This is a genomic window from Marinobacter sp. MIT930201 (assembly GCF_047122665.1).
Taxonomy (GTDB): domain Bacteria; phylum Pseudomonadota; class Gammaproteobacteria; order Pseudomonadales; family Oleiphilaceae; genus Marinobacter; species Marinobacter salarius.
Genome location: NZ_CP138916.1, coordinates 3,333,626 through 3,444,599 on the forward strand (window position 1 = coordinate 3,333,626; position 110,974 = coordinate 3,444,599).

A 110,974-nucleotide genomic window follows, 5' to 3' on the forward strand; every position below is an offset into this window, starting at 1 on the left:
GACTCTGCGCAAGGCTCTAAAGCAAGGCGGTGGTGTTCGCACGGTTAACCGTGTGGCGGGCAGTCTGATGATGCTGGTGGGCGCCTGGCTGGCGTTCGGTTAGGCCGGTCAGTTACTGGCGTAGCGCTGATGAAGGATTCCAACCCGCTCCACATAGGCGCGGGTTTCCGCGTAGGGTGGTATGCCGCCATGGCGCCCGACGGCCCCCGGGCCGGCATTGTAGGCGGCCGTTGCCAGCTTGATGTCACCGTCGAAGCGCTTGAGCATACGGGCCAGGTAATTGACTCCACCGCGAATATTCTCCGGGGCCACCATGGCATTGCGAACACCCAGCTCCTCTGCGGTGGCAGGCATTAACTGCATCAGCCCCTGGGCTCCCTTGGGCGACAGGGCTTTGTCATTAAACGCCGATTCCGCATGGATGACAGCCCGAACCAGAGCGGGGTCAACGTTGAACTCCCTGGCGGCCGTCTTGATTTCATCCCGGTAGGGCGACAGGAACAGCGGTGTGGTGCGCCAATTCACGTTGGAATCCGGATCGCAGGCGTAGCAGTGGAACCGGATGACACTGAAATTCGAGCTGGCGGGCTGGATACCACTGTAGGCAACCACGCCATTGTCGTCAGTGTAGCGGTAAACCACCTCATCCTTTGTTGACGCACGCTTGTCGCCACTGCCCTTGACGTTGGTGTACTCCACGGTACCGTCGGGGTGCACAATACGCTTGATACTGTCCGCCGATACGGGCGCAACGAAAGCCAGTAGCAGAAATGCCAGCGAGGAAGTGAGAAGGGTTTTGCCGCTTATCATCGTTGACTCTTGGAGTGCATGATCAAGAACGCCGCCTGCATTCGTAAATAACAACCGTAAGGCGGATTATACGGCGTTAATTGCCTGAAGAAACCGCAATGTTTGTCGGAAAAGTGTTACTTTTCTCAATATAGCCGGTCAATTCTCATTGTTGGCGACATCCTGGAGATTCTGTGCCTTTGAATACGTCCCGCAGCAACCTTGTACTCATCGGAATGCCCGGCAGCGGCAAAAGTACGGTTGGGGTGCTGTTGGCAAAACAGCTTGGCCTGGGGTTTATCGATACGGACCTGCTGATTCAGGAGGAAGCAGGTCGCACCTTGCAGGACATTGTCGACGGGGATGGCTATCAGGCACTAAGGCGAATTGAGGAGCAGGTATTGCTGAGGCTGGATGTGCGGCGTCAGGTGATATCCACGGGCGGCAGCGCCGTCTACAGCGAACCTGCGATGAGCCACCTGAAAGCTGATGGTCTCGTGGTGTTTCTTGATATTCCGCTGGAGGTGGTCATTGCGAGGATAGGGGATTACAGCGCCCGTGGCATCTCCCGACGACCGGATCAGTCGCTGGAACAGCTGTTTTGGGAACGTTTTGAGCTTTACTCGCGGGCTGCGGACGTGGCAGTCAATTGTGTTGGTAAGAGTCAGGAAGACGTTTGCGACGACATATCGGCGGTGATGTTGCAGATGCCGGCGACACGTTAAAAACATGCCGCCGGAAGCGAAGACTTCTAGGGCTTCGGTCCTTTGCCCCGAAGCGCGTTGGCCACCAGTGAAATAACCAGCAGAACCAGAAAGATAAAGAACAGAATTTTCGCAAACCCTGCGGCTGTCCCCGCGATACCACCAAAACCAAGTACGCCGGCGATTACCGCGACGATCAGGCATACAATAGCCCAATAGAGCATAGTATTTCTCCTGTTGTGTAACGTCACCTTCAAAGTGGCACATGGGCCTGAAAGCCACAAATAGTGGAAGTCCGAAAACGCTTCGCAAGAGAATGATTTGTGCTGCAAACGATTGTTTTGTGGGTCTAATTACCTTTATTGTCGGTTGATTAAGCTTTGCTAAGGTGCGGTTTTACGCCAAAAGTTGTTACTGTCTACCAAATAATATCGGGAGAATTTCAATGCTCTTCAAACAACTCGGTTATTCTCTGGCTTTCGTTCTTGCACTTGGCATGTCCGGTTCCCTGCAGGCGGAATCGTCCGGGGATTCCTCGGTTGAGTCGCTGAAAAAAGAAACCCGCGAGCTTGGCCAGGCGTTGCAGGAGTTCGGTGCGGACCAGAAAGCAGAGGCGGAAACAGCCATTGAAAATACGCTCTCAGCTCTCGATAAGCGCATAGACACGCTACAGCAGGAACTGGATCAGAATTGGGACGACATGAGTGACACGGCCCGGGAACGGTCAAGGAAAAGCCTTGAGTCACTGCAGGAGCAGCGGCAACGCGTCCAGCAATGGTATGACGAGCTGCAGGCCAGTTCATCCTCCGCCTGGGAACGTGCCAAGCAGGGCTTCTCCAACGCCTACGACGCTTTGTCAGAACAGTGGAATGAAACCGAGCGCAAACTGATGGACGACTCGGACAAGAAGAACGACAGCATTTAGACGGCGTTTCGGAATTGCACCGGCCATACAGACCCGCCCTGAACATCTGTACTGGTTGTTAATTCCGTTTACTGTATCTGTTTTGTTTGTCAGTCACAGGTTACAGTGGGCAGACTCACATTCGTCTGCCTCTCGGTTAACCGTATGCCCCCGATTTTCTATTCGTTTTTTGTGCCGGCGCTCTTTGTTTGGCTGTGGAGCACGGGCTTCATTGGCGCCAAGTATGGTTTACCCTTCGCTGAGCCGTTTACGCTCCTGCTGATACGCATGCTGTTTACGCTGGTACTGCTCAGCGTACTCGCCTGGATAATGAAAACCCGCTGGCCTGGTTGGCGTGGTGCCGGTCATCTGGCGGTTACCGGCCTGCTGGTGCATGGCTGTTATCTGGGCGGGGTTTACTACGCGATTCAGGGGGGCATGCCGTCGGGAATCGTGTCGCTTATTGTCGGCCTGCAGCCGCTGGTAACGTCGGCCGTGGCCATTCTGGTGCTGAAGGAAAGTGTCTCGAGCCGGCAATGGCTGGGCCTGGCACTGGGCCTGGTCGGTGTAACACTGGTGTTGCTGGAAAAGTTCGGCGGTGGTGCTTCCGCCTCCGATTTCCCGCTTTGGACTCTGCTTTGGGCTGCGCTGTCCCTGGGCGGAATATCCTTGGGCACGGTGTACCAGAAACGTAACGGCACCCAGTCGGATCTCGTCGCGGGTACGTTCATTCAGTACAGTGCTGCGGCAACGTTTTTCGCCGTTGGTGCCTTTGCGTTTGAAGCCCGTGAGGTGGTGTGGGCTCAGCCGTTGATCTGGTCGATGGTCTGGCTGGTGTTCGGTGTTTCCATCGGGGCGATTCTGCTGTTGATGTGGCTTATCAGGCGCGGTGCTGCCTCACAGGTGGCCAGTCTTTTCTATCTGGTGCCACCTGTCACTGCGCTGGAAGCATACTGGCTGTTTGATGAAAGGTTGGGCGTGCTTGCGATGATTGGGGGTGTTATCTCCATCACCGGGGTCGCCCTGGTGGTAACGCAGCAGCGAAAACAGGCGGCCTAGTTCCAGGGGTCTACCCGGAACAGGGTACCCAGGCCGGATTGCGGGGTCAGTTTGCCGCACAGCCTCAGCCCCTCCCAGAAGCTGACCTGATTAGCGGTCAGTACCGGCTTGCCCGCCGCTGCCTCCAGGTCTTCCAGCCAGGCGGCGGAATGCAATGCGGTATCGGGAATCAATACTGCATCTGCGTCCGGGTGGTCATTGTCCGTCACGAACCTCAATACGGCCTCTTTCTCCAGCGTGCCCACCTCCGCTGCGGTAATAATGCCGCGGCAGTTTATGTGCACCACTTCGATATCAAAGTGCTCCAGAAACGTTTTGAACAGCAGGGCTATGTCCCGCGGGTAGGTAGCCGCGATGGCGACCCGCCTGGCGTTGATGGCGGTAACCGCCCTGGCGAATGCCATGGCCGTGGTAGAGGCCGGGATATGAAGCAGTTTTTCGAGCGTCTCGATCTGTTCCCCTATACCGTCGATGCCACGAACGAAACTGGCACTGGTGGAGGTCCATAAAACGGCTTCCATATCCGCATTTTCAAGGTGTCCGGCTCCTTCCGTAAGGCGCGCCGGGCTTCCCATTTCGGTGAGTGCGTCAACGGTATGTGCATCTTCATCGAACGCCGTATGTACGACTCTCACCTCAGCCGGTGGTGAGATCATTCCGGCCAGACGTGGGTAGTCATCCTCGGCAGCGTGTCCAGGATAAAGAAAGGCGAGGCGGGGAACCGGTGTGTTCTTGTCCATGCCTGAACAGTATTAGAGTTCAGGCAGTGTTGGCAACAGGATTGCGGGATGTCAGAAGGTGGTGTCCAGTACGGTGCCCATTTTTTTCTGACCCAGTGCATTGTCGAACGACGTTCCGTGCCAGGCTGGATGGCCTGCAATCATGACCAGGGACACCACACCATCGGTGCGGTTAACGAGTTGCTCGTGCTGAAATGCCTCCCGGTACTGACGTTGCACCGTATTGTTGTGGTCCATGCGGCGCAGGGCTGACGGGTCTACCAGGATAAGGTCGGCCTGATCGCCCACTTCGATGCCGCCCCCTTTGACGCCAAACACACGAGCGGGGTCTCGGGTGAGACGGCGTACCATATACGCTACATCTATATCGCCGCCGTCAGAGGCCAGTTTCAGGGCTCTGAGGTTGCCGTCGTAAAAGGCCATGTTGGTGAGATGGGCACCACTGTCATTGAAGCCCGGCAGCAGTTGCCGATCCATCAGCAGGTTGCGGACAACGCGTTCGTTCCGATTCGCGGACACGGTATACCAGCTCAGATCACGGTCGAACGCCCGCAGCATCGCCAGCACGAAATCGCCTTCGTCCTTCACCCCAGAGAAGTGGTCTTTCAGCAGGGCCCGTTCCGCATCGCTGCCTTCGAGTGGTTTTCCTGCGTTGGCGGCATTCACCCGAGCGAAGACATCGGCAAAGGTATGGCCTTGCCATTCTCTCAGGGGGCATACGTCGATGGTCATGTCCGCCAGGGTACGGTTGAAGGCGTAGTCCTCCAGGCGTACCAGCCGTTTGAGGCGCTTGAGGCCAAAACCGGTTTTGCCGCTCATCCACATGGCTTTGAACGACGCGATGTAGGCTGGATCGTTGAGGATTTTCAGCCGGCCTTCACGGTCCTCCAGTTCGGTCTCATTGAGAATACGCAGTTCCTCAATCTCCTCGGAGAGCGGCGTTACGGCGCCGTCGGACCATACCTTGAAGGGGGCGGCCAGGGCCTGCAGGTGGAAGTCACCCCGCAAAAGTCGGGAATTGAGAACCCGGGCCAGCAATCTCGCCAGCCGCACGATCTTGCGGTTGCTTTGCACATCCAGGGCAGCCACCACCGTTGTTCTGAGTGGTTTGCCGTGGAGTAGGCCACAACTGAGCAGAAAAGTCTTGATGGTGCCCATGGTGCTGTCTTTCGGTGGCGTGGCCTGCCAGACACCGCCCTTGCGCCGTACCACGTCCGTCAGCCGTTTGATTTCCGGGTATTTGGCGAACTGCGTGGGTATGGTCTTGCGGGTATTGGGCTGGTTGGCCAGGTAATGGAACGGCAGGGCATCGGTGGAGAATCCGGCATAGCCGTCATCCATGGCCTGCTCCAACAATGCCTCCATGGCCTTGAGTTCGTCTTCCGTGGGGTCGCGGGAAATGCTGGCGTCAAACCCCATGACCTCAATCCGCAACATTGAGTGCGGCACCATGGTGACCAGATTCGGGCCCAGGCTAAGTCTGTTCAGATGCTGGATGTATTCCTTCGGGTTCTTCCAGTCCACTCGATCGGCGGTCGCCCGCAGGACGTCCTTGGGAATGTTCTCCACTCGGGCGTAACAGTCCACAATCGGGTCTGCACCGTCCTTGCGCTGTGCGCCAAACGCCAGCCCCAGGCTACAGTTGGCAATGACAACCGTGGTGGTGCCATGGCGCACGGATTCGGGCAGGCCAGGGGCAACCTCCAGCTCCAGGTCGTAGTGGGTATGAATGTCAAACAACCCTGGCATGGCCCAGCGTTCAGTGGCATCGATGACCTTGTGCGCTTTTTGCGGATCAAGGTCCGGCCCTCGTGCTGCGACCCTGCCATCTGCGATGGCGATGTCTTCGCGGACCGGTAATTCGCCAATACCGTCGAAGACCTTGGCACCCTGGATCAGATAGTCCCAGACTGTATCGGGTGTGGTATCGCTCATGCGTGCCTCATGGTTTGTTGTTATGGTTCTCCCTAGAAGCCAGACGGGGTGCTAGGGCCTGATCTCGGTGGTGCTACCGGCCGGATTGGCGGGCTCATCCTTGGCTATAACATAGATGGCGCCGAGCACGATGGCCAGGGCTGCGATCAGAACGCCGGCGGCGCCGATAATCATTTTGGGCCTGGAGCTCTGAAGGCTCCCGCATTCCGGGCATTTAGGCGTTTCGGTGGGAAGGCTGGCTCCGCAGTTGGAGCATTGGGTCTTTGCCATGTTGTCTGTCCTCTTGGTGATGACGGGTCACAGGCATAGGGTGACATGCACCGAGTTAAGGCCAGAAAGCATTGGGGATAAATCCGTAGTGACCCTGAGTCAGAGCGCAAATACCGCCACAAGGGCGGTGAATACTGCCAGAGTGCCCACGATCACCAGGAATTGCATCCAGGGGAACCGCGGCTTTTGCTGAACGTTCAGTTCGGTTTCCAGGTGCTCCCTGAGCAGTTGGGTATTCCGGACATTGGCCTTCCAGGCGAAGTCGAAGACGTCGCCAATGACCGGAACAAGGCCGCCGAAAAAGTCGATCAGCATGTTCCTGACCATTTGCTGTTTGACCCGGGGGCTGGCTCCGGCACGGTGCGCTTCCAGGAGTACGTAGCAGGACATGAGCAGCCCGGCCAGGTCGCCGAGTACCGGAACAAGGCCGATGATGGGTTCCAGCCCGATCCGAAAGCGCGTGAAGGGTATGCCAATAGCGTTATCGGCCATCTGACTGAATCGGTTCAGGCGGGCCAGGGCTGCCTGTTTCTCTTCCTGGCTTACGGGCGTTGACATCCCATCAATCCCAGGATTTTTCCTTGAGCCGATAGAACTCCTCGACCACGGCATCCATGGCACCGGCGTCATAGTCACGAAGGCCACTGACCACAAGCTTTTTGGAAACCTCGCCGGCAACGTTGCCGTCTGAGATCAGCCGGTAGTCCAGTGAGACATTGCCACGCTTTCCGTCCGGCTTCAGCTCCGCGTTATGGAGTTCAAGGTCGGGGCTTGGCGCATCAAGCGTATCCAGGGCCAGGCTCATGCTTTGATACATGATCATTGGCCGGTCCGGATTGAACATCACGCCAGCATTTTCCATCAGCGGTTTGAGCGTATGGGGGAAGTTCTTGCCGGACGCGGCCACGTAGCAGCGAGTGAAGTTCTCAATCACGGTGTCATCGTGAGTCCGCTCACCACTGCGTTCCACCTCGATGTAGACCTTGTCATTCTGATCGTAGACGCGGATCAGGCCGTCGTCGTCCTCGCGGAAGTCCAGTGGAACATTTTCGCCGAGCAGGCTGCGAAAATGGAAGGTCATCTGTCGGGACAGGCCGAAGTGTGACAATAACAGGGCAAATAACAGGTCTCCGGGAACACAGAAACGCCGGGCATCCGGATTGTGGATCGGATTAAAATCACCGGCCACTTCCTTGGCAAATCGACTGGCCTGGGTCGCGCTGATCAGTACGAGTCCGTTCTGGGTGGCGTGGTAGCGTTCAAGAAACATGCGTTGCCTTTTCGTTTTCGCAAATAGAGATGCCATGATAGTGGCCTGAAACGTCCTTTGCAGCAAGACACTACGAAACCAATGTCTAAGGCCTGGACGTAAATAAATGGTTTCGCTATGTCGCCCGGCGATGATGGCGGCCGGTTTGCATGTACACCAGAGTGCTCAGGCTGTGGGTACCCCGTCGGTATGGCCGAGTGATCGATCGGGCGAGACTTCATTTCGAACCAGTTGCTTCAGTTCCCGGATGTCGGGGAAGCCTTGCTGTTCCTTGCGTGACCAGATGCGTTTGCCATTGACGTGAATTTCAAAAATTCCGCCTGTGCCCGGTATCAGGGTCAGTTCGTTCAGCTCCTCTTCAAAGGTGCTCAACAGTTCCTGGGCCATCCAGGCGGATCGAAGCATCCACTTGCAGCCCGTACAGTACGTGATTCTTACGCTGTTTGGCATGGGTGGTCTCCCGTTGATTCGGTGATTGTGGTGTTTCAGGCTTTTGCGATGGCCCCCAGACTATCCATCCGCCGGGGTTTTGCAATACAGAATCCCTGCCCGAAATCTACCTGGATCTCTTTAAGCAGCTCTAATGTCTCCATATCTTCCACATATTCGGCGATGGTTTTCATGTCGAGGAAATGACACAACTCGGTGATGGATCGAACCAATGCGTAGTTGGTCAGGTTACTGGCCATGTCACGGACGAATATGCCGTCCACCTTGACGTAGTCCACCGGTAGTTTTTGCAGGTAGGCGTAGGAGGACAGGCCGGTTCCGAAGTCGTCCAGTGCAAACCGGCACCCAAGCCGCTTCATCTCGGTCATGAAATCGGCGGCGTAATGCAGGTTGGCAACGGCGGACGTCTCGGTGACTTCGAAACAGATCTGATGGGTGAGGGCGTTGTGCTGCTTCATCCTCGTTTCCAGGGCGAACAGAAAGGCGTCGTCACTCAATGATGCGCCGGAGAGGTTGATGTTGAACGTATGGATGCTCTCCATGGCGCCTGGGTGTCCTTCCATCCAGTCTATTGCTTCGTCAATCACCCAAAGGTCAACACGGGAACTCCGGCGGAACTGTTCCGCGGCCTCAATGTAACTTTGTGGGGAAATTTCCTGGCCGGAGGAGTTCTGAAGGCCTAGCAGCAGTTCGTACATGTCTCCGTTGCTGCCATCAGTCAGGGGAAGGATCCGCTGTGCTCTCAGGTACAGGCTGCCATCGCGTATGCTGCGGTCAATTTCGGGTACCCACTGGGGGCCCGAGGTGGGCACTTGCTGGGATTGGTCCCGAACCCGTTCAACGCTGTTTCCGCCTTTTTTCTTGGCGGATTTGAGCGCCAGGTTTGCCTGGTTCATCAGTTCGCCGGCGGAGCGTAGGGTGTCTTCGAAAGGGCACACGCTCGCACTCAGGGTGGCGGAGAATTCGGTGTCGTCAACGGTATGTGACTCGGTTCGAAAGGCGTCACGCAGCCGTTCGGAGAAATCCAGTCCTTCCTCCACCGGCATCTTTTGGGCCAGCAGTGCAAATTCGTTGCCTCCCAGTCGACCGATGCAGTGATCGCCGGAGTGTCCCGAAGCCTGATCCTGAAGCAGGGAAGCAAACCGTTTAAGGAGTTCGTCGCCGACGCCGGTGCCATAGGTGGCATTGATCACACTGAATTCGTCGATGTCGAACACCATCAGGGTATGACTACCTGGTTTGCCGTCCATTACGGACAGGGCCTGGGCCAACTGCTTCTCGAAATCATGCCGGTGAAGACATCCCGTGAGGGCGTCGTGAGTGGCTTCGAAGTTGAGCTTGCTGTAGACCCCCTGAACGATGTCGAACAGGCTCTGGTCGACAAAGGGAATGTCTCCCTGCTTGACGAGCCACGCGTCACCGCGGGCCAGTCTCGACACGAATTCGGAATATTGATAACTCACCTCACCCAGTCCCTGGGGCGAAAGGAACACAAAGCGAAAGACATCCTTGCCGCCCCAGACCAGTCGCATGCGACGTTTTTCACCATTGTCGAGGACAATCTCAACCCAATCGCCCACGCCAATTTCCTGGGCACGCCGGGCCCAGCGGGTGTCAACTGACTCTGTAGAGGCCTCCGCTTCCTCTAGCTGGCAGGAACCCGGGGGATAGGCGTCGAGGGTTACTGTTTCGGTCGATACCTGCTGATGCAATTCCCGGGTCAGCCTCGCCACCACATCGCGAACTGGAGACACTTCGCCAACCGTACGTAGTTCCCTGTCGATAAGCTGGATCAACGCGTCGCTTTCCAGTTCCCGCTCAAATGCGAGATCCTTGCTGGTTTCTCCGCCCGATAGCCAGAGGCGGATCTGCTCAACGATGTTAATGAAACTTGTGGCGGTTTGGCTCTCAGCGCCTTCCCGCAATACCGCCAGTACGATCAACTGCTCCCAGCCTGCGTTCAAAAGATCAAGCAGTACTGTTGGCACGGCTTTATCCGCCAGGATCATGTTCAGGCGTCGCTGCACGCCGAGCCGCGTCTGCCGCAGGCGCTCCTTGCCTTCCAGGGTCTTGGCGATACGTTCGGAGTTCCTCAGGAACGATTGTTCCTGGCGTTCTACCAGGCCCTGCAACCGGGTACCGATGGACCTGTAAAACGCTTCATCCCGTTCTTCCGTCTGGATGAGTTCATCGATAATCCCCGTCACCGTCTGTTCCAGGTTGCGGCTTGAACTCCGCTCGGCCAGGCAGAGGCGCATAAGATCGTTGACGATGGTCCTGGCCGGGTGGTTGTCGCGGTCCAGAAATTCAGAGGTATCGAGCAGGACCTCCAGAACCGGAAGTCTCAACTGTTCAAGCTGTTCCCTCAGCGTTCTGTTCAGCCCCTGTTCATGCTCCAGTGGGGCGAACAGACGATCCACGAGGGTGACTTTGTCCCACGTACCGTCATCAAGTGCCTGTTCCAGATCCGGATTGGAGGATGCCAGGTTTCGAATGGCCTCCTCCATGCTGGGGCCCGGCTCGCCCAGCACCTTGCGCAGATCATCTCTGTGCGGTCGCAGTTCGGCGGTAAACTGTGGGTTGGTGCGTGGCCAGGTATCCCGCAGGTTACCCGGATCCTGTTGCAGGCTCATCAGTCGCAGTAACGAACGCCCAGGGGCAGAGGCGGGTGCCGCGGGGGGCGTGGAATCTACCACCGATGCTTCAGGATGGGGCGTCTCCGTTGGTGCTTCCCGGGCCTTACTGGATTCCCTCAGTGACCAGTTGGAAGGCAAGCTGGTCAGATCGAGCGCCAGCAGGCCCGCTGCACGAAGGTCGCGGTTCAGCGACTCTGCGGCTCGGGGCCAGAGGTCGTCCAGCACGGTCTCGAAAGCAAGGTAGAGCGTGCCGCGATGCTGTCGGGCAATACCGAGTCGATCAATGGCGAATTGCAGGCAGGTGCACAGTGACAGTGGTGAAAGAGGGTTGCTGCGGTCGCTGATATCGCAGGAAAAAAGCTGGTTGAGCAACTGGCTGAGCACGAACAGCGTATTGGTGTGTTTGCTGGCGAGCTCGGATGCCACCATCTGGAGTTCCAGCCAGTCCTCAAAAACATGCTGCTCCACGACCCTGAGTTCGCCGTTTTGGCTGTCGTTGTCCTTACTCGGGTTGAGCTGGTGGTCGAACGCTTGGAACTGCAGCGTAAAATCCCGGTATATCTGCTCCCCCCGACTGTTGAAGATAAAGCGCATGTCCTTCAGACGGGTGATCTCACGCACTTCCGCCGCTTGTTCAAGGTCGTTCCCGATACCCTCGCAGGCGTGGTCGATGAAGTCGGCTACCAGGGTGCCCAGCAGGCGCCGGGTGTGTTTTTGGTAGGTATCTCGCAACGACGGCAAGCTGGCGGAGGGTGGGGTGAGCTGATCAGGAATCCTTTGTGGCAAGCGTCGCAGATATTCAATGGTTTCCGTGTCGTGGGGATCACTGGTCATCCGCACACTGTCCCCAGCGGCAGCTTGTAGACCACCACTCACACGCGTGGGGTGATTGCCGTCAAACAGAAATAGTTCGGCGGGAGTGTGGTCCGACCCATTCAGGTGTTGTATCAGACCAGGCGAAGTGAGGTTCGCCAGTGTCAGTTGGGCGCCGTCGTCGCCGGACGAGGCCGCGACCAGTTCACATCCACAAGGAATAAAACCGCGAACAACGATGAGAGCGTTTTGACGGAGGCCGGTGATACGGGTCTGGCTTTCTGTCATAAACGGGGTCCCTGGGCAGGCCGGCTGCCAACAATTCCATAAACATGCATTCAGATTTTACACTTCTTCACACCTCACGGTAGACCAGTTTCAGCGGAAAATCTGTTTATTCCGATGGATAAAGGTATTGACGGGTGTATTGGCATTATTGCTCAAAGTGACTAGCCTAAACTACCAATACCCCTACCCATTGCGACGAGGACAAAAGCATGCCAGCCAAACCAGGCCCAGAAATGACCGGCCCGTTGAAGTTCATTAGACCGGTCTTGCAAGGCCTCCTTATGCTGGCGGTGGTGTCGTCGGCCGTTGCTGACGAGAAGCTGTATATCTTCACCGAGAACTACCCACCCTATAACGCGTCAACCACGGGGCAGGGCTTCGCCCATAATGAAGACGATATCACCGGTATCTGTACCGATATGGTTAAAACCATGATGGAGCGGGTGGACTACGAATACGTCATGAAGATGCGGGACTGGAGCCGTGCCTACGAATGGGTCCAGGGGCGGGAGAACCATGCTCTGTTCTGCACCGCCAGAACCGAGGAGCGGGAAGACGAGTTTCAGTGGGTCGGCCCGCTGGCGTCGATCAAGTGGACCCTGTTTGCCGCGCCCGATTCCAACATCCAGTTGGAGTCCCTCGAAGGTGCCCGGCAGTACAAGATTGCCGGGTACAAGGGTGACGTCATGTCGGACTATCTGGTGAGTGAGGGGTTTGATCTGGTCATGACTGTGTCCGGTGAGCAGAATCCTCGACGTTTGGTGCTGGGCCAGGCCGACCTTTGGGTGACAGATGGTCTCGTGGGGCCTCTGGTGGCGGAGGAAGAGCACGACATCACTGGCCTGAAACCGGTTCTCGTTTTCCGTGAGACGCCGATGTACCTGGCGGTCAGCAACGAAACGGCCCCGGCCATTGTGGAGGACCTTCAGGCAGCGCTTGATGAAGCGCGAGACAGCGGCGCCCTGGACAGTATCGCTCAACGCTACGAGCCTTGAGCGGTGGTAACAAATCCTTAACGCAACCAGTGGGGGTGTGGACAGCAGTAATGGCAAGCTTGTGCTAGCTTTTAACGTGTTTCCCGACGAATGCGGTGGCGTTAATGAGCAATCCCAAGCATACCCTTTTCTGGATGACGCTGTTCCTGGTGGTCGTTGTGGTGGTTTGTGCATTGATCCACAAACCATTGCAGGCCGCGTTTATGGCGAACTGGGTGTTCAACCTGTTAATTGTTTGTGTGCTGCTGGTTGGCATTGCCATCACCTATCGCCAGGTGTTTGTGCTGTTTCCGGAATTGCGCTGGATTGCGCAGTTCCGCACCGGCAACGCCGGGCTCTCCGTATTGCAGGAACCCCGTCTTCTGAAGCCGCTGGCGCGACAGTTGGATGACGACTCCAAGCGTGACCGCTTCTCGTTGTCCACCATGTCGTTGCGTACGGTACTGGATGGCATCCACAGCCGCATGGACGAACAGCGCGAAATCACCCGCTATTTCATCAGTCTTCTCATCTTCCTGGGATTGCTGGGCACCTTCTGGGGCCTGCTTGGAACCATCAATTCCGTAGGCGCCGTCATTGTAAACCTGGACATGAGCCAGGAGGACTTCGGCAAGGTGTTTGCGGGCCTGCAGTCTGGGCTGCTGGAACCCCTGGAAGGCATGGGAACGGCGTTCAGCTCGTCGCTGCTGGGGCTTGGCGGCTCCTTGGTCCTGGGTTTTCTGGATATCCAGGCGGGCCACGCCCAGAACCGGTTTTATGACGGCCTTGAGGAATGGCTGACTGGTGTAACCAACCTCGTGGACCGGGTTGACGATGATCCGCGATAGCAGGCCAGCCCCATGATCGGTTCCCGGCGTCGAACCCGCAGCAGCATCAACGTATGGCCCGGATACGTCGATGCGTTGTCGGCACTGCTGATGTTGATCATCTTCATGCTGCTGATTTACGTGGTCAGCCAGCTGTACCTGTCGCAAACCCTCTCGGATCGGGATTCGGAACTGGCCAGGCTCAATAGCCGCTTGCAGGAAATTTCCCGGTTGCTTGGTCTTGAGCAGGAAGAGACCGCCGCCCTGGAAAACGAGATGGCGGCGGTCCAGAACCGCTTCAGCGAAAGCCTCGCGCTGAACGATACACTTCGTGAGGAGCTGGAGGAGGAGAAGGCCCGGCGGTTGGAGCAACAATACAATGCCGAGGCCCAGGCCCTGCGGGTTGAAGATCTTGGCAAGGCCGTCGCCAGGGCGGAGTCGGAGTTGGAGGATGAAGAGCAACTGACGGCTTCCCAGCGCACAATCATCCAGCAGCTTTCGAACCAGATTGCGGCGCTGCAGGATCAGCTCGGCCGCATCACCGCTGCGTTGCGTTTACAGGAGGACCTCACCGCCGAGAAGGAAGCCGAACTTGAAGAGGTGGGAAAGCGCCTGAATACATTGCTTGCCGAACGAGTCAATGAACTGGAGCGCTATCAGTCGGAATTCTTCGCCAGGCTGCGGGATATTCTGCAGGACAACGAGAACATCCGCATTGTCGGCGATCGCTTCCTGTTACCTTCGGAATTGCTGTTTGCCTCCGGCTCCGCCAGCCTTGGGCAGGAGGGTCAACAGGAGCTGGACAAGCTGGCAGAAGTGCTGCTGGACGTGGTGGACGCCATTCCCGAGGATATCGACTGGATTCTGCGCATCGACGGCCACACCGACCGGATTCCCATCAATACCGAAGCGTTTCCCTCGAACTGGGAACTCTCCACGGCCAGGGCAGTCGCCGTCGTGCGCTACCTTGCCTCTGCAGGCGTTCCCCAGAACCGCATGGTAGCTGCCGGTTTCGGGGAATTTTTCCCGGTTGCTTCGGGCGGTTCTGCCGAGGCGCTGCGACAGAACCGACGTATCGAGATCAAGCTGACAGACCGTTAAACGCTAGAGGCTGTGTCAGCCTGTCCGCCCGAAGAAACGTTCGAAGAACCCGGTTTCCCGCACGTCGGGAATGGGCAGGTCGGCGTTATCCTCAAGCGCCTTGCGCCAGAACTTCTCGGGGTCATCGAGGTGGGCAACTTTTTCCCGTTCCTGTGTGCTGTAGGAATTGTGGTCTCCACTGAGCCCGTGTTCCATGAGTTCCTGTTCCCAGAGATACAGGGCGCAGCGAACAACGCGAAGCAGCTTGTTATAGCTGTCCCTGCTGATGGTAATGGCCAGTTCGGCGGTCAGGTTGATATGCGCCTGAAGCGTGGCCATTTCCTCTTTGTCGAAAACAATACGGTGGCCCGTGCCTTTCTTGCAGGCCATACAGGTTTTTTCCAGGGATTTGATGCCTTCTGGCATGTCTCGATGGCCGAAGTCCTGCTTCTGCTTGTCGTCGACCGGGGCGGGGATCCAGCCATACTGGGGTGAGCGGGCCACGATATGGCCGGGAACATCGCGCCGGTAGGGCGGGAGTTCCGAAGTATCACTGTAGCCGTCAAACTCGATTCGCATCCACGACGCCATCGTCCGGTGGCGCAACATCATGGCCAGGGTGATGGCTGAGGGCATGATCTCCTCAAGTGATTCTCCGTCGTCCCGGAGCCGTTCGTCCAGATGATCAACTGCTGCTGACATGGCTGTTCTCCATTTACCACGGGCAGAAGGGCCCACCTCCTGCCTGGCTGTTGTTCTTGTCGGAAATTCTGTCCGGCGGCTTTACCGGAAGCATTGATTAAAAACTAGGCGCTTTCTGTCATTTCTTCCGTTGTAGAAAAGTAGCCAGTTTGTTACTGGAAGTAAGGGCTTCCCGGCAGGTATGCTCATACACCTTTGTATTCGCGAACCTGGCTCCCGGAACCTCGATACCTCTATGTCTGACTTGGCGTTGTACCAGTATGTCCTGATTGGCCTGATTTTTATCTGGAGCGGGTTTGTCCGTTCCGGGCTGGGATTCGGCGGGGCGGTGCTTTCACTGCCTTTCCTGCTGCTGGTGCTGGACGACCCGCTGGTGTTCCTGCCCATCATTGCAGTGCACCTGTTGGTGTTTTCCTCCCTGACCATCTGGATGAATAATCGCAAGTCGTCGGGTACGGGTGATGATGGCGCGGCGGTCGTGGGTACGGTCGATTGGCATTATCTCTGGCGGATTCTGGCGATCATGATCGTGCCCAAGCTGATCGGGGTGTTCGGACTGATCACACTGCCGTCAGAGATCATGAGCACGATTATCTTTGTGATCGTGTCCCTGTACTCCATCTCCTACATCCTGGACCGGCCTTTTCGCAGCGGCAGCCGGACTGTGGACGCGGTGTTTCTGATGGTGGGCGGCTACATCAGTGGTACGTCCCTGATTGGTGCCCCGCTGATTATTGCCGTTGTGGCGCAGCATCTGCCGAAAGAGCGCCTGCGGGACACCCTGTTCGCACTCTGGTTCATCCTGGTGGTGATCAAAATGGCGGCGTTTATCTGGGTGGGCGTCGACCTGCAGCTGATCCACCACCTGTGGCTGTTACCCTGCGCTGCCATTGGCCATGTCATCGGGCTTTACGTTCACGACCGCATGCTGAAGGCGGAAACACCGATCTTCTTCCGGGTGCTGGGCGTTGTGCTGTTGATCGTCAGCAGCATCGGTATGGCGAGGGTGTTGTTTCCCGGCTAACCCAGCGTGGCGTCAAGGAACATCATGATGACGAAGCCGCCCAGAAGCGAGAAGGTGGCCAGGGTCTTGAAGCGGCCACGATGGGTCTCGGGGATGATCTCATCACTGATAATGAACAGCATGGCACCGGCCGCGAAGCCAAGGGTCCACGGCATGATGGGTTCTGCCAGCCATACCATGGTGCTGCCGAAAAGCCCGCCAACGGGCTCGAGCAGCCCGGTCAGCACCGCGATCCCGAAGGATTTCAGGCGTGAGTGCTCGATGGCCAGCAGGGAGACGGCCACGGCCAGGCCTTCGGGGATGTTCTGAAGCCCAATGCCCACCGCCAGGGCCACCCCATTACCGATGTCACCACCGGCAAACCCGACGCCAACGGCCATGCCTTCAGGGAAGTTGTGCAGGGCAATGGCGATGATGAACAGCCATATCCGGCGTATACGTGCGCTGTCAGGGCCTTCCCGGCCCAGGGTGAAGTGTTCGTGGGGTAGCCGCTGATGAATGCTGAAGAGCAGGCCTGCGCCCATGAGAAGACCGGCGATAACCATCAACGCGGCGCTCCAGGTAGCGCCGGTGAGCTCCTCGCCGTATTCGATGCCCGGGAGTAGTAGCGAGAAGAACGACGCCGCCAGCATGACCCCCGCAGCTGCGCTGAGCATGCTGTCCTGCAGCTGTGGCGTGAGCTTTCTGACCAGGAATACACCCAGGGCGCCGACACCTGTCCCAAGGCCTGCCAGCAGGCTGGCAATCGACCCCAGCCAGACAACATTGACATCTTCCAGCATCGGTCTCCCTTAGTTCGTCGGTGGCGGCGTTACAGCGCCGTTAAACCTTGACCATGTTGATGGCAAGTTCCGCTACCATGGCTTATACCTTAGTACGTCAAAAATCCAAAACAGACTCAGGAAGACGGTATGCAATGGTTTACTGGTTGATGGCCAACCCCAACGCCGGGGAAAAGGACAATCGTGGCGCTGAGTTCTGGCGAAATTACCTGGAAAGTGCGGGCATTGTCGATATCCGGGATTGCAGTCTTGACGATAAGAGCTGGACCGAAGAGGTGGGCCCCAGGGACTTCATCCTCGCGGCTGGAGGCGATGGCTCAGTAAATGCGGCGGCCGGTTTTTGTCTCGATACCGGCGCTACCCTCGCGGTTCTGCCTTCCGGGACCGCCAATGATTTTGCCCGCAACCTGGGGCTGCCTGACGATCCCCAGCATGTTTGCAATCTGGTCTCGGCAGGACGGACCCGTATGCTGGACGTAGCCACCACCGATAACGGTCTGTTTCTGAACGTGGCTCATATCGGACTCGGCACATTGCCGGTTCGAGAGTCGTCGGCGGACGCCAAACGACTTCTCGGTCGCTTCAGCTATGGCGTAGCGTTGCTGCAGAAACTGCGGGTGTATCGGGGTTTCCATGGCCTCATCGAAACCGAGAAGGGAACCGTAGCCGGGCGATGGCTGACCATTGCGGTGTCCTCCGGTGCCTTTTTCGGCGGTGGCAACGAGATTCCCCAGGCGTCGGCAGGGGATGGTCAATTGGATGTCGTGGCCGTGAGGCCGCGTTCGCTGTTCCAGCTTTTCATGACTTTTTTGACGGTGCGGTTGAGCCGTAACTCTCCGAAACGAACCAGCACAGTGGTTCACCTCAAAAGCCCGACCGTGTCGATCACCACCCGTTCGCGCCGAACGGTCACCATGGATGGGGACATCGCCGGCGATACACCACTTCGTGCTCAATGCAGGCCAGCCTGCCTGAAGGTCATCTGTGAGGAACTGGTAACGACCTGAAGGCTTTGTCCTTCAGGTTCGGCTGTCCGTGCTCTCGAAAATCTTGTCCGCCGAGGCGGCAACAAAGCCACTGTAGAGCTCTCCGTCAGGCTTGGCATAGCGACGTGCGAACTCGTAGAAGCAGCTTGGTATGGCCGCCGTCTGATCCGTAAACCGGACGTCGGCACGGTCCGCCATGGTGGAAGATTGTTCCAGCAGCTCTTCCGGAGAGCCTTTGATCTCACCTCCGGAACTGTTCACACGGTAACCGTTGTCTTTGAGGGTCTGATTGATTTCAGCCACGGTTTTGAATCGGCTGAGATGATTGATGCTCACCGTAAAGTGGTTGGCCCGATAACCCCAAGCCGCTACCCAGGCCGCGTATTCACTTTCCTCCAGCAGGGTCTGGTAGGTGGCGTGGTCGACATCCCAGTGACGACCGGAATAGAGAAAGTCGTCCCGGGTGACGGCGGTAGGGTCCATCTGGCTCACCAGGCCTTCCACAATGGATTGCAGCGACCCGGAACACTGATCAACCAGCAATTCGGAAATGAACACCTTGGGGGCAGTCGGATCTGGATGCTCGTAGTGTTTTGCGTACAGTTTCTTGGCGTCGAAGTGATAGTCGCCGCCTTCGTGATATCCCAGCGCCAGGAAGTGCGCGGCCAGTTTGTCCAGGTTTACCTTCTCGATGTTGAAGGTACGCAGGGCAATGTGGTCATTCACAATTTCGCCGCCCTGGGTGTCATCCAGCAACCGGTGGATATCCTGTGCCGAGGGTGTCACCTCGCAGTAATTGTCCCAAAGGTGGCGGAACAAAGTATCTCTATCGGTGTGCATGGATGGCCTCCTGTTGTTGGCGCAGTGGAATGGCTGTGGTCGCAGCTCCGCTCTGTGCGGCTGCAAGTTCCATGAAACGGACTTCTCCATCGTTGCGCAGATTAAGCGACTTTGCCAGTGCTGCCGGTACCTGCAGGAGATTGTGAGCAGGCAGGTATCGGGCAGCACTGGTGACGGTGGCGCGGAAATTCGCCGTTTCGGTATTGGTGATGGCCAACAGTCGGCCCTGGCCACCCCGGTTCCATTCCTCGAGCGTCGGTCGCACATCATCAACAATCTGGATACGGCAGCCGACGGACGTCGATACCGAGCGGATATCGGCCAGTCTCGCCTCAACGGTCGGGCCGGCATCAAACAGATCCACGTAACCATTATGGCGGAACCCTTCGGCTTCGAGCATGGCGAGGGCCGGACGGGTTTGCGGGTGTACCTGCCCGATAACAGCGCGGGCGTTTTCGTCCATCAAATGGGTGTAGAGCGGGTGTCGGGGCATCAGGTCGGCGATAAAGCCGTTGTCGCCCGTGCCCACCATGCGTGTCACCGTGCTGAAATCAAGATCCACGAAATGGGTCCGCAACCAATCCCAGAAGGGCGACTGCCCGCCTTCGTCCGAGATGCCCCGCATTTCAGCGATGACAGTCTCAGCAAAACGCTGCGGATGCTGGGCCATAAACAGAAAGCGAACCCGGGAGAGCAGCTTGCCCGCGTGCGCCCGCCGAAACCTGGGCCGCAAAAACAGTGTGCAGATCTCGCTGCAACCGGTGTAATGATTGCACATGTTGAGGACTTCCAGTCGGCGGAGCAGATTCAGTTCCGGCGAGTGGTGAACGACCTGGCTGCGATGATAATGATACAGAGGGCGTCGGATGCCTACAGAGGCTTCAATACCGGTGGTACCCATGATTTCGCCGGTTTCCGGGTCTTCCAACACGAACAGATAGCCTTCGTCGCCTGGGGTACCGGTATGGCGGTTAAAACTGTCCATGGAATGACGGATTTTCTGGGTCAGGAAATCACGGTCATCGACCAGTGAGGTGAAACCGGGGCCGGATTCCACGGCAATCTGCTGCAGAGCGGCGAGGTCTGAGAGGGCAACCGGGCGGATAATCATAGACATGTCCTCATCTGCTGACCGCTGGAAGCGGAGAGTGGCAGGGCCAGTATGATGGGGTGTAGTGCCATTTTGTAGCGTCAAAAAATGATAAATGATGATATATTATGGCAATTTGACCAGGAATTATGTCGATATGATCAGCAAGCAGGACCAAAGGCTACTATTACACCTGCGCCAGAATGCCCGTTGCAGTGTCTCGGACCTAGCTAGGGCACTGGACCTGTCGCGCTCAACGGTGCAGAACCGCATTGCAAAGCTCGAAGCGAGTGGCGTGATTCGCGGGTATTCCGTTGAGCTTGGAGGCGAGTATACGACAACCCAGGTGGAGGCCCATGTGTCGATCAAGGTTTTCCAGAAGCTGACGGCTCGAACCAACGCAGCCCTGGAACAGATCAGCCAGGTATCCCAGTTGTATTCTGTCAGCGGCGAGTATGATCTGATTGCCATCGTCCAGGCTCAGTCCCTGGAGGAGCTGAGTGCGGTTCTGGACGAAATCGGCAATCTTGAGGGTGTGGAGCGAACCAATTCGGCGGTGGTTCTGGAGACGCGTTTCAGGCGTTGATACCAGTATTTCCGGAAATGGTTTGTAAAAGCTGTAATGAGTTTCAACATCTTTGCATATGCGACATATCGTCTGAGTGTTGATTCCTCGCCCAGGTCTGTACCCATTCAGGTGGCTGATTTTACGGGGCAATGCTATTTAGGGCTGAGATAGGGGCTGGTCATTAGAGCTCGAAGTGGAAAACGCCAAGGGCGTTCGGCTAAAAAGTGTCAGATTTTGATACGTAGGGTGTAAAGCAAACCAGAAAACTCTGTAAATGTGTTTAAAGTGCAGTGATTGTGTTGGCTCCTGTCTGCAAAAATCTCAAATCCGTACTTTTTCGTGCTCTCCTGAAAAAATTCCGTCGTCACCCGCTGTCAGCAATGTATGCAGGCGTGCTGTTTTCCGGCGGTCGTGGAAGTTGTCCAATGTTGGCTGTCGGTCCCGAATGTGCCTGGCTGTTGTTGTTAACTGCCTGTTTGAGCATGGGATTCCGATGGGCCCGTAGTTCGGTTTTTTCACTTGATATCTCGCTGGCATGGAAGCTGCTATTTCCCTGGGGCTCGTCGCGAAGGGCACGACGCCCTGGCCGTTGTTCGCGGCTTCGACGGTCTGAGGACCTGATAGTCCAAATGGGAGAGAGGAATGAATATCAAGGAAACGTTCGAAACGAGCGAAAAAACGTACAAGAAAGTCAACATGTGTCCCGGCCATGGCATGGGCGGACGGCACCCGTCACGCAAGGGGCTTGACCAGTTATCCGGCCACGATGACCCAGGCATGTTTGGTCGTATGTTTCCGGGCCTGTCGGCCCTGGATGTGCCAGACAACAAGTTACAGGCGCTGGCGGAAGCCATGCTGGATCCCGATCCGACGGACAGTTCACTGGACAATCCGGGCATTCCGGGCGGTTACACCTACTTTGGCCAGTTTGTCGACCACGACATCACGCTCGATCTGAGCTCTTTGTCCGATAAGAAAAGGGACCCGCTGGGACTGGAGAACTTCCGTACCCCGGCGCTGGACCTGGATAATGTCTATGGTCTCGGCCCTGACGGCTCACCCCATCTGTATGCCAGGAACCCGGCGGACCCTTCGCAACGTGGTCCCAAGTTGGTGATTGGCCGGAACATCAACGTCGATTTTGGTGGCATCACCGGCGATTTTGCCAACGACCTTCCCCGCAGCCCGGAAGGCGTGGCATTGATTGGTGACCCGCGCAACGATGAAAACCTGCTGGTTGCGCAGACCCACCTGGCCTTCCTGAAGTTCCATAACGCTGTGTGTGACAAGCTGCAGAGCGAGGGCGTAGCGGCTGAACAGCTCCTGACTGAAGCCAGGAAAACCGTGACTTACCACTATCAGTGGATGGTGCTCCACGACTGGATGGAGCGTCTGTGCGGGGAAGGTGCGACCGACCGAATTCTCAACGATGGCCGGCAGTACTACCGGTTCAAGAAAACCCCTTACATGCCGGTGGAGTTTTCAGTGGCGGCCTATCGTTTGGGACACAGCATGGTGCGCCAACGCTATAGCCACAACCGGATCTTCGCGGATACCGGTTTTGATCTGTTGTTTGCGTTCTCCGGACTGTCTGGGGACATTATTGGAAATCTCGCACCGCAGCCTCCCACCGGGCCAACGCCAGTCAGTGTGTTGCCCAGCAACTGGATTATCGACTGGCGGCGCTTCCACGACCTTGACCGTCCATCGTCGATGCCATTCAATCCGTCGCGGAAACTGGACCCGTTGTTGGTGGAGGAACTTCATAATCTGCCGGGTGGTGGCGGTAACCTGGCTTTCCGTAATCTCAAGCGCGGCGTGAGCCTGGGCTTGCCCTCCGGCCAGGATGTGGCCCGTGAAATGGGCGTAGCCAATGCGTTGACTGCCGATGAAATTGCGACCGGGCCAGATGGCGAGGAAGCCAAGCGCCAGGGGCTGCATGAGTCAACACCGCTGTGGTACTACATCCTGAAGGAAGCGCAGGTGAAAGAGGCCGGTGACCGGCTGGGCCCGGTTGGGGCAGCCATCGTGTCCGAGGTGTTCGTGGGGTTGATCCACGGTGATCAGCAGTCGTTCCTCTGGCAGGAGGGCAAAGACTGGAAACCATCCCTGCCGGCAGCCACGCCAGGAACCTTCACCATGGCGGATATGTTGAGGTTTATTGGGGATATCAATCCCCTGGGAGACTGATCCGCGCAGACGTACCGAGGCGGGGAGGCGTGTGGTGAATGAGCGCCTCCTCGCCCATTCTGGGTTATGCGTCGGTGGTTTCGTTCAGCAATGAGGGTTTTTTCAGGGCCTTGGCGAACAGGTCCTTTTCCTCGGCAATGGCGAGTGCCGCTTTTTCCGCCATGGCTTCATCCAGGCCCTCAACTCGCGCCTGTAGAAACTGGGTGATTTCCTCGGCCAGTTCCAGGACTTTGTCCCGGGCATCGGCTTCCGCTTTGGACGAGAAGAGCATTGTGTCGGGGTGTTTCAGTGCCATCTCCAGTCCATCCCTCTCCGAGTAATACAGCGCTTGTACGGCCATGACGTTCTCCAGTGTGTTCCCGCACGTTGTCGTGTCTGGTGGGGTTCATTGAATCTGCGGTGAGTATACTTAAGGTATCTGTATATGTATACAGTGTTTTCGGTCGCCTGGGCGGCAGATGTCGGGCGGAAAAATGTGATAGTGTCTTAGGCCGACGATGACCAGACCCACCATCAAGGAACCGATACGCTATGCACGACCGACCCATGGCCAGCCCAGGCCGAACGCCCTTTCAGCTTGCTGCTCTGGCCTTGCTGGCCATGCTGCTCACCGGCTGCGGCATCAACAACATTCCAACGTATGACGAGCAGGTTAAATCAGCCTGGGCGCAGGTGGAGAACCAGTACCAGAGGCGGGCGGATCTGGTGCCGAACCTCGTTGAAACGGTGAAAGGTTTTGCGGATCAGGAACAGGAAACCCTGACGGCAGTCACCGAAGCGCGCTCAAAGGCGACCTCTATTCAGGTCGACGAAAGCATTCTCAACAACCCCGAGAAGCTGAAACAGTTCCAGCAGGTTCAGGGTGAACTCAGCAGTGCGCTCAGCCGCCTGATGGCGGTTTCAGAGCGCTACCCGGATCTGAAGTCAAACCAGAACTTCCTGGCGTTGCAGTCGCAACTGGAAGGTACGGAGAACCGTATCTCGGTCGCAAGGCGTGACTTTATCCAGGCGGTTGAACGCTACAACACGGAAATCCGGACCTTTCCGGGCCGTCTCTGGCACAGCATGCTGTACAGCGACCTTGAGCTTAGGGCCAACTTCGAGGCCACTACCCCCGATGCCCAGGAAGCACCACAGGTGGAGTTCTGATGCCTGTTCGTTTCCACCCCATTATCGTTTTTCTGGCCTTGATTGTGCTGTGCCAGGCCAGTGCCCAGGCGCAATCCACTCCTGATTTCCCCGAACTGACCGGTCGCGTGGTGGACCGCGCCGACATGCTGCCCGCCAAAGTTGAACGTCGCCTCAGCCAGATGCTTGAGGCCCACGAGCAGTCAACGACCGAACAGGTGGTTGTGGTGACGCTGCCGAACCTTCAGGGCTATGCCATTGAAGACTTTGGCTACCAGTTGGGTCGTCACTGGGGAATTGGCCAGGAAGGTGAAGACAACGGTGCGTTGCTGTTGGTAGCCAAGGATGAGCGGCGGATTCGCATCGAGGTTGGCTACGGCCTCGAAGGTCGACTGACCGACGCCACATCCGCCACGATTATTAATCAGATCATTACCCCGGCGTTCAGGCAGGGGGATTTTGCCACCGGCATTGCCAACGGTGCTGCGGCCATGGTTCAGGTATTGGGTGGTGAGCCACTTGCGGTTCCGAAGTCCAGTCGCCAGGCAGCCGAAGACGATCGGCCCCATCCGGCGTTGGGCATCCTGTTTTTCGTCATTGTGCTGATTGCGTTCTTTAGAGGCGGTGTCGGCGGGGGCCGTGGTGGCCGCAGTGCCCTGCTGGCCGGTGCGCTCGCTGGTGGTCTTGGTGGAGGTCGCGGCGGCGGTTTTGGCGGTGGTGGCTTCAGCGGCGGAGGCGGTGGCTTCGGCGGCGGTGGTGCCTCCGGCGGTTGGTAAACCAGCGACTCAACGCGAGTAGACAGCGAACCTATTGATTCAGCAACACCGGAACGAACATGACGACGTTACTAACAGACAGTGAGCAACAACAGGTGGCTGCGGCCATCACAGAGGTGGAGCGTGAGACCGACGCGGAACTGGTAACGGTTCTTGCCGCAGCCTCCGATGATTATTCCTATATCCCTCTGCTCTGGGCCGGGGTTATTGCACTACTGGTGCCCGGAGCGATCAATTACTTTACCGGTTCGTTGGGCGCGGACTGGTTGCTGGTGGTTCAGTGGGTGACCTTTATCCTGTTATGCCTGTTGTTTCGGTTTCCGGGTGTGGGACATCATCTGGTTCCAAAGGCTGTTCGCTTCTGGCGGGCGTCCAACATGGCCCGGCGGCAATTCCTGGAGCAGGATCTTCATCACACCCAGGGCGGCGTTGGCATGCTGGTTTTCGTCTCGGAAGCGGAACACTATGTTGAAATTCTGGTGGATCAGGGCATTGCCGATAAGGTCAGCGACGGCGTTTGGGAAGAGATTGTCGGCACCTTTACCAACCAGGTTCGCAGTGGCGATACCCTGGCCGGCTTCCTCGGTTGCATCGAAAGTTGCGGCCAGCACCTGCGGGAGCAGTTGCCCGCAACCCGCGAGAAAAACGAATTGCCTAATCATCTGGTGCTAATACCGAAACGTTCTTAATGCCTGCCGCCGGTCTGCCGATAAACAGGGGCAGGCTGCGGAAGCATCCCATGTCCTGACTGCAGACAGCGCTGATGAGGGGTGAGGGTATGGTTTCTCCAATTAATATTCCCGGTTCCGGAATGCCAGGTCGCTCCGGCGCGGAGCCATCGGGAAGCCGGCCGACAAACAATGCCCCCGAGCCTACCAAGGTCCGGGAACAGGTCAGGGGGGCGATCCGCACGGCCGAGGATGCTATTAACGCACTTCGAAGCAGGCTTGAACAACAGCTTCAGCAACGACTCGGGGCACCCGGCCCCGACGCATCTGCCTCCACCCGAAATCGATTCGAACCGCCGACAGCCGCCGACGTGGCCAGCCGCGTGCTGGGCTTCGTCCAGCAGCGCCTGCAAAAGGAAGCGGCTGCCGGTGCAGACTCGGAGCGCCTGGCAGGCCTGCTTTCCGATGCACGCCGTGGTGTTGAGCAGGGGTTCTCCGAGGCGCGGGAGCAGATCGAAGCCCTGGGGTTGATGACGGACAGATTGAATCGTGATATCGACGACAGCTTCACGCGCATCCAGGACGGTTTGTCTGATCTGGAATCGCGGTATCTGCAAAACGGGATGCCGTCGGAGAGCCGGGTAGCAGCGGCGATGGTGGAGAGCGCCAGCAAAGAGTCTTTTGCGTTTGAGGTCACCACCCGTGACGGCGACCGTGTGACCGTTCGCATGGAGGAGCAGCGCTACTCGGCAATGTCGGCAAGTGCCCGCGAGAGTGATGGCGTCCGGTCTGAAGAAGTACGCTCGGCCAGCCTGTTTTCGGGGCGTTATGCGTTCTCGGTGGAGGGCAGTCTGGATGACGGCGAGAAGGCCGCGCTCGCGGATCTTTTTGGCAAAGTGCAGCAAGTGTCTGGCCGTTTTTTCGACGGCGATATCCAGGGTGCCTTTCAAGCGGCCCAGTCGTTGAGTTTGGGCGGGGATGAACTGGCGAGCTTCAGCCTGAACCTCTCTGCTACCCGGATGGTGTCTGCCGCTGCTTACGAGTCTGTATCCCGTGAGCCTTCATCCGAGCCCTCCGCAAACATGCAGTTGCGACCGCTTGGCAGTCTCGCCCGGGATATCCAGGGGCTTGCTCAGGAGTCGGTTGCCAAAGGCATGGACCTTCAGGCAATGGAAGGGCTCATGCAGGAACTGCTGGACGATATTCAGCGGCTCCAGAACGAGCGGGGCGGCGAAAACAACCCCGCGCCGCGCTCGTTAATGGATGATTTCCTGTCGTCAGTGTTGGCCGCTTTCGAAAGTGCCGGCCAGAAGGGCGAGCCGGCTTGAGGCATCAGGCCGGCTTGATTGCATAACCCTGTTTCGGGAAGTGGACATGGACCTGCCCGACACGCGCGTGGGAACGCTCCAGAATCAGGGTTTGCTCATCTGCGAACACCAGGCGTCCTGCGACCGGGTCGCGCCCGTAGTCATCGGGTGCGACTTCGACATTCTTTCCTGTTAACTCATTACCACCGGCAGACTCAATGGCTCGCGGCGTTTCACTGCGGGCAATGTCCAATGCCTGGTCAGCGGTGATCTCACTAGGTTTGCCGTGTCCGAAGGCTTTCATTCGCTCCAGCCACGCTGCCACGTTGGGAGCGTCCCGCAGCCAGGGTTTGCCCGCCAGATCGCAGACAAACCACAGGCCATGATAGGCCGAAAAATCCGCAATACAGGGGGTGTCACCAAACAGAAAGTCTTTCGCCAGCATCGACTCCATGGTTTCGATGTGCGCCATAACCTTGGCTTTTGCCTGCGGCCCTCGTACCGCTTTCACGCGGGACTTTGTGCCCATGGTGATGCGGTCCTTGAGGAAGCGTAAGGCGTTCAGCAGCGACGTGTCGCGGATCAGCTTCCGCAGCATGCGGCCATCGCTGGCGGCAATCACGCAGGCAAGAAACACCTCAAGGTCCGTGGTGCGCACAAAGTCGATGACTGCTTGCGGCTGGTTGGCCAGGCTCAGTTCCGGTTTGCCACTCAGGCGTGCGATTTCGTCAGCGATGGCGCGGCTGTCGCAGAACACATCGGCGCCACTCTGGGCCACGGGAACTTTGCGGTAACCGCCCGCCAGCGCGGAAAGCATAGGCCGGGGCGGCATTTCCCGGACGATAACAGACTGCCAGGAAAGGCCGGCGTAGCCGAGCATGGCCCGGACCTTTTCGGAAAAAGGCGACATGGCGTAGTGGTACAGAATGAACTCTTGCATGGGGAAACCCATCCTTATTTGGCAATGTTATCTGGCGCGATCCGGGAGGTTACCCTGCAATCCTGTCGGGCGAAAGCCCGGGAGTTGTCCGTGTGGGCCAGCTGGCCCGTCACCATCGCCCAGGCTTGAGGAAACGGGAAATACAGGTACTATGCTTTAGTTGCCCAAAAATAACGTCAGAAAAGACGACAACAATAAGGAGCCCTTGATGGCTGCAGACAGCAACAAGCAAACGTCCCTCCACTGCCTGTATTACTGGGCAAAGCAAACCCCCGACAAGGTATACCTGACCCAGCCATTTCCGGATGGCACCACCGAAGACATTACCTGGAAACAGGCCGCCGACCAGGTGTCCCGGATGTCGGCTCACTTGGCAACACTGGGCCTGCCGGAACGCAGCAATGTCGCCATTCTTGGCAAGAACAGTGCGCACTGGATCCTGTCAGACCTCGCCATATGGGCTGCCGGCCACGTTTCAGTTCCGCTATATCCGACGCTCAATGGTGAGACAGCAGCGTATGTGCTGGAGCACAGTGAAGCGAAACTGCTGTTCCTGGGGAAGTTGGACGGCAAGGCGGACGGCTGGAACGATATCAAGGGCCACATTCCCGGAGACCTGCCGGTTATTTCTTTGCCGATGTCGCCCCGGGACGACACGCCGAAATGGCTGGACGTTATCGCCCAGCAGCAGCCGGCCGAACCCAGCTTGCCGGACCCTGATGACCTGGCCACCCTGGTTTATACGTCTGGAAGCACCGGTCGCCCGAAAGGCGTTATGCACAGTTTTCGCACCATGATTTCCGTCGCCGATGGGCTGCAGCAGATATTCCCTGTCACCCAGGATGAAAGAATGCTTTCCTATCTGCCTCTTGCCCATGTTGCTGAACGTGCGGCGGTGGAAACCCAGTCGCTTTATTACGGATTCCACCTGTATTTTGCCAATTCCCTGGACACCTTCCAGGAAGATCTGCAAAGAGCCCGGCCGACCCTGTTCTTCTCGGTGCCCAGGCTGTGGATGAAGTTCTACCTGGCCATCAACAGCAAGTTGCCGCCGAAGAAGCAGAAGGTGCTGTTCAATATTCCGGTACTGAACAAACTGGTGAAAAAGAAGGTATTGAAGCAGTTGGGCCTGGATCACTGCCGTGCGGCCCTCACGGGGGCGGCACCGCTCTCGGGTGAAATTATTGGCTGGTACAGGAACCTTGGGCTGGAGCTGCTGGAGGTGTATGGGATGTCGGAAAACTTCGGCTATTCTCATGCCAATCGCCCGGGCCGGGCCAAGGTGGGTACCGTGGGTGTCACCAATCCTGGTGCGGAGCATCGTCTGGCTGAGAATGGCGAAGTGCAGGTCAAGAGCCCCGGCCAGATGCTGGGCTACTATAAGAACGAAGAGAAAACCCGCGAGGACGTTACCGAGGATGGCTTCCTTAAAACCGGGGATATGGGAGAGATCGACAGCGAGGGGTATCTGCGCATCACTGGCCGCGTGAAGGATCTTTTCAAAACCTCCAAGGGCAAGTATGTGGTGCCAGTGCCCATCGAAAGCCGTTTTAATCATCCCAAGGCAGAGGTTGTGTGCGTGGCGGGAGCCAACCAACCTCAGCCCTGCCTGATGGTGCTGTTATCCGAAGAAGCACGGGAAGCGCTGGAAGCAGGAGGCAGTCGTGATGAGCTGGAGAGGGAGCTGGCTGCGGAGCTGGACGCCGTTAACAGTGGGTGCGAGGCTCATGAGAAGCTGGCGTTCGTGGTGGTGGTGAAAGAACCCTGGACCATGGAAAACGGTATGCTCACACCCACCATGAAGATCAAGCGGAATGTGATCGAGGACTTCTACAACCGCAAAATGGACGAGTGGTTTGGCAAGAAGCAAAAGGTGATCTGGGAGTTCTGATCCCCAAAACGAAAACACCGGTGAGCCTGGGTATCCAGGGCCACCGGTGTTTTCGAAATCTGTCTTCCCTTACTTTCCCATACAGGGACGGGCTTAGTGCTCGCCCTGCATCATCTGGGGCATCTCCGGCGACGCGGTTGCTGCCCTTTTTCTCCAGGAATTCATCTTCCGGCTGATAACCTGTACGGCTTGCTTTGCAGCTGCACGGGTATATTGGCGCCTGACCTCAGTACTGTTGTGGAGGATACTGGACGGCAGCGGGTGTACGGTTGCGATATGGTCTTGAGTCATAGCGCCTTCCTCCTTATCTGGTGGATTAAAATATTGGTTAGCTGACTATATAAAGAAGTTTACGGCTTCGTATTTGCAGTTTAAATACGTTAAACTCCGTACTCACGTTGCAAATATGCAGTATCTATGGATTGGGATTATCTTCGATATATACACGCCCTGGCAATAGGGGGAACCCTTGCCAAAGCCGGTGAGATGCTGGGCGTTCACCAGACCACGGTGCTTCGTCGCCTGGATCAGATGGAAGAGCAGATGGGCGTTCAGTTCTTTGAGCGCAACCGGGATGGTCTGCAACTCACACCCGTGGGTGAAACCGCATTCCGCGAAGCCGAAAGGCTGGCCGCCGATATGGAAAATCTTGAACGGCAGTTGGTCGGGCAGGATTCAGCGCCCGTCGGTAAGGTCCGGTTGGCGGCCACCGACACCATGGTGAATGCCCTTATCAGTCCGATGATTGCAGAGCTCGTCCGGGAATACCCGGACATCGAACTGGAAGTGCTCACCGACAACGATGTGCTGAACCTGAGCCACCGCGAGGCAGACCTGACACTGCGGCCGGTAAACAAACCCCAGGCCACACTGGAAGGGGAGCGAATAGGCACGATCGAGTCGGCTATCTACGCTGCTACCAGCTACCGTAAGCGTCATACCGACCTGGACCTTGAGCATTCGCCGGAGCAGGCGCTCTGGATTCTGCCGGATGAGAGCTTTAGCCACCTGGCAACGGGGCGGTGGTATCGCAAGCACCTGAAGAATGCGTCGTCCATCATCCGTTGCAACAGTCTCCAGGCAATGCACGCCCTGGCGCGGGCCGGGGCAGGGCTGGCGGCATTGCCCTGCTACCTGGGCGACAGTACCAAGGAGCTGACGCGCCTGTCGGAGCCACTTGAAGGCGAGGGCGTTGACCTGTGGCTGATGGTGAACCACGACACGCAACAGATGGCACGGGTACGGATTGTAATGGAGTTCCTGACCGCCAGGCTGACCCAACTGACACCCCAGGTGGAAGGCGAGAGCTGACGCCGAATCATTGTCTGGGCTTACCAGTCACCACAGAAGGGCCAGAACTGGTAGAAACGCCAGCACTGGAATTCTTCCTCGCAGGTCTGGAGCTGGCGGTCATAGCGGAAGGCCCGGTTCTGGACCCGAGTGGCCAATGACCTTACCTTCGGCTTGGCGAGGTAGCTCTGTCGCTGGTAGCCGGTCCTGCCTTCGTGGTAGGCGAGGTAAAGTTTCTCGGGGCTGGTGAGAGGAATGCCCACTTCTCTGCGGGTCAGGTGGTTATACCAGCCCACGAAATCGAGTGCGTATTTCATGTTGGTTCGTACCACGGACAGACCGTCTCCGTTTGCGGCCAGGTACTCGGCCCACGCCGGGTCGAGCGCCTGGGCGTAGCCGTAGGCGGATGTTGGCCGGCGCCAGGGAATGAACCCCAGCAGGCGGGTCCGTGGTGGACGGGCATGACTGCGAAACGACGATTCGTAGTAAACAAAAGCCATCTGCGTTGCAATCGGGGTGCCCCAGCGCTCCCGTGAACGGCTGGCATAGTCGTACCATACCGGATGCTCACGGAAGATCTCACAGACGTCGTCCGGGTTTGCCGGTGGGTCTGGCTCCAGCAGGCTGAAACGCATGATGGCGACAATGGCGATTGCCAGCCCCAAGCCCAGTGTTGGCAGGCCATACCACCGCATTCGGGACTTCCAGATTTTCACCCGGTTGCTTTTAAGTCGTCCAGGTCGTCTGTTTTTCGGTCGATTACGGCGTTTCTTCATGGGCGGGACCGGGCCCTGTCACTCCACACTACAAAATGGTCATCTGTTACTGGCCGGCTTTGCTTGCAGCTCTCGCCAGCTCCATGGCATAACAGACCCTCGTTATCAGAGGATACTAGGTTCATGCGCACACTATCCCAAGTTAAACCGGCATTACTTTTTCTTTTGCTGGTCTGTGGTTCTGCCACCGCAAGCCCTTTGGCGGACTCGGTGCTCCGGGTGTCGCCCATTGATGAGGTTGTCGCCCAGTACCCGGCGATGATGAGCCAGGGCATCCGCCAGGGCCTGAAACAAAGCGGGCGGGTTGAGCCGTTTGTTGCCAACACCATCAGCAGTGTTGTGAGTAATGCGTTCAGTGTTGCCGAGATTCGCGCGCGGCTGGTCGAGGACCTGGACCAGGGGCTCAGCGAGGGGCAGTTGAACTCGGTACTGGCCTGGTATGAAACGCCGCTGGCGGAGAAAATTTCCAAGGCCGAGGTGGCCGCCTCCAACCCTGACACCTGGAAGCAGGTGGAAGCCAATGCCGCGTCGTTGCAGGAGAAGTACAAGGGCAGCGAAAGGGCCAAACTGTTTACCCGCTTTGACCGGGCTGCCCGTGCAACGGAGAGTGCCGTGGATACCACCGTTGCTGTCCAATTGGGTTTAGCCTCTGCCATGGCAGCGTTCAACGGTAGCAAAGGCCCAACCTTCGAACAGCTTCAGCAACAGATCGAGAACCAGCGTGGCATGCTGCGGGGCATGGTCGCCCAGCAGGTCTACGATGGCTACCTCTACACCTATCAGGATCTCAGCTCTTCCGAGTTGAAGAAGTACATTGAGTTCCTCGAAAGTGATGCCGGCTCGGCATTCACCCGCGTGGTTACCAACAGCGTTCAGCGCTCGATCACGGACCCTGTGGAGTCCATAGGGAACCAGTTGGGGCGCTTTTTTAATCGGCGGTGACACCGCGAAAGATTGAAAAGCCCCTGTTTTGGGTCCAGTCTCCAGTAGTCACTTTCCGTAACGGAGACGGCCCCATGGATTTCAATGCCTACCAGCAAACCCTGGCCACCGAACTCAGGGGCCGGGAATGTCCCTTCCCTGAGGCGGAGTACCAGCAGCGTCTCAAACACCTTCGCGCCAGGATGCTTGCGGACGGTTTCGGAGCTGTTCTGTTAACCGACCCGTCCGATCTGTTTTATCTGACCGGTTACAGTACCTTTGAAGTCTCCGTTCACGTCGCCCTGGTGGTCACCGCCGATACGCTTACCCTTCAAGTACCCTCCATCGAAACCGGTCCCGCCATGGTTACCACACGGGTCGATCACGTTATCGGTTACCGTTGGGAAGGCGTGGGCGATGTGTCGGATCCCCTGGCACACGCGCTGATAGGGCATGGCGGAAAGGTCGGCGTTGACTACTGGCATGGCTCGCTCCGCCAGGGGGTCCTGGAAGGGCTCAAACAGCGACTCCCGGACACACAGTTTGTGGATGCTTCAGGCCTGTTGAAAAGCATCCGAATTGTGAAATCAGCGGCCGAAATTGATTGCCTGCGGCACAGCGCCCGCATAACGGGGAAGGGCATCGAAGCCGCGGCAGCGGCCATCCGCCCCGGGATGACCGACAACGACATAGCGGCCATCGGCGCAGAAAGCCTTCTGGCGGGCGGAAGTGAGTTTATGAGTATGCAGCCTATCGTAACGGTGGGGCTGCGCAGCAGTGTCATCCATACCAATCACAAGCGGTGCAGGATCGAAGACGGTGATACGGTGTTCCTCGAGTTTGGTGCTGCCTGGCAACGTTACACGGCACCGATGATGCGTACGCTGGTGGCGGGTCATCCCTCGGCCAGGATGCGGGCCGTTTTTGACGGCTGCCGTCGCGTGGTGGATGTCCTCAAGGCGTCCATGGTGCCAGGCCGAACCTTCGATTCCGCCGCCAGGGCTGCGGAGCAGGTTATGGCTCCACTGGCCAGTGAGGTGTTTTTCTCCGGGGTGTTTGGCTACACGGTGGGGGCGCAGTTTCCTCCTTCATGGGTGGAGGGCTCCGGTTTTATAGCCCGGGGAGAGTCGACGGTGTTCCAGCCGGGAATGGTGTTCCACCTGCCCATATGCCTCAGGATTCCGGGGCAATGGGGCATGGGTTGCAGCGATACGGTACTGGTGGGCGAGCATGGTGGTGAACCGCTGACGGCCAATCCCTGGCGGCTCGACTGAGTTCAGCCGGCTGTTATCTCACTTTGTTCAGTGATGCCTGGGGCCTGGTTTCAAAATAGGTGTCATAGCGGCCATTTTCACGGAATATCTGCAGGCGCTTGTTGAATGCCTCTAGCAGGGCTTGTGTCCCCGGTTCGTTGGCTGGAAACAGCAGGAAGCTTTGATTCTCCAGAATGGGCTCCGGGTGGTGGGTAATCCGGCGGGCTTCCTGTGGGTCTGTTTCCCGGCGAAGAATGTAGTAGCCGACGTTGATTTCTTCCGGGAAAGCATCAATCCGGCCAAACAGCAGGCGGCGGAAATTAAGTTCCGTGGAGGCGACCCATTCCACGTTCAGAATACCGTTCTCGATTGCACGATCAAACTCAGGGCCGTAGCTGTACCCGATGCTTCCTCCAAGCTTAAGGTTGGCAAGGTCCTGCATCTGGTTCCATTCAATGGACGTGTCCTTGCGATAGAACAGCACGAAGCGTTCGTTCATCACCGGTTCACTGTAGATAAAATCTTTCTGTCGGTCGGCGGTGTGCATCCAGATTGCAGTGGCGTCGTGCTGGCCAATTGCGGCTTCCCGATAGGCGCGTTTCCAGGGCCGGAAGTGAAACTCCACTTTGTAACCTTCCGCAGCGAAGATGTCCCTGACCAGTCGTGCAACTGTGCCTTGACCAGGCTCGCTTTCCACGAAAAAAGGAGGCCAGTCGCCAACGCTAATGCTCAATGGTCGCTCACCATCATTCGCTAATGCCAGAGTTGACCACAACGCAACCAGCGCAACGAAATACGCTTTTAAAGCTTTCATGCAATCGCCTACGCAAAGATACTGCACAAATAGGCAAGGGGATACCTTACGGACGCTTCTCCTTTTGATAGTAGACCAGGGATGATGATCCGTCATTCCAGCCGAATGTCACGCAGATAGAGGGTTTTGGGTTCCGGCAACGCAACCGTGAACAGAATTAGCCGTCTGATGGCCTGCATATTCATTGATCGGCTTTCGGGGGCTGCCTTGATCCTGTCGAGGTCCAGTTTGAATTGGTTGGGGCCGGGAGTCAGGGGAAGGCGAGTGTTGAAGCGGTCATTGTAGTTGTTGTCGCCCAGGTCATGCTCCATGTCGTTGATTCTCAAAATCATCGGCAATGGGTGGTCCTGAGGGTTGTACAAGTCGATGACGAGGCGGTCATAGTCGCGCCAGTCTTCGGGTAAATTGTGTAGGGAAACTCCGGAATAATGCGCTGTGGACAGGGATATCCTGAGTGCGCGCTTGTGGGCGTCTATGGCATGCTCGGTTACGGGCGCTATGACGCCATCCCAGAATGGTGAGGGATCTGGCTGGCGGAAGTCGTAGAGTGCCGGCAGCAGTTGGCTGACGTGGTACTGCTGAATGGCGACCCTTGCCGTGGCACCGATTTCGGCGGCCAGTAGCGCAGCCACGATGAGCCTCAGTGGCCAGACCACCGGCCGTGACTTCCGGGTGAGTGAGGCCCGTGGCCGCAGGGCCAGGATGGTCCATACGCCCACCTGGTTGCGTAGGATATCCTGCCAGTCCATCTGGCGGCTGGTTCCGTGTTGTAGCAGTTCGATACCGGTGCCAAGCAGGAGTACGGCAAGTGTGCCGATGCCCCAGAGAGTCCAGCCCGTCCAGATCCGCCAGGGCTGAATGGCGAGGGTCAGCAGAGCAAAGAACAGAATATGCCCGAGATTCCAGGCTGATTTGAACAACGGCCCGTCGGACCAACCGGGGCCGCCGACAAAAAACAGAGGGGCAATCAGAATCATGCCCGCAAAAGCCAGATACCGGAGTATCTGGGTATTGCGGGCGGGCCGGTACGCTGGCAGGTTTAAAGCCATCAGCTCCGGCTGGTCACTTCCAGCAGGTGGTAGCCGAACTGGGTTTTCACCGGGCCGAGCACCTTGTTCACTTCACCACTGAAAACCACCTTGTCGAATTCCGGAACCATCTGGCCCGGGCCGAAAGCGCCCAAGTCGCCGCCGTTGCGGCCTGAGGGGCAGGATGAATGTTGCTTCGCCACTTCCGCGAAGTCCTGGCCGCCTTCAATGGCTTTCTTCAGTTCTTCACATTTTGCTTCGCTGTCTACAAGGATGTGACGCGCGGTTGCCTGTGTCATGGTGTGTTTCCTTTTTTCGAATGAGGATCATGTTGCGATCACCGAGGGTGAAATGCTGCCCGCACTGGGCCGTTGAGGCAAGCGCTTTTTATCCGTGTTTTTGCTGTCTCACGGTTTTGGCCACAAACCTGTACAATGCCGGCTTTTCCTTCGCCGGCCCGTGCCCGGTCTTCACTCTCAGCAGGTCTATTCTTGATATCCACCGCGAACATTACCATGCAGTTCGGGGCCAAACCCCTTTTCGAAAATGTGTCCGTCAAATTCGGCAATGGCAACCGCTACGGTCTGATCGGCGCCAATGGCTGCGGCAAGTCCACGTTCATGAAAATCCTTGGCGGCGACCTGGAACCGTCGGCCGGCCAGGTCATGGTGGACCAGAATCAGCGGCTGGGTAAGCTGCGCCAGGACCAGTTTGCCTACGAGGACTGCTCGGTGATTGATACGGTCATTATGGGCCACGAAGAGCTCTGGCGTGTAAAAGCCGAGCGTGATCGTATCTACTCGCTCGCTGAAATGAGCGAGGAAGACGGCATGGCCGTGGCGGACCTGGAAGTGCAGTTCGCCGAGATGGACGGCTATACCGCCGATGCCCGCGCTGGCGAACTGCTGCTGGGCCTGGATATTCCCCTGGAACAGCACAACGGCCCCATGAGCGCTGTTGCGCCGGGCTGGAAACTGCGTGTTCTGCTGGCCCAGGCGTTGTTCTCTGATCCTGATATCCTGCTTCTGGACGAGCCCACCAACCATCTGGATATCAATACCATACGTTGGCTGGAGAACATCCTGGTGGCTCGCAACAGCACCATGATCATTATTTCCCACGACCGCCACTTCCTGAACAGCGTGTGCACACACATGGCGGATCTGGATTATGGCGAGCTTCGGCTGTTCCCTGGCAATTACGACGAATACATGACCGCTGCCACCCAGGCCCGCGAGCGCATGCTGTCGGATAACGCCAAGAAGAAAGCCCAGATTGCCGAGTTGCAGCAGTTTGTCAGTCGCTTTTCCGCCAACGCTTCCAAAGCCAAGCAGGCAACCTCCCGCGCCCGTCAGATCGACAAGATCCAGTTGGAGGAGGTCAAACCGTCCAGTCGGGTAAGCCCGTTCATCCGGTTTGAGCAAACCAAGAAGCTGCATCGACAGGCGGTAACGTTGAAGGAATTTACCAAGGGCTTCGATGGCAAGCCCCTGTTCGACAAAATGAACCTTCAGATCGAAGCGGGTGAGCGAGTGGCCATCATCGGGCCCAACGGCATTGGCAAAACCACACTGATGCAGTGTATGGCCGGCGCCATGAAGCCTGACAGCGGCGATGTTAAGTGGACCGACAGTGCCCAGGTCGGCTACTACGCCCAGGATCACGGCGCCGACTTTGATGAGGACATGGATCTGACCGAGTGGATGTCGCAATGGACCACCGGCGGAGAACAACTGGTTCGGGGAACCCTCGGCCGCATGTTGTTCTCAGGGGATGATATCGGTAAATCTGTGAAGGTCATTTCGGGCGGAGAGCAGGGCCGTATGCTGTTCGGTAAGCTGATCCTGGAAAAGCCCAACGTCATGCTGATGGACGAGCCCACCAACCACCTGGACATGGAATCCATCGAGGCCCTGAACCTGGCGCTGGAAAATTACCCGGGCACGCTGGTGTTTGTCAGCCATGACCGGGAGTTCGTGTCATCCCTTGCCACCCGAATTATTGAACTGAAGGCCGACGGCATAACCGACTTCAGCGGCAGTTACGATGACTACCTGCGAAGCCAGGGTTATGTCTGATCACTTTCGTCCAGGCGAGCCAGCAGGGTATTGATCGCCCCCGCAAACTCAACCGGTGAGTCTTCCTGCAGGAAGTGTCCGCCGGTGAGAGTGGTGTGGGGCTGGCCCTTTGCGCCGGGAATTCTCTCCTGCATATAACGGTCGCCGCCCCGGGTGATCGGGTCGCCGTTACTGAAAGTGGTCAGGAACGGCTTCTTCCACTGCTCCAGAACCTTCCAAGCTTCGCGATTGGCTTCACTGGCAGGGTTGTCCGGTGTCACCGGCACCAGTTTCGGAAAAGCGCGAGCACCGGCCTTGTACTTCTTGTTGGGGAATGGCGCATCGTAGGCACGACGCTCGTCGGGCCCCAGGGTGCGAAAGCTTCCGGTATTGATAATGCGGGCAATGGGAAACCAGGGGCTGTACAGCGCGAAGTTCTTCCACAACTGGAACGCTTTTGGCACGGGCTGGTCGCCGGTAGGCAGCATGCCATTACCCACAACGATGGCTCGGAACCGCTCCGGATTTTCCGCCGCCAGTCTCAGGCCGAGAAGAGATCCCCAGTCCTGGCATACGAGGGTGATGTTCTGCAGGTCAGTCTGTTCCAGAAACGCCTGCATCCAGTCCATATGGCTCTGGTAACTGTACGCGTTGATATCCGTGGGTTTGTCGGATTTGCCAAAACCGATCAGGTCTGGCGCGATCACCCGGTGCCCTGCCGCTGCACAGATGGGAATCATGTGGCGGTAGAGGTACGACCAGGAAGGTTCGCCGTGCATCATCAGCACCGGGCTGGCGTCCGAGGGGCCTTCATCGACGTAATGCATGCGCAGTCCGTCGACCTCCACGTAGTGAGGGGCGAAGGGATAATCCAACAGGCGTTCAAATCGTTTGTCAGGTGTTCGCAGCGCGTTCATCGTGTTCTCCGGCAGCCATCGGTCACGGAATTATTGTAAGCTTGCTTAACGTATCATGACTTGCGCTGGCTGTGTCGGTCCTTTCAGGTCCTTTTCAGTCTTGTTCGGCGCTCGGGCAGCATTTTCGCCATCCTTTCCCCGCTTTTAACGTATGGGAGTTTCAACTTGGAGTGTAATACCGTTCTGGCCGCCACGCGGCGGTGGGTGTCAGAGGTGGTCATTGGTCTCAACTTGTGCCCGTTTGCCCGTCGGGAGTTGGTGAATGGGCGCATTCGATTTGTGGCGACGGATGCCAACTCGGAGGAGGGGCTGTTAACTGCACTGCAGGAAGAAATGATGCATCTGGACCAACATCCGGAGGTTGAGACAACGCTGCTTGTGCATCCCGACGTGCTGACGGACTTTATGGACTACAACGATTTTCTCGACGCAGCCGACGGCCTTCTTGTGCATCTCGAGCTGGATGGGGAGTATCAGATTGCCAGTTTTCATCCCGACTATCAGTTTGGCGGCACCAATGCGGCTGACGCCGAAAATTACACCAATCGCTCTCCTTACCCGATGCTGCACCTGCTGAGGGAACGCAGCCTTGAGCGCGCCATCGCCGGCTATCCCGGAACAGAATCGATACCGGAGCAGAACGTTGAGCTGATGAATCGATTGGGTGCAGACCACATGCGCAACCTGCTTATCCGGACTTTGTCCCCCGGATAAGAGCTCTGACGGGTAATGAATCGCTCAACTGTTATGGTCAAAAAACCACACTTCTGAATCTGTTTCACTGGCGGCCCGCTTTGTAGGATTGACGAGTAACGAATCGGTAACAGGGAGCTCGGCAGGGAACATGGAAATCGTATTAAGCGTATTGCTCTTCGCGCTGGTGTCGACGGTAACGCCAGGCCCGAACAACATCATGATCATGACATCGGGCGTCAATTTCGGGGTGTGGCGAACGCTACCTCACTACCTGGGTATCTGCTTTGGTTTTCCCGCTATGGTGGTAGCGATCAGTCTGGGCCTGGGGAAAGTGTTTGAAGCATTTCCGCAGTTACACCTGGTGATCAAGGTTCTTGGCATAACCTATTTGCTGTATCTCGCCTGGAGAATCGCGACCACAGCCACAGAGATCGACGGTGAGAAAACCAGCAAGCCGTTGTCGTTCCTTCAGGCGGCGGCCTTCCAGTGGGTGAATCCCAAAGCCTGGGTCATGGCGGTTGGCGCTTTGGCGACGTTCACCACGGTCAGTAGTGGCGAGGTGCTGCAGCAGTCGTTCTGGATCGGGCTGACCTTTTTGCTGGTCAGCGTGCCCTGTGTCGGTAGCTGGATGCTTGGCGGGGCAGGATTGCGGAAATTGTTGCGCAAGCCGTTATATCGAAGGATGTTCAACTGGAGCATGGGCGCGCTGCTTGCGCTGTCGGTAATTCCCATGCTCTCGGTGGAAACCGCAAAGCTGGTCTAGCCGGTTCCTGACAGCGGGCAGGTAGCCCGCTGTCAGATTTCGGTGATCGACCAGGTCGATATCAATCCACCCGGGTCAATGTCACATCGATGTTGCCACGGGTGGCGTTGGAGTAGGGGCACACCTGGTGAGCTGCATCAATCAGCTGCTTGGCCTGTTGATCGTCCATGCCCGGCAGAGAGATTTTCAGTTCCACCTCAATCCCGAAGCCTCCGGGAATCTGGCCAATGCCGACTACACCCTCAATAGACGCATCTTCTGGCATGGGAAGCTTGTCCCGGCCAGCGACGAATTTCATGGCGCCGATGAAGCACGCAGAATAACCGGCCGCGAACAACTGCTCCGGGTTGGAGCCTTTGCCGCCGGCACCACCCATTTCTTTCGGTGTTGTCAGCTCAACATCGAGGACGCCGTCCGAGGAGATGGCACGGCCGTCACGGCCGCCGGTAGCTTCTGCTGACGCGCGATAAACAACCTGTTCAATAGACATGTTTTCGACTCTCCTTCGTGCGCATTACAACGCATCGTGTGTTGATGACTTTATTTCGTTGTTAATGGTTGCACAAAATTAAATTTTGCACAATGCAAATAGAATATTGTGCCCTCTTCAGAATCTTTTCCGGTTGTTACCATTGGCAGCGGTGGATTTGCTCCCTAAAGTAGAGGAGTCCCCAACGAGTGTGAGTGTGATGCCTGTCATTCAAAAACCTGTTAAAGGCGTAACAATGCCGGCCGCTGACCAGCCACTGGAGCTGCATTCTCCCGAGCAGGCGGGGGCCATGCTGGCGGAATTCATCCACCGGCATCCTGGCCTGATGATATTGACGGGAGCCGGCGTCAGTACCGATTCCGGCATTCCTGACTATCGGGATGGCGATGGCGCGTGGAAGCGCAAACAACCGGTCCAGCATCAGGACTTTATGACGAGCACGATGGTTCGCCAGCGTTATTGGGGACGAAGCCTCATTGGTTGGCCAATCATTCGCAACGCCAGGCCCAACATCGCGCATCATCGTGTTGCCGAGTTGGAGCTTCGCCGCTACAGCCGCCTGCTTGTCACCCAGAACGTGGATCGCCTGCATCAGCAGGCGGGTAGCCGTTCGGTAACCGACTTGCACGGCAGGGCTGACGAGGTTGTCTGCATGGATTGCGGATATCGCTGCAAGCGGGACGAGGTCCACGAGCGTTGCGCGGACATGAACCCGACTTTTGGGCACTATTCCGCCGGCGCCGCGCCGGATGGTGATGCCGATCTGGAAGTGGACTTCTCTGAGTTTCGCATCGCGGACTGCCCCTGTTGCGACGGCATTCTGAAACCGGATGTGGTGTTTTTCGGCGACTACGTGCCCAAAGACCGGGTGACGTCCACACTGGACACGCTCAAGACGTGTGATGGCCTGTTGGTGATCGGCTCTTCGCTGATGGTCTATTCTGGATTTCGATTTTGTCGCTATGCCAAGGAATGGGGTAAACCCATGGCGACACTGAACCTGGGGCGTACCCGTGCCGATTCACTGGTGGACCTGAAGCTTAACGCGGGCATCAGTGACACCCTGGCCTACACCCTCGGCCAGTTCTGACTCTTCGGCATCTACCTATACGCATCTGAAGCTGGTTTCATTAGCTTGCTTAGATGAACGTTCATACATATTCCTACCAGCTTCAACCCGAAAAAGTCCGCGCGGAGTTTTTTCGGCTTCTTCCCATCTCGTTATTTGTGGTGGCCTTTGGTGCTGCCTTCGGATTGGCGGCCATCCAGAAAGGATTGGAGCCACTGCAAGCGATACTCATGAGCACCACGGTATTTGCGGGCGCTTCCCAGTTTGCCGCTGTCGATATGTGGGGTAGCGAGGTGTCGCTGATTCCTTTGATGGCCGTCGTGTTCGCCATTAATTCCCGCCATCTGCTGATGGGGGCCTCCCTGTACCCCATGCTCAGGGATGTGTCCCCGGGTCGGCGCTATGGCTTACTGCTGCTCCTGACCGACGCCAACTGGGCCGTGTCCGCGCAGGAATACCAGAGTGGTAAACGGAACCTGGAGGTTATCCTCGGCGGTGGTCTTGTGCTGTGGGTGGCGTGGATTATCGGAACCTGGCTGGGGGTTTATTTCGGTGGCCTGCTGCAGAATCCCAAGTCTCTGGGGCTGGATATGGTGCTGGGTTGCTTCCTGCTGGCCATGGCACTCGGCGGCAACAAATCCCCCCGAACCCTGATGGCCTGGACCGTCGCGGCAACCTCATCGCTGGCCGCCTGGAAATGGCTACCGCCCAATACCCACGTGGTTGTCGGTGCGTTGGCAGGTGGCGCTATTGGTTTTTTCTGGATGGAAAAGAAGTCTGAAGCACCGGAATCTGTTGAAGAGGGACGTTCATCATGACGGTTGAAACCACGGTTGCTGGCACTCTGGCCCTGATCGCCATCATGACGCTTGTCACCCTGGCGACTCGCTTCGGCGGTGTGTTCCTGATGTCGTTCGTAACGATCAACCCGCGCATCGAAAGCTTCATCAACACCATGGCCAGTTCGGTGCTGATCGCGATCATCGTCCCCATGGCGGTAAGCGGCGATGCCGGCTCATTGGCAGCACTGGTTGTCACCGCTGTTATTATGCTGGCAACGAAGAAGCCTCTCCCCGCTATCGCAGCCGGTATCGCTGCAGCAGGGCTAGTCCGCTATGCAGGAATCACCGCGCTCTAGGGTTTTCCTCCGAATCAGGCCGAGGCAGGGCAGGTCTCCCAAAAATGTGCGGAGCCATGGATGGCGGAGCCCAAGCGTACATGGATGTATTCAAAGCGTTTTTTGGGAGACCTGCCCTGCCTCGGCCGCCTCAGCGGCACCAGTTTGAGGCACAGCGTCGGTCTCAGGCTCAGAGTTCGAGCCAGACGGTTCATGCATCGGATTGGTGCTGCGGAACGCCAATTCGCCGACTCCGGGGAGTTTGATGCCAAGCGCCAACGGGTTGATGCCCATCGAGAGCCCCAGAATGTTCAATTCCAGTCCTTCCCGAACACCGGCCAGAATACCAAAATAACCACCGAGCGATAGTTGATAACCGCTGCCGCCAGGTACCTCGGACACAACGCCATTTCCCAGATAATCCTTGCCAATCGCGTGGTTGGGCAGGGCCACGTCCATTTCCGGAATCTGACGGATCACCCAGGCGACGAAGGTGTTGCTGTTGGGGCCGGGCCAGGCGGTGTATTCCGTTGGGTATGGGTAGCGGTCAATCACCTCATTCAGCTGATCAATAATCCGCTCGGCCTGCTCACCGCGGATATCCGCAATCAACGTCGGCGGCGCGCCATACCAGGCACGATCCGGGTCGTCTGGCCGGGACTGGACCACGTAGTGACGCCAGCCCGTGACTTCATGAACATAATAGCCATCGGCGCCCGCCTCTTTGGTGCTGATCCAGGTATGCAATGAGAAATACCCCCGCCAGTTATAGGCACGGGCCCCGTAGACCTGAACCACCGCCGCCTGCTCCTGCTCCGGGCGTGGGGCAATGCCCGCGCTGGAGCGGTCTGCCGTTCGCCAGCTCCCTGAGTCCTGGAGGCCGGCGCAGGCGGCCAGGAACAGCGGGCCGGCGAGCAGAAGTGACAGTGTCAGGGTGAAACCGATAAAACAGCGTTTGAAGGTTTTCATCTGAATCCGGAAACGTTGAATGACCCATGTTTTGCGATGGTACGACGAAAGAAACTCAGAGTTCATTCATGCCGTAAAGTTCCCGTCGCCCGTGCTCTTGGTCATTTGATGGTCACGGTTTACTGGTATACGCTGAAAATACAGGCATTCGAAGCACTTGCCTGACACTTACAGCCTTGGAACAGGAGGCGTCATGTCCGACCATCATGTTTACAAGAAGGTGGAAGTGGTTGGCTCTTCGAAGAAAAGTATCGAGGATGCCATTGAGAATGCGATTGCCGAATGCAGCAAGAATCTTCGCAACATCGAATGGTTCGAGGTGCAGGAGACGCGCGGCCATGTGGTCGACGGAAAAGTCGGACACTATCAGGTCGTGCTCAAGATAGGCTTCAAGATTGAGGGAAGCTGACATCCGGTGATCTGAGCAAATTTTTGGTAAAACCATGGGAGGTATTCTTATGGGCACTGGACCAAATGCTCTGTTACTGGTTGATGTTCAAAATGATTTCTGCGAAGGCGGCAGCCTGGCGGTGCCTGGCAGTGATGACATTTTTCCGGCGATCAACGGATGGATCGACAAGGCCCAGTCGTCTGGATGGCCGATTCTTGCCAGCCGGGATTGGCATCCGGTGGATCACATAAGTTTCAGTGATCGCGGTGGGCCCTGGCCCGTCCATTGCGTTCAGGACACCCCCGGGGCCGAGTTTCATCGAAACATGGCACTGCCTGACTCGGCCATCCGGGTGAGCAAGGGCACCGCATTCGATACCGATGCCTATTCCGCGTTCGACGCTACCCAGCTGGACAGCTACCTGCGCCGCCACGGCATTCATCGGCTGTTTGTAGCCGGGCTTGCACTGGACGTGTGTGTCCAGGCGACCGTGAGGGATGCGTTGAAGCTCGGCTTCGAGGTTGAGCTCATTACCGATGGAACACGGGCCGTTCAGGCTGATAACGCCCCAGCGGTTTTCAAACAACTGGAAGAGGAGGGCGCGGAACTGTGCTGAAACACCCCCCGGTTGTAAAAGGGACTGACCTGCCTCTGCTGGTGGATCTGTATGAGCTGGCTATGGCCCAGGCGTACTGGTCCGAAGGCATGAACGAGAACGGGGTTTTCAGTCTTTTCTTTCGCACTCTTCCTGAGAACCGTAATTTCGTTCTTGCCTGTGGCCAGCAGCACGTGGCCCATATTATTGAATCTCTCGCCTTTACCGACGAACACATAAAGCGCCTGGAATCCCTGGGCAGGTTCCAACCCCGGTTTCTGGACTGGCTGCGGGAATTCCGCTTCAGTGGTTCTGTACATGCGATTGCGGAAGGAACGCCGGTATTCCCTCAGGAACCCTTGCTGGAAGTGGAGGGGCCTGTTGCCGAGGTTCAGTTGCTGGAAAGCCTGGTGATGAACTACGTGCATCTGGAATCTGTGCTGGCCTCCAAGGCGGTCCGCCTGATATTCGCGGCGCAAGGCCGGCCGGTCGTCGACTTCGGGATGCGCCGCACCCATGGTATGGACGCGGCACACCGAGGTGTGCGCGCGTACCGATTCGCCGGCCTGGCCGGAACCAGCAATGTCCTGGCAGGCCTGGATTTCAACATGCCGGTATACGGCACCATGGCACACAGCTTCGTTCAAGCCTGTACAGGTGAGATGGAGGCGTTCAGAACCTATGCCCGGCTCTACCCGGGCACAACACTGCTGGTCGATACCTATGACACCCGCTCGGCGGTGGCGAGGATCATCGATTGGCTGCAAGAAGAACCGGAGGTGCGTATTGGTGGTATCCGCCTGGATTCCGGCGACCTTGCCTCGGACGCTGCTGAATGCCGACGTATGCTGGATGAGGCGGGCCTTGGCGATGTAAAAATCATGGCGAGCGGCGGTCTGGATGAATACAAGATCGCGACACTTGTCTCCGACAACGCCCCCATCGACGGCTTCGGTGTTGGCACTGCCATCGGGGCCTCGAACGACGAGCCGGCATTGGAGCTTGCCTTCAAGCTTACGGAGTACGCGGACCTGCCAAGAATGAAAAACTCCCCTGGCAAGCAGTCGTTCCCAGGCCGCAAGCAGGTCTACCGTCGCCTTGACCCGAACGGCCGCCTCGCGCAGGACGTCGTTGCCGGCCGGGACGAAGTGTTTGATGGCGAGCCGCTGTTGAAGCCGGTCATGAAGCGAGGCCTGATCATCGAAGGCGCCATTCCGACACTGGATAGTCAGGTGGACAATGCGAAGCGGGCGTTGGATGCCCTGCCGAGCCAGTTTCGCTCGCTGGAGCCTGCACATGAAAATCCGGTTGTGATCAGCGACTTTCTCAGGGCATTGCAGCGGGACACGCTGGCAAAGGTCCGGGGCTGACTGAAAGGCAGAGGTGCGAGATTCCGCGTGGCCCGGGATTACCGAAGCATGCGCCGTCTGATGGCGCCAACCAACTGGTTCAGCAGTTCGCGGGATTGGCCCTCGTAAAGCGTGTGAAACTTTTCTTTCTGCACCTCTCGTTCATGGCTGGTGTTCGACGACAGGGAATCCTTGCGCAGATCCATGAAGTGGCAGGCGGCCAGATGGGCTTTTATATGGTTGTCAATCAGTTGCGTAATGAGCCCATCGACGTCGTCATGGCAAAAGGGGCGTACGCGATTGAGGGTACTGCGTGCGTCCAGTGCCGCCTTGCGGGCTTCCAGGCGTAATTCGCCGGCCGGTTCATCAGACTCCACAGAACGCAGGAACATGCCCAGCTTGTCGTGCAATAGCCAGACCAGAGGCCAGATGGCTTCGTAAGCGGCCTTTTCAGCAGAGAACTGCTCACTGGCAATCGGGTTTCTTCCGGCTTTCGTGGAGTCGGGGCCATTGAACTGGGACACGCGTATTTCGTCCATGTCATGCCACAGGCTTTCGACGCGCTGCTTCACGGTGTCACTCTGTTCAGCCGCGGCCCGCCTGGCGGCGGAGGCCGAAAACAGGGCGACAATTGCCACAACGAGTGCGGCAATTGCGATGAAGAACGTCAGCTGTGTTGTCGCGAGAAAGTCGAAAAGGTAGTCCATGTCCATGGCTGCCCGCTCCGGTAAGTGTCTGCACGACCCCTGGCTCGCTACTGGTTCTGCTCGGTCTGTCTGAATGGCAGCGCCTGCAGGGCATCTTCAGTATAGGCCATGACATGCTCCGCTTCTTCGCTGGTAAACCTTTCGATGGCGTCGCGAAAACCGGGGTGCATAACGCCATGCCAGGAATGGGTGATCACCGGCTCAAACCCCCGAACCAGTTTGTGCTCCCCCTGCGCGCCAGCATCGAAGCGTGCCAACCCCAGCTGTATGGCCAGTTCAATGCCTTGATAGTAGCAGGTTTCAAAATGCAGGTGGTCGAATTCCTCCAGGCAACCCCAGTAGCGCCCGTAGAGCGTATCCTCGCCCGTCAGGAATAGCGCACCGGCGATCATCTCACCCTCTTTTACCGCCATGACAAGGTGAAGATGCTCCGCTTGGCGGTCTTTCAGCAGGCGGAATAAGGCCTTGTTCAGGTATGGCCGCTGGCCCCGTTTCAGGTAGGTGGCCTGGTAAAATACGTGGAAGGCCGCGAGCACGTTATCCGGGATATCGTCTCCCGAAAAATGTCGGAATGAAATGCCCTGATCCGCAACCTGTCTTCTTTCCTTGCGGATTGATTTGCGCTTGCGCGACGTCAGCCGGGCGAGGAAATCCTCAAAGGTGTTGTACTCGTGGTTGTGCCAGTGGAACTGGCAGCCGATCCTGTGCAGTTGATCGTTCCTGTCCAGCAGTGCCTGGTCCTGGCGATCCGGGAATAGCAGGTGCCAGGAGTGGGCCCCCAGGCGTATGGTGATGGCATCCAGCGCATCGTGGATTCGTGCGGGCGTCATCCACTGGCGAAGGGTTTTCGAAAACAACAGCCGTGGCCCCTGGCAGGGTGTGAACGGGATGGCAATCAGCAGCTTGGGATAGTAATCCATGCCATAGCGCTGATAGGCATCGGCCCAGGCCCAGTCGAAGACGTATTCTCCCATGGAGTGAGCTTTCAGGTAGGCCGGAGCCACTCCGGCAAGCCGATTGTCCAGGTAGAACGCCAGATGGGCCGGTTGCCAGCCTGTCGCGGTGTTTGTGCAGCCAGACTCTTCCAGTGCAAGCAGAAACTCGTGTTGAAGAAAGGGGTTATAACGGCCGACAAACCCGTTCCAGTCTTGCGGATGGATGTCATCAATCGACTGGACGGGGCGGATTGTCAGTTCTGCGGTACCGGGTTCTGGCATGGTCGGGGCTTCTCCGTGGTTTACCCAGTACCATACGTCAGAACCCGGCCTGTGATCACTGCTCGGAAGTGCGGTTTTCCATGTCTTTGCAGCGCTTTTCCATTTTCTTTTGCCGTTTTTCCATCTTGGCGCTGTGTTTCTCTCGCCTTTCCTCGTGGATCTCGTCCCAGATCTCGCGTTGCTCGTCGGTCAGTTTCAGGCGATCCGCCATGTCGTTGCGGTGCTCTGCCCATTTTGCCTGGCGCTTTTCGTCATTGAACCAGCCTTTGCCCTCGCGCATGTTCTCGCACATCTCGGCTTTGTCGTGTTTGCCGCGGTGGTGTTCGCCGTGGTCCGAGGCCATCGCCATTGGGCTGGTCAAAAGAGTTGCTGCGATCAACGCGCTGGCAATGCGTCCGGAAGTGATGTGTTTCATTGGGTGTTCTCCTGTGTTGTAAATAAGCCTGCTCCAGCAGGCCCGGTCTGAACTCACAGGGACTATGCTAGCGGAGGACGGTGTCAGGCGGCGTCAGCGAACTGTAAAGGTTATGCAAAGGAAAATGATGCAAATCAGTGGGCTTGTGGGAGCGTGTTAGACTGCATTCAGTCACAACGGAGGATTGCCATGCAGAACCGGGTGCTGTTGGTTGAAGACGACGAGGAGTTGCGGGAACTGCTGTCCCGCTATCTGACCAATCAGGGCTTCACCGTAAGAGAAGCCGCAAACGGTCAGGATGGATTGTCACTGGCGCTGGGGCAACACTGCGACCTGGTGGTGCTCGATATCATGTTGCCGGATATCAGCGGCCTGGAAGTGCTGCGTCAGTTAAGGGCAAAAACCCATCTTCCCGTTGTACTGCTGACGGCCCGTGGCGATGAGACGGATCGAATCGTGGGTTTTGAGGTTGGCGCGGATGATTACATACCCAAACCCTGCAACCCCCGGGAACTGATCGCTCGGCTACAGGCGCTGCTTCGCCGTGTTGCCTGGGATCAGGAAGTGGGAACGGATGAATCAAGGGCATACGGCGACTTGCGGGTCGAGCCGGTTCATCGTCGAATCTACCACAACAACGTGGCACTGGATCTGACCGCTACGGAATACGAAGTGTTGCAGGTACTGCTGGCCCACGCAGGCAGTGTGGTACGCAAGACGGATCTTATGCAGTGGGCTCTGGGCCGTCGGCTGGAAGCCTATGATCGTACCCTGGATATGCACATCAGCAACCTCCGGAAAAAATTGGGCAACGACGACCCGCCCCGAATCGAAACCGTACGCGGGCTGGGCTATAGCTATCGGGTGCCGGCATGACCCGGCGGCTCAGGTTTCCTCTGTTCTGGCGGATATTCCTGTCGATCTGGCTGGCTATGGCGGTCACAGTGCTGATGAGTAATGTGGCAACCCGTGCCCTGATGGAACGGGAGCGAATGGCCATCGAACGACAGGTCGGTCTGCGGGAGCTGGCGCTGGAGGCTCTGGTGGTCAGGGAGAACGAGGGCCGCGGAGCGGCCTGGCGCTTCCTTAAGGAGCAGGGGCGGAGCCTGGACCTTCACCTGTCGCTGATAGACGCAGATCGCAACGACGGAGACCTGCCTTCATCCATCCGCGAGCGGATGAAGTCGGGGGGGTGGCACCGGCAGAAACCGGCAGTTATTGAGGTCGGTGCGGACCATCGCCTGGTGGCCTGGCCCCGCCTGGATGGCGAGGGCTGGCTTGATCCCAAGTTGTTCCGTCTCCTGGAACTGGGGCTGGCGTTCGTTATCATCACGCTTGCCTGTTGGTGGATTGCGCGTCTGGTTTCCCGCCCCCTTAAACATATGGAATCCACCGCTCGTGCCATTGCTGGAGGGGACAATGCGCTTCGGGTCAGTGATCGCATCGCGAGTCGACGGGACGAGGTGGGTGCTTTGGCGACAGCCTTCAATGCCATGACCCAGCAACTGTGCAGTTTGCTCGATCGCCAGACACACCTGTTGCGTGATATATCTCACGACCTCCGAACCCCCCTGACACGGCAACGGATTGCTATTGAGCTGGCCAGTGACGGTAGTGTGGATGCGGATCTGCTGGCCTCGATCCTGCGGCAGAATGAACGTCTGGAAGCGATGACCTCCCAGATCCTGACGCTCTACCGGGTCTCGGAGCAAGGAGGCGATATCGAGCGGGAAGCCGTGCAGCCAGTCGTGGTGATCAATGACGTTCTGAGGGATGCGGCGGACTACGCCGAGCACCGGGGAGTGGATTGCCAGCTTATGGTGGATGAGGGCTGCCGCAACACGTCGTTGTTAGGGGATCGCGGGCTCATCCAGCGTGCGCTGGACAATGTCCTTCAGAATGCCCTGGATCATACGCCGCCGGGAAAGAATGTGCATGTCGCGCTGCGCTGTGATCAACGGCACTTGTTGGTGGAAATACGGGATGAAGGCCCAGGTGTGCCTGAAGACGTTCTGCCCCATCTCTTTGAGCCCTTCTACAGGGCTGACAAGTCCCGCGGGGGCAAGGGGTGGGGGCTTGGTCTGGCTATCGCGAGGGACATTGTTGCCATCCATGACGGCCGGATAGAAGCGCTCAATGGCGAGCCGGGCGGTTTGATGGTGGTGTTGAGATTTCCGCTCTTTACCTCTGGGTGAAGAGGATAGAAAGGCTTGCTGTTGGCCTCATGATGGCTGTGTGTCAGGAACTGGTTTTATGTCCAAGGATTACCCGATACCCGCTGGCTTTCTTGAGCGGGAGACAGAGATCAAAAAGAGTCGGTTTATTGCCCGGGTTGCGCCGGTGTCGTCCCGGGATGAGGTCAAGGCCTGGCTTGAACAGGCCCGGAACGACCACCCGGATGCCCGTCATATCTGCTGGGCTTATCAGATAGGCCGGCCCGGCGCGGCCGCTGAAGCCGCCATGAACGACGATGGCGAACCATCAGGAACGGCCGGTAAGCCCATTCTCAGTGTCATTCAGCACAAGGACCTGGGAGACGTGCTGGTGATGGTGATACGGTATTTTGGAGGTATCAAACTCGGGGCTGGCGGCCTCGTCAGGGCCTACGCAGGAGCAACCGAAGCTGTCCTTTCGGGGGTTGAAAGGGTGATTCAGCAACCCATGTCACAAGTAACGGTGACGATGACCTTCGCAGATGAGCAGCCACTCAGGCATTGGTGTGACCAAAACGGTGCCGAGATTGGCAACGTTGGGTACAGCGCCGGTGTAACGGCTGACGTGAGCCTGGTGGAAGAGCGGAATCAGGAATTTACGGCGTTTTGCGAGAGCCGGGGTATGGGTTACCGTTTTGACAGCTAAGGAACCATTTGCGAAACGCTTCGTGTCGACTGTGCGTATACTTTAATAAATGAAGTATGGAAAGAGGCAACCAAGATTATGAAAGCTATCGTTGTGTCCCTGTTTTTGATGGCCCTGACGGGCTGCGCCAGCAACGTAGTCACCGATTACGATTCCAACGCGGTCTTCGGTAACTACAGTTCCTGGGCCTTTGCACCGAAGGGCGAGGACCAGTCTTTCACCTCGCTTGATGGTGGTCGGATAGAGAGTGCGGTTGAACGAGAGCTGAACCGAAAGGCCATGCGTAAAGTGGGCGAAAGCGAGGCGGATCTGCTTGTCACCTGGCAGGTGGTTGAGGAGGAGCGTCTCGAGCGCAGCGGTGTTGGGCTCGGCTTCGGCTTCGGCAGTGGTAACTTTGGCTGGGGGCTGTCGTCGGCTCCACCAGTGCGTGAAATCCAGGAAGGCAAGCTGGTGGTGGAGTTGGTAGACACGGAGACTGATCGTGTCGTCTGGCGCGCAGCAAGCCGGCGCTATCTGAATGAGAACCAGGCAACCGAGTCGCGGCGGGAGCTGATCGACGAGATTGTCGCGGACATGTTCGAAAAATACCCTCCCGGGGCGTGAGTGTCTCAACAGGGCTCTTAAACAACATGAGGACGTTATGAAGAATCGTTCTGGGGGACTGGTGTTCTCCACGGAACAGGGGCGTATGTGCCCGGACTGTCGCCACCCCGTTGATGAATGTGTTTGCGGGGCACCGGCTCGCCCCTCCGGTGATGGCGTTGTGCGCGTCAGTCGGGAAACCAAGGGGCGCAAAGGAAAGGGCGTTACCTTGATTACCGGTATTCCGATGGACGACAAGGAACTGAAAGCGTTCGCGAAGGTGTTGAAAGCCCGATGCGGAACCGGCGGCACGGTGAAAGAAGGCACCGTGGAGATCCAGGGTGATCAGCGAGACCTGCTGGTGCCCCTTTTGAAGGAAAAAGGTTGGACGGTGAAACGGTCCGGTGGCTGACATTGTATACCCACATGTATACTATGTAGAGTTCTGAACTTGTTCAACCGGAGAAAATGGATGCACGTACTGGTGCTGGGTGCAGGTGTTGTTGGTGTTACAAGCGCATGGTTCCTGAGGCAGCAGGGATATGATGTGACGGTAGTGGACCGGCAAAATCAGGCAGGCACCGAAACCAGTTATGCCAACGGCGGCCAGATATCGGTATCCCACGCCGAGCCCTGGGCCAAACCTTCTGCCCCCTTGAAGCTACTTAAATGGCTGGTCCGGTCCGATGCACCGCTGCTTTTTCGTCCCCGCCTGGACCCGGTCCAGTGGCGCTGGGCGATGGCTTTCCTGAAGCAGTGCACTGCTTCCCGGGCGGCTTACAACCTTCGGCAGATCGTGAATCTGGGGATCTACAGCCGCGCTCATTTACAAGCGTTGCGCCAGGACATCGGCATTGAATACGACCACCTCGAGAGAGGCATCCTGCATTTCTACACCAATCCTGAGGAATTCGAATTGGCCCTGAGGCCGGCCCGCATGATGCGAGAACTGGGGTGTGATCGTCAGGTGATTGACACCAACAGGGCCGTCGAACTGGAACCCGCCCTGGCTCCAGTTAAAGACCGGATTGCCGGCGCCACGTACACCGCGGAAGATGAATCCGGTGATGCCCGTCGATTCACTCAGTCCCTGGCGAAAAAGGCTGAGGAAGCCGGTGTGGAGTTCCTCTACAACAGCGAGATCCTGGGGTTCGAGAACACCCAGGATCGTGTTCTCGGAGTCAATGTTATACGTGAAGGTCGCCACCAGATCCTTCGTGCCGACAACTACGTGCTGTGCCTGGGTAGCTTCAGCGCTATTCTTGCTCGAAAACTGGGCCTGACTCTGAACATTTACCCAGCGAAAGGCTACTCCATTACGGTGCCGGTGAAGAGTGAGGCCGCTGCCTTCAACGTCAGCCTTACCGACGATGAATACAAGCTGGTGTACTCAAGACTGGGCGACCGCATACGGGTCGCAGGCACCGCGGAACTGAGCGGCTACAACCGGGCACTGAACCTGACCCGCTGCCGAACGATCGTCCGGCGCACCGCAGAGTTGATGCCCGATGCGGGGCACTGGGAAAGGGCCGAGTTCTGGGCCGGATTGCGCCCGGCGACCCCCTCCAATGTGCCCTACATCGGAAAGAGCCACTTCGGCAACCTCTACCTGAACACCGGCCACGGCACGTTGGGGTGGACACATTCCTGTGGTTCCGCGGCCGCTTTGGCGGACATTGTGGCTGGTCGCACCCCCGATGTGGATTTTGCGTTTACCGGGCTTTAGTGTTCCTGCAACTGATCCCGAATCAGTTTCTTGTTGATCTTGCCAACGCTGGTTTTCGGTATGTCGTCGACGAAATCAATCTGGTTCGGAATGGCCCACTTATTGATCTCACCGGAATCCACGAACTGCTTCAGGTGGTTCTGGATATCGTCCAATGACGCTTCCTCTCCCGGCTTCAGGATAACCAGGGCGTGGGGCCGTTCGCCCCATTTCTCGTCGGGCACACCCACCACCGCTGCACCGGCGACGGCTGGATGCTGACTGATCAGGTTTTCCAGATCCAGGGAGGACAGCCATTCACCGCCGGTTTTGATGACATCTTTGATGCGGTCCTTGATCAGCAGCGTGTTGTCTGGCTCCAGACTTGCCACGTCACCCGTGTGCAGCCAGCCACCTTGCCAGAGCTCCTCGCCTTTCTCCGGCTCCTTGAAGTAACTCTGGGTCAGCCACGGTGCCCGGGCAACCACTTCGCCCTTGGCCTCGCCGTCGTGGGGGACCGGTTCGCCCTCCGGATTCACGATTTCCAGTTCCACCATGGGCACGGCAATACCGGTCTTGATGCGCTTGGAGGTCTGCTGCTCCAGGGGCAGTTCCAGATCCTCTGCTGTCAGGTGAGTGGTGCTGAGAAGCGGGCAGGTTTCCGACATGCCGTACCCCGTGTACATGGATACGCCCAGCTTCGCCCCGGCGTCACATAGGCCGCGCGTAAGGGCGCTGCCACCGATCAGTACGTGCCAGTTGCTGAGGTCGGCCGTCTTGATGGATTCGGTTGCCATCATCATCTGCATGACCGTCGGCACACAGTGGGAGAAGGTCACCTTGTGCTCCTTGAGGAGGTCTACCAGCAGTTCCGGTTCATAGCGTCCGGGGTAGACCTGTTTTATGCCCAACATGGTGGCCGCGTAGGGCACGCCCCAGGCGTGTACATGGAACATGGGGGTCACGGGCATGTAAACGGACGAGGACCTCAGTAGCGGCATCTCATCATACGCAGACAAAGAGCCGGTCATGGCCAGCGTATGGAGAACGAGCTGGCGGTGACTGAAGAAAACACCCTTTGGATTCCCGGTGGTGCCGGTGGTGTAGAAGGTGGTGGCAATGCTGTTTTCGTCGAAGTCCGGGAAGTCGAACGTTGTACCGGCCTTGGCAAGCAGTTGTTCGTATTCGCCGAGTGATGGCAGTGATGTGGTTTTCGCTTGTGCCTCGTCACTCAGTTGGATGTAGTGTTTGACTGTTTTAATCTCGTCCTTCACACCTTCCAGGATGGGCAGGAAGTCATCGTGGACCATCACCAGGTCGTCTTCTGCATGGTTCATGGTGTAGACGATCTGCTCGGGCGACAGGCGTACGTTCACCGTATGCAGCACGGCGCCAATCATCGGGATGGCAAAGAAGCATTCCAGGTACCGGGGCGTATCCCAGTCCATCACAGCAACGGTATCGCCCGGTTTGACACCCGCGTCGGTGAGGGCGTTGGCCAGTCGGTTGATACGTTCAACCAGGTCGGTATAGGTGTACTTGCTGCGGTTGGCGTAGACGATTTCCTGGTCGGGAGAGTACCGGGGGCCGGAAAGAAGCAGTTGTTTGATCAGCAGTGGGTATTGGTGAGCGTTGTCTGCCGGCTTCAGGATGCGGGTCGGTGCCATGGTTCGGTGCCTCTCTCAATTGTTTAATTTATAACGAGAAGAGGGGTAAATCTGACACAGTTTCTGGCTTACGGAAACCTTTAGGCGATAAAAAAGCGCAGATCCGGTGCAGCGGGATTTAAATGGCCCGCTGGTCCCGGTCTGCGCTCTCGATGGGGTGTTCGCGAGAGGTTATTCGCGAGAAACTATTCGTAAGTGCAGAGGTAGGCCGTGTCGATGTCAGTCCGGGCCTTGAAGCTGGCCTGTCCCGCCACTTCAAAAAACTCGCCGGAACCGTAGGTCATCCATTCTTCCATGCCAGGCAGGAGAACGGTCAATACGCCACTGATCACCGTCATGGTTTCTTTCTTGCTGGTACCAAACTCATACTCGCCCGGGCTGATCACCCCCACGGTAGCCGGAAGACTGGAGGTCTGGAAGGCGATGGATTTGGCCTTGCCGTCGAAATACTCGTTAACTTTCAGCATGGGATACGCTCCTCAAAATTGTGGGAGCCTACTATACGGGAATTTTGTGCAACTCCAATGACAAATTTGCCGTTACTGGTCCCAGGTATTTCCACGCGTGTTGTCGGTTGTGGATACGCCGATATGCATCGCCGCCTTTGCCAGTATGTTGGCGCTCACTGGAGCGGTCAGGAAAAGGAACACGGTGATGAGCACTTCGGCAATGCCTATACCTTCTCCTTTGCTGCTGAAGTAGATGACTGAGCCCAACACAATGGCGCCTACGCCCACGGTGGTGGCCTTCGTTGGGCCATGCAGGCGTGTGTAGAAGTCAGGTAGTCGAGCCAGGCCAATGGCGCCGACCAGGGTGAAAAAACCACCGACGATCAGTAACAGTGCAATGGCGTATTCGGCAATGGGACTCATAACGGGGAACCTCTGGTCACAGGATGCTTGCCTTGTAGGTTATTCAATCACGCTGCCGCGCTTCAGGTATTTGGCCATCGCCACGGTACCGACGAAGCCCATCACGGCGATCAGCAATGCGGCTTCAAGATACAGGCGTGTACCCAGCGTTATTCCGAGCAGGACAATCAGCGCGATAGCATTGATGTACAGGGTGTCCAGCGCCAGTACCCGATCCGGTGCATCTGGCCCTTTGATCAGTCGATAGACATTCAGTATCGCCGCCAGGACAACCATGGCAATGGTGACGTACAGCGCGATGGTAATCATTGAAACATCTCCTTCAGGCGTGCCTCGTAGCGGGTGCGGATCGCGTTGATCACCTCGTCGTCGCTCTCGGCGTCAAGAGCATGGATTAGCAGCAATGTTCTGTCGTCACTGACATCGGCGCTGACGGTTCCCGGTGTCAGGGAAATAGTGCTGGCCAGCATGGAAATGGCCAGGGGGTGCGTCAACTCCAGGGGATAGGAGACCAGTATCGGCCTGGGGTCGCGGCCGCTGAGTATCAGGCGGGCGACGGAAACGCTGGACACCAGGATATCGTAGAGGACAAGGACCAGATACGGCGGCAGCTTCCAGGGACGCGTGAAGAAGGGAGGGTCCGGCCAGAAGCCGCGGGTCAATTGTGGAATCATCCAGGCCAGGGCCAGCCCCATGACAACACTGGCGCCAGAAACGCCGTCACTCAGAAACTGCCAGACGGTAAACAGGATGAGGCTGAGGTATGGCTGTGGAAAGCTCAGGCGGTCAAGCATTACTTTTCCTCCCCAACCATGGGTTTGCTCAGGATTTCTGTGTAGGCACTGGTGTCATGGAGCTGTGCCGCCGTATCTTCGGCGTAGCGGCTGATTGGCCCTGCGAGGATGACCATCACGATACTCAGAGAAATCAACGCGCTTGCCGATACAGACAGGGATGGTGTCAGCTTTTGAGGTTCTTCAATATGACCTTCCACGTTGCGCCAGAACACGATACTGCCTGCGCGGCTGTAGGCGATCAGCGTGAAAAAGCTGCCAATCAGCAACACGCTCCAAAGCCAGGCAACATCCGACTCGGTCACTGCCGACTTGAGAATCAGCAACTTGGCAAAAAATCCACTGAGGGGCGGCAGGCCCACGGCAGCCACCGCCCCCATCAGGAATAGCACACTCAGGAATGTGCGGTTGGCGATCCGTGGCGCAGTGACAATTTTGTCCTGGGCGCTGCCACGTTGGCCATCAACGAGATCGGCCACCAGGAACAGGCCACCGGCCACCCAGGTGGTGTTGAGGAGGTAGAACAATGCAGCGGATGTGCCGGCCACCGTGCCAAACGAAATGGCGGCAAGCAGCGTCCCGACAGAGATAATCACCTGCCAGGCAATCAGTTTCCTCAGGCTCGCGGCACCCAGGGCCCCGATGACGCCCATGGTCAGAGTGATCAGCGCCAATGGGAAGAGCCAGTCCATACCCAGGCCCGACAGCTCACCTGCCTGGTTGCCAAAGATCAGGGTGAAGACGCGGATAATGGCGTAGATACCCACCTTGGTCATGACCGCAAACAAGGCTGCGACCGGCGCTGTGGCGTTGGAATAGGCACCGGGTAACCAGAAGCAGAGCGGCAGGATGGCGGCTTTCAGGCCAAAAACCACCAGCAACATCATGCCGCCGGCTTTCACCAGGGGAAGGTTCTCTTCGGCCACCTGCGGAATCTTGACCGCCAGATCTGCCATGTTGAGTGTTCCCGTTACGCTGTAAATCATGCCAACGGCGATCAGGAAGACGGCAGAGCCCGCGAGATTCAGAACCACATAATGCAGGCCAGGAACGGTTCGGCTGGTGCCTTCGCCATGCATCAGCAAGCCATAGGAGGCAATCAGCAGAACCTCGAACGCAACGAAGAGATTGAACAGATCACCCGTGAGGAAGGCGATGTTCAGGCCAAGTAGCTGAAAAAGGAATAGCCCGTGGAACTGACGGCTGCTCTCGTCGGTACCACCGATGGCATAAATGTGACAAAACAGCGCCAGCACCGCGGTCATGACGAGCATCAGAGCCGCGAGCCGGTCCAGCACCAAAACGATACCGAATGGTGGTTGCCAGTTACCAAAGGCATAGAGGCGATAACTACCGTCGTCGGCGAGAACAAGAAGGACGATCGCAGCAACGAGCATCAGCACTGTGGTGGCAATGGCGAGCGTCCGCCTCAAGGCGATGGGCGCGTATCCCATAAAAGCCTGCAATATGCCGCCGATCAGCGGAATCAGTATGGGAGCAGTCAGCCAGTGGTTCATGTGTTGGCGCCCTCCTGCTCCTGCTTTTGCACAGTGCTGTCCTGTTCTGGAACGCGGCCGTTGACATGGTCGTCGTTGTTGTCGGCAAGACTGCGCAACGACAGCACAACGACGAAGGCGGTCATGGCGAAACCGATCACAATGGCGGTCAGCACCAGTGCCTGGGGCAGGGGGTCGGAATAGGTTTCCGCGCTGCCGATGATGGGCTGGCCACCGGTCGCCAGCCGTCCTGACGAGAACAGGAACAGGTTAACGCCATAAGACAACATGGTCAGGCCCACCACAACGGGAAAGGTGCGGGCTCTGAGCATCAGGTAAACCCCGGAGGCAGTCAAAGCCCCGATGACCACCGCGAATGCAAGCTCCATTATGAGCCCTCCTTATAGTTGGTACTCTTGATGGCCGAATGGGGCGACAGGCGACCAACGCTGGTCAGTGCCAGCAGTGTGGCGCCGATGACGGTCAGATAGACGCCGAGATCGAAGATCAGCGCCGAGGCGACCTCGAACTTTCCAACCACAGGCCAGTAAACGTAGTCGAACGTGGATGTGAGGAACGGATAGCCGAATGCGAAACTGCCAGCCCCGGCGATCAGTGCAAACAGCAGCCCCAGGCCGATGACGTTGTGGTAGCGGATTGAAATACGGCCCTGGGTCCAGGACATCCCGCTGGCAATGTATTGCAGGATCAACGCCACCGCAGTGATCAATCCGGCGATGAAGCCGCCACCCGGCATGTTGTGGCCGCGCAGGAATATATAGGCGGAGATCATCAGGGCCAATGGCAGCATCGGCCTGGCAATCTGCTGCAGCATCATCGGGTACGCATCCCGCGTCCAGGGATGGCCCTGGCCGTCACCCGGAGGCGGGGTCAGGTCGACATTGCGCAGCATTGCGTAAATGCCCAGTGCCGCAATGCCCAGAACCGTGATCTCACCGAGGGTATCGAAGCCACGGAAGTCCACAAGAATGACGTTGACCACGTTGGTGCCACCGCCGCCGGGTTTGCTGTTCTCGAGGAAAAACTCCGAAATGGACGTAAACGGCTGTGTCAGCATGGCCAGAGTAATGAGTGTCATACCGATACCAGCCGCGCCAGCGATCAGAATATCCCTGATGCGGCGGCCTTTCGGCGTCTCGATTGGCGTCCAGGACGGCATGTAGTACAGCGCCAGCATCAGCAGGACAATCGTTACCACTTCAACCGACAACTGCGTCATCGCCAGATCCGGAGCTGAGAAGCGGGCAAAGCCGAGGGCAACAAGAAGCCCGACGACGCTGAGCAAAACCAGCGCAAAGAACCGGTCACGATGCACTGCCGCCGTACCCAGGGCCGCAACCACCAGGATGGCAACACCGATAAGCGTGGGCCAGTCCACCGGGCTGAGCCCATTGCTGCCAATGGCAATCCCCAGGTCCCAGAGCGGGAGCACGGCAACCGCAATCACACTGACGATCAGCAACATGGCGTAGCGCTGCAGTGAGCCGTTCTCGATGTAGGCAGTAACGGTATGGGCAGTGTCCGAAATTCGGCTAACGATGGCCTCGAAGACCGCTTTTTCATCAATTTCCTTGAAACGGGCGTGGAAATCGAAAAACCGCTGGCGCTGGGTATACATCAACAGGCCACCGAAGAAGGCCACAAAACTCATCAACAACGGCAGGTTAAAGCCGTGAACAACCGTCAGGTGATACTCGGGAACGTCGCCACCCAGAGTGGCAGACGCTGCAGCATAGAGCAGTGGGCCGACGGAGAACGCCGGGAACATGCCAACCATCAGGCAGGCGAAGACCAGGATCTCGACCGGTATCTTCATGTACCTTGGCGGCTCATGGGGCGGAAAGATAGGCAGGTTGACGGGCCGACCGTTGAAAAACACGTCGTGGATGAACCGCGCCGAGTAGGCAACTGCAAATATGCCGGCCAGCGTTGCAATAAGCGGAGGCAGATAGGCCCACAGGCCGGGAAGATTCAGTTCCAGGGCTTCGGCGAAGAACATCTCCTTGCTCAGGAAACCATTGAGCAGCGGCACACCCGCCATCGACGCTGCCGCCACCATGGCCAGCGTGGCGGTATGAGGCATGTAGCGCCAGAGGCCATTGATCCTGCGCATGTCCCGGGTGCCGGTCTCATGGTCAATAATGCCGGCGGCCATAAACAGGGACGCCTTGAATATTGCGTGGTTGATCACGTGAAAGACCGCGGCGACGGCAGCCAGCTGGGTCCCCATACCGAACAGCAGGGTGATCAGGCCAAGATGACTGACCGTTGAATGAGCGAGGAGGCCTTTCAGATCATGCTTGAACATAGCGACATAGGCGCCAATCAGCAGCGTGGCCATGCCGGTAAAGCTCACCATGTAGAACCACTGTTCGGTGCCGGCGAGGGCCGGGTAAAGCCGGGCCATCAGGAAAATGCCGGCTTTCACCATGGTGGCTGAATGCAGATAGGCCGAAACAGGTGTCGGCGCCTGCATGGCGTGGGGTAGCCAGAAGTGGAACGGGAACTGTGCGGACTTGGTGAACGCGCCCAGCAGTACCAGCGTCAGTGCCACCGGGTACATGCTGTGGTTCTTGATCAGATCCCCGGCGGCGAGAACGTCCTCCAGCTCATAGCTGCCCACGATGTTACCAATCAGCAGAATGCCTGCCAGCAGTGCCAGGCCGCCACCGCCGGTAACGGCCAGCGCCATCCTTGCCCCGCGGCGGGCGTCTTTCTTGTGAGTCCAGAAGCTGATTAACAGGAACGATGTCAGGCTGGTCAACTCCCAGAAAACCATCATCAGCAACAGGTTGCTCGACAACACGATACCAAGCATGGAGCCTTTGAAGCACAGCAGAAGCGCGTAGAACTTACCGACGTTCTCGTGGGGCTTCAGGTAGTAGCGGGCGTACAGGATGATCAATAGCCCGATAATCAGGATCAGCAGGGTAAAAAGCAGCGATAGGCCGTCCAGGCGAAAGCTGAAAGACAGCCCGATGGCTGGCAGCCACTCGGTGGTGTGCTGCACGATGCCGCCGTCGGCCAGGATTGCCCAATGGGGGTATAGTGCCGCCAATCCAATGATGGCAGGGACACAGGAAATGACAGCAATTGCCGTGCGTCCGCCCTGGGCGAACAGCGGAGCCGCCAGGGCTCCCAGAAACGGCAGTAAAACGACCAGCGGTAGCGACATCGCAACCTCTTGTTGGCTTTCTTCTTTATGGATGGAGAAGCAAATGTTGCCTGAGTTTAGCCCCCGGTGTCCGTGCTTGCACGGGCAACCATATGAATGGTGGCCAGGATATCAGCAGTGATGGGGTGGATCCGGGAAGTAGGGCAAGCTGCCGCGATGCTTCTTTGCATCAGCAGCGACCGGTGAAAAGCCGGGATGTGTATTAGCCAGGGACCTTGCGGTCGTCATGGTTGCTCCGATAATCAGTTACCCTGGCTGATGATACGTGGCCGTCTACGCAGGTCAAGTACGCTGACCATTTATCCGCGTTCAGAAATCACGGCGGTCCTGGTAGGGTTTGTCGGGAGAGCCGGAATTCCGGGCAACGGCAATGCGCTGGTTAGCCCGCCCGAGTACCTTCTTCTGCAGCTTTGTTTCCCAGTCCAGTGCGGTTCTGTCGGTGGCGTTCCAGCTGCGGTTGAACAACAGCTTGCTGGCGGCGACGGCGTCTGGCGAGCGCTCGGCCAGCTCGCGGGCGAAGTTCATTGCTTCTGCCATGGGATCGTCGCTAACGCGGCTGACCAGGCCCATGGCTTTTGCTTCCGTGCCGTCGAATCGTCGCGCGGTCATGGTCAGTTCCTTGGCCAGATCAATGGGCACCAGTTCCCGCAGGGTCACCGTCAGGCTCATGTCTGGGATCAGCCCCCACTTGCTCTCCATGATGGAGAATTCGCAGTCGCTGGTGGAAAACCGAAAGTCGGCACCCAGCGCAATCTGGAAACCACCACCGAAACAGTAGCCATGGGTAACCGCAATTACCGGTGCCGGCACATCCCGCCATAAATAACCGACATTCTGGGCAAGGTTGCTGATCCTGCGGCCAGGTTTGACCAGCAGCTTGAGGAAATTCACCGGATTCTTCGACACGGTCTTCACATCCAGCCCGGAGCAGAAAGCGTCTCCGGCACCGTTCAGTATGATGGCGCGCACACTGCGGTCTTTCTTCAGGGTTTTGGCCGCCCTGGTGATCGCCTCGAACATGGGCATGTCCAGACCGTTGTATTTATCCGGCCGGTTCAGGGTCACGATGGCGATACCGTCCTCAATCGTGATCAGTACCCGTTCAGAATCGCGTGTGCTCATAGTGTGGGTTCCATGTCATACGTTAGTCGTAGGCCGCTATGCTACCATGTTGCCTCCTGATGAAAACGTCCGCATGAGACGAGACGACCAGACGACCAATCAAAGAGAAACAACATGACCGCTGCCTACCCGAACCTGCTGAAACCCCTCGACCTGGGTTTCACCGAGTTGAAAAACCGCGTGCTTATGGGCTCCATGCATACTGGCCTGGAAGACCGGTTCTGGAACATCCACAAGCTTGCCCGTTATTTTGCCGAGCGTGCGGAAGGCGGAGTGGGGTTGATGGTTACCGGGGGCTTTTCACCCAACTTTGTCGGCCAGCTTTCGCCCCTGGCGTCCACCATGAACCATCGTGGCACCGCCATGCTTCACCGTCATGTCACCAGTGAAGTTCATGACGCTGGCGGCAAGATCTGCCTGCAACTGCTTCATGCCGGTCGCTATGGCTACCAGCCGTTCAGCGTATCCGCCTCGGCCACCAAGGCGCCGATTACGCCGTTCAAAGCTCGCGCGCTCTCCACCAAGGGGGTCGATAAGCAGATTGATGACTTCGTCAGCGCCGCGAAACTGGCGAAACTGGCCCGTTATGACGGCGTTGAGGTTATGGGGTCGGAAGGGTATTTCATTAACCAGTTCCTGTGTGAGAGAACCAATAAGCGTACTGACAAATGGGGCGGACCGTTCGAGAACCGCATGCAGTTGCCGGTGGAGATCGTTCGCCGCATGCGGGAAGCGGTCGGCCCCGAGTTCATTATCATTTACCGCCTGTCGATGCTGGACCTTGTAGAAGGCGGGCAGACCTGGGACCAGGTGGTGCAATTGGGCAAGGCCATCGAAAAAGCCGGTGCCACCATTATCAATACCGGTATCGGCTGGCACGAAGCCCGAGTGCCAACGATCGTGACGTCGGTGCCACGGGGCGGTTTTGCGGATGTGACCGCCAAGTTTTACGGCGAAGTGGACATTCCCGTGTGCACCACCAACCGCATCAACACCCCGGAGAAAGGCGAGGAAATCCTCGCGGCGGGCAAGGCCGATATGGTGTCCATGGCGCGACCGTTGCTGGCGGATTCGGAATTTGTGCGCAAGGCCGAGCAGAACCGTAGCGACGAAATCAACACCTGTATTGCCTGCAACCAGGCCTGTCTGGATCACGTATTCCAGCTCAAACGGGCGTCCTGCCTGGTGAACCCGCGCGCCTGTCACGAAACCGAACTGGTCCTGACGGTGGCTCCGGTCAGCCGCCGCGTGGCGGTGGTCGGAGCCGGTCCTGCCGGTTTGGCCGCCGCGACCACTGCCGCCAAGCGGGGTCACAAAGTGACGCTGTTTGAAGCGGATGACAAAATTGGCGGCCAGTTCAACTACGCCAAGCGCATCCCCGGGAAGGAAGAGTTCTATGAAACGCTGCGTTACTACCAGCGCCAGATCGAAATCCTGGGTATTGAACTGAAGCTCAATACCCGCGTGGATGCCGATGTATTGGGAGAGCAGGGCTTTGACGACGTGATCATCGCCACGGGCGTGAAACCGCGTACGCCAAGAATTGATGGCATCGACCACCCGAAGGTGCTCGGTTACCTCGATGTTCTGCGCCACAACAAGCCCGTAGGCCAGTCGGTAGCGGTGATAGGTGCCGGTGGTATCGGCTTCGATGTCAGCGAGTTCCTCACTCACGAATTCGGTCATCACCCCGAGGGAGAGCAGGTCAGCATGGCAGACTGGCAGGCTGAGTGGGGCGTTGATCCGCAATTCGACGGGCCGGGCGGCCTAGCTAAGCGCAAGCCGACATCGTCACCCCGCAAGATCTACCTGATGCAGCGGAAAACCAGCAAAGTCGGCGGTGGTCTGGGCAAGACCTCTGGCTGGGTACATCGCAACAGCCTCAAGCACCGTGACGTTGAGATGCTGAGAGGGTGTAGTTACGAGAAAATTGATGATGACGGTCTGCATATCACGCTGTCCGACAAGGACGGTAAGGTCACCGAGAGCAAGGTTCTGGCGGTAGACAACGTCATCATATGCGCAGGTCAGGAGCCTTTCCGGGCGTTGTTTGATGATTTGGTCAATCGGGGTATTCAGACCCACCTGATAGGTGGTGCGGACGTGGCCGAAGAGCTGGACGCCAAGCGTGCTATTCGGCAGGGGACGGAAGTGGCTGCCCGGATCTGACCGGGTGGACAATTTTGGTCATAAAGTGATCATCTTGATCATTTGTGACCCGTTTGGGCGTCAGTCATCGTTACGGTGACTGACCCGGGTTACCGAATGGCTTTCAGAGCCTCGCTGATGGCGTCTGCCTCGGCGGACAAAACCCGATAGCGAAGGCTATCGGCCTGCTGGCTGGCCTGAAGTAGCTGTTTCTGCTTCATGTCGTAAAGGCGACTGAGCAGTGCGCATTGCTGGTTTTTTTGCGGTGCGTTCATGGTATTACCCTCCACAGGGAGTAGCCTGTGTCAGTTATTTTTACGTTTTGCCTCGGCTTTTGGCCTTGTATTGAAAACTAAGCATAACCCGGGCCAAAAGCGCTCAGGCTCGGGTTACCTTCCGAATCTCGCCCGATAAATGCCGGGCGCCAGGCCGGTATGCTTCCTGAACAGACGGCTGAACGAACTGACATCTTCATAACCGACCAGCCGCGTGACCTCTTCAACCGCCACCCGCGAATTCTCCAGATGCTGCCGGGCCGCCTCTATTCTCAGAATCTGCAGGTAACTGGTGGGGGTGTCCCCGGTTGCCGCTTTGAACCGACGAATCAGCGAACGCTCCGTTAGATCGGCGAATGCGGCAAGGGCTTGCAGCGTCACCGGCCGGGTGTAGTTCACATCCAGCCAGTCCTGCAGTTTCAGAATCGCGGCATCGGAATGATAGCGCCGGGCCTGTAGCGCTCCATAAGGCGCCTGGCTGGTCCGCCCCGCATCAATAACAAACGCCTTCGCCAGTTCACGCGCCACCTTCGCCCCGGCGTAGCGTTCCACCAGATACACCCCCAGATCCCACCACGCCATACCACCGCCGGCACAGGCAATGTGCCCATCCACTGTAATCAGCTTTTCCGGCTTTAGGTCTACCCCGGGAAAGCGTTTTCTGAACTGGTTGCTGAACCCCCAGTGCGTCGTTGCCTGCCGCCCGTCCAGCAACCCGGCCTCCGCCAGCAGAAACGCCCCCGTGCAGTTACTGGCCAAGCGGACCTGTCCGGTTGGCGCCTCCCGAAAGCCGCCGAGCCAGTCAACCAACCCGGGATTGGCCTTCAGAACCTGCGCAATCGGCGCGCCAATCGTGGGAACAATGACCAGGTCTGCCTGCGAATTACCGGTGGGAATGTCCCGCCAGTCCCCATCGGCCATCAACGTTATCCCATTGATACACCGACAGGGCCGACCACCCTCGGTCAGCAATTGAGTGGTGAACTGCTGCTCCGGAGGCGTATCGTTGATGCGTGCCCAGGTTACCCCCGCCAGTCGAAACAGGTCGATAACCCCCGTAATCGCACTGGCAAGCGCCCCATCAAACCCAATAACAGAAACCGTTCGCATGCCACCTCCAAATCAGGGCGCCAGCCGGGAAGACCCTCCCGGGACTGTCGGCAGCAAGGATGCTGCCGTCAAGCGTACACGGACGTATTCACAGCGTGTCCCGGGAGGGTCTTCCCGGTTGGTGCCCGTCTGCCGAGCACCACAAGCCGCGCATTCACAAAAGGAGACCTAGAATAAAAATGGCAATTTTAACCATGATTATGTCATTAACGCCGGTTTCAACAAAAACAACCGTATGAGAGGCTATACGCCATAAACAGGAGACCCGAAATGACCGACACCCTGATTGACCGCCGCGACCTGGCGTTCCAACTCTACGAAGTACTCGACACCGAAAGCCTCAGCGAACGCGAGCGCTTTAGCGAACACAGCCGCGACACCTTCGACGCCGTCATCGAAACCGCCGACAAAATCGCCCGTGACAAATTCGCTACCCACAACAGCGCCGCCGACAAAGACGAGCCAAAATTCGTCGACGGCCAGGTGGAAATGCTGCCTCAGGTCAAAGAAGCCTTTGACGCCTACGCCGATGCCGGCTTCATTGCCGGGCGCTACGACTACGAACTGGGTGGCATGCAGCTCCCCGAATCCGTCATGGCAGCGTGTAACGGCTTCTTTACCGCCGCTAACCCGGGCACTGCGGGTTACCCGTTCCTCACCACCGCTGCCGCCAACCTGATCCGCGTGTTCGGCAACGACCAGCAGAAAAGCACCTTCCTGCCACACATGCTCAGCGGCCGCTTCACCGGCACAATGGCTCTGACCGAGCCCCACGCCGGCTCGTCACTGGCTGATATCCGCACCTCGGCCACGCCGACTGACGACGGTCATTACCTGATCAAAGGCGCCAAGATCTACATCTCCGGCGGCGAACAGTCCCTCACCGAAAACATCGTTCACATGGTGCTGGCGAAGGTCAAAGGCGCCCCGGCAGGCGTAAAAGGCATCTCCCTGTTTATCGTGCCGAAATTCATCGTGGATGAAGAAGGCAACGCGACTGAACGTAACGGCGTGAACCTGGCCGGCCTGATTCACAAGCTGGGCTACCGCGGGACCACGTCAACGGCGCTCAGTTTTGGTGACGACGCACCCTGCCATGGCTATCTGGTGGGCGAGCCCCACCAGGGCCTGAAGTACATGTTCCAGATGATGAACGAAGCCCGTGTGGGCGTCGGCTTCGGCGCCGCCGTGATTGGTTATCGTGGCTACATGCACAGTCTGGAATACGCCAAGGACCGCCTGCAGGGCCGCAAGCCGTCAGAAAAGAACCCGGAGGCACCCCAGGTTCCCATCATTGAGCATGCCGATGTGCGACGCATGCTGCTGGCCCAGAAAGCCTACAGTGAAGGTGGCCTGGCGCTGTGCCTATACGGCGCACGCCTGATGGACGACCAGCACACCCATCCGGACGAGCAGAAGCGGATGGAAGCCGGCAAGTTGCTGGATCTGCTAACGCCAGTCATCAAGGCCTGGCCATCCGAGTTCGGCCCGAAGGCCAACGACCTGGCTATCCAGGTCTATGGCGGTGCCGGTTACACCCGGGAATACCCGGTGGAGCAGTGCTGGCGGGATAATCGCCTGAACCCGATTCACGAAGGCACCAACGGCATCCAGGCACTGGACCTGCTGGGGCGCAAGATCTGGCAGGATCAGAGCCACGGCCTGCAGTTGCTGATGCAGGAAATGCAGGTGGACCTGGAAGCCGCCACCACCGATCGGTGCCAGCAATGGGCGCTGTCCCTCAGTGAAACCCTGCAGCAAGCAGTGAAAGTGACCCAGAGTCTGGGTAAATCCCTGATGTCGGAGGATCCCGACCGGGTGTTGGCCAACGCGTCCTGCTACCTGCACCTGTTCGGACATATCATCGTATCCTGGATGTGGCTGCGTCAGGCCAACGCCGCCGCCAAGGCCCTCGGTTCTGCCAACAGCGACGAAGAAAGGAACTTCTACCAGGGCAAGCTTCAGGCCGCCCAGTACTTCTTCCATTGGGAGTTGCCCACTGTGGCACAGGATCTGGTGCTGCTCCGCAACCAGGACGACACCTGCATGAACATGAAGTCGGAGTGGTTCTGAAACTGGCGGACTGACACAATCTAAACCAGACTGTAGGCTGGCCCCGGAACGCAGGTTTCAGCGTACCGGGGCGCTTTCCTATCCTGCTGCATCCACAGGGAAGAAGCTGCCATGACGTCGGGACACGCCTCCAATGCCTATCGCCCGGTACGCTGTGAAATTCACAGTTTGCTCCGGGAGTATCTGACCTCTTCAAAACTGGCCGAGATTGTCTATCGCGACGATGCCGGTCAGATCTGTACGACCCACGATGTCATCCGCGATCTCTTCAGTCGCGCTGGCCAGGAGTTTGTTTTTCTTGGGCGGGGGCACATGGTTCGCCTTGATCACGTGCTGACACTGGACGGTAAGGTCGTAGCCGGAGCCAATTAATGGCTACAGGTTATTGCTTTCGCTAACTTATTGTCGCTGCTAACAAAAACGTAATTCCCAAGTAATTGTGCCCGCTCCGTCACGGCCGTAGACTTGTCGCTGTTGTTTTCACACGCCAAAGAAAGGACACAGTTATGAACAAGCTGACACTGAGCGCACTGGCACTGCTGATGACGCTGGGCCTTGCGGCCTGCAGCCAGGATGACAACGAAGGCGTCGATCTCGAGGAAGCCGGCGACAACGTTGAGGAAATGGCGGATGACGCTGGCGATGCGGTCGAAGAGACCTACGAAGATGCCACCGGCCAGAATGACAGCGCCTGGGACGAAACCAAGGACGCTGCTGGAGATGCCGCCGAAGAAACTGGCGAAGCAATGGAAGAGACCGGTGAGGAAATGGGCGAAGCCGCTGAGGAAGCCGGCGACTCCATGCAATAAGATTGCGTCTGTGGCCTGCCCTTTATGGGCAGGCTTTTTTGGTTGTAAGAAATTGTTAAAGAAACTGTCTTTTTACTGTCTGAAATCTGTCACCTAACCCACCGACACTGTTCTCTCGAAAACCAATAACCCACCCGAGAGAGAGCAGGACCATGGCAAAGCATGACCTGGATCCCAACTACCTGGATCCCAATTACGAGCCCGTCGTCAACCATTCAAGCAACACGCCCTTTCATCAGGTCCTCGCGGCCCGTATGCAGCGCCGTACCGTTATGAAAGGTTCCGTTGGCGCCGCGTTGGCCAGCGTTATGGGGTTGGGCCTGGCTGGCTGTGGCAGTGATGACGACGATGACAACGGTTCCTCCACAGGGGGAAGTTCCGCCAATACGGATCTTGGTTTCAAGGCGGTTGCCGTATCCAGCGACAATGAAGTCGTTGTTCCCGAGGGATACTCATCCGTGGCTTTTCTTCCCTGGGGCACCCCGATCACCGGATCCTATCCCGAGTATAAAGCCGATGGCACCAATACCGGTGCCGATCAGGAACAGCAGGTTGGAATGCACCACGATGGTCTCCATTTCTTCCCGATTGACCAGAAGGCCGGTGGCAACAGCTCAACGGAAGGCCTGTTGGTGATGAACCATGAGTACATCGAGCAGGACTTCATTCATGCCAATGGCCCGACCAATGCTGCTGATAACGGTGGCGTGCGACCCGCCGATGAGGTTCGCAAGGAAATTGCCGCTCACGGTGTGTCTGTCGTTCACATCAAGCGTGACACCAACGGTACCTGGGACGTCGTCTTCGGCAGCCCATTCAATCGTCGCATTACCGGCAACACCGAGATGGACATTCGTGGCCCGGTACGTGGTTACAGCAAGCTGGTCACAACCTACAGTCCCGACGCGACCGAAACTCGCGGTACCCTGAACAACTGTGCGATGGGCCCAACGCCCTGGGGCACCTACCTGGCCGCGGAAGAGAATTGGCACGGTTACTTTGCCAATAGCGATGCGACCCAGCCTCGCGAGCAGACCAGACATGGTGTTGGCAGCTCCAGCCGATACGACTGGGAGTTGGCAGACAGTGCGGCCGACCAATATGTGCGATTCAATGTGAGCACGACCGGAGCGGCGGCTACAGATGATTATCGCAACGAAGCCAACACCTACGGCTTCATGGTTGAAATTGATCCGTTTACGCCGGAAAGCAAACCCCAGAAACGCACTGCGTTGGGACGCTTTGGTCACGAGGGCGTCATCTTTGCGCCGGCGAAGGAAGGTGAGCCGGTGGTGTGTTACTCCGGTGACGATTCCCGTTTCGAGTACATCTACAAGTTTGTGTCGTCTCAGCCCTACTACGCCGCGACGGCCGGTGGCTACCTGTTGGATGAGGGTACCCTGTACGTTGCCCGCTTCAACGAGGATGGCTCTGGTGACTGGCTGGCGCTGGATCTGGACGACGCGGATTTCGCCAGCAAGGTTGCTGCGGCTGAAGGCGGCATGGTCGGCGATATCCAGTTCGACGGTTTTGAGAACCAGGCTGATGTTCTGCTGAATACCCGCCTCGCAGCCGATATTGCCGGCGCTACGACGATGGACCGCCCGGAGTGGGGTGCCGTTGATCCCAACTCTGGCGAGGTCTATTTCACCCTGACAAACAACTCGAACCGGGGCCAGCCAGGGTTCGACGACGTCAACGCCGCCAACCCGAACTCTCCCAATGCCACCGGCCACATCATTCGCTGGACTGAAGAAGGTAGCGATCACACGGCTACCAGCTTTGACTGGGACATCTTTGTCTTCGCCGGCGAGCAGGGTACGGAAACTGTTGTCGATGGTGAGGCCGTCGTCTCCCTGAACGATGATAATATTTTCAACAGCCCGGATGGCCTCTGGTTTGACTACAATGGCCGGCTGTGGATCCAGACCGATGGTTCTGATGCTGACCCGTACTTCAACAACATGATGCTGGCCGCCAATCCGGAGACACGCGAAATCAAGCGCTTCTTCGTCGGGCCCCAAGGTTGTGAAGTAACTGGCGTTGTCAGCACACCGGACGTTAAGACCATGTTCGTGAACATCCAGCACCCGGATGGTAACTGGCCGAACGCGGCCGAGTCCCGTCCCCGCGACGCCACTGTTATCGTAACCAAGGACGATGGCGGTGTGATCGGCGCCTGATCGCCTGATAGAGGCGCCACGGGCGCACACCGACAAGAGCCAGCCGTAACGCCGGATTCTTCCAACAGGACGTCTCCGGCGTTACGGCTTTTTTGTTTCAGTTTTTCATCGATCTGCCGTAAAACCAGTATTGGTCAACTAAAGTAGCAGTTATAAGTAAAGGTCAATTCTTTACTCTCAAGAGTAATCGTCAAAAAAGATGCATTCACTAATAATGAAAATAAAGAGGTGGATATGGGTTTGCTCAGTCGGCCTGTTCTGGTTGTGGGGGTGTCAGTCGCCGTTGTCGTCGCCTTTGGGGCTTTCCTGGTGGCGCCGTTGATAGGGTTGGATAGCGCGTCGCTGGTGGCGGGCGTGGTTATTGGCCTGGTCGTCGCCACCGCGTATCTGGTGTTACGCGTTCTGGAACCGGTTGAACGTTCCATCAAGCAGCTCAACGCCGGTAAGCTGCCAGCGGATAGTCCGCTGGGCAAACAGTGTGCAAGCCTCCTTGCGGACGCCAAAGCAGGGCGGGCACTGGTGGAAACCCTGTCCGGCAGTGCCGATAAAAGTGCCATTTCTGCGGCCCAGGTGTCCCACGCGGCCGACCAACTAAAAAACCGCCTGGATCGACAGGTCAGTGAAACTGCACAGATGGCGGAGTACGCGGGTCAGATTACCGAGAGTGTGCGTGAATCCGCCCAGCAGGCCACCGATGCTGCGACCATGGCTCTGCAGAACCGTCAGGTGAGCGTTGAGGGCCGTGATGCGCTGACCACTGCCATCAATAGCGTGCGAGCCGTGCACGAGCAGTCCAGCGAGAACCTCAGATTAATTCAGGAACTGAACGAGAAATCCAACAAGATCCAGGGTGTCACCACCACCATTCAGGGCATCGCGGAACAAACCAACCTGCTGGCCTTGAACGCGGCAATTGAAGCCGCTCGTGCCGGCGACCAGGGGCGGGGCTTTGCGGTGGTTGCCGACGAGGTCAGGCAATTGGCCGGGCGAACCGCGCAGGCAACCGGTGAGGTGGCCGAAACGCTGCAGGAAATACGTTCCGATACCTCCCTGATTGTTTCGCGGATCGAGGACCTGGCCAAGAGCGTTGAATCCGGCTTGGAGTCAGTTGAAAGCGTTGGCGAGCGCCTTGATCAGATTCGTGATCAGTCTGACCGTGTGCAGCAGCAGGTGGCGCGCATTGCCGAGATTGACCAGAACAACGAGCAGAGCCTGCAGCAGGTATCGTCGGCCATTGAAACGGTTCGGGATCAGATTACCGAGAGCGATACCAGCGTTGCGTCGCTTGCCCAGCAGGCAGCGACACTGATGGAACTGGCGGAAGAGGCCAACGCGGCATTTGCGTTGAACAGCGATGAAAGCTATCACCGCTTCTTCTACGACCAGGCCCGGCAGGGTGCGGACCGGATTGGAAAGCTCTTTGAAAAAGCGGTTCGCGATGGGCAACTGGCAGAAAGCGCCCTGTTTGATAAGCAAAGAACCCCCATTCCCAAGACCGATCCACAGAAGTATTCCAGCAGCTTTGATCGGTTCACCGATCAGCAACTGCCCACCGTTCAGGAAGCGGTGAAAGGGGCCCACCCGTCGATGGTCTTCGCGATTGCCGCCGCGCCGGATGGCTATGTGCCGACCCACAACCGTGATTTCGCCCATGCGCCAACGGGCGACCCGAAAGTGGATCTGGTAAAGAGTCGCAGCAAACGGCTGTTTAACGACCGCACCGGTGCTCGGTGTGGCAGCCATACCCAGAATATGCTGCTACAGACCTACCGCCGGGATACTGGCGAGGTTATGCATGACCTGTCAGTGCCGATCTACGTGAATGGCAAGCACTGGGGTGGCTTCCGCCTGGGTTACAAACCGGACAACCGCTAAGTTCCAGCGGTTTCCGGCTCCTGTTGCTGTGATACACTGCGGGTGTGGAGCCAGAGGAGAGTGACTTGTCCGAGCACGAATACATCCCCGCCAATGCAGACCCCATAGCACGACGTGAAGAGCCAGGCCGCAACCTGGCGGTGCTGGTTTATATCCTGCAGGCGCTGTCGTTCTTTGTCGGTGGCATTACCGGCCTGGTGGGTGTGATCATCAATTACGTCAAGCTCGATGACGTAAAGAGCACCTGGATAGAGCCTCATTTCCGTTGGCAGATACGAACCTTCTGGATCGGGCTGTTATGGACGGTGATTGGCATCGTGACGACGCCACTGATCATTGGCTGGTTTGTGTTACTGGGCATCTCCATCTGGATCATCTACCGCATTGTGAAAGGCGCCCTGGCGTTGAACGACGGGAAGCCACCGGAACCTCACTGATCCTCGGTCACTTCCCTTAACCGGGTGGCGCTGATGGCGCCGGCCAGCCCCATGGCGCCCAGCGTCAGTATCACCGCCACGTCGGATATCATCGATACCAGCGCTGTCAGCCCGCCCGTTGCCAGTAACAGCACCCCAATAACGGTATTGCTCACGGAGGTATAGTCGGTGCGTTTGTTGCCGCCTGCCATATCGACCAGATACGTTTTACGTCCCAGTCGAACCCCCGCATGCGCAATGCTCAGCACGAAGAACCCGGCGGGATAGAACCAGATGCTGGAGGTTGCTTCGCCGGCAAACAAAGCGGTCAGGCCCACCGTCAGGCAAGCGCCACTGGCGACAATGGCACCGCGAATCATTACCCGCCGGCTGGACTCGTCCGCCATCCAACCCCACACGCTGGCGCTGATGGAACTGGCGAGGCTGCTCGCCAGCAGAAAGACGCCCAGAAGCCACCCGGTATCAGAGTTTTTCTGGGCGAGCACGACAAAGTAAGGCGACGCCAGCGCTGAGCACAACAGCAGGGCGCGGGTAATCACGAAGTGCCGGAAGGGCACGTCATCCCTGAGAAGGGACAGGCTTTTGAACGCGTCCCCAAGCGCATTGCCGCCACCGCCGGTTTCGCCCTCGTATTCATCAACAGAGGCGAATAGAAAGCCGGCAATAACCCAGAGGCAGGCAGCCAACAGGAGCAGGAGGGTGTAGAAAAGTACGCCAGGGTCACCCCGGTTCCAGAACAGCAAGGCGGTGAGGATGACTGTTGCGGTCCCACCGATGGTGGAGGCCAGGCCAGACAGCCGCCCTCGGCGTTTCTTCGGGATGCATTTCCCCTGCACGTCCTTCATGGACACCGAGCAGAACCCCCGGGCCAGGGAAAACAGCACCAATGCGCCCACCACGCCGGCGCCCGCGGCGTAGCCCTCCAGGAACCAGACGCTCGCCGCCATGCCCAGAACACTGGCCGCCTGGCCAAAGCTTCCCAGGGTCCAGAACCATTTGCGTACAGGCTTGCGCCGGACCCAGGCACCGATCACCATTTGCGGAATCATTGAGCCGGACTCCCGGATCGGAACCAGCCAGGCCACCAGGGCAGGCGCTCCGATAGCGCTCAAAAGCCAGGCCAGCACGGTCTTGGGGCTGATCAGCAAGTCACCAAGTTTGGTCAGCACATTGCTGCCGAGGATCAGGAAGAAGTTGCGTGGCACCTCCCGGCAGGCTTCATCGGGGATGTCCGTGCAGACCCGGGCGTCTTCTTCGTTGGCAATCAGGCTGTAAACCTGGTCGAGGGTGTCCTTGTTTCTGGCGGGCAAGTTGCCGTCCTCCTGAACAAATGGCTCATAAGGATACCAGCTAAGGCGAGTTGCCTTAAGGCAGGAGGGCCGCGTTGCGGGTGATTCAGACCAGGTGGTGGTCCCACTGGACCGGCAGATCGGCGATTTGCCGTGACTGATTGTCCTGCCCCAGGCGCACCAGTTTTCCGCGTCCGGAGGAGATCAGGAAATCGCCTCCTGCCAAAGCCTGGACGCCAGCGCAGTCGGGTATGGACGCCCTGGCCAGCAGTTCGCCAGTGATGCCATTGAACACCACGGCGGTGCCGCCCACTGGCGACGCGGCAGCGACAAGGTCGTTCTCGGGATGGGCAACAACGCTGGCGATGTAGTTGGCCAGTGCTGCCTGGGTATCCTCTTCGAATCGGATTTCCTGAAGCTCACCGCCTTCCAGCCGCGCGATGAGGGCGGGGGACTCGTGAAGGGGCCCCTGGTACTGGTAGGCAACGTACACCCGGCCGTTCGAACCGGTACTGACATGACGGGCGCTTTGCTGGTGATGGGCAGGGTTGAACCGCCCAATAATCCGACCGCTGCGGCGGTTCATCAGGATCAGCGCGGGTTCCATGGTGTCGAGGTTCAGCTTGAGGCGATCGTAGTCCGGGTGGGTCAGTATGCCGCCCAGGCCAATCACCAGGGTTTCCCCATCTGGATGCAGTGTCAGCTCATGGGGGCCAATGCCCTGAAGCTCAAAGGTATCGACCCGCTGATAATTCTGCTCCGCGTCATAGACGGCAATAATGCCTTGCCCCGGCTCGTAGCGGCTGGCGGTGACATAGAGCCAGCGGCCGTCGGGGGAGAACACTCCGTGACCGACAAAGTGTTCCCCGGAAGCGGCTTTGACGCGATGTGTCCTGTTGCCGCTGTGGGCGTCGAACCCGTAAAACGCCCAGCCGGGCCGGCGTTCGAAGAAGATGACCTGAGAGCCATCCGGGCGTGCACATCCGCTGTGGCAACGGGTGTCGACCGGTGACTCCCATATGAGGTGACCTTTGCGGTTGATGGCACTAATGCCGAACTTACCCCCGGGCAGTCCCACGGCGCCGACGTACTGATCTGGCGCGTAATCCGCTTTTCGAGGCAGCAGACTGCAGCCGGACAGGGTGGCTGCCAGTCCTCCGGCCATCCCCGCTTTCAGTAGTTGTCTGCGGTTGATAAGTGCACCTCCGGGTTGCCTGTTGCTGCTCATCAGTCGCCGTCGCTGGAATTGAAGCCGCGAATGACGCCGAGTTCAACCGCTGCCTGGTCATTGATCAGAGTGGTTAACTGGGAAACGTCAACGTAGAAGCCCTGGAGCAGGGAAAAGGCATCGTCATTGGAAAGCAGCTCAGTCATGGGGCGATGGAGTTCCGGGAAGTGCTCCAGAACGTCCTTGAACTGGTTTTCAATTCGTGGACCCAGTTGCGGTTGTTCGCTTTCCTTTAGCAGCTGTGTCAGGCCCGGCAGGAAAGACTGCTCCAGGCCATGGATGGTTGCTTCCATGGTCTTCAGGCTACGGCCGCTACGCCAGGCATCGGCGGCGTAGACAGAACGTTTGCCATTCCCACGGAGCCCCATTGGCTGGGCAAGCCGGCGATCCTCCAGAATCTCCAGGGCCGCCATGCCGGCCCGGATGGTGGTGTCGCGGTATTGTTCCGTGGCCAGGTAATCCTTGCGGAACGTCTGCCATTGATCACGGAGTTGCTGGCTATTGGTTTCGATGTGGCCGGCAACCGCTCTCAGCAGGCCGCAGGTCTTTTCCGCGGGTAGGGCATTGTCGCTGGCGTTCAATGGTTCGTCGTACAACAGGTACTCCAGCATGGGAAAACCCTGTACGGCCACGCCGGACTCGGCGATGACCTCACCCGATATCGGGTCTTCCGAGTTCAGCAGGTAGCTGGCTTTGCGGGCAATGAGGTTTTTCGGGTCGGGCCAGAACTGGAACTGCCAGGCAAGGTTGTCGTTCTCCACCGGGCCAAAATCCACAAAACGGACAAGCTGCCACGCCAGGAAGGTGTCCAGCCAGGCTTGCTCAAGGGTATCGCGTGCCGCCTGTTCCGGCGCGCTGCAGTAGTCGACAGCCGCAACGGACAAGTCGCCCGCTTCGGCCGCCAGAGACTGGTAACCTGCGAGAATTCCCTGGTGCCATTGTTGTGTCGCGTTGCTGTTCGTTTCAGTCTGGCTGGCAGCCATCCCAGCAATTGGAACCAGTATCAGCGCGGCAATACCCACGGCTTTCGTTAATGGTCGCATGGCGTGTCCTCAGAGAGAGTTCAGGAAATCCAGGAGTGCCTCCCGGTCTTCGACGGGCATCTGACGGTAACGTTCAGCTGCCGGCCCGGCCTCGCCCCCGTGCCAGAGCACGGCTTCTTCGAGTGTTCGCGCCCGCCCGTCGTGGAGGAACCCGGACTGCGGATTGACCCGTTGAGCCAGGCCGATTCCCCAGAGCGGGGGTGTCCGCCATTCGTTGCCGTTGGCCAGGAATTCATCCCGACCATCGGCAAGCGCCGGACCCATGTCATGCAGGAGCAGATCGGTATAGGGCCATATGGTCTGGTTGCTGAGGTCCGGGCGGTCCGGGGCGATGCCGGTAGTGTGCCTTGGTGTATGACAGCCGGCGCAGCCGGTTTCATTGAACAGTTCCGCACCTTGTTGAACGGACACATTGTCCAGGTCACGGCGTGCCGGTACTGCCAGGCTTTTGGCATAGAAGGTCACGAAGTTGCTCACCTTGTCGCTCACTTCGGGGCTGCCGCCGTTGGCGAAGCGCCCACAGTTCTGCTCGGGCGTACAATCGGTTGCCGGTTTGAGGGTGGACGTCAGCCCCATGTCTCCAGCAAACGCCCCCATGCTTTGCTGATGAACGTTTGGTTCGGCAGCTTTCCAGCCGAATCGACCCGGCACGGTTTGCTGGCTGTCCAGGTCCCAGACTTGATTGAGTTTGCCGGAGAGGCCGTCGTTGTCCGTATCCTCCGGATCCGCCAGTGCTTGCAGGTCTTCAAGCGGTATGGCTTCCAGCAGACCCATGCCGATCATCTGCGGAGCCACCCGCGGAGACACCAACAGGTCTTCCGGGAGTGGGCCATAGTTAGGGTTCTCGATCCGGTAGACCGGTTTTCGTAGTTCTATTTCGGTGCCGTCCGACAGCGTCTCTGTCACCGATTCCCAGTCGATCACCAGATCGGCTTCAGGTTTGGCGGCCGGCAGGGCGGCGGTTTGCAACTGGCTGCCGTACACGGGGGCCGGTTTGAATCCGTGGGTCTTCAGGATATCCGCATCCTGCTCGGGATCGGCTGGCACGGCGAGGCGGAGGAACAGCGATATAGGTTTGTCGTCAGCGCCGGGAGGATGTCCACGGCCATCCTTTATGTGACAGCCCTGGCAGGAGTTGGTGTTGAACAGTGGCCCCAGTCCGTCGCGGGCATCCGTGCTGGCAGGGGCTTCGACCCAGGGGTTGCGGAAGAAACTGTTGCCGACACTGAAATCCAGGCGCCTGGTCATGGACAGGTTAGCCTGGGGCAGGGAATAGGCATTGTGATCGAACTGATCCACTGTGCCTTCGCCCCCCGTCTTGACCGTCGCCTGGATCGGATAAGGTTCCTGGGCGGCAGCCATGGCGAAGGCCGCTGCTACGGCCACTCCCGAAAACAAGGTCAGCAGTAGCAGGGGGCGTTGGCGCATGGTTTCTCTACAACATGTCGTTACTTTTTAGTGGGTCAGCCAGTTAGTGGGTAAGCTAGAAGGTATGGCCGGCGTCATCAGGCTTGAGCGAGTCGATGCCCAGTTCGCGGGCGGCCTGTTCAATGGAACCGGTTTGTGCCACCAGCGCCATAATCGCGCCGTTTACGATCTCCGCGCCTTTCTCATTGCCTGGCGCGATCATCATATCGAATTTCATCGGCTCTGACTCGGCTTCGGCACTGGATTTCATGGTTTGCAGCGCCCTCATCGACTCTTCGAACTGCTGGCTCAGTGTCTCGTTCAGTTCCGGGTTGAGCTCGGCAACCAGATCGGACAGGGAAGGACCGGTCAGTTCAGAACCGTCAATCCGGGTGTAGCTGCCGGAGTAGATGTTGGCCACGCCCTGGCCGTTGTAGTAATGGGAGTTGTGGGTGTTGTCGCTGAAGCAGTCGTGCTCATCCTCGTAGGAATTGGCTTCCAGGGCGACTTTCATGCGCTCACCGGCAAGCTCACCCAGAGACAGGGAGCCCATGCCGAAGAACATTTTCTGGATGGCGGCGTCCGGTGCTTCGGCGAGCAGCTGGGAGCGGTAGTTGTCTTCCTGGCCGGGTGCCCATTGTGCAACCATCCATTCGAGATCGGTGATCAACAGATCGGTCGCGGCATCCAGGTAGGCGGCGCGGCGGTCGCAATTGCCATGGGTGCACTCCTCGCCCTGGGCGTAGTCCGTCGCAGGACGCTGTCCGGCGCCGCGATCGAAGCCGTGCAGGTCCTGGCCCCACAGCAGGAATTCAATGGCATGGTATCCGGTGGCCACGTTGGCCTCCGAGCCTCCGATTTCGTTCAGCTCCGCCAGCAGGTCTGGTGTCAGGCTGGAAGCGTCGACCGTCGTGCCACCAATATTGATTTCCGTGCTGGCAACAATGTTTGCAGTAGCGCCCTCGTTGCCCAATTCGTACTGGTAGCCGTCTTCCTTTACGTAATCGATCAGGCCTTCGTCCAGCGGCCAGGCATTCAGTTGCCCTTCCCAGTCATCAACCACGGCGTTACCAAAGCGGAACACCTCAGTCTGCTGATAGGGCGCCCGGGAAGCCAGCCAGGCCTGTTTTGCCTTTTGCAGATTTTCTTCGGTCGGGCTTTCCAGGAAGGTGTCTATTGTGCTGTCGAGGGACTGTGCGGCGGTCAGTGCGTCTTCAAAGTTTGCATGGGCCAGGTCGGCGTAGTGTTCCACGACATCGGATTTGCTGATGGCTTCTGCTGCCGAGGATGTGGATGCGGTTTCGTCGCCGCTACTGCAGGCCGTCAGTAGCGTCGCGGAGATAGCGAACGCCAGGGGAATGCTTGATGCGTTTGAGAGCAGGGCCATTTCGATGTCCTTTCGCTGTTAATTAAATAAAACGTATTGTTATTCGCATTATAGAGAGCGGGTGGGCGGTTGCAACGAATGTGAGAATGATTTTCAATTTTGTTGACTTGGCTGGAGATAGTTAGAAATGTTTGCCAACTCTGCTCCTGCTGTAGCCTAATGGTGCCCCTTTCGTCAGGAGTCTGTAATGCTGAGTTACCTCCACGCGTTTCATGCCGGTAATTTTGCCGATGTTCACAAGCACGCTGCCTTAACGCTCGCGGTCAGGATGATGCAGGCCAAATCGTCTGCTATCGCCTGCTTCGATACTCATGCCGGCAGTGCCAGCTACGATCTTGCGGGAGAAAGGGCGCTTAAAACCGGTGAAGCCGCTGCAGGGATCCAGAAGGTCTGGCCACTTCGAGCCGAGCTGCATTCCGACGACTGGCAGGCCGTCCTGGCCGGGTTGGCCGCGGGGGAGGGGAAGGACGGGCAATTGGCGAGCTATCCGGGGTCGCCGCGCTGGTTCCTCCGTTACCTGCGGGAGCAGGACACTCTGACCGCCTTCGAGTTGCACCCCGCCGAAGGCGAAACCCTGGGGCAGTGGGCTGCCGGGCATTCCCGGGTCAAGGTCTTTCAGGAGGATGGATTAAAGGGGTTGCTTCGCCATCTGCCGCCCAGGCAACCAAGGTTGCTGGTGCTGACGGACCCTTCATACGAGATCAAAAGCGACTATGAAGAAGTGGCGAACACCTTGGCGCGAGCGTGGCAGAAATGCCGTCATGGCGTGTATCTGATCTGGTATCCGATTCTGGCGGGTTTCCCCCACAAGCGATTAAAGGATGCGGTGTCTGATGGGCCCGTGCGCAAGGTGTTGTGCAGCGAAGTTGCACTCAACCGGGCCCCGCAACGTGGAATGTCCGGGTCCGGAGTGCTGGTGGTGAACCCGCCCTGGGGATTCGACACCCGGCTTGCGGAGATGATGGATACGGTTTCCGGTGATCGCTGTCTGGGCCTGTCATCGAACAGCAGCTGGCTGGTGCCTGAATAGCGCTATTGGGCGGTCGTATCCGTTGCTGGTATTGCGGACTCTGTTGTGCTGACCATTGTCAGGAGTTGGTCCAGGATGGCTGCTCCACGCTCACCAGCCATACGTATATAGGCCTTGCGGGCCGGCCGGCTGGCCTCACGGAAGCGGTCCCGCTCCTCCTCGGTCAATTCAACCACACGGATGTTGCTGTTTTTCTTGATGGTATCGAGACGGCTTGCATTGAGTTCAGTCTGTACCTCGTAAGCCAGCGGTGCGATCTCATCCATAGCATCTTCCAGCCAGAGTTTCTGGTCTTCGGGGAGGGCGTCAAACCACGACGTATTGGAAACCACGGAGGTGACAAATTGGGCAGGTCTGGCAAACGTCATCACACCCTGGACTTCATAGAATCCCATCTCTTCAATGGCGAAAACAGGGTTGGCCTGCCCGTCAATGCGGCGTAACTGAAGGTCGCTGTAGACCTGCGAAAAAGGAACCTGGCTGGTTGTCGCGCCATAGGTTTTATAGGTCTCTTCAGCGATGTCCGACGTCATGGTGCGGATAGTGAGTCCGTCGAAGTCCGCGGGGCTCCGCAAGGGCTTGTTGGCGGTCCAGACCATCCAACCCTCAGGTACGAAACCATGAAGCTTGAGGCCCTGCTCCTCGTAAGGCTCGTGGAACAGTTGCTTCAAATCATCGCTGGCAAGGACGCCACGATTCACCTCTTCGTCATCAGACAACAGATAATGGAGGGTGAACACGCCCACCTCGGGAATAACGTTGGCCAGGTGGCCGGGGGAGGCGAAAGCGAGATGGACGGAGCCTTCCCGGGCGAGATCCGTCAGTTGGAGTGACGTGCCAATAGAGCCATAGGGAAAAACATCAACGAGGATGTTGCCATCAGAGATACGCTCGATACGGTCCTTGAATTCAAGGGCATAACGGTGTTGGACGCTGCCTTCAATTTCCTCAAGGGCAAAGCGCCAGGTAACGGGATAGGATGGCTTCTCATCATTGTCACCGCTGGACACCGGTGCGGGGCTGTCTGAACATCCTGCCAGGACAAGCATAACCGTCAAGAGCAATGGGGTTAGCCCGCGGCAGAATCTTCGCATGGTTTGTCTCCATTGGTCTCTACAAAATCATGCCGACAAGATACCACAATCAACGTTGATTATGGCCATCGCGACCTCGTTTGCAGAATCAAAAAGGCCCTGCAATAGCAGGGCCTGAAGCAACCAATGTGGGGAAGCCGCTTACATCAGTGCATCAACGCGATTCCGAACCTGAGGTTCACTGTTGTAAGCGGTGGCGATGGAATTGTAGGTGGGGATATCCATGCCGGAATCCTCAATCACTGTGACCATTTCATCGTTGGCTTCCATCTGCAGTTCCTGGGCCTTTTTCTGGGAATCAGCCGCTTCGATTTTTTCCATGTATTCATCACGGATATTGTTGATACCTTCCTGGGCCTCAACGAACTGCTTCAGTTCCGCGTCGGTAAAGTTGGTTTTCTGGGTGCCGGCGGAGGCGGGATCACTGTATCCGCCGTTGGGATTGGTGGCTTCTGGACTTTGCTGGTTTTCTTGTGCCAGTACGGGGCCTGCTGCCAGCAGTGCCAGGGATGCGGTCAGTGAAATGAGAAGTTTATTCATGGCGTTCTCCTTTTGCGTTGAAGGGACTGCACGGTGTCATCGAATGCAGTCTGACGTTGAAAGGAATGCGATTCCTCGAACGTTGGTGTTGCTTAATCAAGCTCTGTGCCAGCTTTTTATTTTTATGAAAAGCTAGAAAAAACAGTGATTTGGATATGTATGAGCGTTACCTTTGCGTAATGTGCGTTGTGGCTAAATGTCACATGTGGCATACCTGTGTGACACTTTGTCGGAGCACGTTATGAAAACGCCTGTATCAAGAGCGCGGGACATGTTTCGCTCGCTGCGCCTGACCTTGGTGCTGAGCATGGTTGTACCGTTGATGGTATTCAGCGGCGTCGCCATTTATGTGGGGCTCGGTGCGGTCGAGCGTAATCTGAATGACCGTTTGCGGGAAGATCTGGAGCTTGTGGCCCGGGCGGTCAGTGGTCCATTGTCCCAGGCCATGTCCGATGGCGATGAAATTGTTCTGGGGGAGTCGCTGAAATCCATCTTCCGCATCGGCCGGGTGTTTGGTGCCTCAGTGTTTGATGAAGACGGGCAGCAGATCGCCAGCCTCGGTGTGGCGGACAGTGATGTTACGCGGAGCGACAGTGCCGAACGCGCGATAGCCAGTGGCAAGCTGGACGGAGCGTTTCGTAGGGTCGACGGGGTGTCAGTCTTCTCACAATTCACGCCGCTGGTTGCCCCGGACGGTCGAATTCAGGGGTTGCTTCAGGTAACCCGAAAGCGTAGCGATTTCCATGAGTTGGTGGCATCAAGCCGAATCTGGGCCGTCAGTATCTGGTCGGTGGTGTCGTTGATGGTCATTCTGGTGGTTGTTCTGGGGCACTATGGTGCCGTCGGTCGCCATGTCAGCCGGCTGTTGGAATTGATGGAGCGGATGGCCCCCGGCCGCTGGCAGATTGATGGACCTCCCGCGGGGCCGAGGGAGCTGAGACAGATCCACGAGGGGTTGCAAGACATGGGCGCCCGTATGGCGGTTGCGGAAAATGAAATCCGGGAGAGCGTTGAACGCGAGCGGGAACTGTCAGAGAAGCTGAAGTATCAGGAAAAGGTCGCCATGATCGGGCGGGTTGCCGGTGGCGTTGCCCATGAGCTGGGTGCGCCGCTGAATGTCATCCAGGGTCGCGCCAATATCCTTGGGCGGGGCGACCTGGCAGATAGCGACCGACGACACCTGAAGGATATCGAACATCAGGTCGAGCGGATGACATTGATTATCCAGCAGTTGCTCGATTGTTTTCGCCATGTGCCGGACTCCCGCCGGGAAACCGACCTGGCGGCGACGGCTCGCGATCTGACCGCGCGGGTATGCGACGAGCCCAAGTGCCATGGCGTTGAGATCTGTACCGATATTCCGGAGGCCAGCGCCGGCGTTCTGGCCGAGCCAACCCGTCTCGAAATGGCCTGCCTGAACCTGGTCCGCAACGCGTGCCAAGCGGCTCGCTCGCGGGTGATCGTGTCTGTTATTCCCCTCGACGGATACTGGGAGTTGCGGGTGGATGATGATGGCCCGGGTATCGATGATTCGCTGCGGGAGCGGATTTTCGAGCCTTTTTTCAGTACTCGTGCGGCGGGTGAGGGAACCGGTCTGGGGCTTGCGGTGGTCGGCAGTGTAATCAAGGAACATGGTGGTCGGATTGAGGTTGGCACGAACGCGAACGGCGGGTGCCGGATGTCAACGTTCTGGCCAGTGTATGAGAAACGAGTGGACTCGACGGAGGCCCATCATGAAAGCTAGGCCCGCTTTGATCATGCTGGTGGAAGACGACGCCAGTTTGCGGACGCTTCTGTCAGAGGAGCTTGAGGTGGATGGTTATGCGGTACGCAGTGCTGCAACCGTTGAGGAAGGCTGCAATGGGTTGCGGGAATGGCGCCCGGACCTGATTGTGTCGGACCTTCGATTGCCAGACGGCGACGGCCTGGCAATATTACGGAAACTGCAGGCGGAAGGCCATTCGGTTCCCTTTATCATCATCACAGCCTTCGGCACGGTTGACCAGGCGGTAGAGGCGCTTAAGGCCGGTGCCGATGACTTTCTCACCAAACCACTGTCCACCGACCATCTTCGCTTGAAGATCAAGCGCCTGCTGGCCCATGCGGCGGTGACCAGTGAACTCGCACGTTACAAATCCCAGAGTGAAAGCGACAGTGCGCTGGGGCTGGTGGGCGAGAGCCGGGCGATGGGGCGTTTGAGGAACGAAATACGACAGGTGGCCCGTAGCCAGGCGGCCGTCCTGGTCAGTGGCGAGAGCGGCACCGGCAAGGAACTGGTCGCCAGGGCCATTCACGACGAGAGCGAGCGCCGGCAAGGACCGTTTATACCAGTCAATTGCGCGGGCATACCCCATGAGCTGATGGAAAGCGAGTTTTTCGGCCACGAAGCCGGTGCTTTTACCGGCGCAAAATCCGCCCGTAGGGGGCTATTTGCCGAAGCGGATGGAGGCACGCTGCTGCTGGACGAAATTGGCGAGATGCCGCTCGCTCTTCAGGCGAAATTGTTGCGTGTGCTGCAGGAAGGCACGATTAAGCCGGTGGGTTCTGACCACGAAGAGGCCGTCAATGTGCGTGTTATTGCGGCTACCCATCAGGACCTGGTCAGGGCCGTGGAACAGGGTGGCTTCCGCGAGGACCTTTACTATCGCCTGGAAACCCTGACCTTGATGGTGCCGCCATTAAGGGAGCGGGATGACGATGTGGATCTGCTTGCCATGCATTTCCTGCGGGATTCCGCCCGGCGTCACCAGCGCGGATTCCTGCAGCTGGGCGAAGTGGCTGCGCGAATGTTGGCGGATTATCCGTTTCCCGGCAATGTCCGGGAACTGGCCAGCGCGATTGAACGGGCCGTGACCTTTTGCGACGGTGATGTGGTGTTGCCGGAACATCTGCCGGCCCGTATCCGCAAGCGCCAGACAGAGTCTGCTGAGGGCCGGCCGGTGCTGCCATCAGGAAACCTGGCGGATTGGCCCACGTTGGAGCAGGTCCAGCAGGACTATGTTGTGCGTGTTATTGATGCGGTGGAAGGCAATAAACGCCGTGCGGCCCAGATACTCGGGGTAAACCGGCGTACGCTCTATCGCTGGCTTGATGCGGAAAAGGACACTGCTCATGACTAACCAGAAACAGGCAATGCTTTACGGCCTTGGAACGGTATTGCTCTGGTCAACAGTGGCCACTGCGTTCAAGTTGTCATTGCGGGAATTGACCCCGGTCCAGATGCTGGTGGTCGCCTGTTCCGCGTCGGTAATAGTGATGGCGCTTATTCTGGTCGCACAACGACGGTGGCACCTGGTCTTTGAACTGTCGCGCCGCCAATATCTGCAGTCTTTCGGTATGGGGCTTATCAATCCCTGCCTGTACTACTTCCTGCTGTTTGGTGCGTTCGACCGGCTGCCTGCCCAGGAGGCGCAACCCCTGAACTACACCTGGGCGCTGGTGCTGGCCTACCTGTCGGTGCCCTTCCTGGGACAGCGACTGCGGCGTGCCGATATCATCGCCGGATTGATTTGCTACAGCGGGGTCGTCGTTATCGCAACCCGTGGCGATGTGTTGTCGTTAACGTTCTCCGACCCTCTTGGTGTGGGCCTGGCCATCGGCAGCACCCTGGTCTGGGCGTCCTACTGGATTATCGCGACTCGGGATACCCGGGATCCGGTGGTCGGTCTGTTCCTGAATTTTCTCTGCGGTCTTCCGGTGATCGTGGTGATTTGCGGGGTGACGGATGGTTTCGATTTCAACCCCACAACAGGCCTGTTGGCGGCCACCTACGTGGGTGTGTTCGAAATGGGAATTGCCTTTGTGCTCTGGTCCTACGCCATGAAGAAGGCGGAAAATACCGCCAGGGTGAGTAACCTCATCTTTATCTCACCGTTCCTGTCGCTGGTGTTCATCTATTTCATTCTTGGCGAGATCATTCTGCCATCCACATACGTTGGCCTGGTGTTGATCGTTGCGGGGCTGTGGATTCAGCAACGTAAAACCCGGGAGACAATGGCGAGGGCTTCATCGGTATGAGCCAGTGGTTCATCTACATGGTACGGACCGCCAAAGGGGCTCTTTACACGGGGATCACAACCGATGTGGCGCGGCGCTTTGCCGAACACCAGGCCGGTGCACCAAAAGGGGCCCGTAGCCTGCGGGGCAAAGGGCCCCTTGAGCTCGCATTTTCTGCCGAGACGACAGACAGGGCGACGGCGTCGAAACTTGAGTGGCAGATCAAACAATGGCCGCGCAAGCAGAAGGAAGCGCTGATTCGTGGGGAGGTTGTCCTCCCGGTCAACTCGACAGATGCTGGCGTATAAACGCGCCAGCTGTTTGCAGGGCCTCGGTGGCGCGGTCCAGTTGCCCCGCGTGGACCTGGAAAACGTGCCAGAGCCCGTTATAGATTTCCAGGCGTGTATCGACACTGTCACGGCTGGCCGCGTTCGCCAGGCGCCGGGCATCATTCAGCAGGATTTCCTGGCTGCCCACCTGTATCAGCAACGGCGGAAGGCCGGAAAGGTCGCCAAATACGGGTGAAACGAGAGGCTCGGACGGTGGTGTGTTGCCGCAGTACAGGCGCGCGGACTTGTCGATCCACGGCTTCTGTAGAACCGGCTCGCATTCAGGCGCGTAAAGGTGCTGGTGGGAAAGATCAGTCCAGGGCGACAGCACCATCAGCGACGAGGGCAAGGGCAGGCCTTTGTCGCGTAGGCGCATGGCCAGGGCTACGGCGAGTCCGCCGCCGGCTGAGTCGCCCGCGAGGCATAGGGTTGCAGGCGGATGCCCTTCGTCCAGCAAGGCGCGGTAAACCATTTCAGCATCGTCCAGTGCCGCGGGGAAGGGGTTCTCCGGTGCCAATCGGTAGTCGGGAGTAACCACCATCGCGCCACTGAATTTCGACAGGTGGCCGGTAATTCCCTTGTGTGTTTTTGGCGAGCCTATGATGTAACCACCGCCATGGAAATACAGTATGACCCCGTGAGGGTTGTCGCTGTGACAGGCCCGGGTGATCGAAAGCCCTTCTGCCTGGATGTCTTCAAACCGGGTGCCACGTGGCGGAATCGATGTCAGGTAGGCCTTGCTGATCAACCGGCGTTGCAGGGCAACGGGAATCGCGGGATGCAGCAGGGGACGAACGAGTTGGTTCATGGTCTGGCGCAGGCCGGCTTCCAGGGCGGTTTGTATCATCGGCAACTCCGGGGTTGTGGTGTGCTAATCTAAGCACCAAGCTTAGTGCAGACACACTGCTATTTTCATACCCATTCATGACAGGCGTTTAACTCTACGTGTACTGGAAAACAGATACCATAGAAATTCCGAACTGGGACAGGGCGTCGTTACTTGAGCGAATGTCGCCCTTCGAGCCTGAAAGCCAGGAACAACTCAGCGAGGATATGGTGGCCTACTGCCGGTTCTACGGCCTCGATCTCTGGGTAGAGCACCCGGAGGTCAGCTATCGCCAGGGTTATGTGATGGCGGACCGGCACCAAGTGATGGTCCACTATTTTCGCCTTCCGGATCAGTGCAAGCCCCGGGGCACGGTGTTTATCCTGCATGGCTACTTTGACCATGTAGGGCTATACAGCCAGTTGATCGACCGTTGCCTGGGTGCGGGCTTTGATGTGCTCGCCTATGATCAGCCCGGGCACGGGCTGTCCAGTGGCACACCAGCGGCGATTGGTAGTTTTCTCGAGTATCAGGCCGTGCTGACGGATGTCATGGCCAGTGTAAGGCGTCACGTGCGGGCGCCCTGGTATGCGGTCGGGCAGAGTACGGGCGGGGCTATCCTGATTGACTACCTGCTGACCAACCATCACGACCGGGAAACCTCGGATTTTCGTAGGGTGGTACTGCTGGCACCGTTGATCAGGCCGATGGGGTGGCTGGGTGCCAAAGTTCTGCACAGCCTGGTAAAACCCTTTATATCGCGATGGCGACGGGCGTTTGGGGCCAACAGTGGAAACTCGCGTTTCCTGAAGTTCCTCAGGGACTACGATCCGCTCCAGGCCAGGGCCGTACATGTGGACTGGGTTTCTGCATTACGGCAGTGGGTACCGCATATTGAGTCCGCCCGCCCGGTCGATTTTCCGATTACCGTGGTGCAGGGGGAAAAGGACCTGACTGTAGACTGGCAGCACAATCTGCGGATTATCCGCAATAAATTTTCCTCGGTGGAGGAACTCCGGATACCGGATGGGCGTCATCATCTAGTAAACGAAGCCCAGGATTTACAGGCAACCGTATTCAATACCATTGTGGATACGTTTGAAAACGACCATGACGGGTCTCTGTCTGAGGCCAGTTAAGGAAAGCCAATGGCGGCACCATGCCGCGAACAGTCATACCTTGGAAAGACTTTGGAGAATGCCGTGAAGAAAACGATTGTAGCTTTTGCCGTCGCCACCGTGGGTCTTGGCGGCTGTATGACATACGATCCTTACACCGGTGAGGAAAAAACCTCTAGCGCCACGAAAGGCAGCATTATCGGGGCCATTGGTGGTGCCGCCGTCGGCGCTGCAACCTCCAGCAGCAGTGACCGTGGCAAAGGCGCACTGATTGGTGCCGCATCCGGTGCGGCCATTGGTGGTGGTATCGGTTATTACATGGATAAGCAGGAAGCGCAGTTGCGCCGCAAACTCGAGGGTTCCGGTGTTCGCGTTGTACGCAATGGTGACGAAATTGAACTGGTCATGCCGGGCAACATCACCTTCGACGTCAACCAGTCCTCCATCAAGCCGTCGTTCAGCAACACGCTGGAATCCGTGGCGCTGGTACTGAAGGAATTCGACAAGACCATCATTCAGATCGAAGGCCATACCGATAGCACTGGCTCGCGGGATTACAACCAGTTGCTGAGTGAGCGCCGCGCTGGGTCAGTCAGGGATTTCCTTTTGAATCAGGGTATCGCACCCAAGAGGACCCGTGCGACAGGTTATGGCCCGCGCTACCCGATTGCCTCCAACGACACTGAAAGCGGACGTGAACAGAATCGTCGCGTCGAGCTGACACTGGTTCCCATGCAGTAACATCAGCCCAGGCTGAATCAGCGACTCCGGATCATGCCCGCGTCCGGAGCCGCTTCCCTCCCTTTTTGCTCCTTCCCCATTCTGCCATCAGCTTCAATTGTCAACATCGGCCTTTGTGCATTAAAGGTTGTTTAAGAGAGCCGAATTGGCCTCATCTGACCTGAATCGCCCTTCAATGCATGGAACGGTGAAGGGGAATGTCCCGTGGTGGAACATAAGGCTCTATGTTGTCCGTTCCCGGTGAGCCTCAATCATGGAAAATGAGCAAATGGGAGATCTGCTTTGACAACAACGATCACAAAAACAATTGGTTTTACCCTCAGTGTTCTCTTGGCCGCCCCGGCCTTCGCAGAACTGTCGGATGGTGTCGGCCTGACGGGCACTTCGGAAGCCTCCGAATCCGCGCTTCAGCCGGGAGATCGCATACCGGGGCGCTATATCCTCACACTGGCCCCGTCGATTCCTGACATGCTGGGGCTTGCCGACCTGCAGGCAAGCGTCGAATCGCTTCTGGTGGCCGTAGGTGGTGGTGATATTCTGCATGTATACCGAACTGCGATGACCGGTGCGGCGGTCACGATGACAGAGCCGCAGGCAGCACTGTTGTCATCCCTGCCTGGCGTGCTGGCAGTTGAGCCCGACCAGGTTGTTGCCGCAAATGCGGTGACGCAGGGTGATGCCACCTGGGGGCTGGACAGGATCGATCAGCCGGTGCTCCCCCTGGATGAGCAATATAGCTACCCGTCCTCTGCCGGTAACGGAGTCAGTGTCTATATCATCGACACAGGTCTGCGGGATAGCCACGATGAGTTTGCCGGACGGGTGATTGAAGGCCGTAACTTTGCGGTGAACGATACGGGCTTGCTGGGGTTGGGTGGGTTGCCGTTGATCGGCCCGATCGTCAACATTGGTGGCGAGACTGACCCGGAAGACACCACAGACTGCAATGGTCACGGGACCCATGTCGCCAGTACCGCAACTGGCACCGTCTATGGCGTTGCCAAGAACGCATCCATCTCGGCCGTGCGGGTGTTGGATTGCTCCGGTGCCGGTTCTAACGCGGATGTGATCGCAGGTGTTGACTGGGTGGCTGAGAACCATCAGGCGCCGGCCGTTGCCAATATGTCCCTTGGTGGAGGAAATTCAGACGCTCTGGACGATGCCGTGCGTGGTGCGATAGAGCAGGGAGTGACGTTCGTCGTGGCCGCCGGTAACAGCGATGCTGACGCCTGTTCCGGCTCTCCAAATCGGGTTGCATCAGCGGTAACCGTAGGAAGCACTACCCGCGAGGATCAACGATCGTCGTTTTCCAACCACGGAGAATGTCTGGACCTGTTTGCCCCGGGGTCTGACATCACCGCGGCCTGGTACCAGGAGGACGATGAAGTAAACACCATCAGCGGGACCTCTATGGCATCGCCACACGTAGCGGGCAGCGTTGCCCTGATCCTGGGGGCTGAACCCGATCTGTCACCGGCATCGGTCAGCACCAGGCTGGACGAGCTGGCGACCAGAAATGTACTTGGGAGTATTGAAGAGGGCTCTCCCAATCGTCTGCTAAGAGTGCCGCAGTAATGCTTGAGGGCCGGAACGATCCCGTTCCGGCCATTTATCGTTTCCTAGTTCTTCCCGCCGGGAAGCCACTCGTCAATCCTTGCCTTCAGGTCCCGCAACTGGTCTTCCCCTGAATCCCGGATTTCCGAAATCTTCTTGCGTGCTTCTTCGACGTGTTCTTCCAGCGCCTGAATGCGCTCGGAGAAATCTTTCTGGATTTCAGCCTCTGCCTGGTCGTCCTGGGCTTTTGCCATCCTTTCTTCAGCATCGGCCTGCAGGCTCTGGATCTGTTTGCTCCAGTACTCGGTCTGGGTTTCCAGTTTTTTCTGCAATGACTCCTTCAGTGACATGGAATGCTCCTTGGAGTGAATGTTGGATGCAATGTTAAAGCTTTCACTTCCATCATGGCTGCATCTGATGACATCTCAAGGTCAAGTGCCCTAAAAGAGGATTAATAAGAGGTCATGTGCGGGAGTTGGCCTGTTTGGCCATAAAAAAGCCGGGACCTGTTGGCCCCGGCTTCTTTGTGGTGCTGAAACACCGTCTGGATCAGAACAGCACGCGGCAGCGGATGGTGCCTTTGACTTTCAGCAGTTTCTCAAGTGCCAACTCGCCGTACTCCTTGTCGACGTCGATCACCACGTAACCAATGTCTTCCTTGGTTTGCAGGTACTGGCCACAGATGTTGATGCCGTTTTCCGAGAACACCTGGTTGATTTCCGACATCACGCCCGGCACGTTTTCGTGGATGTGCAGCAGGCGGTGCTGGTTCGGATGTGAGGGCAGGGCCACTTCCGGGAAGTTCACGGAAGAGACAGACGTGCCGTTGTCGCTGTACATGGCCAGCTTTTCTGCCACTTCGCGGCCAATGTTTTCCTGTGCCTCAATTGTGGAGCCACCGACGTGCGGAGTCAGGATCACGTTGTCGAACTCGCGCAGTGGAGAGATGAACTCTTCATTGTTGGACTTGGGTTCAACGGGGAAGACATCAATGGCGGCGCCCAGGAGCTTGCCACTGCCCAGGGCATCGGCCAGGGCGTCAATGTCTACCACGGTACCCCTGGAAGCGTTCATCAGGATGCTGCCCGGCTTCATCTGGGCAAACTGCTCGGCCTTGAACATGTACTTGGTGGACGGCGTTTCGGGAACGTGCAGGCTGATCACATCGCAGGTGTTGAGCAGCTCCTGCAGGGTGCCTACCTGGGTGGCATTGCCGATGGACAGTTTGGACACCACGTCGTAGAAGTACACGTCCATGCCCAGGCCTTCGGCCAGCACGCTGAACTGGGTGCCGATGTTGCCATAACCGATGATGCCGAGCTTCTTGCCACGGATTTCGTAGCTGTCTTTGGCGGACTTCAGCCATTCACCACGGTGGGCCTTGGCGTTTTTCTCAGGTACGCCGCGCAGCAACAGAATCGCCTGGGCCAGAACCAGCTCCGCCACACTGCGGGTGTTGGAGAAAGGTGCGTTGAAAACAGCGATACCGCGACGGGTGGCCGCCTGAAGGTCAACCTGGTTGGTGCCAATGCAGAAACAGCCCACCGCTACCAGCTTCTGGGCAGCGTCGAATACCTTCTCGGTCAGCTGGGTGCGTGAGCGGATACCCACGAAATGAGCGTCGGCGATTTTCTCCACCAGCTCGTCTTCGGCCAGTGAATGAGTCAGGAATTCGATGTTGGTATAGCCTGCGGCGTTCAGGGTATCAATGGCGGACTGGTGCACGCCTTCCAGCAGCAGGATGCGGATTTTGCTCTTTTCAAGAGACGTATTTGACATGGGCTTGCTTCCGAACCTTTCGTCACATGAAATGACCCGTGAGGACCGCTGTTGGCGGGCGGGCTCACAGAACAGGGGCGGTATGATACCATAAACGCAGATTTTCACAGCGCGTCGGACCACCTGAATCAACTCTGCTTAACGACGCCCTGATTAACCCTTTGCGAGACCGGACTATCCATGAATCCTGAACAGATCGTTGCCTCCCTCAAAGCCCTGATGGAAGCGGGCCAGACTCCCGGAAAAGTGCTGACTGACGCGGCCGACCTGGAAAATTACGGCAAGGACTGGACGAAGATCTATCCACCCAAGCCCGTGGCCATTGTTTTGCCCAAGACGACGGAACAGGTGCAGGCGCTGGTGAGGTTTGCCAACGAGAACCAAGTGGCTCTGGTGCCTTCTGGTGGGCGCACCGGCTTGAGTGCCGGAGCCGTGGCGGCCAATGGTGAGGTTGTGGTGGCGTTTGACAACATGAACCAGATCCTGGACTTCAGCGCCAGCGACCGCACCGTGAAGTGTCAGGCCGGGGTAGTGACGGAACAGCTGCAGACCTATGCCGAAGACAACGGCCTGTACTATCCCGTGGATTTCGCCTCGGCCGGCTCCAGCCAGCTTGGCGGCAACCTCTCCACCAACGCCGGTGGTATCAAGGTGATCCGCTACGGCATGAGCCGGGACTGGGTGGCTGGTCTGAAAGTGGTCACCGGCAAGGGGGATATCCTCGATCTGAACAAAGATCTGGCGAAGAACAACACCGGGTACGACCTGCGCCATCTGTTTATCGGCGCGGAAGGCACTCTCGGATTTATTACCGAGGCCACCATGAAGCTCTCTCGCAAGCCGGATAATCTGACCGTGCTGGTGCTGGGCCTGAACGACCTGACCAACACCATGGACGTGCTGCAGGCGTTCCAGAAGCAGATCGACCTGACCGCCTACGAGTTCTTCTCCCATCAGGCCATGGGGCATGTACTGGCCCATGGCCAGGTGCAGGCGCCGTTCGAAACCGAGGCGCCGTACTACGCGCTGCTGGAATTTGAGGCGGTGTCCGATCAGGTGATGGACGATGCCATGGCGCTGTTCGAGCAGTGCGTGGAAAACGGCTGGGTGCTGGACGGCGTTATCAGCCAGAGCGAAACCCAGGCCCTGAACCTTTGGCAACTGCGGGAACGCATTTCAGAGTCCATTGCACCGCGTACGCCGTATAAGAACGATATCTCTGTGGTGGTTTCCAAGGTGCCGGGGTTCCTGCAGGAAATCGACGCGGTGGTCACCGAGCACTACCCGGATTTCGAGATTATCTGGTTCGGCCACATCGGCGACGGCAACCTGCACCTGAACATCCTCAAACCGGAAGACCTTGCCAAAGAGGATTTCTTTGAGAAATGCCAACAGGTGAACAAATGGGTCTTCGAGATTGTCGAACGTTATCAGGGCAGTGTGTCTGCCGAGCATGGTGTCGGCATGACCAAGAAGCCGTATCTGGAGTACACGCGCAGCGCCGCTGAAATTGCCTACCTGAGGGGCATCAAGCAGGTGTTCGACCCCAAGGGTGTGATGAACCCCGGCAAGATATTTGACTGAAGGCGTTCAGGCGATGCGGGTGGTGGCTCCTGGGAGCGACCTGAATGGTAGAGCAGCTTTCCGAGTGTGAAGGCGACTGTTTTCTCCTGACCCCCAACCGGTCCATGAACTGGCGGGGCAATATCCGCATTTGGCTTGCGGCTGTGTTGCTTTCGCTGGTTATTTCCACTGGCATGCTACTGGCCGGAGCATGGCCGGTATTGCCGTTCGCGGGTCTTGAGTTGACCGCATTGGCGGCGGCGTTCTACTACACCTCCCGTCAGTGCCAGAGGCGCGAAGTGCTCACGTTCGCACCGGAGCTGATCCGCCTGGAAAAAGGCCTGACCCAGAAGGAGCGGGAATGGGAGCTGCCCCGGCGCCACACCCGCGTATGGCAGGACATGCCACGTCATCCCTGGACTCCCCCAAAGCTTCACCTGCAGTTCCGGGGCGAGGAAATTTCCCTCGCACCCTTTCTCAATATCGATGACACCAAGGAACTGGTTGCGATCCTGGAGAGGCATGGGCTGAGGGTGGAAAAACGGCGCAGGCCGGAGAAGCTCTGGTTCTGACTACATTCATCTGACAATCAAAGTGTTGCTGTATGAAAGATCACATCGTTGTGCTCAGCGGCGCCGGTATGAGCGCCGAAAGCGGACTCTCCACGTTTCGCGATAATGGCGGCCTGTGGGAACAACACAGTGTCTATGACGTGGCGACGCCAGAAGCCTTTGCCCGAAACCAGGAACTGGTGCTGCGCTTCTACAACGAACGCCGGCGGCAGTTGAAGTCGGCACAACCAAATGACGCCCACCGCTTGCTGGCGGAACTGGAGCAGCATTACCGGGTAACGATCATTACCCAGAACGTGGACAACCTGCATGAGCGGGGCGGCTCCAGCAATGTTATACACCTTCACGGTGAACTCACCAAAGCCCGCAGTTCGACGCATCCGGAACTGATTTACGACATCGGATTCAACGACATACAGCCTGGAGACACCTGTGATCGCGGTTCCCAGCTTCGGCCGCACATCGTATGGTTCGGCGAGGAAGTGCCGATGATCGAGGCCGCAGCGGAGATCGTGCCCACCGCAGATCATCTGCTGATTGTGGGCACGTCCCTGCAAGTCTACCCCGCAGCCGGGCTGGTGGATCTGGTGAATTTCGATGTGCCGGTAACGGTCATCGATCCTGGTGAACCGGCCAGCCTTTCGAGGGCGGAGGTTATTCGCAAGGGCGCCGGTGAGGGCGTTGCGGAGTGGATGAAGGGGCTGGGGTTATAACGCCAGATACTCCTCGAGTTCTTCCCGAAATGCTGCTTGCACCCCCAAACGCTTCATCATCCAGTAATGGCCGGCAATCATTCGGTCAATGAAGATGCTCTCTACCGGCGGCTTGAAGTAGTCCAGGTACTTGAACACGGTGGTGGTTTTTGCAGCGACGTCCTTGTGCAGCTCTGACTCGGCAAAATCGTAGGGCGTATCGCTGTCAAAGGGCTGAATCAGAATGTCCCGCCACATGGCATAGTAGGCTTCGTCCACCGCCGGCTGTGATTCCACGCGAGCACCAAGGGCGATCAGGTGGCGATCCAGGGCGGCGTAATCCTCTTCCAGGGCGGAGACCAGGGCGTTGCGATAGGCCTCGACGATTTCCGGCTTCAGCTTTTTCACGCAGCCAAAGTCATAAAGGATGATGGTGCCATCGGGCCGGTAGGCGAAATTGCCGGCGTGGGGGTCGCCATGGATGCACTGGTAGCGGAAAAGCTGGTCCGCCATCATGGTGAAGATGCGGTGCCCGATCAGGTTGATGGTGTCCTGAGCGTATCTTGCGGGGGTTACCTCGCTGATATGGTCGCCTTCCACCAGCTCCATGGTCAGTACCCGCCGGGACGAGTGGCTGGCAAAGACGGTCGGGATCTCGATCCAGTCGTCATTGGCATGGAACGCCTGGAATTCCTTCAGGTTGCGGGCCTCGTTCTCGTAATCCAGTTCCTCTTTGAGCCGCACCCGGATTTCGTCGAACAGCTGGTCGACGTGCTCTTTCGGCATTTTCAGCAGGCCGCCCAGTTTCAGGGCCATTCGTAGCTGTTTCAGGTCGCTGTCGCAGGATTCGTCCACGCCGGGGTACTGAATCTTGACGATGACATCGGTGCCGTCGTGCAGGCGGGCCCGGTGAACCTGGCCGATGGACGCCGCCGCGTAGGGTTTTTCCTGCAGGTACTCGAACAGTTCTGACACCGGTTTGCCCAGTTCGCTCTCCACCTGACCGACAATCACCTCGAACGGCATGGGCGGGGCCTCTTTCTGAAGCCGCTCAAGGGCATCCGAGAATTCCCGGGGCAGAAAGTCCTGGGTCTGGGAGGCAATCTGGCCGACTTTCATGACCGCGCCCTTGAGCTCACCCAGGGTGTCGACAATCTGGTCCGCCATGCGGGTATAGCTCTCAGAGCGGGCGCCCTCGTTGTCTTCCTCGCTGCGGAATATCCGGCGCGCACGCTGCCCGGCATACTGACCGGCCACGGACGCCGTCATGCCTGCCAGTCTGAAGAATCGTCCGCTGCGTGTGGTAACCGGTTTCTTTGCCATGCCTGTTATACGTCCTGAAGAGCCGATGGACCTGAGGAGGATCGCAATGTCCCATGCCCAGCCTAGAGCACGGTGGTCTCCACAAACAAGGCGTCTTCCAGTTCCAGAGACAATATCTGGCCGGATTCCAGGGGGCCAACGCCTTTTGGTGTACCGGTAAGAACCACATCGCCGGGCATCAGGGTGAATTGGGTGCTTATGTGGGCGATCAATGGCACGATCGGGTTCAGCATATCCCGGGTATCACCGGTTTGCTGGCGTTCGCGGTTGATGTCGAGGGTAAAGGTGAGATGGTCTCGGCGGAGACGGTCGATACACACGAAGGGCGACAGTGGGCAGGCACCATCAAAGGCCTTGGCGCGTTCCCAGGGCTGGCCTTTCTCTTTGAGCCGGGATTGCACGTCTCGCAGCGTCAGGTCCAGCGCCAGGCCGTAGCCAAGGATAGCGGCTTCGGCGTCGCTGGCCGACGCATTGGTCAGTGGGCGGCCGATCAGCACGGCCAGCTCGGTTTCAAAATGAACCGCGCCCTGGTTGCGTGGGAAGTCCAGGGGGCGGGTGATGTGCACCGCGGAGGTTGCCGGTTTGATAAACAGCAGGGGCTCATCGGGAACCGGGTTGTTCAGCTCCCGGGCATGTTCCGCATAGTTACGACCGATGCAGACGATTTTGCCCAAGGGCAGGTTAACCGGTGTTCCGTCTTTCCAGTGGTGCTGATAGTCAGGCATGGCCGCTCCCGTCGTGCGTTATGGAAGGGAGCGAGACGCTCCCTAATCACCCTCAAAAGAGCAAACAGTATAAACCTTCAACTCCTCTTCCTGCAGCTTGCGTGAGCCCCCCAGGTCGGGGAGGTCAATCATGGCAGCCACTTCGACGATCTCGGCGCCAATTCTGCGAATGAGCCGTGAGGCGGCCAGCATGGTGCCGCCGGTGGCGATCAGGTCGTCCACCAGCACCACGTTGTCGCCGGGCTTGAAGGCATCCTTGTGCAGTTCCACCGAGGCGGTGCCGTACTCCAGTTCGTAGTCTTCCACCAGGGTATCGAACGGCAGCTTGCCTTTCTTGCGGATCAGTACCAGCGAGGCGTTCAGCTCATAGGCCAGGGCGGAGCCGATGATAAAACCACGGGCATCTACGGCGGCAACGGCATCAATATCGTGGCCGTGGTAGCGGTGAACGAAGGCATCAATCAGCTTGCGGAACGCGGTGCGGTCCTGGAGCACGGTGGTGATGTCGCGGAAGGCGACGCCTGGCTTGGGCCAGTCTGGCACGGTGCGAATGGCTTTCTTGATGCTTTCTGAAAAATAGTCCATAGCGTGTCCAAGCGCTGAAAGCGCAGCTTAGGCTGCGTCCAGGAAGATGAATTTCAGGATAAAGACCACGGCGATGATGACCACGCTGGGGTTCAGGTCCGACCAGCGGCCGCTCAAGGCCTTGAGGATGGCATAGGTAACGAAGCCCAGGGCAATGCCGTTGGCGATCGAGAAGGTCAGCGGCATCATCAGGGCGGTTACCACTGCCGGTGCGGCTTCGGTGACGTCGTCCCATTCGATCAGCTTCAGGCCGCTGGCCATCAGCACCGCGACATAAAGAAGCGCCGGAGCGGTGGCGTAAGCCGGAATAATACTGGCAATGGGCGAGAGCAGCAGGCACGCCATGAACAGCGCCGCGACGACCACAGCGGTCAGGCCGGTGCGGCCACCGGCGGAGATGCCGGCGGTGGATTCGATGTAGCTGGTGGTGGTGGAGGTGCCGAGGGCAGCGCCGGACATGGTGGCTACGGAATCGGACATCAGCGCACGGCCCAGCCGTGGCAGTTTGCCGTCCTTGTCCAGCAGGCCACCGCGCTGGGCGGCGCCGATGAGGGTGCCGGAGGTGTCAAACAGGTCTACAAACAGAAAGGCGAAAATCACGCTGATCATGCCAATGTTCAGCGCCCCTGCGAGGTCCAGCTGCATGAAGGTCGGCGCCAGACTTGGGGGCGCGGACGCAAAACCATCGTACTCCACCATGCCCAGCCCCATGGCTGCTGCTGTCACGGCAATGATTCCGATCATCACCGCACCGGTGATCTTGCGGAAGGACAGAGCACAGATCAGCACGAAACCGCCGAAGAACAACAGGCTCTCGGCCACTTTTACGTCACCCAGACCAACGAGGGTGGCGGGGTTATCAATCACGATGCCGGCATTTTTCAGCGCGATGAGCGCCAGAAAGAAGCCAATGCCGGCGGAGATGCCAAAACGCAGGGACATGGGAATGCTGTTGATGATCCATTCCCGGACTTTGAAGATACTCAGCAGGAAGAAGATAAAGCCGGAAATGAAGACAGCACCCAAGGCCACCTGCCAGCTATAGCCCATGCCGCCAACAACGGTGAACGAGAAGAACGCGTTCAGGCCCATGCCCGGCGCCAGCGCGATCGGGTAGTTGGCCCAGAGCCCCATGATCAGGGTGCCTATGGTGGCCGCCAGGCAGGTCGCCACGAATACCGCGCCGAAGTCCATGCCGGTAGCGGAGAGAATGCTGGGATTGACCACGATGATGTAAGCCATGGTCAGGAAGGTGGTAAAGCCCGCAAGTACCTCTTTGCGAACTGTGGTGCCATTAGCCTGGAGCTTGAATAGTCGTTCTAGCATGACGTATGCCTGCCTTACAGGGTGCTGAATGGGGGTTGAATGAACCGGTTTCAGGAATTGGGTGAAAAAACGGCAATGTTACCGGCTGGAGGCGAGAACGCCAAGGGACGATTGATCATCGGTAGCCTCATTGCACTGTTCGCCTGTCCCGCTGGAGGCGGATGTCGAAGCGCACAGCCAGCAGTCGGGTGATGAAAATAAACAAGAGGCCAATGGTCATGGCCAGGGATTCGCTCTCCAGCAGCCACTGGCAAACAAAGTATAGCCAACAGCCGGCGAAGGATATGGACGCGTAGATCTGGTCTTTGCGGAAAATCAACGGCACCTCATTGCAGAAGGTGTCACGCAGTGCACCACCAAAAGTACCGGTCATCACGCCCAGGAGTGACGCCACAAACCAGGAGTGGCCAAGGTCCAGAGCCAACTGCGCGCCGAGGATTGTGAAAACACCCAGGCCGAGAGCATCAGGAAGCAGGATGCGCGATTCGCGGATACGCTCGACACGGTGCCAGTAGCTGAACACAACGGCCATGCAGAGGATCAGGATAGGTTGCTCCTGATGCTTGATCCAGTACAACGGGTGATTATCCATCATCAGGTCACGAAGGGTTCCTCCCCCCAGGGCGGTCACGAAGCCGATGGTGAAAACGCCCACCGGGTCCATGTTCTTGGATCGGGCGATCAACATGCCGGAGATCGCAAAGGCAATCACACCGGTCATTTCCAGCACGTAAATTATGTCAAACATCTCTGGCCCTAAGCCGCGTATTGCGAGCGCTGTGATCCGTTCCCGCTTTTTGAAGCGTGTTTGAGGCCTATCTTGAAGCTGTTACGCGTATTGAGCAATGACTATGTCTCTGATTCGTCTGGCCTATGCCAGTGAGTCATTTTTCCGATCAGAATAAGCCCTGCTAATCCGGAGAGATTAGATTTCTTTATTTGCTTCATGATCCGACTCTGTTTAGGTTGATAACCATCCATTGATGTTGTCCTCTATCGACCGTCCAAATATCGACTGTCCTACAACGGAGTCACGAATATGAGAGCGATCCTCTGCAAGGAATACGGCCCGGCGGAGACGCTGGTGATTGAAGACGTCACCAGCCCCGTCGTGAAAGGTCACGGGGTCAAGGTGCGCGTTAAGGCTGCCGGCCTGAACTTCCCGGATACCTTGATCATTGAAGGCAAGTACCAGCTCAAGCCCACCATGCCGTTTTCTCCCGGTGGAGAGATGTCTGGCGAGGTAATTGAAATCGGCGAGAAAGTCACTCGCTTCAAGCCGGGTGACCGGGTTGCCGGCCTCACCGGCTACGGTGCCTTTGCCGAAGAGGTGGTCGTCCCGGAGCAGAACATCCTGCCCATTCCCGAATCCATGTCCGACGAAAAAGCGGCTGCTTTTTCCATGGTCTATGGCACCTCGTATTACGCTCTCAAGCAACGCGCCAATATCCAGCCGGGGGAAACTCTGTTGGTGTTGGGTGCCAGCGGCGGTGTTGGCCTGGCAACGGTGGAACTGGGTAAAGCCATGGGCGCCCATGTGATTGCGGCAGCCAGTACGGCAGAGAAGCTGGCGGTGGCGAAAGAGGCCGGTGCCGACGAGCTGATCAACTACACCGAAGAGCCGTTGAAAGACGCGGTTAAACGCCTGACCAACAGTAAGGGCGTGGATGTGATCTACGATCCGGTCGGCGGTGATTTTACGGAGCAGGCGTTGCGCGCCATGGCCTGGAACGGCCGTCACCTGATCATCGGCTTCGCGGCTGGAGATATCCCCAAGATTCCGGCGAACCTGACGCTGCTGAAAGGCTGTTCCGTTGTTGGTGTCTTCTGGGGCAGCTTCACCCAGCGTGAGCCTCAGAACAGCGCCCAGAACATGATGGAGCTGCTGAAGCTGTTCTCCGAAGGCAAGATTAATCCGCGAATCAGTGAAGTCTATGACTTCGAGGATTACGAGAAGGCCCTTGGGGCGCTGACTGGGCGGACGGCTACCGGGAAGGTTGTTCTCAAGGTCGGTTCTTAAGGCTTGGCTTGGTGCTGGCCTCTGAATCTAGCCTGATGGTTCAGGTGATTGGCCATGGCTGACAGGGACTCCCCAAAAACGCTACGAGCACATCCATGTGCGCTTGACTCCGGCCGTCCCTGGCCGGAGACATTTTGGTGAGTCCCTGTCAGCCAAGGCCTGCGGACCTCGGGGATATACCGGTACATGATGAAACCGTAGGGCGGAACCTTCCATGATTTGACAGCACCGGTGGGAACCCCCTCCCAAAAATGTGCGGAGCCATGGATGGCGGAGCCCAAGCGCACATGGATGTGCTTGAAGCGTTTTTTGGGAGGGGGTTCCCACTGGTGCAGCCCCCAAAGCCAAACAGGCTAGGGCCAAGATACACAGGCACCACCATAGGCCCAGGAAAACTCAAAACCGGACATCACCCGAATCAATCTGGGCAACCAGCTCAGAAGTCAACCGGGTATAACCATCTGTACCGGGTAACCAGGCGTAAACCTCCTCCCCCGGTTTGTCGATGGAATAACCGGCTTTCTGGATATCCACCTTGCGGTACTTGAAGGTCCCCGTTTTCTCGATGGCACTGGTTACCCGAACAAACACCGGAATCGCATAGGGCGGCAGGTTGTCGCTCAGGTACCGGAACAGTCGGTTTACATCAAATTCATGGCCATTGGCGTGGGGAACCAGCGTTACCATGCCGGCCTTGCCGTTGGTGCCCGGAATCTCCACCCCATAGACAATGGCTTCCTCCACCATATTGGAACCGTCGATGATGTTCTCCACCTCTGTGGTGGATACGTTCTCGCCCTTCCAGCGGAAAGTGTCGCCCATGCGGTCCACGAACTGCAGGTGTCCGCAGCCGATTTCTTTTAGCACGTCACCGGTGTTGAACCACTGGTCGCCTTTCTTGAAGGCGTCCCGCAGGATCGATTTTTCCGTGGCTTCTTTCTGGGTATAACCCTCGAAGGACCACTTCTTGGTGATCTCGCCGATCAGCAGGCCCGGCTCGCCCTTTTCGACTTCCTGCATGAATCCGCTGTCGTTCCGAACCGGGTCGCGGGTGCCGTCGTGGAATTTGACCAGTTTGTAGGGGGCGGTGGAAAAGCCAACGGTGTTGTCCAGGTTGAAGAAATTGCTGAAGGCGATGTTGCCCTCGCTGGAGGCATAGAGTTCCGCCACGGTTTCGATGCCAAAGCGTCCCTTGAACTCCTTCCAGATGGACGGGCGCAGGCCGTTGCCGATCATCTTGGTGAGGTTGTGATTGCGGTCCTGTTCGCTGGGGGGCTGATTCAGCAGGTAACGGCAGAGTTCGCCCACGTAGCCGAAAGTGGTTGCCTGGAAATACCGCACGTCGTCCCAGAACGCGCTGGCGGAGAATTTTCGACGCAGGGCAATGGCAGAGCCACCGGCCATCACGGATCCCCAGCACACCAGCAGGGCGGTGCCGTGGTACAGCGGAAGGGTGCAGTAAAGGACATCGTCCGGTCTCATGTCCAGGGACATCATGCCGAACCCGCCGTAGGCTTTCATGAACTTGCGGTGGCTGCCCGGCGCCGCCTTGGGTAAGCCAGTGGTGCCGGAGGTGAACAGGTAGATGGCGGTGTCACCCATAGTGGGCGGATCGGCCGGCTTGGGGGCCGTATTCCGATGGGCGCTGACCGTTGCCGCCATGTTCACATAGCCCTCCGGTGCATCGCCGAAGATGTTCGTGGTGTTGGTATCGGCCAGGAACAGGAATGGGTTGGGGTGGCTGGTCCTGATATCGGCTTTCACGCCGTCAAAGGCCTCCACCAGTTCCTCGCCCACAACGACCATTTTAGGACTGACCAGATTGATGCTGTGTTCCAGTACGCGCCCCTTCTGGGAGGTGTTGAGCATGGCACAGGCCACGCCCACCTTGGCGGCACCGGCGACCACGGCGAGCAGCTCCGGGCGGTTTTCCAGGAATACGGCGATGGTATCGCCCCGGATAAGGCCCTCTGTCTTCAGGAAACCGGCAATGCGGTTGGCCCAACCGTTGAATTCCCGCCAGGTAATGCTGCGGTCTTCGAACAGGATGGCCGGGCGGTGTCCGTATTTTTCGGCGTTGCGGTCCACCAGGGTGCCAAGGGTCAGGTCCTTGTTCTCGTTTTTGACCGAGTAGTAGTAATAGCCCTTGGCAATGGCGGGAAATCGCCGGAGTATGCCCGGCAGGCTGCGAGCAATGTCACGTGGGGATACGTTGTCCTGGGTCATAGGGTCATCCGTCAGGGTCAGTGTGAAACGTTGTTGTTTGTTTTGCCCCCGGACAACGAATGGCTCCGGGGTTAATCCAGAAACAGGTCCGGCAGCAGGGGCTTGTCGCCTGGCTGGTACCGGTAGTGTTCGAAATCCGTTACGCCGTCGGCCCTGAGCACGTCCTCATCGATCAGGGACTGACCGGTCATTGCCCCGGCAGGACGGCTGAGGACGCTCAGTGCGGCGTCCGCCATGATGTCTGGCTTGCGGCCCTGGGCCATCATTTGCGGGCCGCCCACTTCAAACTCAATGGCGGCCGTGGCGATTAACGTTTTAGGCCACAGGGTGTTCACTGAAACCCCGTAACGCCGAAACTCCTCGGCCATACCCATGCTCAGCATGGTCATGGCGTACTTGGTGGTGGTGTAGGGCCCATACTGGGCGAACCACCGGGTATCCAAATTCAAAGGCGGCGACAGGCTCAGGATATGGGCCTGGTCGGACTCCTTCAGCCAGGGCAATGCCGCCTGACTGCAGAGGAATACGGCGCGAGCGTTGACCTGATGCATCAGGTCGTACCGGCTGACCTTCAGGTTCTCGACGCCGGTCAGTTTGATGGCGCCCGCGTTGTTTACCAGCGCATCAATGCCGCCAAAATGGTTCGCAGCTTCATCTATCCGCTGGCGCACCAGTTTTTCGTCTCGCACATCCAGCACCAGTGGCAGGGCCTGGCCACCTGCCTGTCGAATTTCCTCCGCCACGCTGTGTATCGTGCCCGGCAGCTTTGGATGCGGTTCGTCGGATTTTGCACCGATCACCACATTGGCACCTTCTCGGGCACAGGCAAGGGCGATGGCTCGCCCGATACCCCGGCTGCCTCCGGTTATAAAAACGGTTCTGTTCTTCATTGTGCTCATTGTCCGGCCTCCTCTGAGGTGACGTCTGTGGCAGTGATCTCTACCAGTAACTGGCTGCGTTTTACCTGGTCGCCTTTGGTGGCCAGTATCTCGCCGACCGTGCCATCGCGGTCGGCTTTTACCGGATGCTCCATCTTCATGGCCTCCAGGATGACCAGAGTGTCGCCCTGTTTCACCGCCTGGCCGGCCTGGACCAGAACATCAATAATGGCGCCGTCCATGGTGGCCTTGATACGGCCACTGCCGCTGGCGGCGGCACCGCTGGCCGGCTGGTGGGTCACGTCACGCACTGCCAGTGCCTGCCCGAACGCCTGCAAATATAGGTGATTGCCCTGGCAGTGATATTGGCATCGCTGACGAACGCCGTTGTCGATAATGCATAACAGGCCATCGCCCATGCTTTCAAGGTCGAGCTCGTATTGCTCTTCGCCCAGGGTCACGGTGACATGATTGCCGGCGCGGCGGACCAGCAGTTCCAGGGTTTTATCGCCGGTATCCAGTTTCATCGGACTGACAGTCGACGGTGCGTTGCTCCAGGCATTATTGAGGTCGGCCCGAACGTCAGGACGGCCTGAATTGCCATGGCTGAACACGCAGGCCGCCAACGCAAGCTCGCGGATGCTGATGTCTTTTGGTGCCAGGGATGGATCGTCTCTGAACGCCTGTTGCAGGAAGGCGGTGGTGGCCTCGCCTTCGCCGAAGGTGTCGTCCGCGATGATGCGGCTCAGGAAATAACGGTTGGTGGTCACACCGAATACAGTGGTGTCTTCCAGCGCCCTGAGCAGTCGACGACGGGCTTCGTTGCGATTGGCCCCCCAGGCGATCACCTTGGCCAGCATGGGATCATAGTGAGGCGTAATCGAGTCCCCGGAGCGCACGCCGGTATCAAACCGCAAACCTTCGCCTTCCGCAGGCTGGAACTGGTGCAGCTGCCCGGTTTGCGGTGTGAAGCCGTTGGCTGGGTCTTCTGCGTAAAGGCGCACTTCAATGGCATGGCCGTTCAGCTGGATCTGGTCCTGTGTTAGTGGCAGCGCCAGGCCCTCGGCCACGGAAAGCTGCCAGGCCACCAGATCCTGACCGGTGATCAGTTCGGTCACAGGGTGCTCCACCTGCAGGCGGGTGTTCATTTCCAGGAAGTAGAAGTTGCGGTCCTTGTCGGCGAGGAACTCGACCGTACCAGCACCTTCATAGTCACAGGCCAGCGCCGCCTTCACGGCAGCTTCGCCCATGGCCTGGCGCAGTTCGGGTGTTACAAACGGAGAGGGTGCCTCTTCGATGACTTTCTGATGGCGCCGCTGAACTGAACAGTCCCGTTCACCGAGATACACCGCGTTACCGTGTTGGTCTGCAAATATCTGGATTTCGATATGGCGGGGTTCAATAACCGCCTTCTCCAGAATCAGCTCACCATCGCCAAAGGCCTGCTTGGCTTCGGAGCGAGCCCGCTGAATGTTATCGGCCAGTTCCGCTGCCTTTTCCACCAGACGCATACCACGGCCACCCCCGCCGGCAGAGGCCTTGATCATCAATGGGTAGCCGATATTTTCGGCGGCGTTGATGAGTTCTTCGTCGCTGGCATTGTCGCCCTCGAACCCCGGCACCACCGGCACACCGGCTTCCTGCATGGCAATCTTCGATCGCCGCTTACTGCCCATCAGCTCAATAGCCGCCTCCGGTGGCCCGACAAACACCAGGCCGGCGTCTTTGCAGGCCCTGGCAAACCCGGAATTCTCCGACAGGAACCCATACCCCGGATGCACACAATCCGCCCCGGTTTTCCGCGCCGCCTCAATAATCGCCTCTGCGTTCAAATACGACGCCGATACCTGAGCCAGTCCGATACACACCGCCTCGTCGGCCAATTCCACGTGCAGGGCCTTGGCGTCTGCCTCGGAATACACTGCCACCGTCCGGTATCCCAGCGACTTCGCGGTTTTGATCACCCGTACGGCGATTTCGCCTCGGTTCGCTATCAGGAGCTTTTTTAGCATTTTTGCTGGTCTCATGGTTGGGTGGTTATCCGCTTTGGTGGGAGGGAGGCCCTGGTTCAGGACACGCCGTGAATACGTCCATGTAGGCTCCTAAAAAACATCCATGTTTTTTAGGGTCCTGAACCAGGGCCTCCCTCCCACCAAAGCTCCTTCCAACTGTTGTAATTGCATGTCTTTTTTTATGAGCGTTTTGCACGGTGTCTGGGGTCGGGGTTGATCCGGCTTTCCGGGACCGTCAAAAACATGGATGTTTTTGTCGAGCGTACAGGGACGTATTCACCGCGTGTCCCGGAAAGCCGGATCAATCCCGACCCTCCACCATCAGTCTGACTTGGCCCAAGAAGCCGGCCGTTTCTGCATAAACGCAAGAGTCCCCTCGGAACCCTCGTCACTGCGAATCGCCTCGGCAAACTTCCCGGCAGCACTGTCCAGAAGCCCACTCATCGACTCGTGACCAACGCGGTGCAACAACGCCTTGGTCTGGGCCGTCGCATTCGGCGCGCACTGCTGTACCCGGTCAACCGCATGGCCGAGCAACTCATCAATCTCAACTTCAGACTCCGCCACCTGGTGAACAATCCCCAGCCGGCACGCCTCATCCGCGTCCACTCGCAGCCCCAGCAACGCCAACCGACGCGCCTGCGTCAGCCCGATGCGCTCCACCACAAACGGCGCAATCTGCGCGGGAATGACTCCCAGGGTCGTCTCCGGCATACCAAACTTGGCTGTCGGCCCGGCAATCGCCACATCCGACACACAGGCCAATCCAAAACCGCCGCCCATCACCGCACCCTCGGTGACTGCAATCACCACCTTCGACGACTCGTTCACCTGTTGAATCATCTGGCCGAACGCCCGGTTCAGCCGGTAGAAAGGATCTTCCTCACCCTCGGAAGGCTTCTGCCCCCGGGCACCGGCCATGTCCTTGATATCCCCGCCGGCGCAAAAGTGGCCACCGGCTCCGCGAATCACCACGGCACGAATGCTGGCGTCGTTCTCAACCTGACTGAACACCGTCGACAGTTCCGCCACCATCTGCAGGCTCATGGCGTTCCGAACGTCCGGCCGGTTGATGGTGACGTGAAGGGCAGGCCCCTGTTTCTCCAGAACTAGCGTTTCGCAGTGAGGTAAATTTTCCATAGACATGACTCCAATACCGTTGTCTGGGGGCTGGTTGGCAGGAAGGTAGGGCCGTTTCGGGACCGTCAAAAACATGGATGTTTTTGTCGAGCGTACATGGACGTATTCACAGCGTGTCTCGAAACGGCCCTACCTTCCTGCCTGCCAGTCCTTCCCCCAATGCCAAAATCCAAAAAATCAGTCCCGCTGCTTACCAGGCAAAGTCCCCATCATCTTGCAGATAATCCCCAACATGATTTCGTCAGCACCGCCGCCAATCGACACCAGCCGCACATCCCGGAACGCACGGGACAGGGGGTTCTCCCACATGTAACCATTGCCCCCCCAATACTGCAGGCAACTGTCCGTCACCTCACGCCCAAGCCGGCCAGCCTTCAGCTTGGCCATTGACGCCAGCTTGGTCACATCCTTGCCTTCCACATGCAGCTCACAGGCCTGATAGGTGAGGGCACGCAGGGCTTCCACCTCGGTTTGCAGCTCTGCCAGGCGGAAGTGAATCACCTGGTTGTTGATCAACGGCTGCCCGAACGTTTTGCGCTCGCGGCAGTATTCAATGGTCTTGTTGATACAGAGTTCCAGCGCCTTGATCACGTTGGCCGCGCCCCACATCCGTTCTTCCTGGAACTGCAGCATCTGCATCATGAACCCGGTGCCTTCCGCACCGATGCGATAGCGCTGCGGCACTCGCACATCGTCAAAAAAAATCTGCGCGGTTTCGGAAGAGCGCATGCCCAGCTTGTTCAAATGCGGGCTGAAGGAAATGCCCGGCGTGTTCATGGGCACAACGATGAGCGATTTGTTCTTGTGGGGCTTGTCGTCGGAGGTGTTGGCCAGCAGGCAGATGAAGTCGGCTTTGGGGCTGTTGGTGATCCACATCTTGGAGCCGTTGATGACGTAGTCATCGCCGTCCTGTTTTGCGGTGGTTTTCATCCCCGCCACATCAGAACCGGCGGCGACTTCGCTGACGCCGATACAGCCCACCATATCGCCGGCAATGGCCGGGGCAAGGAAGGTCCGTTTGAGTTCGTCGGAGCCAAAGCGTGAAATGGCAGGGGTGCACATATCTGTCTGCACACCTATTGCCAGCGGCACACCGCCGCAATGGGCAGTGCCGAGTTCTTCGGCGGCCACCAGGTTGTAGCTGTAATCCAGCCCCATGCCGCCATACTCTTCCGGCTTCTGAATGCCCAGCAAGCCCAGGTTGCCGAGCTTCTTGAAGATATCGTGAATCGGGAACTCGCCGGCTTCTTCCCATTCGTCGCAGTGGGGATTGATTTCCTTCTCCACGAAATCGCGGACGGTTTTTCTGAGGGCTTCGTGTTCGGCTGTGAATTTCACGTTTTTGTTCTCCTGATGTTAGTTCGTGCCTAAGTGGTAGTGGTGCACGTTCTCTAGCTTGGGTGGCGGCTGTGTAGGCGGGCCTTCAGAAACACGCTCCTTCGGCACATCCATGTGACGCTCGGGCTCCGCCATCCATGGCTCCGCACGGTTTCTGAAGGCCCGCCCACACAGCCGCTTTGTCTATAAATTCGTTGCTTCCTGCAGGGCGGTTTTTGGGAGGCCTGCCGCTCCGGGGTCAACCACCATCACTAAGCTCTCCTAGAGGCGGGCAACGCCAAAAGAATTAGGCCGCAACTGCCGAACCTCAGACTCCCGACAAACCGAAAGCACCAACGCCAGAACCCGCCGGGTATGCCGCGGATCAATAAGCCCGTCGTCCCACAATCGAGCCGTACCGAACAGAGCTGTAGAGCCGTCTTCCAGTTTCTTGGCCGTAGCCTGCTCCAGGAAATCCAGCGTTTTCGGATCTGGTTCCAGGCCGCCCCGGCGCTGTTTGTCCTCGGCCACAATGCGCATCACCTTGCCTGCCTGCGCAGGGCCCATGACCGCTGTGCGGCTGTTGGGCCAGGCGAAGATGAAGCGTGGGTCCAGGCCGCGGCCACACATCGCGTAGTTACCTGCACCATAGGAACCGCCGATCACAATTGCGACCTTGGGCACCCGGCAATTCGCCACCGCCTGGATCATCTTTGAGCCGTGTTTGATGATGCCGTTCTGTTCCGAATGGGTGCCGACCATGAACCCCGTGGTGTTATGCAGGAACAGCAACGGCGTGCCCGCCTGGTCGCAGAGCTGGATAAACTGCGCTGCCTTGGTAGCGCCGGCAGGCGTGATCGGGCCGTTGTTGCCGATGATGCCCACCGAGTGGCCTTCAATGCGGATGGTGCCGCACACGGTCTGGTCGTCGTAGCCGTTCTTGAAATCCATGAACTTCGAGCCATCGGCTATGCGGGCGAGGATTTCACGCACGTCATAAGGCTTCTTGGCGTCGCTGGGAATAACGCCCAGCAACTCTTCGGCTGGGTAGAGCGGCTCTTCCCATTCCGGCTCCCGCGACGGGGGCAACTGCTCGTTCCAGGGCAGGGCTTCGAGCACATTGCGGGCGTGGCGAATGCCGTCGGCGTCGTCCTCGGCCAAGTATTCCGCCGTGCCGGCCACTTCTGCATGCATCTGCGCGCCGCCGAGTTCTTCATCGGTAGCGACTTCGCCGGTGGCCGCTTTCAGCAGGGGAGGGCCCGCCAGGAACATCTTGGCCTGTTCGCGAACCACAATCACATAGTCCGACAGCCCCGGCTGATAGGCACCGCCGGCGGTCGCATTGCCATGAACCACCGTAACCTGCGGAATGCCAGCGGCGGACATGCGTGCCTGATTGGCGAAACCGCGAGCGCCCAGCACGAAAATGTCCGTGGCGTAGTTCAGGTTGGCGCCGCCGCTTTCAGACAGCGACACCACTGGCAGCTTGTTCTCCATGGCAATTTGTTGCAGCCGCAGGGTCTTGTCCAGCCCCGCCGGCGTAATGGTGCCGCCCTTGATGGCGCT

The 110,974-nt window shown here is 57.9% G+C and carries 111 protein-coding genes (2 of these 111 cut by a window edge); 53 read left to right on the forward strand and 58 right to left on the reverse strand.

Annotated features, from left to right (window positions below; all coding sequences use genetic code 11):
- Window positions 1-103, forward strand: partial view of a LysE family translocator gene (locus SIC19_RS15165; protein WP_036209386.1) — the 3' portion only. 524 nt of this gene lie to the left of the window's left edge; 103 of the gene's 627 nt are visible here — the last part of the coding sequence; the start codon falls outside the window, past its left edge; its stop codon occupies window positions 101-103.
- Between the two features lie 5 nt (window positions 104-108).
- Here the strand turns inward: SIC19_RS15165 and SIC19_RS15170 are convergent, their stop codons facing one another.
- Complete coding sequence (locus SIC19_RS15170) at window positions 109-810, reverse strand: lytic transglycosylase domain-containing protein (RefSeq protein WP_075197010.1); 702 nt, start codon at window positions 808-810, stop codon at window positions 109-111.
- Window positions 811-989: 179 nt separating this feature from the next.
- On the opposite strand from SIC19_RS15170, the gene SIC19_RS15175 reads away from it, so the two are divergent.
- Entirely contained in the window at window positions 990-1,514 is a 525-nt protein-coding gene (locus SIC19_RS15175; protein WP_036210277.1) for a shikimate kinase, read from the forward strand.
- A gap of 26 nt (window positions 1,515-1,540) precedes the next feature.
- Here SIC19_RS15175 and SIC19_RS15180 read toward each other — a convergent pair whose 3' ends face one another.
- Window positions 1,541-1,717, reverse strand: coding sequence for a DUF1328 domain-containing protein (locus tag SIC19_RS15180; RefSeq protein WP_007152648.1), 177 nt, complete (start codon window positions 1,715-1,717; stop codon window positions 1,541-1,543).
- A 221-nt stretch (window positions 1,718-1,938) separates the two neighbouring features.
- On the opposite strand from SIC19_RS15180, the gene SIC19_RS15185 reads away from it, so the two are divergent.
- Window positions 1,939-2,418: a hypothetical protein gene (locus SIC19_RS15185; protein ID WP_051947025.1), complete on the forward strand. Its 480-nt coding sequence runs from the start codon at window positions 1,939-1,941 to the stop codon at window positions 2,416-2,418.
- Between the two features lie 144 nt (window positions 2,419-2,562).
- The gene (locus SIC19_RS15190; protein WP_127401751.1) at window positions 2,563-3,456 is read left to right on the forward strand and encodes a DMT family transporter; all 894 of its coding nucleotides are present in this window, start codon (window positions 2,563-2,565) and stop codon (window positions 3,454-3,456) included.
- Here SIC19_RS15190 and SIC19_RS15195 read toward each other — a convergent pair.
- The 7 genes from SIC19_RS15195 to SIC19_RS15225 form a co-directional block, all read right to left on the reverse strand.
- Window positions 3,453-4,196: a maleate cis-trans isomerase gene (locus tag SIC19_RS15195; protein WP_127401750.1), complete on the reverse strand. Its 744-nt coding sequence runs from the start codon at window positions 4,194-4,196 to the stop codon at window positions 3,453-3,455. The genes SIC19_RS15190 and SIC19_RS15195 overlap by 4 nt on opposite strands.
- Before the next feature lie 51 nt (window positions 4,197-4,247).
- Window positions 4,248-6,131 carry an N-acyl-D-amino-acid deacylase family protein gene (locus tag SIC19_RS15200; protein WP_127401749.1) on the reverse strand — a complete coding sequence of 628 codons (1,884 nt, stop codon included), beginning with the start codon at window positions 6,129-6,131 and terminating at the stop codon, window positions 4,248-4,250.
- Window positions 6,132-6,182: 51 nt separating this feature from the next.
- On the reverse strand, window positions 6,183-6,401 hold the full coding sequence (locus SIC19_RS15205; RefSeq protein ID WP_126811866.1) for a hypothetical protein: 219 nt from the start codon (window positions 6,399-6,401) through the stop codon (window positions 6,183-6,185).
- Window positions 6,402-6,500: 99 nt separating this feature from the next.
- Entirely contained in the window at window positions 6,501-6,959 is a 459-nt protein-coding gene (locus tag SIC19_RS15210; protein WP_036209398.1) for a DUF4112 domain-containing protein, read from the reverse strand.
- A 4-nt stretch (window positions 6,960-6,963) separates the two neighbouring features.
- Window positions 6,964-7,671, reverse strand: coding sequence for a DUF3581 family protein (locus SIC19_RS15215; RefSeq protein WP_036209399.1), 708 nt, complete (start codon window positions 7,669-7,671; stop codon window positions 6,964-6,966).
- A gap of 165 nt (window positions 7,672-7,836) precedes the next feature.
- Complete coding sequence (locus tag SIC19_RS15220; RefSeq protein ID WP_075197016.1) at window positions 7,837-8,121, reverse strand: SelT/SelW/SelH family protein; 285 nt, start codon at window positions 8,119-8,121, stop codon at window positions 7,837-7,839.
- A gap of 35 nt (window positions 8,122-8,156) precedes the next feature.
- Window positions 8,157-11,858, reverse strand: a complete 3,702-nt coding sequence (locus tag SIC19_RS15225; protein WP_127401748.1) for a DUF1631 family protein — start codon at window positions 11,856-11,858, stop codon at window positions 8,157-8,159.
- A gap of 209 nt (window positions 11,859-12,067) precedes the next feature.
- On the opposite strand from SIC19_RS15225, the gene SIC19_RS15230 reads away from it, so the two are divergent.
- The 3 genes from SIC19_RS15230 to SIC19_RS15240 all read left to right on the forward strand — a co-directional run bounded on the left by SIC19_RS15230 (window position 12,068) and on the right by SIC19_RS15240 (window position 14,760).
- Window positions 12,068-12,853: a substrate-binding periplasmic protein gene (locus SIC19_RS15230; protein WP_127401747.1), complete on the forward strand. Its 786-nt coding sequence runs from the start codon at window positions 12,068-12,070 to the stop codon at window positions 12,851-12,853.
- A gap of 104 nt (window positions 12,854-12,957) precedes the next feature.
- Window positions 12,958-13,680, forward strand: coding sequence for a hypothetical protein (locus tag SIC19_RS15235; protein ID WP_036209409.1), 723 nt, complete (start codon window positions 12,958-12,960; stop codon window positions 13,678-13,680).
- 12 nt (window positions 13,681-13,692) lie between these two features.
- Window positions 13,693-14,760: a peptidoglycan -binding protein gene (locus tag SIC19_RS15240; protein ID WP_127401746.1), complete on the forward strand. Its 1,068-nt coding sequence runs from the start codon at window positions 13,693-13,695 to the stop codon at window positions 14,758-14,760.
- A gap of 15 nt (window positions 14,761-14,775) precedes the next feature.
- Here the strand turns inward: SIC19_RS15240 and SIC19_RS15245 are convergent, their stop codons facing one another.
- A complete protein-coding gene (locus SIC19_RS15245) occupies window positions 14,776-15,441 on the reverse strand; it encodes a hypothetical protein (protein WP_041334183.1) in 666 nt (221 codons plus the stop codon).
- A 235-nt stretch (window positions 15,442-15,676) separates the two neighbouring features.
- Between SIC19_RS15245 and SIC19_RS15250 the strand changes: the two genes are divergently transcribed.
- Window positions 15,677-16,465 (forward strand): TSUP family transporter, encoded by a 789-nt coding sequence (locus SIC19_RS15250; RefSeq protein ID WP_075197021.1) that lies wholly within the window; start codon window positions 15,677-15,679, stop codon window positions 16,463-16,465.
- Here SIC19_RS15250 and SIC19_RS15255 read toward each other — a convergent pair.
- Window positions 16,462-17,247, reverse strand: coding sequence for a ZIP family metal transporter (locus SIC19_RS15255; protein ID WP_127401745.1), 786 nt, complete (start codon window positions 17,245-17,247; stop codon window positions 16,462-16,464). The two genes, SIC19_RS15250 and SIC19_RS15255, sit on opposite strands and share 4 nt — an antisense overlap.
- Window positions 17,248-17,381: 134 nt before the next feature.
- Between SIC19_RS15255 and SIC19_RS15260 the strand changes: the two genes are divergently transcribed.
- On the forward strand, window positions 17,382-18,254 hold the full coding sequence (locus SIC19_RS15260) for a diacylglycerol/lipid kinase family protein (protein ID WP_041334184.1): 873 nt from the start codon (window positions 17,382-17,384) through the stop codon (window positions 18,252-18,254).
- A gap of 12 nt (window positions 18,255-18,266) precedes the next feature.
- Here the strand turns inward: SIC19_RS15260 and SIC19_RS15265 are convergent, their stop codons facing one another.
- The gene (locus SIC19_RS15265) at window positions 18,267-19,073 is read right to left on the reverse strand and encodes a DUF1338 domain-containing protein (protein WP_041334185.1); all 807 of its coding nucleotides are present in this window, start codon (window positions 19,071-19,073) and stop codon (window positions 18,267-18,269) included.
- Window positions 19,060-20,190, reverse strand: a complete 1,131-nt coding sequence (locus tag SIC19_RS15270) for an arginine N-succinyltransferase (RefSeq protein ID WP_082040547.1) — start codon at window positions 20,188-20,190, stop codon at window positions 19,060-19,062. Before SIC19_RS15270 ends, SIC19_RS15265 begins: the two co-directional genes overlap by 14 nt.
- Window positions 20,191-20,320: 130 nt before the next feature.
- On the opposite strand from SIC19_RS15270, the gene SIC19_RS15275 reads away from it, so the two are divergent.
- A complete protein-coding gene (locus SIC19_RS15275) occupies window positions 20,321-20,749 on the forward strand; it encodes an Lrp/AsnC family transcriptional regulator (protein ID WP_127401744.1) in 429 nt (142 codons plus the stop codon).
- 624 nt (window positions 20,750-21,373) lie between these two features.
- A complete protein-coding gene (locus SIC19_RS15280) occupies window positions 21,374-22,921 on the forward strand; it encodes a peroxidase family protein (RefSeq protein ID WP_085679639.1) in 1,548 nt (515 codons plus the stop codon).
- A 64-nt stretch (window positions 22,922-22,985) separates the two neighbouring features.
- Here the strand turns inward: SIC19_RS15280 and SIC19_RS15285 are convergent, their stop codons facing one another.
- Window positions 22,986-23,261: a YebG family protein gene (locus SIC19_RS15285; RefSeq protein ID WP_007152627.1), complete on the reverse strand. Its 276-nt coding sequence runs from the start codon at window positions 23,259-23,261 to the stop codon at window positions 22,986-22,988.
- A gap of 206 nt (window positions 23,262-23,467) precedes the next feature.
- On the opposite strand from SIC19_RS15285, the gene SIC19_RS15290 reads away from it, so the two are divergent.
- The 4 genes from SIC19_RS15290 (at window position 23,468) to SIC19_RS15305 (ending at window position 26,821) form a co-directional block, all read left to right on the forward strand.
- Window positions 23,468-24,070: a LemA family protein gene (locus tag SIC19_RS15290; RefSeq protein ID WP_164732149.1), complete on the forward strand. Its 603-nt coding sequence runs from the start codon at window positions 23,468-23,470 to the stop codon at window positions 24,068-24,070.
- Window positions 24,070-24,825, forward strand: a complete 756-nt coding sequence (locus tag SIC19_RS15295) for a TPM domain-containing protein (RefSeq protein WP_127401743.1) — start codon at window positions 24,070-24,072, stop codon at window positions 24,823-24,825. Before SIC19_RS15290 ends, SIC19_RS15295 begins: the two co-directional genes overlap by 1 nt.
- 59 nt (window positions 24,826-24,884) lie before the next feature.
- Window positions 24,885-25,514, forward strand: a complete 630-nt coding sequence (locus tag SIC19_RS15300) for a TPM domain-containing protein (RefSeq protein WP_127401742.1) — start codon at window positions 24,885-24,887, stop codon at window positions 25,512-25,514.
- 89 nt (window positions 25,515-25,603) lie between these two features.
- Window positions 25,604-26,821 carry a DUF5610 domain-containing protein gene (locus SIC19_RS15305; protein ID WP_127401741.1) on the forward strand — a complete coding sequence of 406 codons (1,218 nt, stop codon included), beginning with the start codon at window positions 25,604-25,606 and terminating at the stop codon, window positions 26,819-26,821.
- Between the two features lie 4 nt (window positions 26,822-26,825).
- Here SIC19_RS15305 and SIC19_RS15310 read toward each other — a convergent pair whose 3' ends face one another.
- A complete protein-coding gene (locus tag SIC19_RS15310; RefSeq protein ID WP_085679646.1) occupies window positions 26,826-27,740 on the reverse strand; it encodes a glutathione S-transferase family protein in 915 nt (304 codons plus the stop codon).
- A gap of 208 nt (window positions 27,741-27,948) precedes the next feature.
- Between SIC19_RS15310 and SIC19_RS15315 the strand changes: the two genes are divergently transcribed.
- Entirely contained in the window at window positions 27,949-29,631 is a 1,683-nt protein-coding gene (locus tag SIC19_RS15315; RefSeq protein ID WP_036209447.1) for an AMP-binding protein, read from the forward strand.
- 93 nt (window positions 29,632-29,724) lie between these two features.
- On the opposite strand, the gene SIC19_RS15320 is transcribed toward SIC19_RS15315, so the two are convergent.
- A complete protein-coding gene (locus SIC19_RS15320; protein WP_036209452.1) occupies window positions 29,725-29,922 on the reverse strand; it encodes a hypothetical protein in 198 nt (65 codons plus the stop codon).
- A gap of 126 nt (window positions 29,923-30,048) precedes the next feature.
- On the opposite strand from SIC19_RS15320, the gene SIC19_RS15325 reads away from it, so the two are divergent.
- Window positions 30,049-30,942 (forward strand): LysR family transcriptional regulator, encoded by an 894-nt coding sequence (locus SIC19_RS15325; RefSeq protein WP_091640855.1) that lies wholly within the window; start codon window positions 30,049-30,051, stop codon window positions 30,940-30,942.
- A 20-nt stretch (window positions 30,943-30,962) separates the two neighbouring features.
- Here SIC19_RS15325 and SIC19_RS15330 read toward each other — a convergent pair whose 3' ends face one another.
- On the reverse strand, window positions 30,963-31,616 hold the full coding sequence (locus SIC19_RS15330) for a lysozyme-like domain containing protein (protein ID WP_197061343.1): 654 nt from the start codon (window positions 31,614-31,616) through the stop codon (window positions 30,963-30,965).
- A gap of 204 nt (window positions 31,617-31,820) precedes the next feature.
- On the opposite strand from SIC19_RS15330, the gene SIC19_RS15335 reads away from it, so the two are divergent.
- Together SIC19_RS15335 and SIC19_RS15340 are read left to right on the forward strand one after the other, a co-directional pair.
- A complete protein-coding gene (locus SIC19_RS15335) occupies window positions 31,821-32,639 on the forward strand; it encodes a DUF2059 domain-containing protein (RefSeq protein ID WP_269399671.1) in 819 nt (272 codons plus the stop codon).
- Between the two features lie 74 nt (window positions 32,640-32,713).
- On the forward strand, window positions 32,714-33,892 hold the full coding sequence (locus tag SIC19_RS15340) for a M24 family metallopeptidase (RefSeq protein WP_269399670.1): 1,179 nt from the start codon (window positions 32,714-32,716) through the stop codon (window positions 33,890-33,892).
- Window positions 33,893-33,905: 13 nt separating this feature from the next.
- Here the strand turns inward: SIC19_RS15340 and SIC19_RS15345 are convergent, their stop codons facing one another.
- From SIC19_RS15345 to SIC19_RS15355, 3 genes are all read right to left on the reverse strand, one after another.
- The gene (locus tag SIC19_RS15345; protein WP_269399669.1) at window positions 33,906-34,685 is read right to left on the reverse strand and encodes a substrate-binding periplasmic protein; all 780 of its coding nucleotides are present in this window, start codon (window positions 34,683-34,685) and stop codon (window positions 33,906-33,908) included.
- 92 nt (window positions 34,686-34,777) lie between these two features.
- Window positions 34,778-35,734 carry a succinyl-CoA synthetase subunit beta gene (locus SIC19_RS15350; RefSeq protein WP_269399668.1) on the reverse strand — a complete coding sequence of 319 codons (957 nt, stop codon included), beginning with the start codon at window positions 35,732-35,734 and terminating at the stop codon, window positions 34,778-34,780.
- A complete protein-coding gene (locus tag SIC19_RS15355) occupies window positions 35,734-36,012 on the reverse strand; it encodes a peptidylprolyl isomerase (protein WP_036209475.1) in 279 nt (92 codons plus the stop codon). The genes SIC19_RS15350 and SIC19_RS15355 overlap by 1 nt, the downstream gene beginning before the upstream one ends.
- A gap of 192 nt (window positions 36,013-36,204) precedes the next feature.
- Here SIC19_RS15355 and SIC19_RS15360 point away from each other — a divergent pair, with 192 nt between their 5' ends.
- Entirely contained in the window at window positions 36,205-37,791 is a 1,587-nt protein-coding gene (locus SIC19_RS15360; protein WP_269399667.1) for an ABC-F family ATPase, read from the forward strand.
- On the opposite strand, the gene SIC19_RS15365 is transcribed toward SIC19_RS15360, so the two are convergent.
- Window positions 37,782-38,687: a haloalkane dehalogenase gene (locus SIC19_RS15365; protein ID WP_075197035.1), complete on the reverse strand. Its 906-nt coding sequence runs from the start codon at window positions 38,685-38,687 to the stop codon at window positions 37,782-37,784. The two genes, SIC19_RS15360 and SIC19_RS15365, sit on opposite strands and share 10 nt — an antisense overlap.
- Window positions 38,688-38,852: 165 nt before the next feature.
- On the opposite strand from SIC19_RS15365, the gene SIC19_RS15370 reads away from it, so the two are divergent.
- Together SIC19_RS15370 and SIC19_RS15375 are read left to right on the forward strand one after the other, a co-directional pair.
- A complete protein-coding gene (locus SIC19_RS15370; protein WP_269399666.1) occupies window positions 38,853-39,401 on the forward strand; it encodes a DUF1415 domain-containing protein in 549 nt (182 codons plus the stop codon).
- A 130-nt stretch (window positions 39,402-39,531) separates the two neighbouring features.
- Window positions 39,532-40,146: a LysE family translocator gene (locus tag SIC19_RS15375; protein WP_041332348.1), complete on the forward strand. Its 615-nt coding sequence runs from the start codon at window positions 39,532-39,534 to the stop codon at window positions 40,144-40,146.
- Between the two features lie 61 nt (window positions 40,147-40,207).
- On the opposite strand, the gene SIC19_RS15380 is transcribed toward SIC19_RS15375, so the two are convergent.
- Window positions 40,208-40,636, reverse strand: a complete 429-nt coding sequence (locus SIC19_RS15380; RefSeq protein ID WP_075197036.1) for an organic hydroperoxide resistance protein — start codon at window positions 40,634-40,636, stop codon at window positions 40,208-40,210.
- 235 nt (window positions 40,637-40,871) lie between these two features.
- On the opposite strand from SIC19_RS15380, the gene SIC19_RS15385 reads away from it, so the two are divergent.
- Genes SIC19_RS15385 through SIC19_RS15395 form a run of 3 tightly spaced genes read left to right on the forward strand, consistent with a single transcriptional unit; the run spans window position 40,872 to window position 42,843 of the window.
- Window positions 40,872-41,726 carry an NAD-dependent protein deacetylase gene (locus SIC19_RS15385; RefSeq protein WP_289600473.1) on the forward strand — a complete coding sequence of 285 codons (855 nt, stop codon included), beginning with the start codon at window positions 40,872-40,874 and terminating at the stop codon, window positions 41,724-41,726.
- Between the two features lie 53 nt (window positions 41,727-41,779).
- Window positions 41,780-42,523 carry an AzlC family ABC transporter permease gene (locus SIC19_RS15390; RefSeq protein ID WP_269399665.1) on the forward strand — a complete coding sequence of 248 codons (744 nt, stop codon included), beginning with the start codon at window positions 41,780-41,782 and terminating at the stop codon, window positions 42,521-42,523.
- On the forward strand, window positions 42,520-42,843 hold the full coding sequence (locus tag SIC19_RS15395; protein WP_036209492.1) for an AzlD family protein: 324 nt from the start codon (window positions 42,520-42,522) through the stop codon (window positions 42,841-42,843). The genes SIC19_RS15390 and SIC19_RS15395 overlap by 4 nt, the downstream gene beginning before the upstream one ends.
- Before the next feature lie 90 nt (window positions 42,844-42,933).
- On the opposite strand, the gene SIC19_RS15400 is transcribed toward SIC19_RS15395, so the two are convergent.
- Entirely contained in the window at window positions 42,934-43,791 is an 858-nt protein-coding gene (locus tag SIC19_RS15400; RefSeq protein ID WP_085681969.1) for a DUF3750 domain-containing protein, read from the reverse strand.
- Between the two features lie 193 nt (window positions 43,792-43,984).
- Between SIC19_RS15400 and SIC19_RS15405 the strand changes: the two genes are divergently transcribed.
- The 3 genes from SIC19_RS15405 to SIC19_RS15415 are packed head-to-tail and all read left to right on the forward strand — an operon-like array spanning window position 43,985 to window position 46,147.
- Window positions 43,985-44,200, forward strand: coding sequence for a dodecin (locus SIC19_RS15405; RefSeq protein WP_007154494.1), 216 nt, complete (start codon window positions 43,985-43,987; stop codon window positions 44,198-44,200).
- Between the two features lie 49 nt (window positions 44,201-44,249).
- Complete coding sequence (locus SIC19_RS15410; RefSeq protein WP_136633209.1) at window positions 44,250-44,798, forward strand: isochorismatase family protein; 549 nt, start codon at window positions 44,250-44,252, stop codon at window positions 44,796-44,798.
- The gene (locus SIC19_RS15415) at window positions 44,792-46,147 is read left to right on the forward strand and encodes a nicotinate phosphoribosyltransferase (protein WP_269399664.1); all 1,356 of its coding nucleotides are present in this window, start codon (window positions 44,792-44,794) and stop codon (window positions 46,145-46,147) included. Before SIC19_RS15410 ends, SIC19_RS15415 begins: the two co-directional genes overlap by 7 nt.
- A gap of 38 nt (window positions 46,148-46,185) precedes the next feature.
- On the opposite strand, the gene SIC19_RS15420 is transcribed toward SIC19_RS15415, so the two are convergent.
- The 3 genes from SIC19_RS15420 to SIC19_RS15430 are packed head-to-tail and all read right to left on the reverse strand — an operon-like array spanning window position 46,186 to window position 48,465.
- Window positions 46,186-46,839 carry a hypothetical protein gene (locus tag SIC19_RS15420; protein WP_269399663.1) on the reverse strand — a complete coding sequence of 218 codons (654 nt, stop codon included), beginning with the start codon at window positions 46,837-46,839 and terminating at the stop codon, window positions 46,186-46,188.
- A gap of 41 nt (window positions 46,840-46,880) precedes the next feature.
- The gene (locus tag SIC19_RS15425; RefSeq protein ID WP_269399662.1) at window positions 46,881-48,050 is read right to left on the reverse strand and encodes a GNAT family N-acetyltransferase; all 1,170 of its coding nucleotides are present in this window, start codon (window positions 48,048-48,050) and stop codon (window positions 46,881-46,883) included.
- A 55-nt stretch (window positions 48,051-48,105) separates the two neighbouring features.
- Window positions 48,106-48,465, reverse strand: a complete 360-nt coding sequence (locus tag SIC19_RS15430) for a hypothetical protein (protein WP_091640877.1) — start codon at window positions 48,463-48,465, stop codon at window positions 48,106-48,108.
- Window positions 48,466-48,654: 189 nt separating this feature from the next.
- On the opposite strand from SIC19_RS15430, the gene SIC19_RS15435 reads away from it, so the two are divergent.
- The 6 genes from SIC19_RS15435 to SIC19_RS15460 all read left to right on the forward strand — a co-directional run bounded on the left by SIC19_RS15435 (window position 48,655) and on the right by SIC19_RS15460 (window position 53,632).
- Window positions 48,655-49,341: a response regulator transcription factor gene (locus SIC19_RS15435; protein ID WP_036209506.1), complete on the forward strand. Its 687-nt coding sequence runs from the start codon at window positions 48,655-48,657 to the stop codon at window positions 49,339-49,341.
- Window positions 49,338-50,660 (forward strand): sensor histidine kinase, encoded by a 1,323-nt coding sequence (locus SIC19_RS15440; protein WP_151982702.1) that lies wholly within the window; start codon window positions 49,338-49,340, stop codon window positions 50,658-50,660. Before SIC19_RS15435 ends, SIC19_RS15440 begins: the two co-directional genes overlap by 4 nt.
- Before the next feature lie 58 nt (window positions 50,661-50,718).
- Window positions 50,719-51,324 carry a YigZ family protein gene (locus SIC19_RS15445; protein WP_075197046.1) on the forward strand — a complete coding sequence of 202 codons (606 nt, stop codon included), beginning with the start codon at window positions 50,719-50,721 and terminating at the stop codon, window positions 51,322-51,324.
- Window positions 51,325-51,402: 78 nt separating this feature from the next.
- On the forward strand, window positions 51,403-51,927 hold the full coding sequence (locus SIC19_RS15450) for a DUF4136 domain-containing protein (protein ID WP_075197047.1): 525 nt from the start codon (window positions 51,403-51,405) through the stop codon (window positions 51,925-51,927).
- Window positions 51,928-51,964: 37 nt separating this feature from the next.
- On the forward strand, window positions 51,965-52,318 hold the full coding sequence (locus SIC19_RS15455; RefSeq protein WP_036209515.1) for a translation initiation factor Sui1: 354 nt from the start codon (window positions 51,965-51,967) through the stop codon (window positions 52,316-52,318).
- A 60-nt stretch (window positions 52,319-52,378) separates the two neighbouring features.
- On the forward strand, window positions 52,379-53,632 hold the full coding sequence (locus SIC19_RS15460; RefSeq protein ID WP_075197048.1) for a D-amino acid dehydrogenase: 1,254 nt from the start codon (window positions 52,379-52,381) through the stop codon (window positions 53,630-53,632).
- On the opposite strand, the gene SIC19_RS15465 is transcribed toward SIC19_RS15460, so the two are convergent.
- From SIC19_RS15465 to SIC19_RS15505, 9 genes are all read right to left on the reverse strand, one after another.
- Complete coding sequence (locus SIC19_RS15465; protein ID WP_127401740.1) at window positions 53,629-55,278, reverse strand: fatty acid--CoA ligase; 1,650 nt, start codon at window positions 55,276-55,278, stop codon at window positions 53,629-53,631. The genes SIC19_RS15460 and SIC19_RS15465 overlap by 4 nt on opposite strands.
- A 185-nt stretch (window positions 55,279-55,463) precedes the next feature.
- A complete protein-coding gene (locus SIC19_RS15470) occupies window positions 55,464-55,745 on the reverse strand; it encodes a pyrimidine/purine nucleoside phosphorylase (RefSeq protein ID WP_007154483.1) in 282 nt (93 codons plus the stop codon).
- A 72-nt stretch (window positions 55,746-55,817) separates the two neighbouring features.
- Complete coding sequence (locus SIC19_RS15475; RefSeq protein ID WP_075197050.1) at window positions 55,818-56,150, reverse strand: Na+/H+ antiporter subunit G; 333 nt, start codon at window positions 56,148-56,150, stop codon at window positions 55,818-55,820.
- A gap of 39 nt (window positions 56,151-56,189) precedes the next feature.
- Window positions 56,190-56,459 carry a K+/H+ antiporter subunit F gene (locus SIC19_RS15480; RefSeq protein WP_085679689.1) on the reverse strand — a complete coding sequence of 90 codons (270 nt, stop codon included), beginning with the start codon at window positions 56,457-56,459 and terminating at the stop codon, window positions 56,190-56,192.
- Window positions 56,456-56,944: a Na+/H+ antiporter subunit E gene (locus tag SIC19_RS15485; RefSeq protein WP_127401739.1), complete on the reverse strand. Its 489-nt coding sequence runs from the start codon at window positions 56,942-56,944 to the stop codon at window positions 56,456-56,458. The genes SIC19_RS15480 and SIC19_RS15485 overlap by 4 nt, the downstream gene beginning before the upstream one ends.
- Window positions 56,944-58,461, reverse strand: coding sequence for a monovalent cation/H+ antiporter subunit D (locus SIC19_RS15490; RefSeq protein WP_075197053.1), 1,518 nt, complete (start codon window positions 58,459-58,461; stop codon window positions 56,944-56,946). The genes SIC19_RS15485 and SIC19_RS15490 overlap by 1 nt, the downstream gene beginning before the upstream one ends.
- Complete coding sequence (locus tag SIC19_RS15495; RefSeq protein WP_075197054.1) at window positions 58,458-58,829, reverse strand: Na+/H+ antiporter subunit C; 372 nt, start codon at window positions 58,827-58,829, stop codon at window positions 58,458-58,460. The genes SIC19_RS15490 and SIC19_RS15495 overlap by 4 nt, the downstream gene beginning before the upstream one ends.
- Window positions 58,829-61,636: a monovalent cation/H+ antiporter subunit A gene (locus tag SIC19_RS15500; protein WP_085679695.1), complete on the reverse strand. Its 2,808-nt coding sequence runs from the start codon at window positions 61,634-61,636 to the stop codon at window positions 58,829-58,831. The genes SIC19_RS15495 and SIC19_RS15500 overlap by 1 nt, the downstream gene beginning before the upstream one ends.
- A gap of 309 nt (window positions 61,637-61,945) precedes the next feature.
- Window positions 61,946-62,758 carry a crotonase/enoyl-CoA hydratase family protein gene (locus SIC19_RS15505; RefSeq protein ID WP_075197056.1) on the reverse strand — a complete coding sequence of 271 codons (813 nt, stop codon included), beginning with the start codon at window positions 62,756-62,758 and terminating at the stop codon, window positions 61,946-61,948.
- Window positions 62,759-62,872: 114 nt separating this feature from the next.
- Between SIC19_RS15505 and SIC19_RS15510 the strand changes: the two genes are divergently transcribed.
- Complete coding sequence (locus SIC19_RS15510) at window positions 62,873-64,927, forward strand: NADPH-dependent 2,4-dienoyl-CoA reductase (RefSeq protein WP_127401738.1); 2,055 nt, start codon at window positions 62,873-62,875, stop codon at window positions 64,925-64,927.
- Between the two features lie 89 nt (window positions 64,928-65,016).
- Here SIC19_RS15510 and SIC19_RS15515 read toward each other — a convergent pair whose 3' ends face one another.
- Both SIC19_RS15515 and SIC19_RS15520 read right to left on the reverse strand, forming a co-directional pair.
- The gene (locus tag SIC19_RS15515) at window positions 65,017-65,181 is read right to left on the reverse strand and encodes a hypothetical protein (RefSeq protein WP_007154474.1); all 165 of its coding nucleotides are present in this window, start codon (window positions 65,179-65,181) and stop codon (window positions 65,017-65,019) included.
- Window positions 65,182-65,295: 114 nt separating this feature from the next.
- Window positions 65,296-66,291 (reverse strand): GlxA family transcriptional regulator, encoded by a 996-nt coding sequence (locus SIC19_RS15520; protein WP_075197057.1) that lies wholly within the window; start codon window positions 66,289-66,291, stop codon window positions 65,296-65,298.
- A gap of 270 nt (window positions 66,292-66,561) precedes the next feature.
- Between SIC19_RS15520 and SIC19_RS15525 the strand changes: the two genes are divergently transcribed.
- The 6 genes from SIC19_RS15525 to SIC19_RS15550 all read left to right on the forward strand — a co-directional run bounded on the left by SIC19_RS15525 (window position 66,562) and on the right by SIC19_RS15550 (window position 73,668).
- Entirely contained in the window at window positions 66,562-68,364 is a 1,803-nt protein-coding gene (locus SIC19_RS15525; protein ID WP_036209548.1) for an acyl-CoA dehydrogenase, read from the forward strand.
- Window positions 68,365-68,475: 111 nt separating this feature from the next.
- Window positions 68,476-68,736 carry a hypothetical protein gene (locus tag SIC19_RS15530; RefSeq protein ID WP_041332374.1) on the forward strand — a complete coding sequence of 87 codons (261 nt, stop codon included), beginning with the start codon at window positions 68,476-68,478 and terminating at the stop codon, window positions 68,734-68,736.
- Window positions 68,737-68,870: 134 nt separating this feature from the next.
- Window positions 68,871-69,173 carry a hypothetical protein gene (locus SIC19_RS15535; protein ID WP_007154470.1) on the forward strand — a complete coding sequence of 101 codons (303 nt, stop codon included), beginning with the start codon at window positions 68,871-68,873 and terminating at the stop codon, window positions 69,171-69,173.
- Window positions 69,174-69,325: 152 nt separating this feature from the next.
- On the forward strand, window positions 69,326-71,356 hold the full coding sequence (locus tag SIC19_RS15540) for a PhoX family protein (protein ID WP_075197058.1): 2,031 nt from the start codon (window positions 69,326-69,328) through the stop codon (window positions 71,354-71,356).
- 234 nt (window positions 71,357-71,590) lie between these two features.
- Complete coding sequence (locus tag SIC19_RS15545) at window positions 71,591-73,231, forward strand: methyl-accepting chemotaxis protein (protein WP_075197059.1); 1,641 nt, start codon at window positions 71,591-71,593, stop codon at window positions 73,229-73,231.
- Window positions 73,232-73,296: 65 nt separating this feature from the next.
- The gene (locus SIC19_RS15550) at window positions 73,297-73,668 is read left to right on the forward strand and encodes a DUF4870 family protein (protein WP_075197060.1); all 372 of its coding nucleotides are present in this window, start codon (window positions 73,297-73,299) and stop codon (window positions 73,666-73,668) included.
- Here SIC19_RS15550 and SIC19_RS15555 read toward each other — a convergent pair.
- The 5 genes from SIC19_RS15555 to SIC19_RS15575 form a co-directional block, all read right to left on the reverse strand.
- Window positions 73,662-74,978 (reverse strand): MFS transporter, encoded by a 1,317-nt coding sequence (locus SIC19_RS15555; protein WP_075197061.1) that lies wholly within the window; start codon window positions 74,976-74,978, stop codon window positions 73,662-73,664. The genes SIC19_RS15550 and SIC19_RS15555 overlap by 7 nt on opposite strands.
- Window positions 74,979-75,063: 85 nt before the next feature.
- Window positions 75,064-76,185: a DUF1513 domain-containing protein gene (locus tag SIC19_RS15560; RefSeq protein ID WP_075197062.1), complete on the reverse strand. Its 1,122-nt coding sequence runs from the start codon at window positions 76,183-76,185 to the stop codon at window positions 75,064-75,066.
- Window positions 76,185-77,228, reverse strand: coding sequence for an imelysin family protein (locus SIC19_RS15565; protein WP_075197063.1), 1,044 nt, complete (start codon window positions 77,226-77,228; stop codon window positions 76,185-76,187). Before SIC19_RS15565 ends, SIC19_RS15560 begins: the two co-directional genes overlap by 1 nt.
- 9 nt (window positions 77,229-77,237) lie before the next feature.
- Window positions 77,238-78,656: a di-heme oxidoredictase family protein gene (locus SIC19_RS15570; RefSeq protein WP_075197064.1), complete on the reverse strand. Its 1,419-nt coding sequence runs from the start codon at window positions 78,654-78,656 to the stop codon at window positions 77,238-77,240.
- Window positions 78,657-78,711: 55 nt separating this feature from the next.
- On the reverse strand, window positions 78,712-80,022 hold the full coding sequence (locus tag SIC19_RS15575) for an imelysin family protein (protein ID WP_075197065.1): 1,311 nt from the start codon (window positions 80,020-80,022) through the stop codon (window positions 78,712-78,714).
- Between the two features lie 187 nt (window positions 80,023-80,209).
- Here SIC19_RS15575 and SIC19_RS15580 point away from each other — a divergent pair, with 187 nt between their 5' ends.
- On the forward strand, window positions 80,210-81,052 hold the full coding sequence (locus SIC19_RS15580) for a 23S rRNA (adenine(2030)-N(6))-methyltransferase RlmJ (RefSeq protein ID WP_127401737.1): 843 nt from the start codon (window positions 80,210-80,212) through the stop codon (window positions 81,050-81,052).
- A 2-nt stretch (window positions 81,053-81,054) separates the two neighbouring features.
- Here SIC19_RS15580 and dctP read toward each other — a convergent pair whose 3' ends face one another.
- Both dctP and SIC19_RS15590 read right to left on the reverse strand, forming a co-directional pair.
- A complete protein-coding gene (gene dctP, locus SIC19_RS15585; protein WP_127401736.1) occupies window positions 81,055-82,146 on the reverse strand; it encodes a TRAP transporter substrate-binding protein DctP in 1,092 nt (363 codons plus the stop codon).
- Window positions 82,147-82,287: 141 nt separating this feature from the next.
- A complete protein-coding gene (locus tag SIC19_RS15590) occupies window positions 82,288-82,686 on the reverse strand; it encodes a DUF4168 domain-containing protein (protein WP_036209594.1) in 399 nt (132 codons plus the stop codon).
- 241 nt (window positions 82,687-82,927) lie between these two features.
- Here SIC19_RS15590 and SIC19_RS15595 point away from each other — a divergent pair, with 241 nt between their 5' ends.
- Genes SIC19_RS15595 through SIC19_RS15610 form a run of 4 tightly spaced genes read left to right on the forward strand, consistent with a single transcriptional unit; the run spans window position 82,928 to window position 86,990 of the window.
- Window positions 82,928-84,430, forward strand: a complete 1,503-nt coding sequence (locus SIC19_RS15595) for an ATP-binding protein (protein WP_226909943.1) — start codon at window positions 82,928-82,930, stop codon at window positions 84,428-84,430.
- Window positions 84,420-85,805: a sigma-54-dependent transcriptional regulator gene (locus SIC19_RS15600; protein WP_075197068.1), complete on the forward strand. Its 1,386-nt coding sequence runs from the start codon at window positions 84,420-84,422 to the stop codon at window positions 85,803-85,805. Before SIC19_RS15595 ends, SIC19_RS15600 begins: the two co-directional genes overlap by 11 nt.
- Window positions 85,798-86,703, forward strand: a complete 906-nt coding sequence (locus SIC19_RS15605) for a DMT family transporter (protein ID WP_036209597.1) — start codon at window positions 85,798-85,800, stop codon at window positions 86,701-86,703. Before SIC19_RS15600 ends, SIC19_RS15605 begins: the two co-directional genes overlap by 8 nt.
- The gene (locus SIC19_RS15610; RefSeq protein WP_036209599.1) at window positions 86,700-86,990 is read left to right on the forward strand and encodes a GIY-YIG nuclease family protein; all 291 of its coding nucleotides are present in this window, start codon (window positions 86,700-86,702) and stop codon (window positions 86,988-86,990) included. The genes SIC19_RS15605 and SIC19_RS15610 overlap by 4 nt, the downstream gene beginning before the upstream one ends.
- Here the strand turns inward: SIC19_RS15610 and SIC19_RS15615 are convergent.
- Entirely contained in the window at window positions 86,965-87,858 is an 894-nt protein-coding gene (locus SIC19_RS15615; protein WP_075197069.1) for an alpha/beta hydrolase, read from the reverse strand. The genes SIC19_RS15610 and SIC19_RS15615 overlap by 26 nt on opposite strands.
- 98 nt (window positions 87,859-87,956) lie before the next feature.
- Between SIC19_RS15615 and SIC19_RS15620 the strand changes: the two genes are divergently transcribed.
- From SIC19_RS15620 to SIC19_RS15630, 3 genes are all read left to right on the forward strand, one after another.
- Window positions 87,957-88,976 carry an alpha/beta hydrolase gene (locus tag SIC19_RS15620; protein ID WP_036209603.1) on the forward strand — a complete coding sequence of 340 codons (1,020 nt, stop codon included), beginning with the start codon at window positions 87,957-87,959 and terminating at the stop codon, window positions 88,974-88,976.
- A 63-nt stretch (window positions 88,977-89,039) separates the two neighbouring features.
- A complete protein-coding gene (locus tag SIC19_RS15625) occupies window positions 89,040-89,696 on the forward strand; it encodes an OmpA family protein (RefSeq protein ID WP_036210301.1) in 657 nt (218 codons plus the stop codon).
- A 282-nt stretch (window positions 89,697-89,978) separates the two neighbouring features.
- Window positions 89,979-91,271: a S8 family peptidase gene (locus SIC19_RS15630; protein WP_198324912.1), complete on the forward strand. Its 1,293-nt coding sequence runs from the start codon at window positions 89,979-89,981 to the stop codon at window positions 91,269-91,271.
- Window positions 91,272-91,315: 44 nt separating this feature from the next.
- On the opposite strand, the gene SIC19_RS15635 is transcribed toward SIC19_RS15630, so the two are convergent.
- Both SIC19_RS15635 and serA read right to left on the reverse strand, forming a co-directional pair.
- The gene (locus tag SIC19_RS15635) at window positions 91,316-91,600 is read right to left on the reverse strand and encodes a hypothetical protein (protein ID WP_007154450.1); all 285 of its coding nucleotides are present in this window, start codon (window positions 91,598-91,600) and stop codon (window positions 91,316-91,318) included.
- A 199-nt stretch (window positions 91,601-91,799) separates the two neighbouring features.
- Window positions 91,800-93,029 carry a phosphoglycerate dehydrogenase gene (gene serA, locus SIC19_RS15640; RefSeq protein ID WP_036209606.1) on the reverse strand — a complete coding sequence of 410 codons (1,230 nt, stop codon included), beginning with the start codon at window positions 93,027-93,029 and terminating at the stop codon, window positions 91,800-91,802.
- Window positions 93,030-93,209: 180 nt separating this feature from the next.
- Here serA and SIC19_RS15645 point away from each other — a divergent pair, with 180 nt between their 5' ends.
- The 3 genes from SIC19_RS15645 to SIC19_RS15655 are packed head-to-tail and all read left to right on the forward strand — an operon-like array spanning window position 93,210 to window position 95,877.
- Complete coding sequence (locus SIC19_RS15645; RefSeq protein WP_036209609.1) at window positions 93,210-94,613, forward strand: FAD-binding oxidoreductase; 1,404 nt, start codon at window positions 93,210-93,212, stop codon at window positions 94,611-94,613.
- Between the two features lie 44 nt (window positions 94,614-94,657).
- Complete coding sequence (locus SIC19_RS15650; RefSeq protein ID WP_075196562.1) at window positions 94,658-95,164, forward strand: DUF2244 domain-containing protein; 507 nt, start codon at window positions 94,658-94,660, stop codon at window positions 95,162-95,164.
- Between the two features lie 32 nt (window positions 95,165-95,196).
- Entirely contained in the window at window positions 95,197-95,877 is a 681-nt protein-coding gene (locus SIC19_RS15655; RefSeq protein ID WP_075196561.1) for an SIR2 family NAD-dependent protein deacylase, read from the forward strand.
- Here the strand turns inward: SIC19_RS15655 and SIC19_RS15660 are convergent.
- The 5 genes from SIC19_RS15660 to SIC19_RS15680 form a co-directional block, all read right to left on the reverse strand.
- Window positions 95,872-97,179 (reverse strand): ABC1 kinase family protein, encoded by a 1,308-nt coding sequence (locus SIC19_RS15660; protein WP_075196560.1) that lies wholly within the window; start codon window positions 97,177-97,179, stop codon window positions 95,872-95,874. The two genes, SIC19_RS15655 and SIC19_RS15660, sit on opposite strands and share 6 nt — an antisense overlap.
- Window positions 97,180-97,241: 62 nt before the next feature.
- Window positions 97,242-97,904: a fumarylacetoacetate hydrolase family protein gene (locus tag SIC19_RS15665; RefSeq protein WP_075196559.1), complete on the reverse strand. Its 663-nt coding sequence runs from the start codon at window positions 97,902-97,904 to the stop codon at window positions 97,242-97,244.
- 42 nt (window positions 97,905-97,946) lie between these two features.
- Window positions 97,947-98,489 carry an adenine phosphoribosyltransferase gene (locus SIC19_RS15670; RefSeq protein WP_036209624.1) on the reverse strand — a complete coding sequence of 181 codons (543 nt, stop codon included), beginning with the start codon at window positions 98,487-98,489 and terminating at the stop codon, window positions 97,947-97,949.
- 27 nt (window positions 98,490-98,516) lie between these two features.
- A complete protein-coding gene (locus tag SIC19_RS15675; RefSeq protein ID WP_036209628.1) occupies window positions 98,517-99,815 on the reverse strand; it encodes an NCS2 family permease in 1,299 nt (432 codons plus the stop codon).
- Between the two features lie 127 nt (window positions 99,816-99,942).
- A complete protein-coding gene (locus tag SIC19_RS15680) occupies window positions 99,943-100,563 on the reverse strand; it encodes a trimeric intracellular cation channel family protein (RefSeq protein ID WP_041332388.1) in 621 nt (206 codons plus the stop codon).
- A 291-nt stretch (window positions 100,564-100,854) separates the two neighbouring features.
- Between SIC19_RS15680 and SIC19_RS15685 the strand changes: the two genes are divergently transcribed.
- Window positions 100,855-101,835: an NADPH:quinone oxidoreductase family protein gene (locus tag SIC19_RS15685; RefSeq protein WP_075196558.1), complete on the forward strand. Its 981-nt coding sequence runs from the start codon at window positions 100,855-100,857 to the stop codon at window positions 101,833-101,835.
- 396 nt (window positions 101,836-102,231) lie between these two features.
- Here SIC19_RS15685 and SIC19_RS15690 read toward each other — a convergent pair whose 3' ends face one another.
- From SIC19_RS15690 to SIC19_RS15715, 6 genes are all read right to left on the reverse strand, one after another.
- Complete coding sequence (locus SIC19_RS15690; RefSeq protein ID WP_075196557.1) at window positions 102,232-104,061, reverse strand: long-chain-acyl-CoA synthetase; 1,830 nt, start codon at window positions 104,059-104,061, stop codon at window positions 102,232-102,234.
- A 71-nt stretch (window positions 104,062-104,132) separates the two neighbouring features.
- Complete coding sequence (locus SIC19_RS15695; RefSeq protein WP_075196556.1) at window positions 104,133-104,960, reverse strand: SDR family oxidoreductase; 828 nt, start codon at window positions 104,958-104,960, stop codon at window positions 104,133-104,135.
- Window positions 104,957-106,951: an acetyl/propionyl/methylcrotonyl-CoA carboxylase subunit alpha gene (locus SIC19_RS15700; protein ID WP_127401735.1), complete on the reverse strand. Its 1,995-nt coding sequence runs from the start codon at window positions 106,949-106,951 to the stop codon at window positions 104,957-104,959. The genes SIC19_RS15695 and SIC19_RS15700 overlap by 4 nt, the downstream gene beginning before the upstream one ends.
- Window positions 106,952-107,272: 321 nt before the next feature.
- The gene (locus SIC19_RS15705) at window positions 107,273-108,091 is read right to left on the reverse strand and encodes an enoyl-CoA hydratase/isomerase family protein (protein ID WP_127401734.1); all 819 of its coding nucleotides are present in this window, start codon (window positions 108,089-108,091) and stop codon (window positions 107,273-107,275) included.
- 177 nt (window positions 108,092-108,268) lie between these two features.
- On the reverse strand, window positions 108,269-109,429 hold the full coding sequence (locus tag SIC19_RS15710; protein WP_085679755.1) for an acyl-CoA dehydrogenase family protein: 1,161 nt from the start codon (window positions 109,427-109,429) through the stop codon (window positions 108,269-108,271).
- A gap of 261 nt (window positions 109,430-109,690) precedes the next feature.
- Window positions 109,691-110,974, reverse strand: the 3' portion of a protein-coding gene (locus tag SIC19_RS15715; protein ID WP_127401733.1) for an acyl-CoA carboxylase subunit beta. The gene runs 333 nt beyond the window's last position; only the last 1,284 of its 1,617 coding nucleotides appear in the window; its start codon lies off the right edge, out of view — the gene reads right to left on this strand; it ends in the stop codon at window positions 109,691-109,693.

What these genes read in the sequence shown, in the direction of transcription:
- SIC19_RS15170 (WP_075197010.1), bottom strand. Translation starts at nt 810, where the DNA reads ATGATAAGCGGCAAAACCCTTCTCACTTCCTCGCTGGCATTTCTGCTA.
- SIC19_RS15180 (WP_007152648.1), bottom strand. Translation starts at nt 1,717, where the DNA reads ATGCTCTATTGGGCTATTGTATGCCTGATCGTCGCGGTAATCGCCGGC.
- SIC19_RS15185 (WP_051947025.1), top strand. Translation starts at nt 1,939, where the DNA reads ATGCTCTTCAAACAACTCGGTTATTCTCTGGCTTTCGTTCTTGCACTT.
- SIC19_RS15190 (WP_127401751.1), top strand. Translation starts at nt 2,563, where the DNA reads ATGCCCCCGATTTTCTATTCGTTTTTTGTGCCGGCGCTCTTTGTTTGG.
- SIC19_RS15195 (WP_127401750.1), bottom strand. Translation starts at nt 4,196, where the DNA reads ATGGACAAGAACACACCGGTTCCCCGCCTCGCCTTTCTTTATCCTGGA.
- SIC19_RS15200 (WP_127401749.1), bottom strand. Translation starts at nt 6,131, where the DNA reads ATGAGCGATACCACACCCGATACAGTCTGGGACTATCTGATCCAGGGT.
- SIC19_RS15205 (WP_126811866.1), bottom strand. Translation starts at nt 6,401, where the DNA reads ATGGCAAAGACCCAATGCTCCAACTGCGGAGCCAGCCTTCCCACCGAA.
- SIC19_RS15210 (WP_036209398.1), bottom strand. Translation starts at nt 6,959, where the DNA reads ATGTCAACGCCCGTAAGCCAGGAAGAGAAACAGGCAGCCCTGGCCCGC.
- SIC19_RS15215 (WP_036209399.1), bottom strand. Translation starts at nt 7,671, where the DNA reads ATGTTTCTTGAACGCTACCACGCCACCCAGAACGGACTCGTACTGATC.
- SIC19_RS15220 (WP_075197016.1), bottom strand. Translation starts at nt 8,121, where the DNA reads ATGCCAAACAGCGTAAGAATCACGTACTGTACGGGCTGCAAGTGGATG.
- SIC19_RS15225 (WP_127401748.1), bottom strand. Translation starts at nt 11,858, where the DNA reads ATGACAGAAAGCCAGACCCGTATCACCGGCCTCCGTCAAAACGCTCTC.
- SIC19_RS15230 (WP_127401747.1), top strand. Translation starts at nt 12,068, where the DNA reads ATGCCAGCCAAACCAGGCCCAGAAATGACCGGCCCGTTGAAGTTCATT.
- SIC19_RS15235 (WP_036209409.1), top strand. Translation starts at nt 12,958, where the DNA reads ATGAGCAATCCCAAGCATACCCTTTTCTGGATGACGCTGTTCCTGGTG.
- SIC19_RS15240 (WP_127401746.1), top strand. Translation starts at nt 13,693, where the DNA reads ATGATCGGTTCCCGGCGTCGAACCCGCAGCAGCATCAACGTATGGCCC.
- SIC19_RS15245 (WP_041334183.1), bottom strand. Translation starts at nt 15,441, where the DNA reads ATGTCAGCAGCAGTTGATCATCTGGACGAACGGCTCCGGGACGACGGA.
- SIC19_RS15250 (WP_075197021.1), top strand. Translation starts at nt 15,677, where the DNA reads ATGTCTGACTTGGCGTTGTACCAGTATGTCCTGATTGGCCTGATTTTT.
- SIC19_RS15255 (WP_127401745.1), bottom strand. Translation starts at nt 17,247, where the DNA reads ATGCTGGAAGATGTCAATGTTGTCTGGCTGGGGTCGATTGCCAGCCTG.
- SIC19_RS15260 (WP_041334184.1), top strand. Translation starts at nt 17,382, where the DNA reads ATGGTTTACTGGTTGATGGCCAACCCCAACGCCGGGGAAAAGGACAAT.
- SIC19_RS15265 (WP_041334185.1), bottom strand. Translation starts at nt 19,073, where the DNA reads ATGCACACCGATAGAGATACTTTGTTCCGCCACCTTTGGGACAATTAC.
- SIC19_RS15270 (WP_082040547.1), bottom strand. Translation starts at nt 20,190, where the DNA reads ATGTCTATGATTATCCGCCCGGTTGCCCTCTCAGACCTCGCCGCTCTG.
- SIC19_RS15275 (WP_127401744.1), top strand. Translation starts at nt 20,321, where the DNA reads ATGATCAGCAAGCAGGACCAAAGGCTACTATTACACCTGCGCCAGAAT.
- SIC19_RS15280 (WP_085679639.1), top strand. Translation starts at nt 21,374, where the DNA reads ATGAATATCAAGGAAACGTTCGAAACGAGCGAAAAAACGTACAAGAAA.
- SIC19_RS15285 (WP_007152627.1), bottom strand. Translation starts at nt 23,261, where the DNA reads ATGGCCGTACAAGCGCTGTATTACTCGGAGAGGGATGGACTGGAGATG.
- SIC19_RS15290 (WP_164732149.1), top strand. Translation starts at nt 23,468, where the DNA reads ATGGCCAGCCCAGGCCGAACGCCCTTTCAGCTTGCTGCTCTGGCCTTG.
- SIC19_RS15295 (WP_127401743.1), top strand. Translation starts at nt 24,070, where the DNA reads ATGCCTGTTCGTTTCCACCCCATTATCGTTTTTCTGGCCTTGATTGTG.
- SIC19_RS15300 (WP_127401742.1), top strand. Translation starts at nt 24,885, where the DNA reads ATGACGACGTTACTAACAGACAGTGAGCAACAACAGGTGGCTGCGGCC.
- SIC19_RS15305 (WP_127401741.1), top strand. Translation starts at nt 25,604, where the DNA reads ATGGTTTCTCCAATTAATATTCCCGGTTCCGGAATGCCAGGTCGCTCC.
- SIC19_RS15310 (WP_085679646.1), bottom strand. Translation starts at nt 27,740, where the DNA reads ATGCAAGAGTTCATTCTGTACCACTACGCCATGTCGCCTTTTTCCGAA.
- SIC19_RS15315 (WP_036209447.1), top strand. Translation starts at nt 27,949, where the DNA reads ATGGCTGCAGACAGCAACAAGCAAACGTCCCTCCACTGCCTGTATTAC.
- SIC19_RS15320 (WP_036209452.1), bottom strand. Translation starts at nt 29,922, where the DNA reads ATGACTCAAGACCATATCGCAACCGTACACCCGCTGCCGTCCAGTATC.
- SIC19_RS15325 (WP_091640855.1), top strand. Translation starts at nt 30,049, where the DNA reads ATGGATTGGGATTATCTTCGATATATACACGCCCTGGCAATAGGGGGA.
- SIC19_RS15330 (WP_197061343.1), bottom strand. Translation starts at nt 31,616, where the DNA reads ATGCGGTGGTATGGCCTGCCAACACTGGGCTTGGGGCTGGCAATCGCC.
- SIC19_RS15335 (WP_269399671.1), top strand. Translation starts at nt 31,821, where the DNA reads ATGCGCACACTATCCCAAGTTAAACCGGCATTACTTTTTCTTTTGCTG.
- SIC19_RS15340 (WP_269399670.1), top strand. Translation starts at nt 32,714, where the DNA reads ATGGATTTCAATGCCTACCAGCAAACCCTGGCCACCGAACTCAGGGGC.
- SIC19_RS15345 (WP_269399669.1), bottom strand. Translation starts at nt 34,685, where the DNA reads ATGAAAGCTTTAAAAGCGTATTTCGTTGCGCTGGTTGCGTTGTGGTCA.
- SIC19_RS15350 (WP_269399668.1), bottom strand. Translation starts at nt 35,734, where the DNA reads ATGGCTTTAAACCTGCCAGCGTACCGGCCCGCCCGCAATACCCAGATA.
- SIC19_RS15355 (WP_036209475.1), bottom strand. Translation starts at nt 36,012, where the DNA reads ATGACACAGGCAACCGCGCGTCACATCCTTGTAGACAGCGAAGCAAAA.
- SIC19_RS15365 (WP_075197035.1), bottom strand. Translation starts at nt 38,687, where the DNA reads ATGAACGCGCTGCGAACACCTGACAAACGATTTGAACGCCTGTTGGAT.
- SIC19_RS15375 (WP_041332348.1), top strand. Translation starts at nt 39,532, where the DNA reads ATGGAAATCGTATTAAGCGTATTGCTCTTCGCGCTGGTGTCGACGGTA.
- SIC19_RS15380 (WP_075197036.1), bottom strand. Translation starts at nt 40,636, where the DNA reads ATGTCTATTGAACAGGTTGTTTATCGCGCGTCAGCAGAAGCTACCGGC.
- SIC19_RS15385 (WP_289600473.1), top strand. Translation starts at nt 40,872, where the DNA reads ATGCCGGCCGCTGACCAGCCACTGGAGCTGCATTCTCCCGAGCAGGCG.
- SIC19_RS15390 (WP_269399665.1), top strand. Translation starts at nt 41,780, where the DNA reads ATGAACGTTCATACATATTCCTACCAGCTTCAACCCGAAAAAGTCCGC.
- SIC19_RS15395 (WP_036209492.1), top strand. Translation starts at nt 42,520, where the DNA reads ATGACGGTTGAAACCACGGTTGCTGGCACTCTGGCCCTGATCGCCATC.
- SIC19_RS15400 (WP_085681969.1), bottom strand. Translation starts at nt 43,791, where the DNA reads ATGAAAACCTTCAAACGCTGTTTTATCGGTTTCACCCTGACACTGTCA.
- SIC19_RS15405 (WP_007154494.1), top strand. Translation starts at nt 43,985, where the DNA reads ATGTCCGACCATCATGTTTACAAGAAGGTGGAAGTGGTTGGCTCTTCG.
- SIC19_RS15410 (WP_136633209.1), top strand. Translation starts at nt 44,250, where the DNA reads ATGGGCACTGGACCAAATGCTCTGTTACTGGTTGATGTTCAAAATGAT.
- SIC19_RS15420 (WP_269399663.1), bottom strand. Translation starts at nt 46,839, where the DNA reads ATGGACATGGACTACCTTTTCGACTTTCTCGCGACAACACAGCTGACG.
- SIC19_RS15425 (WP_269399662.1), bottom strand. Translation starts at nt 48,050, where the DNA reads ATGCCAGAACCCGGTACCGCAGAACTGACAATCCGCCCCGTCCAGTCG.
- SIC19_RS15430 (WP_091640877.1), bottom strand. Translation starts at nt 48,465, where the DNA reads ATGAAACACATCACTTCCGGACGCATTGCCAGCGCGTTGATCGCAGCA.
- SIC19_RS15435 (WP_036209506.1), top strand. Translation starts at nt 48,655, where the DNA reads ATGCAGAACCGGGTGCTGTTGGTTGAAGACGACGAGGAGTTGCGGGAA.
- SIC19_RS15440 (WP_151982702.1), top strand. Translation starts at nt 49,338, where the DNA reads ATGACCCGGCGGCTCAGGTTTCCTCTGTTCTGGCGGATATTCCTGTCG.
- SIC19_RS15445 (WP_075197046.1), top strand. Translation starts at nt 50,719, where the DNA reads ATGTCCAAGGATTACCCGATACCCGCTGGCTTTCTTGAGCGGGAGACA.
- SIC19_RS15450 (WP_075197047.1), top strand. Translation starts at nt 51,403, where the DNA reads ATGAAAGCTATCGTTGTGTCCCTGTTTTTGATGGCCCTGACGGGCTGC.
- SIC19_RS15455 (WP_036209515.1), top strand. Translation starts at nt 51,965, where the DNA reads ATGAAGAATCGTTCTGGGGGACTGGTGTTCTCCACGGAACAGGGGCGT.
- SIC19_RS15460 (WP_075197048.1), top strand. Translation starts at nt 52,379, where the DNA reads ATGCACGTACTGGTGCTGGGTGCAGGTGTTGTTGGTGTTACAAGCGCA.
- SIC19_RS15465 (WP_127401740.1), bottom strand. Translation starts at nt 55,278, where the DNA reads ATGGCACCGACCCGCATCCTGAAGCCGGCAGACAACGCTCACCAATAC.
- SIC19_RS15470 (WP_007154483.1), bottom strand. Translation starts at nt 55,745, where the DNA reads ATGCTGAAAGTTAACGAGTATTTCGACGGCAAGGCCAAATCCATCGCC.
- SIC19_RS15475 (WP_075197050.1), bottom strand. Translation starts at nt 56,150, where the DNA reads ATGAGTCCCATTGCCGAATACGCCATTGCACTGTTACTGATCGTCGGT.
- SIC19_RS15480 (WP_085679689.1), bottom strand. Translation starts at nt 56,459, where the DNA reads ATGATTACCATCGCGCTGTACGTCACCATTGCCATGGTTGTCCTGGCG.
- SIC19_RS15485 (WP_127401739.1), bottom strand. Translation starts at nt 56,944, where the DNA reads ATGCTTGACCGCCTGAGCTTTCCACAGCCATACCTCAGCCTCATCCTG.
- SIC19_RS15490 (WP_075197053.1), bottom strand. Translation starts at nt 58,461, where the DNA reads ATGAACCACTGGCTGACTGCTCCCATACTGATTCCGCTGATCGGCGGC.
- SIC19_RS15495 (WP_075197054.1), bottom strand. Translation starts at nt 58,829, where the DNA reads ATGGAGCTTGCATTCGCGGTGGTCATCGGGGCTTTGACTGCCTCCGGG.
- SIC19_RS15500 (WP_085679695.1), bottom strand. Translation starts at nt 61,636, where the DNA reads ATGTCGCTACCGCTGGTCGTTTTACTGCCGTTTCTGGGAGCCCTGGCG.
- SIC19_RS15505 (WP_075197056.1), bottom strand. Translation starts at nt 62,758, where the DNA reads ATGAGCACACGCGATTCTGAACGGGTACTGATCACGATTGAGGACGGT.
- SIC19_RS15510 (WP_127401738.1), top strand. Translation starts at nt 62,873, where the DNA reads ATGACCGCTGCCTACCCGAACCTGCTGAAACCCCTCGACCTGGGTTTC.
- SIC19_RS15515 (WP_007154474.1), bottom strand. Translation starts at nt 65,181, where the DNA reads ATGAACGCACCGCAAAAAAACCAGCAATGCGCACTGCTCAGTCGCCTT.
- SIC19_RS15520 (WP_075197057.1), bottom strand. Translation starts at nt 66,291, where the DNA reads ATGCGAACGGTTTCTGTTATTGGGTTTGATGGGGCGCTTGCCAGTGCG.
- SIC19_RS15525 (WP_036209548.1), top strand. Translation starts at nt 66,562, where the DNA reads ATGACCGACACCCTGATTGACCGCCGCGACCTGGCGTTCCAACTCTAC.
- SIC19_RS15530 (WP_041332374.1), top strand. Translation starts at nt 68,476, where the DNA reads ATGACGTCGGGACACGCCTCCAATGCCTATCGCCCGGTACGCTGTGAA.
- SIC19_RS15535 (WP_007154470.1), top strand. Translation starts at nt 68,871, where the DNA reads ATGAACAAGCTGACACTGAGCGCACTGGCACTGCTGATGACGCTGGGC.
- SIC19_RS15540 (WP_075197058.1), top strand. Translation starts at nt 69,326, where the DNA reads ATGGCAAAGCATGACCTGGATCCCAACTACCTGGATCCCAATTACGAG.
- SIC19_RS15545 (WP_075197059.1), top strand. Translation starts at nt 71,591, where the DNA reads ATGGGTTTGCTCAGTCGGCCTGTTCTGGTTGTGGGGGTGTCAGTCGCC.
- SIC19_RS15560 (WP_075197062.1), bottom strand. Translation starts at nt 76,185, where the DNA reads ATGAGCAGCAACAGGCAACCCGGAGGTGCACTTATCAACCGCAGACAA.
- SIC19_RS15565 (WP_075197063.1), bottom strand. Translation starts at nt 77,228, where the DNA reads ATGCGACCATTAACGAAAGCCGTGGGTATTGCCGCGCTGATACTGGTT.
- SIC19_RS15570 (WP_075197064.1), bottom strand. Translation starts at nt 78,656, where the DNA reads ATGCGCCAACGCCCCCTGCTACTGCTGACCTTGTTTTCGGGAGTGGCC.
- SIC19_RS15575 (WP_075197065.1), bottom strand. Translation starts at nt 80,022, where the DNA reads ATGGCCCTGCTCTCAAACGCATCAAGCATTCCCCTGGCGTTCGCTATC.
- SIC19_RS15580 (WP_127401737.1), top strand. Translation starts at nt 80,210, where the DNA reads ATGCTGAGTTACCTCCACGCGTTTCATGCCGGTAATTTTGCCGATGTT.
- dctP (WP_127401736.1), bottom strand. Translation starts at nt 82,146, where the DNA reads ATGCGAAGATTCTGCCGCGGGCTAACCCCATTGCTCTTGACGGTTATG.
- SIC19_RS15590 (WP_036209594.1), bottom strand. Translation starts at nt 82,686, where the DNA reads ATGAATAAACTTCTCATTTCACTGACCGCATCCCTGGCACTGCTGGCA.
- SIC19_RS15595 (WP_226909943.1), top strand. Translation starts at nt 82,928, where the DNA reads ATGAAAACGCCTGTATCAAGAGCGCGGGACATGTTTCGCTCGCTGCGC.
- SIC19_RS15600 (WP_075197068.1), top strand. Translation starts at nt 84,420, where the DNA reads ATGAAAGCTAGGCCCGCTTTGATCATGCTGGTGGAAGACGACGCCAGT.
- SIC19_RS15605 (WP_036209597.1), top strand. Translation starts at nt 85,798, where the DNA reads ATGACTAACCAGAAACAGGCAATGCTTTACGGCCTTGGAACGGTATTG.
- SIC19_RS15610 (WP_036209599.1), top strand. Translation starts at nt 86,700, where the DNA reads ATGAGCCAGTGGTTCATCTACATGGTACGGACCGCCAAAGGGGCTCTT.
- SIC19_RS15615 (WP_075197069.1), bottom strand. Translation starts at nt 87,858, where the DNA reads ATGATACAAACCGCCCTGGAAGCCGGCCTGCGCCAGACCATGAACCAA.
- SIC19_RS15635 (WP_007154450.1), bottom strand. Translation starts at nt 91,600, where the DNA reads ATGTCACTGAAGGAGTCATTGCAGAAAAAACTGGAAACCCAGACCGAG.
- serA (WP_036209606.1), bottom strand. Translation starts at nt 93,029, where the DNA reads ATGTCAAATACGTCTCTTGAAAAGAGCAAAATCCGCATCCTGCTGCTG.
- SIC19_RS15645 (WP_036209609.1), top strand. Translation starts at nt 93,210, where the DNA reads ATGAATCCTGAACAGATCGTTGCCTCCCTCAAAGCCCTGATGGAAGCG.
- SIC19_RS15650 (WP_075196562.1), top strand. Translation starts at nt 94,658, where the DNA reads ATGGTAGAGCAGCTTTCCGAGTGTGAAGGCGACTGTTTTCTCCTGACC.
- SIC19_RS15655 (WP_075196561.1), top strand. Translation starts at nt 95,197, where the DNA reads ATGAAAGATCACATCGTTGTGCTCAGCGGCGCCGGTATGAGCGCCGAA.
- SIC19_RS15660 (WP_075196560.1), bottom strand. Translation starts at nt 97,179, where the DNA reads ATGGCAAAGAAACCGGTTACCACACGCAGCGGACGATTCTTCAGACTG.
- SIC19_RS15665 (WP_075196559.1), bottom strand. Translation starts at nt 97,904, where the DNA reads ATGCCTGACTATCAGCACCACTGGAAAGACGGAACACCGGTTAACCTG.
- SIC19_RS15670 (WP_036209624.1), bottom strand. Translation starts at nt 98,489, where the DNA reads ATGGACTATTTTTCAGAAAGCATCAAGAAAGCCATTCGCACCGTGCCA.
- SIC19_RS15675 (WP_036209628.1), bottom strand. Translation starts at nt 99,815, where the DNA reads ATGCTAGAACGACTATTCAAGCTCCAGGCTAATGGCACCACAGTTCGC.
- SIC19_RS15680 (WP_041332388.1), bottom strand. Translation starts at nt 100,563, where the DNA reads ATGTTTGACATAATTTACGTGCTGGAAATGACCGGTGTGATTGCCTTT.
- SIC19_RS15685 (WP_075196558.1), top strand. Translation starts at nt 100,855, where the DNA reads ATGAGAGCGATCCTCTGCAAGGAATACGGCCCGGCGGAGACGCTGGTG.
- SIC19_RS15690 (WP_075196557.1), bottom strand. Translation starts at nt 104,061, where the DNA reads ATGACCCAGGACAACGTATCCCCACGTGACATTGCTCGCAGCCTGCCG.
- SIC19_RS15695 (WP_075196556.1), bottom strand. Translation starts at nt 104,960, where the DNA reads ATGAGCACAATGAAGAACAGAACCGTTTTTATAACCGGAGGCAGCCGG.
- SIC19_RS15700 (WP_127401735.1), bottom strand. Translation starts at nt 106,951, where the DNA reads ATGCTAAAAAAGCTCCTGATAGCGAACCGAGGCGAAATCGCCGTACGG.
- SIC19_RS15705 (WP_127401734.1), bottom strand. Translation starts at nt 108,091, where the DNA reads ATGGAAAATTTACCTCACTGCGAAACGCTAGTTCTGGAGAAACAGGGG.